Source organism: Campylobacter sp. CFSAN093227, from assembly GCF_012897855.1.
Lineage (GTDB): Bacteria > Campylobacterota > Campylobacteria > Campylobacterales > Campylobacteraceae > Campylobacter_D > Campylobacter_D jejuni.
Window position 1 is genome coordinate 800,576 of sequence record NZ_CP040610.1, and the last position, 115,343, is coordinate 915,918.

At 29.9% G+C, this 115,343-nt stretch carries 115 protein-coding genes, 2 tRNA genes and 1 pseudogene (1 of these 118 cut by a window edge); 57 read left to right on the forward strand and 61 right to left on the reverse strand.

The annotated features are described in order from the left end of the window. Positions 1–41: 41 nt before the first annotated feature. The 5 genes from FBF06_RS04350 to FBF06_RS04370 form a co-directional block, all read right to left on the reverse strand. Complete coding sequence (locus FBF06_RS04350) at positions 42–815, reverse strand: MetQ/NlpA family ABC transporter substrate-binding protein (RefSeq protein ID WP_032584219.1); 774 nt, start codon at positions 813–815, stop codon at positions 42–44. Between the two features lie 189 nt (positions 816–1,004). Continuing rightward, the gene (locus FBF06_RS04355; protein WP_002861419.1) at positions 1,005–1,916 is read right to left on the reverse strand and encodes a methionine ABC transporter permease; all 912 of its coding nucleotides are present in this window, start codon (positions 1,914–1,916) and stop codon (positions 1,005–1,007) included. After that, on the reverse strand, positions 1,913–2,923 hold the full coding sequence (locus tag FBF06_RS04360; RefSeq protein ID WP_044278512.1) for a methionine ABC transporter ATP-binding protein: 1,011 nt from the start codon (positions 2,921–2,923) through the stop codon (positions 1,913–1,915). Before FBF06_RS04360 ends, FBF06_RS04355 begins: the two co-directional genes overlap by 4 nt. Positions 2,924–2,927: 4 nt before the next feature. Continuing rightward, positions 2,928–5,540, reverse strand: coding sequence for a valine--tRNA ligase (locus tag FBF06_RS04365; protein ID WP_052796031.1), 2,613 nt, complete (start codon positions 5,538–5,540; stop codon positions 2,928–2,930). Positions 5,541–5,562: 22 nt separating this feature from the next. Next, complete coding sequence (locus tag FBF06_RS04370) at positions 5,563–6,582, reverse strand: hypothetical protein (protein ID WP_002867971.1); 1,020 nt, start codon at positions 6,580–6,582, stop codon at positions 5,563–5,565. Between the two features lie 128 nt (positions 6,583–6,710). Here FBF06_RS04370 and FBF06_RS04375 point away from each other — a divergent pair, with 128 nt between their 5' ends. The 14 genes from FBF06_RS04375 (at position 6,711) to purU (ending at position 19,383) form a co-directional block, all read left to right on the forward strand. Beyond that, complete coding sequence (locus FBF06_RS04375) at positions 6,711–8,741, forward strand: ATP-dependent helicase (protein WP_002857005.1); 2,031 nt, start codon at positions 6,711–6,713, stop codon at positions 8,739–8,741. 40 nt (positions 8,742–8,781) lie between these two features. Next, complete coding sequence (gene peb2, locus FBF06_RS04380) at positions 8,782–9,522, forward strand: AcfC family adhesin PEB2 (RefSeq protein WP_002867970.1); 741 nt, start codon at positions 8,782–8,784, stop codon at positions 9,520–9,522. Between the two features lie 98 nt (positions 9,523–9,620). After that, positions 9,621–10,148, forward strand: a complete 528-nt coding sequence (tpx, locus tag FBF06_RS04385; RefSeq protein WP_002856712.1) for a thiol peroxidase — start codon at positions 9,621–9,623, stop codon at positions 10,146–10,148. A gap of 246 nt (positions 10,149–10,394) precedes the next feature. Next, a complete protein-coding gene (gene napA / locus FBF06_RS04390; RefSeq protein ID WP_168977552.1) occupies positions 10,395–13,169 on the forward strand; it encodes a periplasmic nitrate reductase subunit alpha in 2,775 nt (924 codons plus the stop codon). 17 nt (positions 13,170–13,186) lie between these two features. Next, positions 13,187–13,927, forward strand: a complete 741-nt coding sequence (gene napG / locus FBF06_RS04395; protein ID WP_002866909.1) for a ferredoxin-type protein NapG — start codon at positions 13,187–13,189, stop codon at positions 13,925–13,927. Next, a complete protein-coding gene (napH, locus tag FBF06_RS04400; RefSeq protein WP_074470854.1) occupies positions 13,924–14,706 on the forward strand; it encodes a quinol dehydrogenase ferredoxin subunit NapH in 783 nt (260 codons plus the stop codon). The genes napG and napH overlap by 4 nt, the downstream gene beginning before the upstream one ends. Then, complete coding sequence (locus tag FBF06_RS04405) at positions 14,703–15,227, forward strand: nitrate reductase cytochrome c-type subunit (RefSeq protein WP_010891887.1); 525 nt, start codon at positions 14,703–14,705, stop codon at positions 15,225–15,227. Before napH ends, FBF06_RS04405 begins: the two co-directional genes overlap by 4 nt. Before the next feature lie 4 nt (positions 15,228–15,231). Continuing rightward, positions 15,232–16,146: a WD40 repeat domain-containing protein gene (locus FBF06_RS04410; RefSeq protein ID WP_002859815.1), complete on the forward strand. Its 915-nt coding sequence runs from the start codon at positions 15,232–15,234 to the stop codon at positions 16,144–16,146. Further along, positions 16,139–16,477 carry a chaperone NapD gene (locus FBF06_RS04415; protein ID WP_002867967.1) on the forward strand — a complete coding sequence of 113 codons (339 nt, stop codon included), beginning with the start codon at positions 16,139–16,141 and terminating at the stop codon, positions 16,475–16,477. The genes FBF06_RS04410 and FBF06_RS04415 overlap by 8 nt, the downstream gene beginning before the upstream one ends. 9 nt (positions 16,478–16,486) lie before the next feature. Continuing rightward, complete coding sequence (gene tatA2 / locus FBF06_RS04420; protein WP_002859817.1) at positions 16,487–16,660, forward strand: Sec-independent protein translocase subunit TatA2; 174 nt, start codon at positions 16,487–16,489, stop codon at positions 16,658–16,660. A 78-nt stretch (positions 16,661–16,738) separates the two neighbouring features. Beyond that, positions 16,739–16,987: a tetratricopeptide repeat protein gene (locus FBF06_RS04425; protein WP_002859818.1), complete on the forward strand. Its 249-nt coding sequence runs from the start codon at positions 16,739–16,741 to the stop codon at positions 16,985–16,987. Continuing rightward, positions 16,984–17,475, forward strand: a complete 492-nt coding sequence (locus FBF06_RS04430; protein ID WP_002856776.1) for a hypothetical protein — start codon at positions 16,984–16,986, stop codon at positions 17,473–17,475. Before FBF06_RS04425 ends, FBF06_RS04430 begins: the two co-directional genes overlap by 4 nt. After that, positions 17,444–18,562 carry a CCA tRNA nucleotidyltransferase gene (locus FBF06_RS04435; RefSeq protein ID WP_168977553.1) on the forward strand — a complete coding sequence of 373 codons (1,119 nt, stop codon included), beginning with the start codon at positions 17,444–17,446 and terminating at the stop codon, positions 18,560–18,562. Before FBF06_RS04430 ends, FBF06_RS04435 begins: the two co-directional genes overlap by 32 nt. After that, the gene (purU, locus tag FBF06_RS04440; protein WP_002859821.1) at positions 18,559–19,383 is read left to right on the forward strand and encodes a formyltetrahydrofolate deformylase; all 825 of its coding nucleotides are present in this window, start codon (positions 18,559–18,561) and stop codon (positions 19,381–19,383) included. The genes FBF06_RS04435 and purU overlap by 4 nt, the downstream gene beginning before the upstream one ends. Here the strand turns inward: purU and FBF06_RS04445 are convergent. Continuing rightward, positions 19,380–20,654, reverse strand: coding sequence for an aminotransferase class V-fold PLP-dependent enzyme (locus FBF06_RS04445; RefSeq protein ID WP_079460386.1), 1,275 nt, complete (start codon positions 20,652–20,654; stop codon positions 19,380–19,382). The two genes, purU and FBF06_RS04445, sit on opposite strands and share 4 nt — an antisense overlap. 35 nt (positions 20,655–20,689) lie before the next feature. Between FBF06_RS04445 and FBF06_RS04450 the strand changes: the two genes are divergently transcribed. The 3 genes from FBF06_RS04450 to FBF06_RS04460 all read left to right on the forward strand — a co-directional run bounded on the left by FBF06_RS04450 (position 20,690) and on the right by FBF06_RS04460 (position 23,976). Further along, the gene (locus tag FBF06_RS04450) at positions 20,690–21,568 is read left to right on the forward strand and encodes a DUF234 domain-containing protein (RefSeq protein ID WP_168977554.1); all 879 of its coding nucleotides are present in this window, start codon (positions 20,690–20,692) and stop codon (positions 21,566–21,568) included. 3 nt (positions 21,569–21,571) lie between these two features. Next, complete coding sequence (flgS, locus tag FBF06_RS04455; RefSeq protein WP_002859823.1) at positions 21,572–22,591, forward strand: fla regulon two-component system sensor histidine kinase FlgS; 1,020 nt, start codon at positions 21,572–21,574, stop codon at positions 22,589–22,591. Between the two features lie 95 nt (positions 22,592–22,686). Then, entirely contained in the window at positions 22,687–23,976 is a 1,290-nt protein-coding gene (locus FBF06_RS04460) for a hypothetical protein (RefSeq protein WP_168977555.1), read from the forward strand. A gap of 57 nt (positions 23,977–24,033) precedes the next feature. Here the strand turns inward: FBF06_RS04460 and murF are convergent, their stop codons facing one another. The 6 genes from murF to FBF06_RS04490 are packed head-to-tail and all read right to left on the reverse strand — an operon-like array spanning position 24,034 to position 29,894. Continuing rightward, positions 24,034–25,461, reverse strand: a complete 1,428-nt coding sequence (gene murF / locus FBF06_RS04465; protein ID WP_002902803.1) for a UDP-N-acetylmuramoyl-tripeptide--D-alanyl-D-alanine ligase — start codon at positions 25,459–25,461, stop codon at positions 24,034–24,036. Beyond that, a complete protein-coding gene (locus FBF06_RS04470; protein ID WP_052796026.1) occupies positions 25,462–26,181 on the reverse strand; it encodes an alpha/beta hydrolase in 720 nt (239 codons plus the stop codon). It lies immediately after the preceding gene. Position 26,182: 1 nt separating this feature from the next. Next, positions 26,183–26,398: a type II toxin-antitoxin system Phd/YefM family antitoxin gene (locus FBF06_RS04475; RefSeq protein ID WP_002934936.1), complete on the reverse strand. Its 216-nt coding sequence runs from the start codon at positions 26,396–26,398 to the stop codon at positions 26,183–26,185. Between the two features lie 59 nt (positions 26,399–26,457). Next, positions 26,458–27,498: a D-alanine--D-alanine ligase gene (locus FBF06_RS04480; RefSeq protein ID WP_044261701.1), complete on the reverse strand. Its 1,041-nt coding sequence runs from the start codon at positions 27,496–27,498 to the stop codon at positions 26,458–26,460. Positions 27,499–27,507: 9 nt separating this feature from the next. Beyond that, positions 27,508–28,059 (reverse strand): Holliday junction branch migration protein RuvA, encoded by a 552-nt coding sequence (gene ruvA / locus FBF06_RS04485; protein ID WP_002859828.1) that lies wholly within the window; start codon positions 28,057–28,059, stop codon positions 27,508–27,510. Further along, the gene (locus FBF06_RS04490; protein ID WP_032580974.1) at positions 28,035–29,894 is read right to left on the reverse strand and encodes a flagellar assembly protein A; all 1,860 of its coding nucleotides are present in this window, start codon (positions 29,892–29,894) and stop codon (positions 28,035–28,037) included. The genes ruvA and FBF06_RS04490 overlap by 25 nt, the downstream gene beginning before the upstream one ends. Before the next feature lie 103 nt (positions 29,895–29,997). On the opposite strand from FBF06_RS04490, the gene murJ reads away from it, so the two are divergent. From murJ to FBF06_RS04525, 7 genes are read left to right on the forward strand one after another with little or no spacing between them, the layout of a single operon-like run. After that, a complete protein-coding gene (gene murJ / locus FBF06_RS04495; protein ID WP_002872969.1) occupies positions 29,998–31,449 on the forward strand; it encodes a murein biosynthesis integral membrane protein MurJ in 1,452 nt (483 codons plus the stop codon). Continuing rightward, positions 31,449–32,837, forward strand: a complete 1,389-nt coding sequence (gene cysS, locus FBF06_RS04500) for a cysteine--tRNA ligase (protein ID WP_052796025.1) — start codon at positions 31,449–31,451, stop codon at positions 32,835–32,837. The genes murJ and cysS overlap by 1 nt, the downstream gene beginning before the upstream one ends. Continuing rightward, the gene (locus FBF06_RS04505; protein WP_052775728.1) at positions 32,830–34,572 is read left to right on the forward strand and encodes an ABC transporter ATP-binding protein; all 1,743 of its coding nucleotides are present in this window, start codon (positions 32,830–32,832) and stop codon (positions 34,570–34,572) included. The genes cysS and FBF06_RS04505 overlap by 8 nt, the downstream gene beginning before the upstream one ends. 31 nt (positions 34,573–34,603) lie before the next feature. Then, the gene (locus tag FBF06_RS04510; protein ID WP_052775729.1) at positions 34,604–35,662 is read left to right on the forward strand and encodes a quinone-dependent dihydroorotate dehydrogenase; all 1,059 of its coding nucleotides are present in this window, start codon (positions 34,604–34,606) and stop codon (positions 35,660–35,662) included. Then, the gene (locus tag FBF06_RS04515; RefSeq protein WP_002860771.1) at positions 35,659–36,909 is read left to right on the forward strand and encodes a pitrilysin family protein; all 1,251 of its coding nucleotides are present in this window, start codon (positions 35,659–35,661) and stop codon (positions 36,907–36,909) included. Before FBF06_RS04510 ends, FBF06_RS04515 begins: the two co-directional genes overlap by 4 nt. Next, complete coding sequence (gene dapA / locus FBF06_RS04520) at positions 36,902–37,798, forward strand: 4-hydroxy-tetrahydrodipicolinate synthase (protein ID WP_002852574.1); 897 nt, start codon at positions 36,902–36,904, stop codon at positions 37,796–37,798. The genes FBF06_RS04515 and dapA overlap by 8 nt, the downstream gene beginning before the upstream one ends. After that, positions 37,798–38,577, forward strand: a complete 780-nt coding sequence (locus tag FBF06_RS04525) for an enoyl-ACP reductase (RefSeq protein WP_002852476.1) — start codon at positions 37,798–37,800, stop codon at positions 38,575–38,577. Before dapA ends, FBF06_RS04525 begins: the two co-directional genes overlap by 1 nt. A 40-nt stretch (positions 38,578–38,617) precedes the next feature. On the opposite strand, the gene FBF06_RS04530 is transcribed toward FBF06_RS04525, so the two are convergent. Beyond that, positions 38,618–38,923: a hypothetical protein gene (locus tag FBF06_RS04530; protein ID WP_002867958.1), complete on the reverse strand. Its 306-nt coding sequence runs from the start codon at positions 38,921–38,923 to the stop codon at positions 38,618–38,620. 11 nt (positions 38,924–38,934) lie between these two features. After that, positions 38,935–39,531, reverse strand: a complete 597-nt coding sequence (locus FBF06_RS04535) for an MBL fold metallo-hydrolase (RefSeq protein ID WP_002873848.1) — start codon at positions 39,529–39,531, stop codon at positions 38,935–38,937. Positions 39,532–39,604: 73 nt separating this feature from the next. Here FBF06_RS04535 and FBF06_RS04540 point away from each other — a divergent pair, with 73 nt between their 5' ends. The 6 genes from FBF06_RS04540 to FBF06_RS04565 all read left to right on the forward strand — a co-directional run bounded on the left by FBF06_RS04540 (position 39,605) and on the right by FBF06_RS04565 (position 45,656). Then, positions 39,605–40,345, forward strand: coding sequence for an NAD+ synthase (locus tag FBF06_RS04540; protein ID WP_002857155.1), 741 nt, complete (start codon positions 39,605–39,607; stop codon positions 40,343–40,345). A gap of 3 nt (positions 40,346–40,348) precedes the next feature. Further along, the gene (locus FBF06_RS04545) at positions 40,349–41,275 is read left to right on the forward strand and encodes a tetraacyldisaccharide 4'-kinase (RefSeq protein WP_002860774.1); all 927 of its coding nucleotides are present in this window, start codon (positions 40,349–40,351) and stop codon (positions 41,273–41,275) included. After that, a complete protein-coding gene (thrC, locus tag FBF06_RS04550; protein WP_052796022.1) occupies positions 41,272–42,684 on the forward strand; it encodes a threonine synthase in 1,413 nt (470 codons plus the stop codon). The genes FBF06_RS04545 and thrC overlap by 4 nt, the downstream gene beginning before the upstream one ends. Continuing rightward, positions 42,681–43,400: a 3-deoxy-manno-octulosonate cytidylyltransferase gene (gene kdsB, locus FBF06_RS04555; protein ID WP_032582894.1), complete on the forward strand. Its 720-nt coding sequence runs from the start codon at positions 42,681–42,683 to the stop codon at positions 43,398–43,400. The genes thrC and kdsB overlap by 4 nt, the downstream gene beginning before the upstream one ends. Positions 43,401–43,486: 86 nt before the next feature. Further along, positions 43,487–44,791 carry a hypothetical protein gene (locus FBF06_RS04560; RefSeq protein ID WP_071311258.1) on the forward strand — a complete coding sequence of 435 codons (1,305 nt, stop codon included), beginning with the start codon at positions 43,487–43,489 and terminating at the stop codon, positions 44,789–44,791. A 94-nt stretch (positions 44,792–44,885) separates the two neighbouring features. Then, positions 44,886–45,656 (forward strand): transporter substrate-binding domain-containing protein, encoded by a 771-nt coding sequence (locus FBF06_RS04565; protein ID WP_052796020.1) that lies wholly within the window; start codon positions 44,886–44,888, stop codon positions 45,654–45,656. Positions 45,657–45,671: 15 nt separating this feature from the next. Here FBF06_RS04565 and fliP read toward each other — a convergent pair whose 3' ends face one another. Then, complete coding sequence (gene fliP / locus FBF06_RS04570; RefSeq protein ID WP_002859504.1) at positions 45,672–46,406, reverse strand: flagellar type III secretion system pore protein FliP; 735 nt, start codon at positions 46,404–46,406, stop codon at positions 45,672–45,674. A 142-nt stretch (positions 46,407–46,548) separates the two neighbouring features. On the opposite strand from fliP, the gene glmU reads away from it, so the two are divergent. From glmU to truA, 7 genes are read left to right on the forward strand one after another with little or no spacing between them, the layout of a single operon-like run. Then, positions 46,549–47,838: a bifunctional UDP-N-acetylglucosamine diphosphorylase/glucosamine-1-phosphate N-acetyltransferase GlmU gene (gene glmU / locus FBF06_RS04575; RefSeq protein ID WP_032587048.1), complete on the forward strand. Its 1,290-nt coding sequence runs from the start codon at positions 46,549–46,551 to the stop codon at positions 47,836–47,838. Next, positions 47,835–48,989, forward strand: a complete 1,155-nt coding sequence (gene coaBC / locus FBF06_RS04580) for a bifunctional phosphopantothenoylcysteine decarboxylase/phosphopantothenate--cysteine ligase CoaBC (RefSeq protein ID WP_002867492.1) — start codon at positions 47,835–47,837, stop codon at positions 48,987–48,989. The genes glmU and coaBC overlap by 4 nt, the downstream gene beginning before the upstream one ends. Next, complete coding sequence (locus FBF06_RS04585) at positions 48,986–49,603, forward strand: hypothetical protein (RefSeq protein WP_052796018.1); 618 nt, start codon at positions 48,986–48,988, stop codon at positions 49,601–49,603. The genes coaBC and FBF06_RS04585 overlap by 4 nt, the downstream gene beginning before the upstream one ends. A 3-nt stretch (positions 49,604–49,606) precedes the next feature. Further along, positions 49,607–50,275 carry a polyprenyl diphosphate synthase gene (gene uppS, locus FBF06_RS04590; protein WP_002852565.1) on the forward strand — a complete coding sequence of 223 codons (669 nt, stop codon included), beginning with the start codon at positions 49,607–49,609 and terminating at the stop codon, positions 50,273–50,275. Further along, the gene (locus tag FBF06_RS04595; protein ID WP_057041096.1) at positions 50,272–51,048 is read left to right on the forward strand and encodes an A24 family peptidase; all 777 of its coding nucleotides are present in this window, start codon (positions 50,272–50,274) and stop codon (positions 51,046–51,048) included. Before uppS ends, FBF06_RS04595 begins: the two co-directional genes overlap by 4 nt. Next, complete coding sequence (locus FBF06_RS04600) at positions 51,048–52,073, forward strand: LptF/LptG family permease (RefSeq protein WP_052796016.1); 1,026 nt, start codon at positions 51,048–51,050, stop codon at positions 52,071–52,073. Before FBF06_RS04595 ends, FBF06_RS04600 begins: the two co-directional genes overlap by 1 nt. Further along, on the forward strand, positions 52,070–52,795 hold the full coding sequence (gene truA / locus FBF06_RS04605; protein ID WP_079264908.1) for a tRNA pseudouridine(38-40) synthase TruA: 726 nt from the start codon (positions 52,070–52,072) through the stop codon (positions 52,793–52,795). Before FBF06_RS04600 ends, truA begins: the two co-directional genes overlap by 4 nt. Here truA and ilvA read toward each other — a convergent pair. After that, complete coding sequence (gene ilvA / locus FBF06_RS04610; protein WP_002866959.1) at positions 52,792–54,003, reverse strand: threonine ammonia-lyase; 1,212 nt, start codon at positions 54,001–54,003, stop codon at positions 52,792–52,794. The two genes, truA and ilvA, sit on opposite strands and share 4 nt — an antisense overlap. Beyond that, a complete protein-coding gene (locus FBF06_RS04615; RefSeq protein ID WP_002859511.1) occupies positions 54,003–54,416 on the reverse strand; it encodes a CoA-binding protein in 414 nt (137 codons plus the stop codon). Before FBF06_RS04615 ends, ilvA begins: the two co-directional genes overlap by 1 nt. A 118-nt stretch (positions 54,417–54,534) precedes the next feature. Between FBF06_RS04615 and FBF06_RS04620 the strand changes: the two genes are divergently transcribed. Beyond that, positions 54,535–54,951 carry a membrane protein gene (locus tag FBF06_RS04620; protein ID WP_032584966.1) on the forward strand — a complete coding sequence of 139 codons (417 nt, stop codon included), beginning with the start codon at positions 54,535–54,537 and terminating at the stop codon, positions 54,949–54,951. Here the strand turns inward: FBF06_RS04620 and trmA are convergent. From trmA to FBF06_RS04645, 5 genes are read right to left on the reverse strand one after another with little or no spacing between them, the layout of a single operon-like run. After that, positions 54,938–56,011, reverse strand: a complete 1,074-nt coding sequence (gene trmA / locus FBF06_RS04625) for a tRNA (uridine(54)-C5)-methyltransferase TrmA (protein WP_032584965.1) — start codon at positions 56,009–56,011, stop codon at positions 54,938–54,940. The genes FBF06_RS04620 and trmA overlap by 14 nt on opposite strands. Continuing rightward, on the reverse strand, positions 56,008–57,741 hold the full coding sequence (locus FBF06_RS04630) for a Na+/H+ antiporter NhaC family protein (protein WP_052796494.1): 1,734 nt from the start codon (positions 57,739–57,741) through the stop codon (positions 56,008–56,010). The genes trmA and FBF06_RS04630 overlap by 4 nt, the downstream gene beginning before the upstream one ends. Next, positions 57,738–58,487 (reverse strand): SDR family NAD(P)-dependent oxidoreductase, encoded by a 750-nt coding sequence (locus FBF06_RS04635; protein WP_002860500.1) that lies wholly within the window; start codon positions 58,485–58,487, stop codon positions 57,738–57,740. Before FBF06_RS04635 ends, FBF06_RS04630 begins: the two co-directional genes overlap by 4 nt. Next, the gene (locus FBF06_RS04640; RefSeq protein ID WP_032587041.1) at positions 58,484–59,722 is read right to left on the reverse strand and encodes an ankyrin repeat domain-containing protein; all 1,239 of its coding nucleotides are present in this window, start codon (positions 59,720–59,722) and stop codon (positions 58,484–58,486) included. The genes FBF06_RS04635 and FBF06_RS04640 overlap by 4 nt, the downstream gene beginning before the upstream one ends. A 59-nt stretch (positions 59,723–59,781) precedes the next feature. Next, entirely contained in the window at positions 59,782–62,328 is a 2,547-nt protein-coding gene (locus FBF06_RS04645) for a bifunctional aconitate hydratase 2/2-methylisocitrate dehydratase (protein WP_070318266.1), read from the reverse strand. Between the two features lie 54 nt (positions 62,329–62,382). Between FBF06_RS04645 and FBF06_RS04650 the strand changes: the two genes are divergently transcribed. Then, the gene (locus FBF06_RS04650) at positions 62,383–62,835 is read left to right on the forward strand and encodes a methylated-DNA--[protein]-cysteine S-methyltransferase (RefSeq protein ID WP_002867485.1); all 453 of its coding nucleotides are present in this window, start codon (positions 62,383–62,385) and stop codon (positions 62,833–62,835) included. Here the strand turns inward: FBF06_RS04650 and FBF06_RS04655 are convergent. Genes FBF06_RS04655 through mobB form a run of 5 tightly spaced genes read right to left on the reverse strand, consistent with a single transcriptional unit; the run spans position 62,827 to position 67,193 of the window. Beyond that, positions 62,827–63,768, reverse strand: a complete 942-nt coding sequence (locus tag FBF06_RS04655; RefSeq protein ID WP_002867484.1) for a hypothetical protein — start codon at positions 63,766–63,768, stop codon at positions 62,827–62,829. The two genes, FBF06_RS04650 and FBF06_RS04655, sit on opposite strands and share 9 nt — an antisense overlap. A gap of 3 nt (positions 63,769–63,771) precedes the next feature. Beyond that, positions 63,772–65,658, reverse strand: a complete 1,887-nt coding sequence (gene metG, locus FBF06_RS04660; protein ID WP_002868154.1) for a methionine--tRNA ligase — start codon at positions 65,656–65,658, stop codon at positions 63,772–63,774. Positions 65,659–65,667: 9 nt separating this feature from the next. After that, complete coding sequence (locus FBF06_RS04665) at positions 65,668–65,865, reverse strand: hypothetical protein (protein WP_002797008.1); 198 nt, start codon at positions 65,863–65,865, stop codon at positions 65,668–65,670. Next, entirely contained in the window at positions 65,858–66,700 is an 843-nt protein-coding gene (locus FBF06_RS04670) for a class 1 fructose-bisphosphatase (protein ID WP_002868153.1), read from the reverse strand. Before FBF06_RS04670 ends, FBF06_RS04665 begins: the two co-directional genes overlap by 8 nt. Position 66,701: 1 nt before the next feature. Next, on the reverse strand, positions 66,702–67,193 hold the full coding sequence (gene mobB, locus FBF06_RS04675) for a molybdopterin-guanine dinucleotide biosynthesis protein B (protein ID WP_002852644.1): 492 nt from the start codon (positions 67,191–67,193) through the stop codon (positions 66,702–66,704). Positions 67,194–67,288: 95 nt separating this feature from the next. On the opposite strand from mobB, the gene FBF06_RS04680 reads away from it, so the two are divergent. Continuing rightward, a complete protein-coding gene (locus FBF06_RS04680) occupies positions 67,289–67,774 on the forward strand; it encodes a hypothetical protein (protein WP_002868152.1) in 486 nt (161 codons plus the stop codon). Here the strand turns inward: FBF06_RS04680 and FBF06_RS04685 are convergent. Genes FBF06_RS04685 through gltX form a run of 3 tightly spaced genes read right to left on the reverse strand, consistent with a single transcriptional unit; the run spans position 67,671 to position 70,872 of the window. Further along, positions 67,671–69,296 carry a lytic transglycosylase domain-containing protein gene (locus FBF06_RS04685; protein WP_002902999.1) on the reverse strand — a complete coding sequence of 542 codons (1,626 nt, stop codon included), beginning with the start codon at positions 69,294–69,296 and terminating at the stop codon, positions 67,671–67,673. The genes FBF06_RS04680 and FBF06_RS04685 overlap by 104 nt on opposite strands. Then, a complete protein-coding gene (locus FBF06_RS04690) occupies positions 69,293–69,574 on the reverse strand; it encodes a YggT family protein (RefSeq protein ID WP_002852501.1) in 282 nt (93 codons plus the stop codon). The genes FBF06_RS04685 and FBF06_RS04690 overlap by 4 nt, the downstream gene beginning before the upstream one ends. Before the next feature lie 2 nt (positions 69,575–69,576). Further along, positions 69,577–70,872 (reverse strand): glutamate--tRNA ligase, encoded by a 1,296-nt coding sequence (gltX, locus tag FBF06_RS04695; RefSeq protein ID WP_038816991.1) that lies wholly within the window; start codon positions 70,870–70,872, stop codon positions 69,577–69,579. Between the two features lie 86 nt (positions 70,873–70,958). On the opposite strand from gltX, the gene FBF06_RS04700 reads away from it, so the two are divergent. Both FBF06_RS04700 and FBF06_RS04705 read left to right on the forward strand, forming a co-directional pair. Next, positions 70,959–72,083, forward strand: coding sequence for a metallophosphoesterase (locus FBF06_RS04700; RefSeq protein ID WP_052796014.1), 1,125 nt, complete (start codon positions 70,959–70,961; stop codon positions 72,081–72,083). Continuing rightward, complete coding sequence (locus FBF06_RS04705) at positions 72,080–72,880, forward strand: phosphatidylserine decarboxylase (RefSeq protein ID WP_002859524.1); 801 nt, start codon at positions 72,080–72,082, stop codon at positions 72,878–72,880. Before FBF06_RS04700 ends, FBF06_RS04705 begins: the two co-directional genes overlap by 4 nt. Here the strand turns inward: FBF06_RS04705 and FBF06_RS04710 are convergent. From FBF06_RS04710 to FBF06_RS04740, 7 genes are read right to left on the reverse strand one after another with little or no spacing between them, the layout of a single operon-like run. Then, the gene (locus tag FBF06_RS04710; protein WP_002852641.1) at positions 72,877–73,158 is read right to left on the reverse strand and encodes a FlhB-like flagellar biosynthesis protein; all 282 of its coding nucleotides are present in this window, start codon (positions 73,156–73,158) and stop codon (positions 72,877–72,879) included. The two genes, FBF06_RS04705 and FBF06_RS04710, sit on opposite strands and share 4 nt — an antisense overlap. Continuing rightward, positions 73,155–75,251, reverse strand: coding sequence for a flagellar hook-length control protein FliK (locus FBF06_RS04715; protein ID WP_002868149.1), 2,097 nt, complete (start codon positions 75,249–75,251; stop codon positions 73,155–73,157). The genes FBF06_RS04710 and FBF06_RS04715 overlap by 4 nt, the downstream gene beginning before the upstream one ends. Continuing rightward, positions 75,244–76,431, reverse strand: a complete 1,188-nt coding sequence (locus FBF06_RS04720) for an MFS transporter (RefSeq protein ID WP_052775786.1) — start codon at positions 76,429–76,431, stop codon at positions 75,244–75,246. The genes FBF06_RS04715 and FBF06_RS04720 overlap by 8 nt, the downstream gene beginning before the upstream one ends. Further along, positions 76,409–76,912, reverse strand: a complete 504-nt coding sequence (locus tag FBF06_RS04725; RefSeq protein WP_002868148.1) for a membrane protein — start codon at positions 76,910–76,912, stop codon at positions 76,409–76,411. The genes FBF06_RS04720 and FBF06_RS04725 overlap by 23 nt, the downstream gene beginning before the upstream one ends. Further along, complete coding sequence (locus FBF06_RS04730; RefSeq protein WP_002852414.1) at positions 76,912–77,241, reverse strand: AtpZ/AtpI family protein; 330 nt, start codon at positions 77,239–77,241, stop codon at positions 76,912–76,914. The genes FBF06_RS04725 and FBF06_RS04730 overlap by 1 nt, the downstream gene beginning before the upstream one ends. Beyond that, positions 77,238–78,512 carry a glutamate-1-semialdehyde 2,1-aminomutase gene (hemL, locus tag FBF06_RS04735; RefSeq protein WP_002860511.1) on the reverse strand — a complete coding sequence of 425 codons (1,275 nt, stop codon included), beginning with the start codon at positions 78,510–78,512 and terminating at the stop codon, positions 77,238–77,240. Before hemL ends, FBF06_RS04730 begins: the two co-directional genes overlap by 4 nt. Next, complete coding sequence (locus FBF06_RS04740; protein ID WP_002859529.1) at positions 78,509–78,856, reverse strand: hypothetical protein; 348 nt, start codon at positions 78,854–78,856, stop codon at positions 78,509–78,511. The genes hemL and FBF06_RS04740 overlap by 4 nt, the downstream gene beginning before the upstream one ends. 79 nt (positions 78,857–78,935) lie before the next feature. On the opposite strand from FBF06_RS04740, the gene folD reads away from it, so the two are divergent. Further along, entirely contained in the window at positions 78,936–79,784 is an 849-nt protein-coding gene (gene folD / locus FBF06_RS04745) for a bifunctional methylenetetrahydrofolate dehydrogenase/methenyltetrahydrofolate cyclohydrolase FolD (protein ID WP_002852542.1), read from the forward strand. 9 nt (positions 79,785–79,793) lie between these two features. Further along, positions 79,794–80,642: a signal peptidase I gene (lepB, locus tag FBF06_RS04750; RefSeq protein ID WP_032584958.1), complete on the forward strand. Its 849-nt coding sequence runs from the start codon at positions 79,794–79,796 to the stop codon at positions 80,640–80,642. A 21-nt stretch (positions 80,643–80,663) separates the two neighbouring features. On the opposite strand, the gene FBF06_RS04755 is transcribed toward lepB, so the two are convergent. From FBF06_RS04755 to FBF06_RS04780, 6 genes are all read right to left on the reverse strand, one after another. Beyond that, positions 80,664–81,824 carry a molybdopterin molybdotransferase MoeA gene (locus FBF06_RS04755; RefSeq protein ID WP_052796012.1) on the reverse strand — a complete coding sequence of 387 codons (1,161 nt, stop codon included), beginning with the start codon at positions 81,822–81,824 and terminating at the stop codon, positions 80,664–80,666. Continuing rightward, complete coding sequence (gene murA, locus FBF06_RS04760; protein WP_052796011.1) at positions 81,821–83,077, reverse strand: UDP-N-acetylglucosamine 1-carboxyvinyltransferase; 1,257 nt, start codon at positions 83,075–83,077, stop codon at positions 81,821–81,823. The genes FBF06_RS04755 and murA overlap by 4 nt, the downstream gene beginning before the upstream one ends. Positions 83,078–83,142: 65 nt before the next feature. Next, complete coding sequence (gene fspA2, locus FBF06_RS04765) at positions 83,143–83,571, reverse strand: flagellum-secreted nonflagellar protein FspA2 (protein WP_002859534.1); 429 nt, start codon at positions 83,569–83,571, stop codon at positions 83,143–83,145. 126 nt (positions 83,572–83,697) lie between these two features. Then, entirely contained in the window at positions 83,698–84,264 is a 567-nt protein-coding gene (locus FBF06_RS04770; RefSeq protein ID WP_168977556.1) for an aminodeoxychorismate/anthranilate synthase component II, read from the reverse strand. Continuing rightward, positions 84,261–86,045 carry a bifunctional anthranilate synthase component I family protein/aminotransferase class IV gene (locus FBF06_RS04775; protein ID WP_168977557.1) on the reverse strand — a complete coding sequence of 595 codons (1,785 nt, stop codon included), beginning with the start codon at positions 86,043–86,045 and terminating at the stop codon, positions 84,261–84,263. Before FBF06_RS04775 ends, FBF06_RS04770 begins: the two co-directional genes overlap by 4 nt. Continuing rightward, the gene (locus FBF06_RS04780) at positions 86,035–87,099 is read right to left on the reverse strand and encodes a tyrosine-type recombinase/integrase (RefSeq protein ID WP_002860519.1); all 1,065 of its coding nucleotides are present in this window, start codon (positions 87,097–87,099) and stop codon (positions 86,035–86,037) included. Before FBF06_RS04780 ends, FBF06_RS04775 begins: the two co-directional genes overlap by 11 nt. A 627-nt stretch (positions 87,100–87,726) precedes the next feature. Here FBF06_RS04780 and FBF06_RS04785 point away from each other — a divergent pair. The 9 genes from FBF06_RS04785 (at position 87,727) to FBF06_RS04800 (ending at position 91,459) form a co-directional block, all read left to right on the forward strand. Continuing rightward, on the forward strand, positions 87,727–88,389 hold the full coding sequence (locus FBF06_RS04785) for a thiol:disulfide interchange protein DsbA/DsbL (protein ID WP_042635834.1): 663 nt from the start codon (positions 87,727–87,729) through the stop codon (positions 88,387–88,389). Beyond that, complete coding sequence (dsbI, locus tag FBF06_RS04790) at positions 88,386–89,195, forward strand: protein-disulfide oxidoreductase DsbI (RefSeq protein ID WP_052796009.1); 810 nt, start codon at positions 88,386–88,388, stop codon at positions 89,193–89,195. Before FBF06_RS04785 ends, dsbI begins: the two co-directional genes overlap by 4 nt. Positions 89,196–89,420: 225 nt before the next feature. Then, positions 89,421–89,534, forward strand: a complete 114-nt coding sequence (locus tag FBF06_RS09750; RefSeq protein ID WP_237918084.1) for an aryl-sulfate sulfotransferase N-terminal domain-containing protein — start codon at positions 89,421–89,423, stop codon at positions 89,532–89,534. A 47-nt stretch (positions 89,535–89,581) separates the two neighbouring features. Beyond that, on the forward strand, positions 89,582–89,713 hold the full coding sequence (locus tag FBF06_RS10020) for a hypothetical protein (RefSeq protein WP_002852428.1): 132 nt from the start codon (positions 89,582–89,584) through the stop codon (positions 89,711–89,713). 227 nt (positions 89,714–89,940) lie between these two features. Continuing rightward, on the forward strand, positions 89,941–90,093 hold the full coding sequence (locus tag FBF06_RS10025) for an arylsulfatase (protein WP_020246984.1): 153 nt from the start codon (positions 89,941–89,943) through the stop codon (positions 90,091–90,093). 10 nt (positions 90,094–90,103) lie between these two features. Beyond that, the gene (locus tag FBF06_RS09595) at positions 90,104–90,469 is read left to right on the forward strand and encodes an aryl-sulfate sulfotransferase (RefSeq protein WP_179106651.1); all 366 of its coding nucleotides are present in this window, start codon (positions 90,104–90,106) and stop codon (positions 90,467–90,469) included. Beyond that, entirely contained in the window at positions 90,457–90,591 is a 135-nt protein-coding gene (locus FBF06_RS10030; protein ID WP_257034378.1) for a hypothetical protein, read from the forward strand. Before FBF06_RS09595 ends, FBF06_RS10030 begins: the two co-directional genes overlap by 13 nt. Then, positions 90,564–90,734, forward strand: a complete 171-nt coding sequence (locus tag FBF06_RS09600) for a hypothetical protein (protein WP_020246986.1) — start codon at positions 90,564–90,566, stop codon at positions 90,732–90,734. Before FBF06_RS10030 ends, FBF06_RS09600 begins: the two co-directional genes overlap by 28 nt. Before the next feature lie 83 nt (positions 90,735–90,817). Next, on the forward strand, positions 90,818–91,459 hold the full coding sequence (locus FBF06_RS04800) for a thiol:disulfide interchange protein DsbA/DsbL (protein WP_002867467.1): 642 nt from the start codon (positions 90,818–90,820) through the stop codon (positions 91,457–91,459). Positions 91,460–91,493: 34 nt separating this feature from the next. On the opposite strand, the gene FBF06_RS09755 is transcribed toward FBF06_RS04800, so the two are convergent. Together FBF06_RS09755 and FBF06_RS09760 are read right to left on the reverse strand one after the other, a co-directional pair. Beyond that, positions 91,494–91,901 carry a c-type cytochrome gene (locus FBF06_RS09755; protein ID WP_002860523.1) on the reverse strand — a complete coding sequence of 136 codons (408 nt, stop codon included), beginning with the start codon at positions 91,899–91,901 and terminating at the stop codon, positions 91,494–91,496. A 138-nt stretch (positions 91,902–92,039) separates the two neighbouring features. Further along, positions 92,040–92,483, reverse strand: coding sequence for a cytochrome C (locus FBF06_RS09760; protein ID WP_248276713.1), 444 nt, complete (start codon positions 92,481–92,483; stop codon positions 92,040–92,042). 207 nt (positions 92,484–92,690) lie between these two features. Between FBF06_RS09760 and FBF06_RS04815 the strand changes: the two are divergent. Then, positions 92,691–92,841 (forward strand): annotated as a pseudogene (locus FBF06_RS04815) (hypothetical protein). Here the strand turns inward: FBF06_RS04815 and FBF06_RS04820 are convergent. The 5 genes from FBF06_RS04820 to FBF06_RS04840 are packed head-to-tail and all read right to left on the reverse strand — an operon-like array spanning position 92,819 to position 97,299. Further along, on the reverse strand, positions 92,819–93,451 hold the full coding sequence (locus tag FBF06_RS04820; RefSeq protein WP_002901219.1) for a hypothetical protein: 633 nt from the start codon (positions 93,449–93,451) through the stop codon (positions 92,819–92,821). The pseudogene FBF06_RS04815 and the gene FBF06_RS04820 sit on opposite strands and share 23 nt — an antisense overlap. Then, positions 93,423–93,689 (reverse strand): hypothetical protein, encoded by a 267-nt coding sequence (locus tag FBF06_RS04825; RefSeq protein ID WP_002901218.1) that lies wholly within the window; start codon positions 93,687–93,689, stop codon positions 93,423–93,425. The genes FBF06_RS04820 and FBF06_RS04825 overlap by 29 nt, the downstream gene beginning before the upstream one ends. After that, positions 93,673–94,719, reverse strand: coding sequence for a DHH family phosphoesterase (locus tag FBF06_RS04830; protein ID WP_002859543.1), 1,047 nt, complete (start codon positions 94,717–94,719; stop codon positions 93,673–93,675). The genes FBF06_RS04825 and FBF06_RS04830 overlap by 17 nt, the downstream gene beginning before the upstream one ends. Before the next feature lie 8 nt (positions 94,720–94,727). Then, positions 94,728–96,902: a flagellar biosynthesis protein FlhA gene (flhA, locus tag FBF06_RS04835; protein WP_002872165.1), complete on the reverse strand. Its 2,175-nt coding sequence runs from the start codon at positions 96,900–96,902 to the stop codon at positions 94,728–94,730. Continuing rightward, a complete protein-coding gene (locus FBF06_RS04840; RefSeq protein WP_052781191.1) occupies positions 96,889–97,299 on the reverse strand; it encodes an RrF2 family transcriptional regulator in 411 nt (136 codons plus the stop codon). Before FBF06_RS04840 ends, flhA begins: the two co-directional genes overlap by 14 nt. A gap of 174 nt (positions 97,300–97,473) precedes the next feature. On the opposite strand from FBF06_RS04840, the gene rpsO reads away from it, so the two are divergent. Continuing rightward, entirely contained in the window at positions 97,474–97,746 is a 273-nt protein-coding gene (gene rpsO, locus FBF06_RS04845) for a 30S ribosomal protein S15 (protein WP_002852579.1), read from the forward strand. A gap of 85 nt (positions 97,747–97,831) precedes the next feature. On the opposite strand, the gene FBF06_RS04850 is transcribed toward rpsO, so the two are convergent. Then, complete coding sequence (locus FBF06_RS04850) at positions 97,832–100,672, reverse strand: DNA translocase FtsK (RefSeq protein ID WP_052796006.1); 2,841 nt, start codon at positions 100,670–100,672, stop codon at positions 97,832–97,834. 109 nt (positions 100,673–100,781) lie between these two features. Beyond that, a complete protein-coding gene (gene flgL / locus FBF06_RS04855; protein ID WP_070317329.1) occupies positions 100,782–103,034 on the reverse strand; it encodes a flagellar hook-associated protein FlgL in 2,253 nt (750 codons plus the stop codon). Between the two features lie 180 nt (positions 103,035–103,214). Here flgL and FBF06_RS04860 point away from each other — a divergent pair. Together FBF06_RS04860 and FBF06_RS04865 are read left to right on the forward strand one after the other, a co-directional pair. Then, positions 103,215–103,301: transfer RNA gene (locus FBF06_RS04860), tRNA-Leu, on the forward strand. Between the two features lie 10 nt (positions 103,302–103,311). Beyond that, positions 103,312–103,386 (forward strand) — tRNA-Gly (locus tag FBF06_RS04865). Positions 103,387–103,414: 28 nt separating this feature from the next. On the opposite strand, the gene abc-f is transcribed toward FBF06_RS04865, so the two are convergent. The 9 genes from abc-f to pheT form a co-directional block, all read right to left on the reverse strand. Beyond that, positions 103,415–105,346, reverse strand: coding sequence for a ribosomal protection-like ABC-F family protein (abc-f, locus tag FBF06_RS04870; protein ID WP_168977558.1), 1,932 nt, complete (start codon positions 105,344–105,346; stop codon positions 103,415–103,417). A gap of 3 nt (positions 105,347–105,349) precedes the next feature. Then, positions 105,350–106,639, reverse strand: coding sequence for a HAMP domain-containing sensor histidine kinase (locus FBF06_RS04875; protein WP_032586103.1), 1,290 nt, complete (start codon positions 106,637–106,639; stop codon positions 105,350–105,352). Beyond that, positions 106,633–107,295, reverse strand: coding sequence for a response regulator transcription factor (locus FBF06_RS04880; RefSeq protein ID WP_002860529.1), 663 nt, complete (start codon positions 107,293–107,295; stop codon positions 106,633–106,635). The genes FBF06_RS04875 and FBF06_RS04880 overlap by 7 nt, the downstream gene beginning before the upstream one ends. Beyond that, a complete protein-coding gene (serA, locus tag FBF06_RS04885) occupies positions 107,282–108,865 on the reverse strand; it encodes a phosphoglycerate dehydrogenase (protein ID WP_168977559.1) in 1,584 nt (527 codons plus the stop codon). Before serA ends, FBF06_RS04880 begins: the two co-directional genes overlap by 14 nt. Continuing rightward, positions 108,862–109,350 (reverse strand): hypothetical protein, encoded by a 489-nt coding sequence (locus FBF06_RS04890; protein ID WP_002856886.1) that lies wholly within the window; start codon positions 109,348–109,350, stop codon positions 108,862–108,864. Before FBF06_RS04890 ends, serA begins: the two co-directional genes overlap by 4 nt. Further along, on the reverse strand, positions 109,350–111,020 hold the full coding sequence (locus FBF06_RS04895) for a 30S ribosomal protein S1 (RefSeq protein WP_002902703.1): 1,671 nt from the start codon (positions 111,018–111,020) through the stop codon (positions 109,350–109,352). The genes FBF06_RS04890 and FBF06_RS04895 overlap by 1 nt, the downstream gene beginning before the upstream one ends. Positions 111,021–111,151: 131 nt before the next feature. Further along, the gene (locus tag FBF06_RS04900; RefSeq protein ID WP_052796003.1) at positions 111,152–111,985 is read right to left on the reverse strand and encodes a 4-hydroxy-3-methylbut-2-enyl diphosphate reductase; all 834 of its coding nucleotides are present in this window, start codon (positions 111,983–111,985) and stop codon (positions 111,152–111,154) included. Further along, a complete protein-coding gene (aroA, locus tag FBF06_RS04905) occupies positions 111,975–113,261 on the reverse strand; it encodes a 3-phosphoshikimate 1-carboxyvinyltransferase (RefSeq protein ID WP_002852577.1) in 1,287 nt (428 codons plus the stop codon). Before aroA ends, FBF06_RS04900 begins: the two co-directional genes overlap by 11 nt. Then, positions 113,258–115,343 carry the 3' portion of a phenylalanine--tRNA ligase subunit beta gene (gene pheT, locus FBF06_RS04910; RefSeq protein ID WP_002868133.1) on the reverse strand. It continues 236 nt past the right edge of the window, so the window shows 2,086 of its 2,322 coding nt (coding positions 237–2,322); its start codon lies beyond the right edge, outside the window; it ends in the stop codon at positions 113,258–113,260. The genes aroA and pheT overlap by 4 nt, the downstream gene beginning before the upstream one ends.

A 115,343-nucleotide genomic window follows, 5' to 3' on the forward strand; every position in this document is an offset into this window, starting at 1 on the left:
CCTTTGTATTTAAGAAAAAAGTCCCTAGGTAAGGGACAAAATTAAAAAGCAGGTAAAACAGATCCGTTGTATTTTTCTATGATAAATTGTTTGATTTTATCACTTTGTAGAGCTTGGATTAAGGCTTTGATTTTTGGATCGTTTTCATGTCCCACTCTTACAACAAGAATGTTTGCATACGGGCTTTCTTTATTTTCGATAAATACGCTATCTTTTGCAGGATTTAGATTTGCAGAGAGAGCGTAGTTGGAATTAATTACAGCAAAATCAACATCATCCAAAGCTCTTGGAAGTTGTGCGGGCTTTAATTCTACAAATTTAATTTTTTTAGGATTGTCTATAATATCAAGAGGTGTTTTTAAAGCCTTATCTTTAAATTTTACCAAACCTTTTTTTGCAATAATATCTAAAGCTCTACTTTCATTGGTTGGATCATTTGGAATGGCGATTTTAACCCCTTCTTTAATATCATCTAGACTTTTGTATTTTTTGGAGTAAACAGCCATAGGTTCTATGTGTATGGCAGCTACTTTGATAAGTTTGGTGCCTTTGTTTTTATTAAATTCTTCCAAATAAGGAGTATGTTGGAAAAAATTTGCATCGGCTTCTCCGTTATCAACAGCTAGATTAGGTAAAACATAATCTGTAAATTCTTTGATTTCAAGTTTATAGCCTTGTTTTTCTAAATCAGGTTTTACTTGTTCTAGGATTTCAGCATGAGGGACGGGAGTTGCTGCAACTGTGATGGTTTCTAATGCATTTGCATTAAGACTTAATGTTAAAATACTTGCTATAAATAAAGATTTGATTTTCATTTTTTTCCTTTTTAGTCATTTTGTGCTTGCTTTAATCTTAATAAATTCACTCTGACTATCAGGAAGAAGCATATAAAAACTTGTTGATAGTCAGATTAACGCATCTGATACATCATTTTAATTCCTTTAATTTTTTTTAAATTTTACTTAAAAAAACTTATATTTATCTTAAAAGGAGATATAATCTCCTTATTTTTTGAAACCTTTATAAAGCAAACTTCCTAAAAATAAGATAAAAACAATTACTTGCCAAAAGAAATTTTCATCATTGTTTATATTGATAACTATACTAACTCCAAGTAAAATCAATAGAGTGGCAATGATATATGTAGTTTTACTATTTTTAGCCCAAGTATAAAATAAATTACCTAGAATTTGAACTAATTGAACTAATATAAGTAAAATAACTACAGTTTGAATCATAACTTCTTTGTTAAATCTTTCATAACCATAGCGAATAGCTACATCTCCTAATCCTCCACCACCGACAGTTCCAGCAAGAGCAGAAAAACCAATGGTAAAGATCAAAGTTAGGGTAATTCCGCTAATTATAGCAGGAAGGGCTTCACTAAAGATAACCTTGAAGATAATTTGAATATTGCTAGCACCATAACTTTTTGCTGCTTCTATAATTCCTTTGTCTATTTCTTTAAAAGCGCTTTCAAGCATCTTTGCCAAATAAGGAGCTATTCCGATAGCTAAAGGAACTATGGCAGCATTTGTACCTATGCTTGTGCCTACTATGATTTTAGAAAGTGGTAAAAGAACAACTATAAGAATTAAAAATGGAAAGGCGCGTAATATATTGGTAATAAAATCTAAAATACTATAAGCGATTTTATTTTCTTTAATTCCATTTTTATCCCAAATAGCAAGTAAAATTCCAGGAATGATAGCCAATAAAAATCCAAATAGTACAGCCATTAAACTCATATAAATTGTTTCATTAAGCGCAGGTTTTAAAATGTTTTCATAATTTTCACTGAAACTTGTAATAGAACTTAAACTCACTTCTTTAATATCCTGCCAAGAAAATTCATTAAAAAATTGAGAAATTCTACTAAAAAAAGCACTGATGATAGAGATGTTTTCTTCATTCATGATGCCACCTCCCATAATACTCCACTTTTTTCTATGTAATCAAGAACCTTGTCTTTATCCTTTTCATTTATATTTATAACTAAATTTCCCAAGGCTTTTCCATTCAGTTTTTCTATTTTACCCCAAACTATGTTAAAGTCTATATTTAGAGTTCTTGCCATATGAGTGATGACGCTATTTTGGGCAACTTCTTTTGGAAAGTAAAGTTTGATATTAAGTCCGTGCTCAGGCAAGAAGTCGCTTTCTCCTAAAAATTCTTTCATTTTGGCATTAGGCCTTAAAAAAAGCTCATCAATTGCTCCACTTCCTATGATTTGTCCATGTTCAAGTAATAAAGCTTTTTGAGCTATGTCTTTTACCACATCCATTTCGTGAGTTACTAAAACAACAGTAATCCCAAATTCAGCATTGATTTTAGATATAAGCTCTAAAATATTTTTTGTAGTGTTTGGATCAAGAGCCGAAGTAGCTTCGTCACTAAGTAAAATTTTTGGGTTTAAAGCTAAGGCTCTAGCAATAGCAACGCGTTGTTTTTGCCCTCCGCTCAGTTCTCTTGGGTAGGATTTGTTTTTATGATCAAGCCCTACGATTTCAAGTAAGGAATTGACTTTTTGGACAATTTCTTTTTCGCTCATGTATTCTTTATTAAAAAGCTTGGCATGAAATTTACACTGAATATAGTGTGTTCTTAAAGGCATAGCAACATTTTCAAATACATTTTTGCGCTCCATTAGGGCAAAATTTTGAAAAATCATCCCTATATCTTTTCTAAGCATTCTTAACTCTTTTGATTTTTTTTGACTTAAATCTTTAATTTCTTGATCAAAGACTTTTAAACTTCCTTCTTGATAATTCTCAAGTCCATTAATACATCTTAAAAGAGTGGATTTTCCAGCTCCACTATGACCTACTATGGCGTAAATTTCACCCTTTTTAATCTCCAAAGAAACATCGTTTATCACGAGTTCCTTGCCATAATATTTTTTTAAATTTTTTATTTTTATCAAATTTTTAACCTCTTAGATTTTGAAGTTCAACTGATATTTTTTCAAGTTGAATTTTTAAATTTTCTAGAGCTTCTTTATTTTGCTCTACCACCTCTTTAGGTGCGTTAGCGATGAATTTTTCATTTGAAAGCATGGAGTTAAGCTTGAAACTTTCTTTTTCAAGCTTATTTTTTTGATTTTCAAGTCTTGTTAAAATACCACTTAAATCAACATTTTCAAGCGTAATAAAAATTTCTAAATTCTCGCTAACATCACATATTGCCTTTGGTAATTTTTCTTCACTAAATTCTATTTGCTCGCACTTTGCGAGCATTATGATAAAATTCATATAAGCTTTGATTTCATCTTTGATTTTTTTATCGTTAAATTTGATATAAGCTTTTTCTATTTTAGAATTTCCAAGATCGATTAAACTTTTAGCACGGCGGATACTAACTATGCTTTCTATGAGCAAAGAAAAGATTTTTTCTATATTTTTATCTTGTTCTTTAAATTTTGGATATTTGCTTATCATAATAGAAGGGCTTGTTTTAAGTTCTGTATCGCTTAGTTTGTGGTATAAATACTCGCTGATAAAAGGCATGAAAGGATTTAAAAGTTTTAAAGCTTCTTTGAAAATACTACCAAGTTCTTTAACGCTCGATTTTTCGGCTTTGCTAAGCTCTATACCCCAATCGCAAAAATCATCCCAAAAGAATTTATATAGAGTATTGGCTGCATCATTAAAGCGATAATTGTCTAAATTTTCTCTTACATCCTTAACACAAGTTTGAAATTTGGCATAAATATATTTTGCTAATTCTGAATGAAGTGTGATATTTTCCAAATCTTCAAATTTACTTTCATTTAAAAGCAGATAATTTGTAGCATTATAAATTTTATTTGTAAAATTTCTAACTTGTAAAAGTTTATCATTGCTAAGTTTAATATCGCGTCCTTGTATAGCAAGAAGTGCTAAAGTAAAGCGTAAAATATCAGCACTATATTCTTTAATGCTTTCATTTGGATCGATGACATTTCCAAGGCTTTTACTCATTTTTCTACCTTGCTCATCTTTCACAAGAGCATGTAAATAAATATCTTTAAAAGGAAGTTGATGTAAGGCATTAGTGCTTTGAAACATCATTCTAGCCACCCAGAAAAATAAAATATCAAAACCTGTAATGAGTAAAGAATTAGGGTAAAAATCTTTTAAATCCTTTTCAGACCAAATTTTATCTTTACCCCAATTTTCATTTCCCCAGCCTAGAGTACTCATAGCCCAAAGTCCTGAAGAAAACCAAGTATCAAGTACATCTTCATCTTGTTTGAAATTTTGACTTTGACATTTTGGACAAGTTTTAGGCGTATGTTGGCTTGCCCATTCATGAGAGCATTCGCAATAATACACAGGAATTTGATGCCCCCACCAAAGTTGTCTTGAAATACACCAATCTCTTAAATCTTTCATCCAAGCATTAAAGCTATTTATCCAGTGATTTGGGTAAAATTTGTTTTCTCCAAGCGCAACTTTTTCTATACTTTCTTGGGCGATTTCTTTTTTTACAAACCATTGTTTGGAGATATAAGGTTCAACTATATTGTTGCAACGATAACAATATCCTATTTGATTGTTATGCTCTTCTATTTTTTCTATAAAACCAAGACTTTTAAGTTTGGCTACGATTCTTTCTCTTGCTTCTAAGCGTTCTAAACCTTGAAACTCTAAACAATGCTCGTTTAAAATTCCTTTTTCATCAAAAACACTTATAAAATCTAAATTATGTCTAAGTCCTACTTCATAATCGTTCATGTCATGAGCGGGAGTAACTTTTACAACTCCTGTTCCAAAATCTTTTTCTACATGTTTATCGGCTATGATTTTAATGGCTTTTTTGCTTATAGGCAAAATCACTTCTTTGTCCACAAATTTAGTATAGCGTTCATCATCAGGATGCACCATAACTGCAGTATCGCCAAAAAAAGTTTCAGGACGCGTTGTGGCTACTACTAAAAATTCATCGCTATCTTTTAAAAAGTATTTAATATGATAAAGTTTTCCTTTGTTTTCTTTGTATTCAACTTCTATATCACTTAAAGCGCCATCATGGGTACACCAATTTATCATGTAGTTTCCACGTACAATAAGTCTTTTATCATAAAGTTCTACAAAGGCTTTTTTTACGGCATTAACCAAACCTTCATCCATAGTAAAACGCAAGCGACTCCATGCAGGAGTGATGCCTAGTGTTCTCATTTGGTCTAAAATTTTTCCACCGCTTTGCTCTTTCCACTCCCAGACTTTTTCTATAAATTTCTCTCTACCTAGTTCTTCTTTTTTAATGCCTTGAGCAAGGAGTTGTTTTTCTACAACATTTTGAGTGGCAATACCTGCGTGATCAAGCCCTGGTTGATAAAGAACCTTATAGCCATCCATTCTTTTGTAACGCGTCATAATATCTTGCAGAGTAAAAGTTAAAGCATGTCCTATGTGTAAAACTCCAGTGACATTAGGAGGAGGCATCATAATGCAGAAATTTTTATCTTTTTCTTGTATGGTTTTATTGCCATCGATTTCAAAATATCCGCGTTCTTCGCAAATTTGATAATACTCTTTTTCTAAATTTTTATCATACATTATTTGCCTTTATTGTTTTAGCTTATTTAATAGAGCTAATTTCTATAATTTCACAAAACGGGAAGAAATATTGTGCTGTATTAAGTCCAGTTTTCAAACTTTTGATATGTTTAGAAAAATCACTTCCTTTGCCGTCTTTTTTAATTTGAAGTTTAAGTCTTTCTAAAATTTCTTCACGTGCTACATGTTCATTTAATTCTTTTGGATTGTTTAAATATGGGCTTAATCTATCTAAACTAATATATTTATAAGCTTTTTTCATATCTGAAAAGATAATTTCTTTGTTATAGATAGTTAATTTCATTTCCCCTTTTGGTAGCATTTTAACAAAAATACTTAGATAATAATCTTTTGCATTATCTTGTATAACGCTTAGCATATCTTTTAACAGATTGATTCTGTATTGGCTTAAAAATTTTCCATCTAAAATGTAAACTTTCATATTTTCTGTGCTAAGCTCAGGTTCTAAACGACTGTTTTTTCCTATGCTTAGATACTCTCTAGCGGTATTTAGATATTTATTTTTGTTTGATTTGTTTGATTGAAGTTCTTTTTTTACAGCTCTTTCTCTTTCTAAGATCTTTTGTTGTTTGCTGATTTCTTTTTTAAGAGCTTCTATTTTGGCTTGTTTATTTTCTTGTTTTAATTTTTCTTTATCCGTATCTAAAATTTGCTTATTTTCATTTGTATTAATATTATTACTTGTATTGGTGTTATTATTTAAGCTTTGATTGTTTTCGCTTATTGATGTATTAAATGTATTGTTATTTAAGCTTTGATTTTCATCTAATAGGTTTGTTTCTTGCTTTTGGATGGTATTGTTATTAATATTTATATCTGATGAACTATTGTTGGTTTGGATCGAGGGTGAATAGGAATTATCGTAGTTATTGGTATATGATTTTTGTTCGGTGTAAGTGTTGGTATTTAAGGTGTAATTCTTTGGTTTTGAATATTCAAAAAGATAATAATATGTTCCACCTAATATCACAATAACAGCAATTAATATGCCAACAATAATAGAAAAAATTTTCAAATTCATTTGCTATCCCTTAAAAACAGAAAGTTAAATAATTTTAGCATTGTACTATAATCTAATATAAAGTAATTTTAAATTTTTATATTTTTAAGTAATTTTTTTTTATAATTTTAACTTTTATAAGGAAAATAATGCCACTTTCAAAATTAAATAATGAACAATATCTTGCTGCTACTGCTGATTTTGGACACAATCTTGTTATTGCAAGTGCAGGGACGGGAAAAACTTCTACTATTGTTGCAAGAATTTCTTATCTTTTAAGCAAGGGAGTGGCACCTCAAAAAATTATGCTTTTGACTTTCACAAATAAAGCCAGTAAAGAAATGATAGGGCGTTTAGGGAAATTTTTTGATAAAAATATTACCAGTAAAATACTTGCAGGAACTTTTCATAGTACGGCTTATACCTTACTTAGAAATGCGGATAAAAATATAGCCTTAAAGCAAGCAAGCGAGTTAAAAACTCTACTTAAAAGTGTCTATGAAAAAAGAACTTTTAGGCATTTAAGTGATATAAAACCTTATCAATCAAGTTATTTATATGATCTTTATTCTTTGTTTCAAAACAAAGCGCACAATCAAGATTTTTATACTTGGTTTTGCCAAAACTACGAAGATCAAAGTATTTATGCTGAAATTTATGAAGATATTTTAAAAGAATATGATAATGAAAAAAAGCGTTTTAATTATGTAGATTTTAATGACTTGCTTATCAATCTAAAAGATCTTTTAAAAGAAGAAAAATATGAATTTGATGAAATTTTAGTAGATGAATATCAAGACACAAATACTTTGCAAAGTTCCTTAATAGAGGCTTTTCATAGTAAAAGTTTGTTTTGCGTAGGGGATTATGATCAAAGTATTTATGCTTTTAATGGAGCGGATATTAATATCATAGGTGGGTTTAAAGATCGTTTTAAAGATGCAAAAATTTTTTCTTTAAATAAAAACTACCGTTCATCAAGAAGTATTTTAGCTTTGGCTAATAAAGTGATTTTAAATAACGAAAGATTATACCCAAAAGAACTTATTGTTACAAGAAATGATGAGTTTAAAGCCCCATCTTTGCTTACTTTTGAAGAATTATTTGATCAGTATCAAAATATAGCCAAAATGATACTTACAAGCGGAGTAAGTTTGGAAGAAATTGCCGTGATTTTTCGCAACAACTCAAGTGCTGATGGGGTTGAAGTAGCTTTAAGGGAGCAGGGCATTGCAAGTGTGAGAAAGGGAAGTGGAAGTTTTTTTGAAAGTTTAGAAGTTAAAGCTTTTAGCTCTATGCTTGCTCTTGTGGTAAATCCTAAGGATATTATGGCTTTTATTCATTTGGTTCAATACACCAAAGGTGTGGGTGGAGTTTTAGCAAAAGAAATTTTTGACGCACTTTTAAAATTAGGGCATGGAAATTTAATAAAAGGTTTTTTAGATCCTGATAAAAATGTAAATTTGCAAAATCATCAAAAAAGAAATTATCAACTTGGGCTTTTTGCGGATTTAGAAGAATTAGCCAGCGAAACTCGTTTTAAATTTGAGAGTGAATTTGATGCACATCCTATTTTAAAACTTTCAAAAATCAATGATTTATGTGCTAGAAATTTAGAAAAAATTTATCTTTTTTTAAAAAAAGCTATGGAAATAAAACATTCTTTGACTTTGGTAAATTTAATTTGTGAAAATTCTTTTTATAGAGAAATTTGTGAAGAACTTGCAACCAAAAGAGCAACAAATAAAGCAGGACAGGTGGATTTATTAAGAAAGAGTGAAAATTTAGAAAAAATAGAAACAAAATTCAATGTCTTAAAAGAGCTTACAAAAAATTATAGCGATATTTATAAGTATTATAATTTTCTAACTTTAGGTGCAAGTGAAATGAGTAGTGGCAAAGGAGTTAATTTGCTTAGCGTACATGCAAGTAAGGGCTTGGAATTTGATCTTGTTTTTGTGATTGATCTTGCGCAAGGTCGCTTTCCTAATCAAAAGCTTATGGGAATGGGTGGAAGCTTAGAAGAAGAAAGAAGGCTTTTTTATGTTGCAGTAACTAGGGCAAAAAATATACTTTATTTAAGCTATGCTAAATATGATAAAAATAAAAAAACTTCTTTCGCCCCTTCTCGTTTTCTTATAGAAGCAGGGCTTTGCAAGGGAGAGTTAACTATAGATTGATAAAATTTCCTTTATATTATTATAAAGAAAGGTTTATTTTATGAAAAAAATATTAATTTTAAGTTTAGCAGCAGCAAGTTTTTTAAATGCTGAAATTTTAGTTTATGGTCCAGGCGGTCCCGCTCCTGTGCTAAAAGAGCTTGCTTTAAAATTTGAAGAAAAAACAAAAGAAAAGGTGATTGTAACCGCAGGTCCAACTCCAGCTTGGATAGACAAAGCAAAAGAAAATGCAGATTTGATTTTTTCAGGCAATACTTCAATGATGGATGATTTTGCTAAAAAAATTCCAAGTTTAAGTTTGGAAAATTTAAGCGTTTTAAATGTGCGTCCATCAGGTATTATCGTGCGTCCAAATAATCCAAAAAATATTAAAAATTTTGAAGACATTTTAAAAGATGACATAAATGTTATGGTGGTTGATGGCGCAGGACAAGTTGGACTTTATGAAGATATGGCTTTAAAAAGTGCAAAAAGAGAAAATTTGGTAAAATTACGTAAAAATATAAAAATTTATGCTAAAAATTCCAAAGCTGCTGTAGATGAGTGGAATAACAATCCAAATATTGATGCTTTAATCATTTGGTCTCATTGGGCAAAGGCTTTAGGCGATGATAAAGCTTTATTTATCAAAGATAAAAATGCAGTGATTTATCGTGCAGCTGAAATTGCTCCTACAAAAAAAGGTTTAGAAAATAAAAAAGCTTTAGAATTTGTAGATTTTATTAAGAGTAAGGAAGCTCAAAAAGTGTGGAAAAAATATACTTGGAAAGAAGTAAAATAATTTTGAGTGAAATTAAAAAATAATTAATATTTATAGGATATAATCACTCCTAAAACATTAATTGCAATAATGTTTAAAATATCAAAAAAGGAAATTAAATGAGTACAGTAAATTTTAAAGGAAATCCTGTAAAACTTAAAGGAAATTCAGTAGAAGTTGGAGCAGATGCTCCTAAGGTAAATCTTAAAGCTAAAGATTTAAGCGTGATTGAAATCGGTGCAGCGGGTAAAACTCAAATCATTTTAAGTGTTCCAAGCTTAGATACACCAGTTTGTGCTACAGAGGCTAGAGAATTTAATAAAAAAGTAGCCAGTTACAATGGTGCTGAAGTGATTGTAGTAAGTATGGACTTACCTTTTGCTATGGGAAGATTTTGCAGTACAGAAGGTATTGAAAATTTAAGTGTTGCAAGTGATTTTGTGGCAAAAGAATTTGGTGAAAAATATGGTGTTTTGATAAATGAAGGTGCTTTAGAAGGGCTTTTAGCTCGTGCCGTATTTGTGATTAAAGAGGGTAAAGTGGCATATAAAGAACTTGTAAATGAAATCACAGAAATGCCAGATATTGCAAAACTTGATGCATTTTTTGGTGGTTCTAGCTGCTGCGGTGGTTGTGGTTGCCATTAATTTTGATTAAGCCCATTCTTAGGGCTTAATTTTTATATCTTCATTTTTTTATTATTTTAAGTTGATTATATTTTAATTGTTAAGTTGATTATTTTTAATATTTATTTTGTGTAAGAATAATATAAAAAGGACAATAAAACTCCTATAAAATAGAGCTTTAAAATTATTATTTTTATTAAAATTTCAAGAGATTTTTATACTTCATTTTTTATAATAAGATGATTTTTTTATTTTGGAGGAATAAGGATGAATAGAAGGGATTTTATTAAAAATACCGCTATTGCAAGTGCTGCTAGTGTTGCAGGGCTTAGTGTTCCAAGCTCTATGCTTGGCGCGCAAGAAGAAGATTGGAAATGGGATAAAGCTGTTTGTAGATTTTGTGGAACTGGCTGTGGAATTATGATAGCTAGAAAAGATGGCAAAATCGTAGCAACAAAAGGTGATCCTGCAGCACCCGTAAATCGCGGACTTAATTGTATCAAAGGTTATTTTAATGCTAAGATCATGTATGGTGAAGATCGTCTTGTTATGCCTTTGCTTCGCATGAATGAAAAAGGCGAATTTGATAAAAAAGGCAAATTTCAACAAGTTTCTTGGCAAAGAGCCTTTGATGAAATGGAAAAACAATTTAAAAAAGCCTACAATGAACTCGGCGTTACAGGTATAGGGATTTTTGGTAGTGGGCAATACACTATCCAAGAAGGTTATGCTGCTTTAAAGCTTGCAAAAGCGGGTTTTAGAACAAATAATATCGATCCAAATGCAAGACATTGTATGGCCTCTGCAGTGGTTGGTTTTATGCAAACTTTTGGTGTAGATGAGCCATCAGGCTGTTATGATGATATAGAGCTTACAGATACTATTATCACTTGGGGAGCTAATATGGCTGAAATGCACCCAATCCTTTGGTCAAGAGTAAGTGATAGAAAACTAAGCAATCTTGATAAGGTTAAAGTTGTGAATCTAAGCACTTTTTCTAACCGTACTTCAAATATTGCTGATATTGAAATTATTTTTAAACCAAATACAGATTTGGCTATTTGGAACTACATAGCAAGAGAGATTGTTTATAATCATCCAGAGGCTCTGGATATGAAATTTATCAAAGATCACTGCGTATTTGCAACTGGTTATGCTGATATTGGTTATGGTATGAGAAATAATCCAAATCATCCAAAATTTAAAGAAAGTGAAAAAGATACGGTTGAAAAAGAAAATGTAATCACTTTAGACGATGAAGAGGCTACTTCTTTATCTTATCTTGGCGTTAAAGCGGGTGATAAATTTGAAATGAAACATCAAGGTGTGGCTGATAAAAACTGGGAAATTTCTTTTGACGAATTTAAAAAAGGTTTAGCCCCTTATACTTTAGAATACACTGCAAGAGTAGCCAAAGGTGATGATAATGAGTCTTTGGAAGATTTTAAGAAAAAACTTCAAGAATTAGCTAATCTTTACATAGAGAAAAATCGCAAAGTCGTAAGTTTTTGGACTATGGGCTTTAATCAACACACAAGAGGTTCTTGGGTAAATGAACAAGCTTATATGGTACATTTTTTGCTAGGAAAGCAAGCTAAACCAGGTAGTGGAGCCTTTTCTTTAACAGGACAGCCAAGTGCCTGTGGAACAGCTAGGGAAGTAGGAACTTTCTCACATCGTTTGCCTGCAGATATGGTTGTAGCCAATCCAAAACACAGAGAAATTTCTGAAAAAATTTGGAAAGTTCCTGCAAAGACTATCAACCCAAAACCAGGTTCTCCTTATCTTAATATCATGAGAGATTTAGAAGATGGAAAAATTAAATTTGCATGGGTGCAAGTGAATAATCCATGGCAAAACACTGCAAATGCAAATCACTGGATTGCAGCAGCAAGAGAAATGGATAATTTTATTGTTGTAAGTGATTGTTATCCTGGAATTTCAGCAAAAGTAGCTGATCTTATTTTACCAAGCGCTATGATTTATGAAAAATGGGGTGCTTATGGTAATGCTGAAAGAAGAACTCAACATTGGAAACAACAAGTCTTACCTGTAGGTGCTGCCATGAGTGATACTTGGCAAATTTTAGAATTTGCAAAACGCTTTAAGCTTAAAGAAGTTTGGAAAGAGCAAAAAGTGGATAATAAGCTTACCTTGCCAAGTGTTTTAGAAGAGGCAAAAGCTATGGGTTATAGCGAAGATGATACACTTTTTGATGTACTATTTGCCAATAAAGAAGCAAAAAGCTTTAATCCAAACGATGCCATCGCAAAAGGCTTTGATAATACCGATGTTAAAGGTGATGAGAGAAAAATTCAAGGCAGTGATGGAAAAGAATTTACAGGCTATGGCTTTTTCGTTCAAAAATATCTTTGGGAAGAATATCGTAAATTTGGCTTAGGACACGGACATGATTTAGCGGATTTTGATACCTATCATAAAGTAAGGGGTTTAAGATGGCCTGTGGTTAATGGCAAGGAAACACAGTGGAGATTTAATACTAAATTTGATTATTATGCTAAAAAAGCGGCTCCAAATTCAGATTTTGCTTTTTATGGTGATTTTAACAAAATGCTTACAAATGGGGATTTAATAGCTCCTAAAGATGAAAAAGAGCACAGTATTAAAAATAAGGCTAAAATTTTCTTTAGGCCATTTATGAAAGCACCTGAAAGACCAAGTAAAGAGTATTCATTCTGGCTTGCAACAGGAAGGGTTTTAGAGCATTGGCATAGTGGAACTATGACTATGCGTGTGCCTGAGCTTTATCGCGCTGTGCCTGAAGCACTTTGCTATATGAGTGAGAAAGATGGAGAGAAATTAGGCTTAAATCAAGGTGATTTGGTTTGGGTGGAATCTCGTCGCGGTAAAGTAAAAGCAAGAGTAGATATGCGCGGAAGAAACAAACCGCCTGTAGGACTTGTGTATGTGCCGTGGTTTGATGAGAATGTATATATCAATAAGGTTACTTTGGATGCGACTTGTCCGCTTTCAAAACAAACTGACTTTAAAAAATGTGCTGTAAAAATTTATAAGGCTTAATTTAGGGTTTTGATTAAATGAAAGGTAGAAGAGAATTTTTCGTTAGTGCCTTTAAGGCTGCATGTTTATGTACAGGAGGTGGATTTTTGGCTAATTTGGCTTTAAAAGCCGATGATAATTATGCTTTGCGTCCTCCTGGGGCTGAAGATGAAGCTAGATTTTTAAGCAAATGTATTCGTTGTGGGCTTTGTGTAAAAGCCTGTCCTTATGATACTTTAAAGCTTGCTAGCTTGTTAGATAGTCCAAAAAATGGCACGCCTTTTTTTAAGGCAAGAGAAATTCCTTGCTATCTTTGTAAGGATATTCCTTGCATTAGAGAATGTCCAACTGATGCTTTAGATAAAAAGCATTTAGAGCAGGGTATAGAATCTTTGAAAATGGGTATTGCTATTGTTGATAGTGCTTCTTGTGTGGCACACTGGGGAATTCAATGTGATGCTTGTTATAGAGCTTGTCCTTTGATAGATAGGGCTTTAAAACTTGAGCTTAAACGCAATGAACGCACCGCCAAACATGCTTTTTTACTACCTAGTGTGGATCATGAAGTGTGTGTAGGTTGTGGGCTTTGTGAACTGGCTTGTATTACTGAAAAACCGGCCATTCGTGTTTTGCCAAGGGAGTATGTATTGGGAAAAGCAGGATCTCATTATGTAAAAGGCTGGGATGAAAAAGATGAAGGTCGTATAAAAAATGCAGATACTTCAAAACATTTTGATGCTAAAAAAGCAACCAATTATTTAAATGATGGAGAACTGTGATGAAGTATTTAATTGCTAGACGCATCGTTCAGCTTGGAATTTTAGCGCTTTTTAGTTTTAAAGCTACAGATTTTATCTTGCAGGGAAATTTAAGTTCTTCTAGACTTTTTAATACCATACCTTTAAGCGATCCTTTTGCGGTTTTGCAAATCATTCTAGCAAGCTGGAGTATAGATTTAGTGGCTTTAATAGGAGCTTTGATTATATTTTTTATCTATGGTTTGCTTTTAGGAAGGGTTTTTTGCTCTTGGGTTTGTCCTGTTAATTTAATCACAGATTTTGCTGCTTTTGTGCGAAATAAATTAACCCTTAATAATAAATTTTTAATTTTGCCTAAAAATTTACGCTATTTTGTATTGGTCTTGGTTTTAGTCCTTTCTTTTGTATTTTCATTGCCTGTGTTTGAAAGTTTTTCTTATATAGGAATGATACATAGAGGGATTATTTTTGCTACAAGTTCTTGGATTTTTGTAGCCTTTATACTTTTTTGTATCGATACTTTTTTAAGTCCTAGGGCAATTTGTTCACATTTTTGTCCACTAGGAGCTTTTTATGCTTTTATTTCTCGTTTTGCTTTGCTTAAAATAAAGCATGATAGTGATAAATGCACTAAATGTTATGAATGTATCCGTATTTGTCCTGAAAAACAGGTTTTGTGGATGGTTGGAAAAGAAAGTACTAGCGTGAAATCAGGAGAGTGTATAAGGTGTGCAAGATGTATAGAAGTTTGTAATGATGATGCTTTGAATTTTAATATTTTTGATTTAAGGAATAAATAATGAAGAAGAAATTGGTTTTATTAGGAAGTGCTGCAGTGGTATTTTTTGCCGCTTGTGCAATGAATAGTGGGGTAAGTTCGGAACAAATTGGACTTAGAAAAGCAAGTTTAGAAAATGAAAATAAAGTAAATTTAGTGGAAGCAAATTTCACAACTTTACAACCTGGGGAATCTACTCGTTTTGAGCGTTCTTATGAAAATGCACCACCATTAATTCCGCATGCTATTGAAGATTTGTTACCTATAACTAAAGATAACAATATGTGCTTAAGCTGCCATGATAAGGCTATAGCAGCAGATGCTGGTGCAACTCCACTTCCTGCTAGTCATTATTATGATTTTAGACACAATAAAACCACAGGAGATATGATTAGTGATAGTCGTTTTAATTGCACTCAGTGTCATGTTCCACAAAGTGATGCAAAACCTTTAGTGGGAAATAGCTTTAAACCTGAATTTAAAAATGAACAATTAAAAAGTCGTTCAAATTTAATTGATGTGATTAATGAGGGTGTAAAGTAAATAAATGAAAAAATTTCTTTTTATTTTGAGTCTTTTTTGTGTTTTGTCTTATGCTTATGAGCTGAAATTAAATGCTAATATAACAGCTTTAAAGCTTGATAAGCAAAACTTATATATAGGCACTGATAAAGGTGAAATTTTACAATATAACATTAAAGATAAAAGTTTAAAAGAACTTTTATCTTTACCAAAGATTAAAAATTATTATGGTGATGATTTTGCTAAGATTTATAACATTGATGTTTTTAAACATACACTTTTAATACTTAGCGAGGGTGATTTTGGTGCTAAAAATTTAAGTTTTTATAAGGAAAATTTACAAATCAAAAAGCTCGAAGAAAATAGCATAATAAAAGCATTTTTTATCAATGAAAACACTTATCTTTTGATTTCTATTGGTTCTGAAATAGAATTAATTGATAAAAGTTTAAAAAATATAAAAAAATTTAATTTTTCCCATTCTAGTCTTAATGATGCAGTTTTAAATGAAGATAAGAGTAGACTAGTTGCAGGTTTTGAGAGTGGCGAAGTAGAACTTTTTGATTTGAAAAATTGGAAGATGTTAAAAAACTATGATAAAATGCATAAAGATAATATCTATCAAGTAGATTTTAAAAATAATGTTATTTTAAGTTGTGGAACGGATAGGCGTATAGGAGTTGTAAAAAATGAAGAGCAAAATTTTTTGCAAAAAGATTTTTTGATATATACTTGTGCTTTAAGTCCTAGTGGAGAATTCGCTGTTTATAGCGATAATGAAGCTGGAGTTAGTGAAGTTTTTAGCACAAGTGATTTTAAGCCTGTTAAAACTTTTAATAATGAAAATTTGATGAGTGAGTTTATTATTTTTTTAAACAATAAAGATTTTATCGTTTCAGGCTTTGGTGATAGTATAATGTTTAGGAGTATTGATGAATAATCTTTCTAGTGTTTTGATTTTAGCAAAAGAAGAATATATAAATGATTTAAAAAAGGCTATATCTGAAATTCCTTTTTGTTCTGTAGAACTTTGTGAAAATGAAAAGATTATAGTTGTGATTGAAAGTGAAAATTTAGAAGATGAGTTAAACTCTTATAAAATGCTTGAGAAATTGCCAAATATTATCAGTATTAATATGGTTTTTTCTTATCAAGATTTAAATGATGATATCCAAAAAGCAATCAATAGCGGCGCAATAGAAACGATAGAAAAAAATGAAAATGCTGAGAATATTCGCTACTATGGTAGTGTATTTAATCAATTTTCTTAAAGTGTAAAGATGGTATTTTTAATCCCATTGCTTATTATAATTGGTGTTATTTTTGGAATTGATTATGTGTATTTTAAAAATCAAGATTTAAAAGCGCAAGTTAAAAAAGAACAAAAAGAATTAAATTCTAGTTTAGAGAAAGAAAAAAAAGAATATATAGAAAAACTGTTTAAAACAAAATAGACATTAAAAAACATCTTATTTTCTTAAAGATAAATTAAAAAGCTTTTTGCTAGAATTAAAGAAAAATTTTAGGAAACAGTGATGAAAAATACAGTCACTGAAGCTTCTATCTATGAGGCTCAAGGGTTAAAAGACGAAGCTTTAGAAATTTATAAAAATATCTTAAAAGAAGATCCGGATAATCAAAACGCTATCGATGCGGTTCGTCGTCTTAGTGGTTTTAGATCCAAGCATAAAGACTTAAACACTCAAATGTTGGATTTTTTTATTAATATGAAAAGCGATGAAGAAATTAATGAATTTAAAAGGTGGTTGATAAAAATATGAATTTGGAAGATTTAGCTAAAAAAACCATTAGCGAAGTTAGCTCTATCATGGAAGAGCAAAGAAGACAAAATGAAATTTTAAAAGAACAAGAATTAAATAGAAAAACTGAAATAAAAGATGAATTACCACCTATGGAGTTTGTATGCGAAGAGCTTGATACTCCGCAAGACTTAGAAGATAAAATTTCTATGGCAAAATTTGAAGAAGAGCAAAAAATACAAAATAATATTGAAATTTCTACTCAGGAAAATAAAGAGTTTAAAAAAGAAGAGCCTTTTTTACAAAGTGAAATTTTAAATCCTAGTGTTATGACAGAGGTTCAAACGCTTAATGAGGATATTTTTTTAAAACATCTTAGAGAGAGAATTTTAGTTCTTTTTGAAGGTTTAAATAGCATAAAAAAAGATGATCTTGAAAATAGGTTAAACTTGACCATAAATTTTTTAGAGTTTTTACTTGCAAATATCGAAGATAAGCTTAAAAAATAATCCCGATTTACAGTTTATTGCTGAGTTTTTAAAGCCTTATACCAAACGAGCGTATTTGGTTGGAGGTAGCGTTAGGGATTTGTTTTTAGGCTTAAAAATTTGTGACTATGATATAGAGCTTTATGATATAAAACCTAAAGATTTTGAAAAGATTATGCAAAAATTGGGCGCACAAGGCTTTGGAAAAAGTTTTTTTGTGTATAAGTTTAAAAATTATGATTTAGCTCTTGCTAGAACCGAAAATAAAATAAGCTATGGACATAAAGGTTTTGAAGTTCAAATTTGTAATGATGAAAAACTTGGCGCCAAAAGACGCGATTTTACCATAAATTCTATGATGATTAATCTTTTTAACGATGAGTTTTTAGATTTTTATGGAGGATTAAAAGATCTAGGAGCAGGCTTTTTAAGGCATATTAATAAACAAAGCTTTCAAGAGGATAGTTTAAGAGTATTAAGAGCAGTAGTATTTGCTTCAAGGTTTAACTTTAAGATAACTAGCGAAAGCTTGAAATTGATGCAAAGTATGGATATAACTGATCTTAGCAAAGATAGAATCAATGCGGAGCTTTATAAATTCTTTAAAAGTCCTAGACTTGATGTCGGCTATAGATATTTGCAAGAACTTGACTTAGAAAAACAGATTTTCGGCTTTGAGAGTATTTTTAAGAGTTTGGAATTTCAAAATTTGCTCAGACAAAGTAGAGAATTTGTAAAAAGCGATGCTTTATTCTTGTATTTGTATTTGAATTTTTTTAATTTAGAAAAAGATATATTTTTTAAAAGAACCAAACTTAAAAAAGAATACCTAAAATACGCAAATCAAGCTTTTTATCTTGATGATATAAGTGATTTTGAGCTAGTAAAAATTGCTTTTGAAATGCCTTTGAAGGAATGGCTTGGACTTTGGAGTAAAAAGCGTATTGAGCAAGCTAAAAGATTAGGGCTTTATGAGAATAAGTTTGAAAGTAAAATTTTAGCAAAAGATTTCATAAATGCTGGATTTTGTGGTAAAATTCTTGGTTTAAAGCTTCAAGAAGCAAGAGAGAATGAATTAAAAGAATATATAAAAGGTTTAGCTAAATGATTTCTGTATTAAAAATTTGCACCAAAGATCAAAAAGGTTTAATCTATAGAATTTCTGATGTTATTTTTAAATATCATATCAATATAGTAAAAAACGATGAATTTGTAGGCGAAGGAATGTTTTTTTTTCGTGCTCTTTTAGAAGGTGAGTTTGATAAAGAAGCTTTTATAGGAACGCTTGAGGCTATGCTTGGACAAGAAGCCTTGATAGAGCTTTGCGAGAAGAGAAAAAAAGATATTGTTGTTTTTGCTACTAAAGAAAGTCATTGTTTGGGAGATTTGCTAATAAAGCATTATAGTAACGAACTTGAAGCAAATATCAAAGCTGTGATTTCAAATCACAACTCTTTAAAGGATTTAGTTGAGAAATTTGAAATTCCTTATCATTTTATCAGCGCTGAAAATTTAGATCGTAAAGAGCAAGAAAATCAGATTTTAAAATGTCTTGAACAATATAAATTTGATTATTTGGTTTTAGCAAAATATATGCGAATTTTATCTCCTGATTTTGTTAGGCATTTTGAAGGCAAGATTATAAATATTCACCATTCTTTTTTACCTGCATTTATAGGAGCAAATCCTTATAAACAAGCCTTTGAAAGAGGGGTTAAAATAATTGGAGCTACGGCACATTTTGTAAATAATAATCTTGATGAAGGTCCTATTATCACTCAAGCTGTTTCGCCTGTAAACCATGAATTTACTTGGCAAGATATGCAGCAAGCAGGTAGAAATATAGAAAAAGATGTTCTTTCAAAAGCACTTGATTTGGCTTTTGAAGATAGAATTTTTATATATAATAATAAAACTATAATATTTTAATGTGATAATTTTATTATAGTTTTATTTAAAGCATTAAAAAAATAATCAATATCCTCTTTTTCATGCGTATAATGCAAGCTTATTCTTAACCAACCTGGTTTTGTTTTAAGTTTTTGATTATCTTTTAAGCCTAGCAAATCATGACCATAAGGCCCAGCACAAGCACATCCAGCGCGTGTTTCTATGTGGTATTTTTTACTAAGTTCGTAAGCGATATCAAAAGGAGAAATTCCTTTGATATTGAAAGCAAAAATAGGCAATCGGGTTTTTAAATTCTTTGCGTATAAAATTAAATTAGGTATAGTTTTTAGTTTTTCAAAAAAATAATCTTTTAAAATTTCTTCTTTTTTTTCTATATTTTTAACCCCTATAGAATCTTTGATTTTAAAAGCTAAGCTAGCGCGAATGAGTTGTAAAATTCCAGGTGTTCCTCCTTCTTCTAAAGCTTCTTCATTGCAAAGGTAGCATTGTGAAGTGCGAGAAACATAGCCCACAGTTCCACCTGCTGCAAAGCTAGGCTTGTTTCCGCAAAGATCTTTTTTGATGGCTAAAAGTCCAGAACCACCAATACCACCGATTAATTTATGAGAACTTATAAACAACGCATCATAGTATTGACAAGATATGTTTTTATAGGGAATGAAACTAGATGCATCAAAAGCAACTATCCCTTTAAATTTACGAACCATTTCAGAAATGCGTTTATAATCACTTAATATCCCAGTAACATTTGAAGCTAAAGAAAAGCTAGCGATTATTTTTCTTTTTTTGTTTTTTTGTAAAGTTTTTTCTAGAAAATCAAAATCAATTTCTCCATTTTTATCCAAGGGAATTCTAATACATTCACACAAGCCTTCTCGAAATGAAAGTTCATTAGAATGATGCTCATAAGGCCCTACGATAACTAAAGGTAAGGTATTTTTATCAATTTGCGTAAAATATCTTTCTTTTACAAGAGGAGGAATGTAAATGCCGATCAATTCTTGAAATTTTTTAATAGCACTACTTGATCCTGTTCCGCAAGCTATAAGGGCAAAATTTTCATCTAATGATAAACTTTTTTTTATATCTTTTCTTGCTTGTTCGTAAATTTGTTGAGTTTTAAAAGAATTCAAAGAGCTATCAGAATGTGTGTTTGCATAGGTTGGGAGAATTTTTGAAATTTCTTTTTCTACACATTTTAGAGCTAAAGCACTTGCTGTGAAGTCAAAATGCAAAATACCTTTTTTTAAGATCAATTCTTTTTTTAAATCTGAAATTTGCAAATACAATCCTTATAAAAATTTGCTAAAATTATACTATAAAAATGCTTTATAAAAGGAAAAATATAAAATTTAAGAACTTTGTAGATTTGCATAAGAATTTGTCTTTAAGTAAGCTTTTTGATTTTTATAGTGCGTTTGAAGGTTTTGAAAAATTAAACATTTTAAATTTTGAAGACGATGTGTTTACAAATATAGAGCGAATTTTGCTTGATGATTATCTAAAAATTAAAAGTTATTTCGCCTTGGATGAAACAAGTTCTTACGCTCTTACTTTACTAGCTAAAAACAATCGCAAGCGTTTTTCTATCAATAGAAAAATTCAGCATTTTAAAGCTTTATCTACACTTAAATATCTTTTAGAAACAGGTATAATAAAACTTGAGTATAGTAAGGAAGCTAAAAAAATAAAAGATAAAAGACAAAAAATCAAAAAAGAACTAAGATCTTATGTTGTCCAAGATAAGATTATATTTAGCAACCAATTTACTCGTTTCTTTTTTTATTTTTTAAAGCCCAATGAAAAGCTTATTTTGCAAAATCGTTATAAAGAAGTTTTAGAATGCATTAAAGAAAAATTTGAACTTTATCAAAGTTTTTGTTTTGAACAGCTTTCTAGAGAATTGCTTGAGAAAAAATTCAATATCAATGGAGTGCAAAGTTACTGGGATAAGAATTTAGAACTTGATCTTTATTATCGAGATGAAAATTTGTGTTTTGTCGGAGAAGTTAAATTTAAAAATAAAAAAATTTGTAAAAATATTTTAAATCTTTTAAAATCAAAAGCAAAGTCTTTAAATTTGGCTCCAAATTATTACATTATAATCTCAAAAAATGGTTTTAGCAAGGAATTTGATAAAATATGCGAACAGAATTTGCTTTTACTTGATTTGAATGATTTTAAGATTTTATTAGAGGAATGATAAATGAATGAAAGTATTTTAAAAAGTTTAGACTCAAATGAAAAAGAAACCCTACAAAAAGGCTTAGAAAGTCTTATAGAACAAACTTATGTAATAGAAAATGAATACAAAACTTTAAATGAAAACTATAACTCCTTACGCGCAATGGTTGATGAGATTATAGAGGTGTTGCCTAGTGCGCTTTGGATTTTAGATAAAGAAAAAAATATTATTTTACAAAATCAAGAAGCCTTGAAAAATCCAAAATTACTTAGTATCATTAGTCTTGATAAAATTCGCGATGAGCTTGAATTTGAAGGTAGGTTTTATGCGGTAAAAATCATAGCACATAATGAAAAAACTATAGTTTCAGCTACAGATATTAGCGATGAAAAACGCAATGAAAGGCTTGCAAGCATGGGTAGTGTAGCGGCTCATTTGGCACATGAGATAAGAAATCCTATTGGATCTATATCTTTGCTTGCTTCAACCCTTTTTGCTCGTAGTGAGCTTAAAAATAAGCATATAGTTCTTGAAATCCAAAAGGCTATTGCTAGAGTGGAGCGTATTGTAAATTCAACTCTACTTTTTACTAAGGGTGTACACATCAATGCTTTAAATTTTAATCTTTTAGAGTTAAAAGAAGAGTGTGAAAGTGCCATTAACTCTTATAATTTCACTTCTCAAATAGACTTTGAAATATCTTTTTTGGATAAGCAGATTTGTGCTGATAAAGCTCTTCTTGGTTTGGTTTTGCAAAATTTGATTTATAATGCTATTGATGCGATAGAAGAAAGCGAATGTGAAAAGCCTATGATTAAAATTTTAGCAAGTTGTGATAATGAAAAAATATGTATCAGAGTGTATGATAATGGTTGTGAAATAAAAGATGAGAAATTGGTTTTTGAAGCTTTTAAAACAACAAAACTTAAAGGCAATGGGCTTGGCTTGTCTCTTTCTAAAGAAATCATAAACGCTCATAAGGGAGAGTTAAGTTTTCAAAGTGATCCTAAGAATTTTTATTTTACCTTACCTTTGGTGTGATAAATATTTTCTTTTCACCCCAAAATGGAACACATTTTGCTTATATTTCTTTGAGTTTGGATTGAAGGCAAAAGAATTTAAATCAAGGAATTAATATGAGTATCTTTAGTATCAATGATAACTCAAGCTATAGTTCTATACTTTCACAAGCAAAATCTAGTAAAGAAAGTAAAGAGAATTCTAAAATAAGTTTTGCTAATGCTTTTTTAAAACAAAATGCTAGTAAATTAAATGAAATTCAAAGTGCTAATTCACAAACTTTAATAAAAAGTGAAGTTTTAAATAGTAGCTCAAATTCCACTCTTGACACAAACTATGGCTTATTTAGCGAATTTCAAAATACCGTTCATACTCTAAAATATAAACAGGCGGATTTAAGCAACTCTACTAAAATGGCTTATGGTTACAGCGTAGATAAAAATGGCTATATGGGAAGTGATTTTAACAAAGCTGCAGGATTACCTGAAGATTTTAAAATACATAAATCTACTTTAGATGAGATATATAATTTTAATGAAGCACAATATCAAGACATAAAAGAACAACTAGGAATTTCTCGTTATTTTACCAATATCGATATGGCTGATACCATAAAACAATACTATAATCAATTCAATCAAATTGTTAATCATACTTTTAATGATACCAATAAAACAAGTTTCACTGAAGCAGATATAAATTCTATGCCTAAAGGTTATATTTTTGTTGGCTATAAAGGTTTAGATTTTTCAGTTCAATCTAATCCTTATAATACATTGGGACTAGTTAATCATTCTAATGCAAAAGTAACTAATGTTTTTAAAACAGATGATGAATTTCATGAAGCTCAAGCAATACAAATGGGAATGATGGGTATTGATTTTTATCCACAAAAATTAAATATATCAACTCAAAGTTTATCACAAGGAGCTTTAATGGAAGGTGGATTTAATCCCGATATGTCAGTTTTTCCGCAAAATGAAGATGGAAGCTATTCTAAAGAAGCTTTGTTTATGAGTTTTTTAAAATCAGAAGGTGGTTATATGGTTGCAGGAAAAAATACAACTATTGCACCGCAAGCAATGAGTTATAATCTCAATGTTGCTAAACAAAGTATTCCAAAATACTCTAATGTAGATTTCGACGACATTATGACAGGCAAAGTTGATTTTGCAAGTTTGTTAAAAGGTTATGCACAAGATGGCTGGCTTGATGCAGATATATATGCAATGGAAAAAGGAGTTGCTTGGCAAAATATAAGCATAGGTTATGGTGGACCTTTGTTTGATAATCAGTTTAATCAAGCAAAAGCTAATGGTTGGAAAGCAAGCAGTGAAAGTATCAATTCTTATGTTGGATCTATAATGGATAGACTTAATAATCTTATAGGGCAGACTAGGGTTTAGGAAGTATTTGCACGAAGTCAAATTAAAAATGATGACATTTGCAAATACTTATGCAAATCACATAAAGCTAGGTGCATCGTTTGAAAAGAGTATCAAATCTCCATGTTTTGTTTCTTTAGCTAGAGTTTGAACTAGCTGACTCTTTTCTTTAAGTATAATGGTTTTTATTTTTAACTCTTTTTTGAAAATTTCAGCATTGATTTGTGCACTAATGATAGCAAGATCAAAACACTCATTGATGATTTTAGCAAGTTTTATATTTTCTTCTTCGCTTACTTCTACTATACCAGGACTTACTAAAACTTTGCGTCCTTTATAGCTTTTACAAAGTTTATAGCTTGTGCTCATACCTTTAAAATTTCCATTAAAACCATCATCTATGATAAATTTAGGCTCTCTTGAAAGCACTTGCAAGCGATGTTCTACGGAATTTATATTTAAAACTTGCTTTTGAATTTTTTCTAGTTTTATGCCAAGATAATGAGCACAAAGTATACAAACACAAAGATTTTGCGCATTAAAATCCCCTAAAATTTGACTTTTAAAATCATAGGATTTATTTTCTATATCGACTTTAAATTCTAAACCTTCAAGACTTGAATGAATAAGACTTAATTTCTCATCATAAAGGCTGATGAGTTTATCTTCTTCTTTTTGGGTGCTAGAGTGTAAAAAAGCCTTTTCTAGTCTTTTGGAATTTAAGGCTTCAAGTTTGGTTGAGCGGATATTTTCAACACTTTTAAAATACTCTAAATGTGCATTGCCTATCTCTCCTACTATGCTGATGTGAGGTTGTAAAAAACGAGTGATTTCATCAATATCGCCTTTAAGTCTAGCACCTGCTTCAGCTATGTAAATTTGAGTATCTTGGCTTAAATTGTTATTGATATCAGCAACTATACCTAGCAAGGTATTGACAGATCGTGGTGTTTTGTAGCTTTTAAAGTCATCTTTTAAAAGTTCGTATAAAAAATTTTTAATACTTGTTTTTCCAAAACTTGCGGTAATGAGTATGATTTTTAAATTTTCATTGGCTCTTAGTTTGGCTTTGGCTTGTTTTTTATAATATAAATTTGTAAAAAACTCATAAATTTTAAGACTCAATAAAGCAAAAGGAAGGCTAAAAAGATTAAAAAGAAAAGAAAAACGCAAAGCAAGGATAGCAAAAATAGCATTATAAACAAAAACAAAAACAAAAAACCATTTAACCTTACTTGTAAAAACAAGCTTTTTATCTATGCCTTTATTCCAAAAATACAAAATCGGAGTATGGATCAATGCAAAATATGCCAAAGAGTATAAAGGAAAAGCTAAGAATAAAAAATAAGGGATAAATAAAAAATACAAATGCCATAAAGGTTTATGATAATGAAAAAACACGCGTTTAAATTTATAAGAATACCATTGTAAAGCACTCATAAGATAAAAAGCTATACAAAAATTAAAAAATAAAGAATTGATAAAATAAAGAGTATTGATAAGCATTTAAATTTCCTTAATTTTTTGAGCTATGAAAGCAGAATATTTTAAAAAGAAAAAATGATCCCCCTCTAAAGGATAAAAAGTGCTATTTTTTAAAAGTTGATGCATTTTCTCGCCACAATATAAAGGCGTGGCTTCATCGCTTTTTCCCCAAAAAACCAAGCTTTTAGCCTTTTGCTTGGCAAAAATTTCACCAAAATCCTCATCAACAACATTTTTAAAGGTTTCATACATCATAGGGCTAAGATTTGCTCCATCTTTACTAGCAAAATAGCGATAAAATTTTCCCAAACCAAAGAGTTTTAAAATTTTAAAAATACGGATTTTAAAACGCACTTTTAGGGATTTTTTAGCTAAAATTCCTGCACTTGAAAGTAAGATTAGGGTGTCTTTTTCTTTTGCGAGTAGGGTGCTTACTTTTCCACCAAAAGAATGCCCCATGAAAAAACAGACATTGAGTTTTTTTTGTTTTAAAAAAAGTTCTGTGATATTGGCATAATCTTGAGTGTTTAAAATTTCTTCCACACTTGAATTTCCAAAACCCGCCAAATCCATATAAATTTGACAAAAGTCTTTCAAAAAAGGATAAAAACTTTGCTTCATAAGTTCTTTATTGGCTCCCCAGCCGTGTAAGATAAGTATTTGCGGTAAGGAAAGATCGCCTAAAATTTCATAAGAAATTTGATAAGTTTTGTTTTTATAAGAAAGTTGAGTTTGAGCCATTTTAAGCCTTTTGATTTTTGTAGATATTTTCTAAAAGTTGCATGGCGTTTTGTAAGCGTTCAAATTCTTTCATATTAAGCATTACAGCTTCAAATTTGTTATTTTTTAAAATAACTATTTTTCCACTTTCACTTTTTTTAAGTTTTTCCATAATGGGGCTAAAATTTCTTACCACCTCAGTGGCAGTGTAAATTTCATCTTGTTTAAAAGAGAGCATTTTTCTTCCTAAAATACGCTAAATTTTATGTATAATTTAGCGTATTTTGACTTAAAAGCTTATAATTTTCCTTTTTGTCCGTTGATAGAGTGAAGGAAGTTGTAGTTGATTTTTATCATTTTTTCAAGTGAAATTTGATCAGCTAAAGCGTTTAAAGTGGTATTAAAATCTTTAAAAAGATAATTAGCCAAAGAACCAGGATTTGGGTTGATTTCATTTAAATATACTTCATTATCCAGTATAAAAAAATCGCAGCGTATTAAAGCACCTTTAAACAAAGGATTGTAAATCTTTTTAAAGCTATCTTTGAGTTTTTCTTTTAATTCTTCGCTTAAATCTGCTTCTATAAGCTCATTGTGTCCTGAAAAACTAAGATATTTTTGTTCAAAGTCTAAAAATTCTTTTTTCTTTGGCTCTTCTATGATAGAAAAAACAAACTCATCATTGATCATGCACCCTGCAAGATTGTATTCTTTGATATTGTTTTTAAATTCTTCCACTACAAGATCATTATCAAATTCAAAACCTACATCTTTGGCATATTCTAAATCTTTTTCATCTTTTACTATGCTAATGCCTATACTACTTCCAAGTCTTGCAGGTTTGATAATGCAAGGAAAATTAAGCTTTTCTTTAGAGTTTTGATTTTTTCTTAGCATGGTATAATCAAGTGTTTTTACTCCAACGCTTTTGGCATAAAGTTTGGTAAGTTCTTTGTTGAAAGATAATACACTAGCTTCAAGCCTAGGTCCTATAAATTTAATAGAATAAAACTCAAATAAAGCCGCAATTTTTCCATCTTCTCCATCTCTACCATGGATAAGATTGATCACGCATTCGCACTCTAGTTTATTTTCTTTTAAAAAGCCTTTGCTAAAAAAACCTCCTTGTTTGATGAAAAGTTCTTTTTCTTTTTTATAAGCTTTGGTACTAAAAGTTTTAGAATTCATTTTTTCACTTGGGATATGATAAAATCTTCTTTCTTCATCACAAAAAATAAATTCTAAATTTTGATTAATAACTTTTTTAAGTACTACAGCACTTACTATACTGATCTCATGTTCATAAGAATTTCCGCCAAAAAGTATTGCAAATTTCATTTTATTCCTTTATCCTAGTTTTTTGAGAGCTTCTTTGATGAGTTCGCTTGTGCCTGTTGCTTGAGCACTTGCTAAAACACTTATGATTTTTTCTTGTTTAAAGCCTAGAGTAAGAAGTGCGGCTAAGGCTTCGCTTTTATCATCGCTTACATTTTCAAGTTTGGTTTTTGTGTCAGAAAGTTCTACTATAATGCGTTTTGCACTTTTTGGACCTATGCCAGGTACTTTTTTAAGCACGCTTTCATCGCCCAAACTTAACGCTTTGTAAAAAGAATTTACATCAAGACTAGAGCATACCGCCATAGCAGTATTTGCACCCACTCCATTGACTTTTAAAAGCATTTCAAACATTTTTTGTTCATCTTTATCCAAAAAGCCATAAAATTTATTAGAATCTTCTTTGATGATTTGAGTGATAAAAAACTCATGCTTTTCTTGAGTTTGAATTTTAGCAGAACAAAAAAGCGAAATAAATATCCCATAGCTTAAACCACTAGTGCATTTAACAATGATAAAAGTAGGTTCTTTTTTTGTGATTATTCCTTCGATGCCGACAACCATGCTATATCCTTTTCTTCATAATCTAATTTTTTATGTATTTCTATACTTTCTTGGTTGTTTTGTATGACTTTTTTAATGCCTATAAATTTAGCACTTTCATTAACAAATGAAGAGTAAAAAATATCTTCTTTAGGCTCTAGAAGTGAAAATTTGATTTCATTCATATCAGTCCATTTGCCGCTTTTATTTATAAAAGTTGCTTCAAAAAGCATTTTTTGCAAATTGATTAATTCTAATTGTAAAGATTTTTTGCGTTCAAGAAGTTCTTTTTCTTCATTTTGTAGTTTATTTAATTCAAGATTTTGTAAAGAGAAATCTTTTAGGGCTTTTTCGTATTGTACAGGAACATTTTGACCTTGATTTTTAAGTTCTGTTATCTTTTTTTCAACGCTTAAAATTCCATTTTTGCTTGATAAAATGTATTGTCTTATTTTATTTATTTTATGATTTAACTTAGAAATTTGCTCTCCTAAAATCGCAAATTCTTCATCATAATTTTTATCAAGAGTTTTAATTTTAGCATGAAATTTATTGTTATCCCCGTTAATGCGTTCTATTGTGGTGTTTTCAAAAAACACACAAGAATTATTACTTTCTAAATTTTCTATATAGATTTTATCAGCTTGTATATTTCCGCCTAAACTTTTTTTAATTCTCACTTCTTTGGCTTTGATTGTTCCACCTTCGAGCAAATCTATATTTAAAATTTCGGCTTCTGCAAATCCTCTATGAGTTTTTATATAGGCTTGTTTGGCTTGAATTTTGGCTTTAGAGTGTGTAGTGCCTTCAATTTTCATTTTGGTGGCATTAAGTTGAGTGTTGCTTCCTACGCTTCCGACTACATTTAATTCTTCACATTCTATCCCAACGCCAGAATTTACAGCATCTTTTACTTCTGAAAGAAATTTTATATTGATTTTGACATTTTTGTCTAGTCCAGCTCTTATAATCCCTATATTTTTAAAATCTACCCCATTAAAATCTAGTTCATTTGCAATATCAAATTTTTCACCATCTTGTACTACATAACCTTTTTTTAAGGCTATATATTCTGTGTATCCATCTTGCTCTACTTGTTTAAAAGCTGAAGAACAAGAAAATTTAACTTTATTTTCATTTGCGGCTAAAACTTTTAAGGTGTGCAAATTTAAGTCTTTTCCTTCTTTACCTTGTTTAAATTTGGCGTGTTTTAAAACAACTTCATTTTCATCAACAACAATAATACCTGAGCGTTTTTCATCGATAGTGTAGTTTTTGGTTTTTTCTTTATAAGTCAAGATCAGGGACTCATCTTGACTTTCTATAGGATCAATACCTTGTGCAACGGTGATTTGTATAGTTTTATTTAAAGGGGTGTTTTTATGTTGGTTGCAAAAAGACATTAAATTTTTCTTAAAATCAAAAATGCGGATACCTATTAAAAATTTAAGTTTCAACATCTTTTTATAAATATTTTGCAAAAGTTCTAGTGCTAGTTTTTCATGAAAGTCTAAATTTGTAAAATCAATTTGAGCAACTATTTTGGTTAAATTTTTATTTGCAACTAGTTTGACTGCTTGAGATGCTTTGCTTTGGTTTATACCGTGGAAAATTTCTATTTTGTATTCTTGCTTGATTTGAAGATCATTTTTTAAAAAAATTTCATCTTTATCAAAAAGAATTAATTCTTTTTCAGAGATTTTTTCCCATTCTAAATCTCCAAAACGATATTGTGTAGAAAATGCCAATAAACTAAAATCAAGCTCATTTAAGCTAAGGTTTGTTCGTGAAGCTACGCTTAAAAGCTCTCGAGCTGGATTTTCTGTATAGGCAATAATTTTTTCATCCAAAGCCAAAACTTTCCCCTTGTAAAAAATTAAGAATGTAATTATAGTCAATTTTTAATCAATTTTAGTTAAAATAGTTCTCTTTATATTTTGAAGTTTATGAAAAAATTTAATGAAGAGTTTAGTATTTAAAAATTTTATTATCAATGCTTTAGGAATTTTATTTTCAAGAATTTTAGGGCTTGCTAGAGATGTTTTAATAGCGCTTTTTTTAGGAGCAGGGCTTTATAGTGATATTTTTTTTGTGGCTTTAAAAATGCCTGCTTTTTTTAGAAGAATTTTTGCAGAAGGGGCTTTTGGACAAAGTTTTTTGCCTAATTTTGTAAAAGCGAAAAAAAAAGGAGCTTTTTGTGTTAGTGTAATGATGCAATTTAGCCTTATAGTTTTTTTATTTTGTCTTTTGGTAAGTTTTTTCTCCTCTTTTTTTACTAAGCTTTTTGCTTTTGGGTTTAACGCAGATACTATAGCTTTAGCGGCTCCTTTGGTGGCGATTAATTTTTGGTATTTGTTTTTTATTTTTTTAGTTACTTTTTTAGGAGCTATTTTAAATTATAGACAAAAATTTTTCATTACCTCTTTTTCTGCGGCATTATTTAACTTAAGTATTGTTATAGCTGCTTTTTTTGTGGATAAAAATGCACCGCAAAATACACTTTATTATTTTTCTTATGCAACGGTTTTAAGTGGGGTGGCACAGCTTATTTTACATTTGCTTGTTTTAAAAAACAATCCTGTAATCCGTGCTATGGCTTTAAGTATAAAATTTAAAAAAGCCAAGGCGAAATTACAAGGTTTTTATGGCAATTTTTTTCATGGAGTTTTAGGTTCTTCTGCGACTCAATTTAGCTCATTGCTTGATACAACTATAGCTAGTTTTTTAATGAGCGGGAGTATTTCTTATCTTTATTATGCAAATCGTGTCTTCCAACTCCCCCTGGCACTTTTTGCTATTGCTTTAACTCAAGTTTCTTTTCCAAAAATTTTAAAACATTTAAAAAGTGATCAAGAAAATTTAGCCTTAAAATTTATGCAAAGAGCATTAGCACTTTTAAGCATTTTGCTTATTGCTTCTAGTATTGTAGGTTCTGTGTTTGCTTTGGAAATTTCAAAGCTTTTATTTGAAAGAGGAAATTTCACTCACGAAGATAGTGTGATTACGGCTTATGTTTTGATTGCTTATCTTATAGGGCTTTTACCTTTTGGTTTGCAAAAGCTTTTTTCTTTGTGGCTTTATGCAAAATTTAAACAAAAAACAGCAGCTTGGATCGCGGTAAAATCTTTAATTATCAGTGCTTTATGTTCTATGGCTTTTATATTTTTGATTAAAGATGAAAGTTTAAAGGTTATTGCAGTGGCACTTTCAAGCTCTATTAGTGCTTTTTATTTGCTTGGAGCTAATATCAAAGAATTTGGTTTTAAGAAATTTTTTGCTTTAATATCTATTAAAATTTGCTTATTGGTTATAGTTGCTTTGATTGTTTTTACGATCTTACTTATTTTGATTAAACCTTATATTTTAAGTTTTTTTATAGGAATTTTTACAAGTTTTAAAGGAGTTTTTTAATGAGATTATTAGATAGTGTAACAAAAGAGAAAATAAAACTTGATAAAAAAGATATTAGTATTTACTTATGCGGGCCTACGGTTTATGATGATGCACATTTAGGACATGCAAGAAGTAGTGTTTGTTTTGATCTTTTGCGTAGAGTTTTACTTGTTCAGGGCAATAGGGTAAAATTTGCTAGAAATTATACAGATATTGATGATAAGATTTTGAAAAAAATGACACAAAGTGGTCAAACTTTAGAGGAAATTACGGAATTTTATATCAAAAGTTATGAAGAGGATATGAGGGCTTTAAATGTATTAGATCCTGATTTTAAGCCTCGTGCAACGCATTATATAACAGCTATGCTTGATTTGATTAAAAAGCTTGCTAAGGATGGGTTTGTTTATACTCTAGAAGATGGAATTTATTTTGATACAAGTAAAGATGAAAAATATTTAAGCCTATCAAATCGCAATTTAGAAGAAAATATTTCTCGTCTAAGTAATGAAGTGCAAAAAAGAAATGAAAGCGATTTTGTGCTTTGGAAATTTGATGAAAATTTTTACGAAAGTGAATTTGGCAAAGGGCGTCCAGGTTGGCATACTGAATGTGTTGCTATGATTGATTCTATTTTTGAAAATACTCTTGATATACATGCTGGAGGGATAGATTTGCTTTTTCCTCATCATGAAAATGAAGCTGCGCAATGTCGTTGTGGATGTAAGAGAAAATTAGCAAATATTTGGCTTCACAATGGTTTTGTAAAAATCGATGGCGAAAAAATGAGTAAAAGTTTAAATAATAGTTTTTTTATAAAAGATGCTTTAAAAGAATTTATGGGCGAAGCTTTAAGATTTTATCTTTTGAGTTCTCATTATAGATCTCATTTTAATTATTCTTTATCGGATTTAGAAAATGCTAAAAAACGTTTAGATAAATTTTATCGCCTTAAAAAAAGATTGGATTTAGGTGAAATTTCTGATTTTGATGTTTTAAATGATATTGAAATAAAAAGCGAAATTGCTAAGCAAATTTTAGAGATTTTAAATGATGATTTAAATGTTTCTAAAGCCTTGGCTCTTTTGGATGATTTTATCAGTAGTGCAAATTTAGAGTTGGATAAAGAAAGCAAAAATAAAATTTTAAAACAAAATATCAAAGAAGCTTTAAGTGAGCTAGCTAAAATTTTTGGCTTTGGTTTTATGGATACAACTTTATATTTTCAATGGGGTGTAAGCAAAGAAGAACGAGAAGAGATTGAAAAGTTAATTTTAGAAAGAACTGAGGCTAAGAAAAACAAAGATTTTAACACAGCTGATGCAATAAGAGAGCAATTAAATAGTAAAAAAATCACTCTTTTAGATACTCCAAATGGAACAATTTGGGAGAAAATAAATGCATAATGAGATGAATTTAAAAGAGGTTTTAATACGCTTTAAGCCCTTTTATAAAAGATATTGGAAGCAATTTGCTATAGCTATTTTTGGTATGATTTTAGCAAGCGGAGGAACTGCTGGAAGTTTTTATGCTTTAGAGCCTATTTTAAATTATATTTTCGTTGAAAAAAATGAAGCTTTACTTTATACAGTGCCTTTTTTGCTAGTATTGATGTATTTTTTTAAAAATCTTGGAACTTATTTACAAAGTTTTTATGTTTCTTTTATAGGAACAGATATGTTAAGAGTATTGCGTGCTAGGGTTTTAAAAAATGTTTTACGCTTGGATATGGATTTTTTTAAACGCTATAGAAGCGGAGAGCTTGTAAGTCGTTGTACTAATGATATTAATGCGCTTCAAAGCATAGTATCAAACATTATTCCTGATTTTTTTAGAGAGCTTTTAACTGCTATAGGACTGCTTGCGGTAGTCTTGTATCAAAGTCCTACTTTGGCTTTTTTTGCTTTAGTGATTTTGCCTTTAGCTATTTTTCCTTTGGTATGGTTTGCTAAAAAACTTAAAAAATATGCAAGAAATATACAAGAAACAAATTCGGATTTACTTTCTTATTTGGGTGAAATTTTTTCAAATATTGAATTGATCAAAGCTAATGATAATGAAAAAAAAGAAAGTGATAAATTTGCTAAGCATAATGATACTTTATGTAAATTAAACCTAAAATCCGCACGTATTGATGCACTTACAAGTCCTTTAATGGATATGATGGGTTCTGTTGGGGTTGCTGTGGTGATTATTGTAGGAGGTAGAGAGGTTATCAATGGTTCTATGAGTGTGGGAAGTTTTATCAGTTTTGTTTCAGCACTTTTTGCGATATATACTCCTTTAAAGCGTCTTTCGTCTTTATATGGAAAACTTCAAGGTGCTGTTGCGGCAAGTGAAAGAACTTTTTATTTATTGGATTTAGAACCTCAAATTAAAGGTGGAAGCAAAGAATTAAAAAACATTGAAAAAATTAGCTTTGAAAATGTTGAATTTGCTTATGAAAACCCGCATAAAAGTGTTTTAAAAGGCGTAAATTTTGATTTTGTTAAAGGGCAAATGCTTGCTCTTGTAGGGACAAGTGGGGGTGGCAAATCTTCTATTATTAATCTTTTGATGTATTTTTATGAAAAGCAAAAAGGTAAAATTTTACTCAATCAAGAAGATATTAGCACTTTTACCATAGAAAGCTTACATGCTAAAATAGGACTTGTAACGCAAAATATTTATCTTTTTAATGATAGTTTTGCTGCAAATATTGCTTATAGCGAAGAGTTAGAAGAAGAAAAAGTCATCCAAGCTTTAAAATTGGCCAATGCTTGTGAATTTGTTAAAGAAATGGGCGGGATTTGGGCTGAAGTGAAAGAACATGGTAAAAACTTAAGTGGAGGACAAAAACAAAGAATAGCAATCGCTAGAGCTTTATATAAAAATCCTGATGTGCTTATTTTTGATGAAGCAACTTCAGCTTTGGATAATGAAAGTGAAAAAGCAATAGTTAAAACTATAGAAAATTTAAAACAAGATAGATTGATTTTAGTGGTTGCACATCGTTTAAGCACTATAGAAAATGCAGATAAAATAGTAGTATTGGATAAGGGCAAGGTATTGGCAATAGGTAAAGATGAAGAGCTTTTGCAAACTTGTTCTTTGTATCAAAAATTTAAAAGCAAAGAAAAAACAAAGCCTAGCTTTAGTTAATTTTAGTTAGAATTTTAAAAAGGATTAAAAAATGGCTTATGAAATGATAAAACCTTTACTTTTTAAGTTAAACCCTGAGCATGCACATGCTTTGGTTGAATATAGCTTAAGGGCTTTAAGTGCTAGTTTTCCAGGGGCTTTAAGTTTTTTAGCGTATAAATATATAGTTGATGATGAGAGTTTAAGGCAAAATTTACTTGGACTTGATTTTAATAACCCTGTGGGTTTAGCAGGAGGCTTTGATAAAAATGCCACTATGATAAGACCTTTGAGTGCTTTAGGATTTGGTTTTTTAGAAGTGGGAACTTTTACTCCAAAACCTCAAGAAGGCAATGAAAAGCCACGCCTATTTAGACTTGTAAAACAAGAAAGTATACAAAATGCTATGGGTTTTAACAACGAAGGTGCTGAAAAGATTGCTTTAAGGCTTGCAAAAACTTATCCTTTTGTTTTACCCTTAGGAGTAAATATAGGGAAAAATAAAATCACTCCAAATGATAAAGCCTTGGAGGATTATTTTACTTTGTTTAGAGATTTTAAGAATTTATGTGATTATTTTATCGTTAATATCTCATCTCCTAATACTAAAAATTTAAGAGAGTTACAAAATGATGATTTTTTAAATACCTTGCTTGAAGAAGCCAAAAAAATTACTTCTAAGCCTATTTTGATAAAAATTGCTCCTGATATGAAAATAGATGATGCTTTAAATTTATGTGAAAATGCTATTAAAAAAGGTGCAGATGGGTTTATATTAGCCAATACTAGTGTTGATTATAGCTTACTAGATAATAATCGTACTTTTGGTGGTATTAGTGGAAGGTTGATTACAGAAAAAAGTGGTATTTTTTTCAAAGAAGTAGCTAAAATTCTTTTTGGCAAAACCTTGCTTATTGCAAGTGGAGGGATTGATAGTGCTGATATTGCTTATGAGCGTATTAAAAATGGGGCTAATTTGGTGCAAGTTTATACAGCTTTGATTTTTAAAGGTCCTTCTTTGGTAAAAAATATCAATCAAAATCTTATAGAGCTTTTAAGAAAAGATGGTTTTTTACACATTAGCGAAGCTGTTGGGGTAAATTTAAAATGATTGCTTATGAAAAAATTCAATTAAAAAACAAGCTTGAAGTTTATGCTTTGCCTGTAAATAAAAATAGCGATGTGATTAGCGTTGATATTTTTTATAAAGTGGGTTCAAGAAATGAGATCATGGGAAAAAGCGGCATAGCTCATATGCTAGAACATTTAAATTTTAAAAGTACTAAAAATTTAAAAGCTGGCGAATTTGATGAGATTGTTAAGGGTTTTGGTGGTGTGGATAATGCAAGCACAGGTTTTGACTATACTCATTATTATATTAAATGTGCGAAGAAAAATTTAGATAAAGCTTTGGAACTTTTTGCAGAACTTATGGAGAATTTAAATTTAAAAGATGAAGAATTTCAGCCTGAAAGAGCAGTGGTTTTAGAAGAGCGTAGATGGAGAACAGATAATAATCCTTTGGGATATCTTTATTTTAGGCTTTTTAATCACGCATTTATGTATCATCCTTATCATTGGACTCCTATAGGTTTTTTTAAAGATATAGAAAATTGGAGCATTGAAGATATTAAAGAATTTCATAGTATTTATTATCAACCTAAAAATGCGATTTTACTTGTAAGTGGCGATATAGAAAGTAAAGAAGTTTTTGAGCTTTCAAAAAAACATTTTGAAAAGATTAAAAATACTAAGACTATACCTAAAATTCACACAAAAGAGCCTAAGCAAGATGGAGCAAAAAGAATATATTTGCATAAAAACTCAGATACTGAACTATTAGCCCTTGCTTATAAAATTCCAAATTTCAAGCACAAAGATATACCTGCTTTAAATGCTTTATCCGAGCTTTTAGGAAGTGGGAAAAGTTCTTTAATGAGTGAAATTTTGATTGATAAATTAAATTTAATCAATGATTATTATGCTTATGTTAATGATTGTATAGATGACAATTTATTTATTTTTATTTGTAATTGTAATCCCAATGTTAATGCAGAAAAAGTAGAAAAAGAACTTTTAAAAATCATTGATAAACTTAAAATGGGTAAAATTTCTCAAAAAGATTTGCAAAGAGTGAAAAATAATGTCAAAAGTGATTTTATTTTCTCACTTAACAATGCTAGTGCAGTGGCAAATATTTATGGTTCATATCTAGCAAGAGGAGATATCAATCCTTTGTTAAATTATGAGAAAGATATACAAAATTTGGAATTAAAAGATTTGATTTCTTGTGCTAAAAAATATTTTATTCAAGAAAATTCAACTACGGTAATTCTAAGAAAGGATTCAAATGGATAAAAATATTATCATTGGGGCGATGACGGCTCTTATTACACCATTTAAAAATGGAAAAGTTGATGAGCAAAGTTATGCAAGATTGATTAAAAGACAAATAGAAAATGGCATCGATGCAGTAGTTCCAGTAGGAACAACAGGAGAAAGTGCAACTTTAACCCATGAAGAACATAGAACTTGCATAGAAATAGCCGTTGAGACTTGTAAAGGAACTAAAGTTAAGGTTTTAGCAGGTGCGGGAAGTAATGCAACTCATGAGGCAGTGGGTTTGGCTAAATTTGCTAAAGAGCATGGTGCTGATGGGATTTTAAGTGTGGCACCGTATTATAATAAACCTACGCAACAAGGACTTTACGAGCATTATAAGGCTATTGCGCAAAGTGTAGATATTCCTGTGCTTTTATATAATGTTCCAGGAAGAACAGGTTGTGAAATTTCAACGGATACTATTATCAAGCTTTTTAGAGATTGTGAAAATATTTATGGAGTAAAAGAAGCGAGTGGAAATATCGATAAGTGTGTGGATTTGCTTGCACACGAACCTAGAATGATGCTTATTTCAGGGGAAGATGCGATCAATTATCCTATACTTTCAAATGGTGGAAAGGGAGTGATTTCAGTAACTTCAAATTTATTACCCGATATGATTAGCGCTTTAACTCATTTTGCTTTAGATGAAAATTATAAAGAAGCTAAAAAAATCAATGATGAGCTTTATAATATCAATAAAATTTTATTTTGCGAAAGCAATCCTATTCCTATTAAAACGGCTATGTATTTAGCTGGATTGATAGAAAGTTTGGAATTTAGACTTCCTCTTTGTTCTCCAAGTAAGGAAAATTTTGCTAAAATTGAAGAAGTGATGAAAAAATATAAGATCAAAGGATTTTAATGAATACAGAATTTCAAGGAAAAACTTTAGTGATTAGCGGTGGAACTCGCGGGATAGGCAAAGCTATAGTTTATGAATTTGCTAAAGTGGGTGCAAATATAGCTTTTACTTATAATTCTAATGCGCAAATTGCTGATGAAATGGTTCAAGATTTGGAGAAAAATTATAAAATCAAAGCTAGAGCTTATGAGTTTAATATCTTAGAACCTGAAACCTATAAAGAACTTTTTGAAAAAATTGATGTGGATTTTGATAGAGTGGATTATTTTATCTCAAATGCTATCATTTCAGGACGTGCGGTTGTAGGTGGCTATACTAAATTTATGAAGTTAAAACCAAAGGGAATTAATAACATTTTTACAGCCACAGTAAATGCTTTTGTTGTGGGCGCACAAGAAGCAGCTAAAAGGATGGAAAAAGTAGGGGGTGGAAGCATTATTTCTATCTCATCTACAGGAAATTTAGTGTATATAGAAAATTATTCAGGTCATGGTACAGCAAAAGCCGCTGTAGAAGCTATGGCAAGATATGCGGCTACTGAACTTGGAGAAAAAAATATCCGTGTAAATGTCGTAAGTGGTGGGCCTATTGAAACTGATGCTTTAAGAGCTTTTACAAATTATGAAGAAGTAAAACAGGCTACTATAAATTTAAGCCCTTTAAATCGCATGGGGCAGCCTGAAGATTTGGCTGGAGCATGTCTTTTTCTTTGTTCAAGTAAGGCAAGTTGGGTGACAGGACATACTTTCATCGTTGATGGTGGTACAACTTTTAAATAAAAATTAAGAAAAATCAATGGATTTTTCTTAAAAATATTTTTCAATCAAGTTTTAATTTCCACCCTAAAAAAACACTTAATAATGCAAGTAAAAAAATAAAATTTAAAGTCCAATTACCAAAACCTATAAAACCTATAGATAATACGCTGTAAAAAAATCCTCCTACAGCTGAATAAATACAAATCGTACTTAAAGATCCATTTTCTGCCATTTTTTTACATGGGCAGATTTTATAAAATTTTTTATCATTAAATTGATTTTTCTTTTTATTTCCCAAAAATAAACCAAAAAGGGCAAAAAGATTTAAAAAAATAAAAGCATATAATAAAATTTGATCTAATTCCATTTTAATATACCTTAAAAATATCTAAGCCAAGAGGGTAGATGGACTTGCTCTTCTTTTAAAGTAGTTTCTTGTCCATGTCCTGGCAAAAGTTTAAAATCTTCTTTGTAAGTCATAACTTTTTCTAAGCTTTGTTTCATTAAATTTGCATCTGAATAAGGAAAATCCCATCTTCCTATGCTTCTATAAAATAAAAAATCTCCACTAAACATGATATTTTTACCTACAATTTCTATCATAGTGCAACCTGGTGTATGTCCTGGTAAAAAGTGAAATTTAAAGTCAAGTCCGCCTATAGAAATGATATTTTCATCATCAATCAAATAATCCGCTTTGCTAGGCATAAAACCTTGATTAAAAGGATCTTCAAGCATAAAAGTATCATTTTTATGAATATAAATGGGGATTTGATAGGCTTGTTTTACTTTTTCATTATCCCAAACATGATCGTAATGTCCGTGAGTGTTTAAAATCGCTAAAGGATTTTTTACATGTTTTTTGATGAAATTTAGCGCATCAAAACCAGGATCAATTATAATTTCTCCATGCTCACCAAATAAAATATAACAATTTGTCTCATAAGCTCCACAAGCTTGTTTGATAATTTGCATTTTTTGCCTCTTTAATAAAAAATTTGCCTTAAATAAATATAATTATACATTAAATTTTTAAAAGGCAAGCTTTATGGATTGGCAAAAGATTACGGAAAAAATGTGTGATTTTATACAAGAAAAAGTGAAAAATTCTCAAAGTCAAGGTGTGGTTTTGGGGCTTAGTGGCGGGATTGATTCTGCTTTGGTAGCAACGCTTTGTAAAAGAGCTTTAAAAGAGAATGTTTTTGCTCTTTTAATGCCAACTCAAATTTCAAACAAAGCCAATCTTGAAGATGCTTTAAGGCTTTGTGCGGATTTAAATCTTGAATATAAAATCATAGAAATTCAAAGCATTTTAGATGCTTTTATAAAGCAAAGTGAAAATACCACTCTAGTATCTTTGGGAAATTTTGCAGCTCGTATTAGAATGAGTTTGCTTTATGATTATTCTGCTTTGAAAAATTCTTTAGTCATAGGCACTTCTAATAAAAGCGAATTGCTTTTAGGTTATGGTACGATTTATGGGGATTTAGCTTGTGCTTTTAATCCTATAGGATCGCTTTATAAAAGTGAAATTTATGCCTTAGCAAAATACCTTAACTTGCATGAAAATTTCATCAAAAAAGCTCCAAGTGCGGATCTTTGGGAAAATCAAAGTGATGAGGCGGATTTAGGTTTTTCTTATGCAAAAATCGATGAAGGTTTAAAAGCTTTAGAAACTAATGATGAAAAACTTTTAAGAACGCTTGATCCTTCTTTGATTGCTATGTTAAAAAATCGCATGCAAAAAAATGCTTTTAAGGGAAAAATGCCTGAAATTTTGGAAATTTAAACAATGAATGAAGAAAAAAATTATGAACTTTGGCTTGATAATTATTTTTTTAAGCCCAATTTTTGGCAAAAATGCCTTGCTTTTATACTTTTACCTTTAAGTGTGCTTTATGCTTTTTTTGCGATTTTAAATACTTTTTTTCGTAAAAAAATAGTTTTTAAAAAGCCTGTTATTAGCGTTGGTAATTTAAGTTTTGGAGGTAATGGAAAAACCCCGCTTTGTAAAGCTATAGCAAGGGAATTTGATGGCGTTTTTATAGTACTTAGGGGCTATAAAAGAAAGTCTAAAGGTTTGTTTGTTGTTAAAAATCAAAATGAAATTTTATGCACCTTAGCACAAAGTGGCGATGAAGCTATGGAGTATGCTTTTGAAGAAAATATCAAAGGTGTGATTGTGAGTGAAGATAGAGTAAAAGGTATTGAAAAAGCCTTTGAATTGGGAGCTAAAATCGTTGTACTCGATGATGCTTTTTCTAAATTTCATATTAAAAAATTTGATATTTTGCTTGAAAGCAAAATCAAACCTTATTTTGATTTTACTTTACCAAGTGGAGCTTATCGTTTGCCAAAATTTTATGAAAAAAGGGCTGATTTTATTGCATTAGAAGGCAGGGATTTTGTGCGTTATTCTTTTGTAAAAGAAAATCCAAAGGCTGTTTTGGCAACTGCTATTGCTAAACCTTTTAGATTGTATGAGCATTTTATCAAAGCAAGGGCTTGTTATTTTTTTAAAGATCATTATGAGTTTAAAAAAGAAGAATTAGAAAATTTGCTAAAAAAACATAATTGCGATACACTAATGCTTACTTTTAAGGATTTTGTTAAAGTTAAAGATTTTGGTTTTAAATGTCAAATTATAGAATTAAATATAGAATTAAAAGATTCATTAAGGGAAAAAATAAAAACTTATATCAAGGAGTTTGAGCAATGAAATTAGTCGAGAGTAGAAATGTAAATAATGTATCAAGTTTTAAGGAAGCTTTGATTAACCCAAACGCCCCAGAAGGAGGGCTTTACTCGCCTTTAAATTTGCCTATTTTTGAAGGAGAAAAATATGCCAATTTGTCTTATAAAGATTTTGCTTTAAAGCTTATAGAAAGTTTTGGTTTTGGTGAAGAAGAGCTTTTTAAAAAGGTTTTGAAAAGTTACGAAAGCTTTGATGATAAAAATACACCTATTTCTTTGCAAAAAATCTCTGAAAAAACCTATATTAACGAGCTTTGGCATGGGCCTACAAGAGCTTTTAAAGATATGGCTTTACAGCCTTTTGGCGTGCTTTTAAGCGAATTTTCAAAGGATAAAAATATTTTAATTATTTGTGCTACGAGCGGCGATACAGGACCTGCAACCCTAAAAAGCTTTGAAAATGCAAAAAATGTTAAAGTAGCTTGTATGTATCCAAAAGGTGGCACAAGTGGAGTTCAAGAGTTGCAAATGCGAGCTTTAGATAAGGATAATTTGAAAGTTTTTGCTATAGATGAGGATTTTGACGCAGCGCAACGCACTTTAAAAGAATTGCTTTTTTCAAAAGATTTTCAAAACAAAATTAAAGCTTTAAATTATGAGCTTTGCGCAGCGAATTCTGTAAATTTTGGGCGTATTTTATTTCAGATTATTTATCATTATTATGCGAGTTTAAAACTTTTTAATGAGTTTTTAGAAGAAGTACAAATCATTGTTCCAAGTGGAAATTTTGGCAATGCTTTAGGAGCTTTTTATGCTAAAAAAATGGGAGCTAAAATTTCAAAAATCAAAATCGCTTCAAATGTGAATAATATTTTGAGTGAATTTTTTAATCATGGCGTTTATGATTTGCGTGAAAAAAGTCTTAAGAAGACTATTTCTCCAGCTATGGATATACTTATTTCATCTAATATCGAAAGACTTTTGTTTGCGAAATTTAAAGATAAAAGAACCAAAGAACTGATGAATTTGTTGAAAAATGAGAGATATTTTAAACTTGAAAAAGAAGAATTGCAAAGTTTACAAGAAGATTTTGAGGCGGATTTTTGCACCGATGAAGAATGTATGCAATTTATCAAACAAAGCAAGATTTTAATCGATCCGCACACCGCAACTTGTTTTAAAATGCTTGATCCTTTAAAACCTAGCATTATTACCTCTACAGCAGAATGGACAAAATTTACTCCAAGTATGATAAAAGCTTTATACGATAGGGATTCTAAGAATGAAAAAGAAGATTTAAAATTTATAGCTAAAGAGTTTAATGTCCAAGTTAAAGATGAAATTTTGGCTTTATTTGACTTGAAAAATAGCGATGAAAAGGTATTTGAAGCCAAAAGTATAAAAAAAGAAATTTTAGATTGGATGCAAAAATGATTATTATTCCTGCAAGATTAAAATCAAGTCGTTTTCATGAGAAAATTTTATGTGATGTAGGTGGAGTGCCTATGTTTGTGGCTACTGCAAGAAGGGTAAGTAGTGTGGATGAAGTTTGTATAGCTTTAGATGATGAAAAGGTTTTAAGTATCGCTAAAGAATATGGTTTAAATGCAGTTTTAACAAGCAAAAATCATGAAAGCGGTACGGATAGGATTAATGAAGCTTGTAAGAAACTATCTTTAAAAGATGATGAGATTATTATCAATGTCCAAGCTGATGAGCCTTTTATAGAATGTGAAAATTTATTAAAATTTAAAGAATTTGCAAGTTCTTGCTTGGATAAAAAAGCTTTTATGGCGAGTTGTTATAAAAAAATCACTCAAGAAGAAGCTATGGATCCTAATTTGGTTAAAGTGCTTTGCGATAAAGAAGGATATGCTTTGTATTTTTCAAGAGCTAAAATCCCTTATGAAAGAGAAAATTACGAGGAAAGTTTTAAAGGGCATTTAGGCATTTATGCTTATAGTGTAAAAGCTTTAAGAGAGTTTTGTTCTTTATTAAGTTCTGCACTTGAAAGAGCGGAAAAATTAGAGCAATTAAGAGCTATAGAAAATGGTAAAAAAATCAAAATGCTTGAAATTTCAACAACAAGCATGGGGATTGATACCAAAGAAGACTATGAAAAGGCTTTAAAAATTTATTTAGAAAAATAACTCCACCCCAAAACGGAACAGATCTTGCTTATATTATTTTAATATATTTAGATTGAAGGCAGAAAAATCTAAATTAAGGAATTAATATGAGTATCTTTAGTATCAATGATAATTCAAACTATGGTTCTATACTTTCACAAAGTAAAGCCAATAAAGAAAGTAAAGAAAATTCTAAAATAAGTTTTGCTAATGCTTTTTTAAAACAAAATGCTAGTAAATTAAATGAAATTCAAAATGCAAATTCACAAACTCTAGCAAGAAGTGAAGCATTAAATTCTACTAATACAACAAATACTAGCAATAATACTAATTTTAGTATAAGTAGTAAGACAAGTTCTCCTAATTATGATATATCAAGTGAATTTAAAAACTCTATTTATACTCTAAAATATAAACAAGTAGATTTAAGCACTGATACAGCCTATGGTTATAGTGTAGATAAAGATGGTTATATGGGAAGTGATTTTAACAAAGCTGCAGGACTTCCTGAAGATTTTAAGATACATAAATCTACTTTGGATGAGATAGAGAGGAAGGCTGAAAATAACTCTTATACTTCAGATATAAAAAAATATTTAGGTATAGATAAATATTATACAAACATAGATATGGCTGAAACCATAAAACAATACTATAATCAATTTAATCAAATTATTAATCATGCTTTTAATGATACCAATAAAACAAGTTTCACTGAAGCAGATATAAATTCTATGCCTAAGGGAATTAGTGAATTATCATCTGATAAAACTATAGGTATTATGCCGAAAAATTATGATAAGCTAACAATAACAAACTATTATAATACACAAGAGCAATATAATGAAGCAGAACAATTAGGAATGTTTGGGCATATTAATATAGGCTTACAACCATTAAATTTCACTCCGCAAAGTATGCAAACTCAAAATTTAGATAAAGACACTGCAATAGATACTTTTAATCCTGATATGTCAGTTTATCCACAAAATGAAGATGGAAGCTACTCTAAAGAAGCTTTGTTTATGAGTTTTTTAAAATCAACGGGTGTATCGCCAAGAGAAGGTAGTGCAACATTAAATCCTATAGCTAAGTCTTATGCTGAAGCTATGACTAAAGAAAGCTTTGATGGATCATTAACTTCCTTAGATGACATCATGACAGGCAAAGTGGATTTTGCAAGTTTGTTAAAAGGCTATGCACAAGAGGGTTGGCTTGATGCAGATATATATGCAATGGAAAAAGGAGTTAAATGGCAAAATACAAGTATAGGTTATGGTGGAGCTTGGTTTGATAATCAGTTTAATCAAGCAAAAGCTAATGGTTGGAAAGCAAGTAACCAAAGTATCAATTCTTATGTTGGATCTATAATGGATAGATTAAATAATCTTATAGGACAAACTAGGGTTTAGGAAGTATTAATTTTTTAAGTTTGAAATAAATTGCTAATAATAAAATAAGATAAAATTAGTATAATTTTTTTACAAAAAAATTTGAAAGGAAATTATGAAAAAAATTATTTTGATTTTTATCTCTTTTTTTGCTTTAAATTTGAGTGCAAAAGATTTGGTTGTAGGAATGGAGCTTGGATATCCGCCTTTTGAAATGAGCGATAAAACAGGCAAAGCAAGTGGAATTAGCGTGGATTTTTTAGAAGCTTTTGCAAAGAAAAACGGCTATAAACTTGTAGTAAAAAATATCGCTTGGGATGGTTTAATACCTGCTTTAAAAACAGCCAAGATAGATCTTATTATGTCCTCTATGACAATTACCGATGAGAGAAAGAAAGTGGTGGATTTTAGCATTCCTTATGCTAAGGCAAATTTGGCTATTTTAACTCCTTTGAACTCTGATATTACAAATATCAAAGATTTAGATAAAAAGGGCAAAGTTTTGGCTTTAAAGCGTGGTTCTACAGGGCATTTATATGCGGTTAAAAATTTAAAAAATGCAACTATTAATTTATTTGATAAAGAAAATGCTGCTATTTTGGAAGTGATTCAAGGCAAGGCTGATGGATTTTTTTATGATCAACTTACGATTTATCGGACTTGGCAAAAACATCAAGATACAACCAGAGCCATTTTAGCGCCTTTTCAAGAAAATCCTGAGTTTTGGGGTATAGCAGTAAGAAAAGGCAATGCAGAACTTAAAAAAGAGCTTGATGAATTTATTGCAGAAAGCAAAAAAGATGGGCTTTTTGATTCTTTAGGAGAGAAATATCTTAAAGATGTTAAAGATACTTTTAAAAAGAATAATTTAGAATTCTTTTTCTAAGAAGGATTTTCCTTCTTAGGTTACAAAGCTTTCCACAAGCCTTTGCACTAGCAAATTCCATCCATCCACTAATACAAAAATTAAGAGTTTAAAAGGTAGAGAGATCATAGTAGGAGGTAGCATCATCATACCCATAGCCATTAAAACTGAGCTTACAACCATATCTATGACTAAAAAGGGTAGGTAGATTAAAAACCCTATTTCAAAAGCGGTTTTAAGCTCTGAAATCATAAAAGCAGGAACTAAAACCGTAAGGGGAACATCATCTATGGTTTTGGGATTGGGTAGATTGCGTATGCGATAAAAAAGGGCTAAATCTTTTTCGCGAGTATTTTTAAGCATAAAATCTTTAAAAGGCTTTGCTCCTTTTATAAAAGCCTCTTCATAGCCTATTTTTTCTGCTAAATAAGGTTTTATACCTTCATTATAGGATTTTGTAGCTACAGGTTCCATGATAAAAAAAGTTAAAATTAAAGCCAAGGTTACCAAAATAGTGTTAGGTGGCATACTTTGCGTCCCCATAGCTTGTCGTAAAAATGAAAATACTACAATAAGACGCAAGAAAGAAGTCATAACAAAAACTATACTTGGAGCGAGCGCAAGTATGGTTAAAACAATCACTATATTTAAAGTAGTAACAAGCTGATTAGGTGTATTGGGTGCACTTAAGCTTAAATTTACTGTAGGGATAGTTACTTCAGCAGCAAATAAGCTCATGCTTAAAAGTAAAAATAATAATATTTTTTTCAAAATTTAAAAACCTTTTTTTGTTTTTTATTAAAGAAATTTAAATTTTATCTTTTGATGACTAAAAACTAGTTTAAGGGTATTAGGATTTTAACTTTAAACTGCTAAAATAGTCTTTTAGACTTCTTAATAACAAAGGTGAAAAATGAAAACTTCTATTTTGATTTTAGCGGCAGGATTAGGCACTAGAATGAAATCACAAAAGCCAAAGGTTTTGCAAGAGCTTTGTCAAAAAAGTATGATTTTACACATTTTAAAAAAGGCTTTTGCTTTAAGTGATGATGTAAGTGTAGTTTTATCGCATCAAAAAGAACGCGTTGAAAAAGAAATTTTAGAATATTTTCCAAAAACACAAATTTTAGAGCAAGATTTGCAAAATTATCCAGGAACTGCGGGAGCTTTAAGTGGGTTTGAGCCTAAAAATGAAAGAGTGTTGATTCTTTGTGGTGATATGCCTTTGGTTGAGCAAACAAGTTTGGAAGCTTTGTTGGGTAATAATGCAAAATTAAATCTAGCAGTTTTTAAAGCAAGAGATCCTAAAAGTTATGGTAGGGTGGTGATAAAAAACGATAGCGTTGAAAAAATTGTTGAATTTAAAGATGCAAATACGCAAGAAAAAGAGATAAATACTTGCAATGCTGGGGTTTATGTGATTGACTCGAGGCTTTTAAAAGAGCTTTTACCTTTGATTGATAACAATAATGCGGCAAAAGAGTATTATTTAACCGACATTGTAAAACTAGCAAAAGAAAAAGATGTGATGATTAAAGCAGTTTTTGTAGATGAAGATGAATTTATGGGGATTAATGATAAATTTGAACTCAGTATAGCTGAAAATTTCATGCAAAAAAAAATTAAAAAATACTGGATGCAACAGGGTGTGATTTTTCATTTACCGCAAAGCACTTTTATAGGTGCAGATGTTGAATTTGTAGGTGAATGTGAAGTATATGAAAATGTAAGGATAGAGGGCAAAAGTAAGATTATAAACTCTATCATTAAAAGTTCAAGCGTGATAGAAAATTCCATCGTAGAAAATAGCGATGTAGGGCCTTTGGCACATTTGCGTCCAAATTGTGAGTTAAAAAACACTCATATAGGAAATTTTGTAGAATGCAAAAATGCAAAGTTAAATACCGTAAAAGCAGGGCATTTGAGCTATTTAGGAGATTGTGAGATAGATAGTGGAACCAATATAGGCTGTGGGACTATCACTTGTAATTATGATGGGGTAAAAAAGCATAAAACCATCATAGGAAAAAATGTTTTTGTAGGTTCTGATACGCAATTTATCGCACCTGTAAAAATCGAAGATGAAGTGATCATAGCAGCAGGAAGCACAGTAAGTGTCAATGTAGAAAAGGGTGCTTTGTTTATCAATAGAGCAGGGCATAAAATGATAAAAGATTATTATTATAAGAAATTTCAAAAATGAAAACCATACTTTTAGCCATTAGCGGTAGTATAGCTTTTTATAAATCTTATGAGCTTATTTCCTTGTTTAAAAAAGAAGGCTTTAGGGTAAAAGTTTTGCTTTCTAATGGTTTGTTAAAATTTGCTAGCAAAATGAGTTTTGAAGCCTTGGTTGATGAAGTTTTATGTGAGGAAAATGAAAGTTGGCAAAATTCAAACAATCACATAGCTTTTAGCAAGGATGTAGACCTTGTTTTGTTTGCCCCTGCAAGTGTTAATTCTATCAATAAACTTGCTTTTGGTATAGCGGATAATCTTTTTATCCAAACCTTAATCGCAGCAAATAAATCTCTTATCATAGCTCCTGCGGCAAATACAAATATGTTTCATCATTTTAGCACGCAAAATTCTTTAAAGATGCTTAAAGAAAATAAAGCTTTGATTATAGAGCCTATTTGTAAAGTTTTAGCTTGTAAAGATGAAGGCGTAGGAGCCTTAGCTGAAGTTAAGAATATTTTTAATATCGTCAAAAGAGAACTTTTAAAAGAAAAGTTTTGGTGCGATAAAAGTGTAGTTATCACAGGTGGCGGCACAAAAGAAAAGATCGATGATGTGCGTTGTGTGAGTAATTTTTCAAGTGGAAAAATGGCAAAGGCCATAGCTGATGCTTTTTATTTTTTAGGAGCTAGGGTAAAACTTTTAAGCTCTGTGGAATTTGATACGCCTTATGAGCTTTGCAAATTTGAAAGTTCTAAGGATCTAAAGGAGCTTTTGGATAAAAATTTAAATCATGACTTTTTGATTATGACGGCTGCGGTGAGTGATTTTATCCCTCAAAGTGTAAAAGGGAAAATTAAAAAAAATGAGCATTTACAGGGTTTAAATTTGCATCTATCTTTAAATGAAGATTTGCTTAAAACTTGCAAATTTCAAGGCAAAAAGATAGGTTTTAAGATGGAATTTGATTCTCAAAATGCCTTAGAAAATGCGAAAAAATCTTTAAAAGATAAGCAACTTGATATGGTTTGTCTTAATATCATTGATCAAAAAAATTATTTTGGAAGCGATCAAAATGAGCTTTATTTTATCACTTTAAACAATGAAAATAAAAGCACTTTGCAAAGCAAAGAAAAATTGGCATTTGAATTAGTAAAATGGTGTGAAAAATTATGAGTATGATTAATTCTACCTTACCTATACAAATGAAAGTTTTAGCTAAATCAGGTTATGGACATTATACGCTTTTATTAAATCATAAAAAGATTCAAACCAAAAGCATGATAGAGCTTGAAATTGGTGCTGAATATTTAGCTGAACTTTATATGCAAAATGGTGGAGTTATACAATTTAAACATCTTTCAAAGCGTCCTAATTTCAAACCTTTTGAAGAGGGATTGGCTTTGATAATCGCTATTTTAGAGGATAAAATTTCTTATAAAAAATTCATTATACAAAATCTTTTAGATTGTAAAGATATAGAGCGTTATCAGATATTAAAAGAAATGCTTTTTGCAAGTTTTGAAAATATTTATCATATTCCTTTTAACTTTGAAAATAAATCTTGCTTGTTTCAAATGCGTAAAAGAGCAAAATATTTAGAAATTTACTTATATTTTAGCGTTTTTGGAGCTTTGAAAATTTTAATAGATTCACAAGATGTTAGTATTTTTACACCTTTTGCTAAGGTGCAAAAATTTTTAAACGAACATTTAGATTTTAATGTATCGCAAGAAAGCAAGATTGAACCTTTGTTTGTTTTCAAAAGGCTTTTTGATTTTAAAGGATGAAAAATGAATGAATTAAAACACCTTGCTGTTGTTATGGATGGCAATAGGCGGTGGGCTAGAGCTAAGGGTTTTTTGGCAAAGCTTGGATATTCCCAAGGAGTCAAAACTATGCAAAAATTGATGGAAGTTTGCATGGAAGAAAATATTTCAAATTTAAGCCTTTTTGCTTTTAGTACGGAAAATTGGAAGCGTCCTAAAGATGAAATTGATTTTATCTTTGAACTTTTAGATCGTTGTTTAGATGAAGCTTTAGAAAAATTTGAAAAAAATAATGTGCGTTTAAGAGCTATAGGTGATTTATCGCGCTTGGAAGATAAAGTAAGAGAAAAAATTACCTTAGTTGAAGAAAAAACAAAGCATTGTGACGCACTTTGTGTTAATTTGGCTATAAGTTATGGTGCAAGAGATGAAATTATAAGAGCTGCTAAGCGTGTGATTGAAAAAAAACTTGAGCTAAATGAAGAAAATTTAACGCAAAATTTAGATTTACCTTTAGATGTGGATTTGATGCTTCGCGTTGGAAATGCTAAAAGACTTTCAAATTTCTTACTTTGGCAGTGTTCATATGCTGAAATTTATTTTAGTGAAACTTTATTTCCATCTCTTACCAAGAGAGAATTTAAAAGGATTATTAAAGAATTTAGAAATAGAGAAAGAACTTTTGGAAAATGATATTTTTCATAATAATTCTAGGGGCTTGTTTGGGTTCTTTTTGCACAAGTTTGGCAAGTAGGATAATTGAAAAAAAACCCTTTTTTATCTCACGCTCTTTTTGTTTTTCTTGTGATACAAAATTAAAATACTATGAAATTATTCCTATTTTTTCTTATGTTTTTTTAAAGGCAAAATGTCAAACTTGCAAATGTCATTTGCCTATTTCTTTGTTAATCAATGAAATTTTAGGCATAATTTTGCTTATTTTGGTTTATTCTTTAAGTCAAAATTTTTATGATTTTTTATTTTTATCTCTATTTTTATTTAATCTTTTCTTGCTTTCTTTAATTGATATTAAACTCAAAGCCGTACCACAAATTTTACTTTGGAGTGCTTTTTTATTTGCTTTTTTTTACGCCTTTAGGGAAAGTGAAATTTTACATTTTTTGATTTTTAAAGAGTTTAGCGGAGGTTTTTTACTAAATGCTTTTAGTTTTGGAGGATTTGTTTTTTTATTAAAAAGTTTGGTTTTTTTTCTAATGAATTTCCACAAAAAAGATGAAATTTTAGAAAATTTGGGCGATGCTGATATTATCATTATGTCTTGTATAGGTGGAATTTTAGGTTTTGAGTATGGATTTTTAGTATTACTTATAGCTTCTATTTTAACTTTGCCTTTTTTTATTTTTTTTAAAATTAAAGCAATAAAAGAGCAAGAACTTGCTATGATACCCTTTTTAAATATCGCTTTTGTGGTAGTTTTATTTTATAAAAACTTAGGATTATTCTAATGAAGCTTAGTTTAAGATATGTTTTAAATCAATTTTTAAGTACGAATTTGTCTATATTTTTCGTACTTTTTGCTATTGTATCTATGGTATTTTTTATTCAACTTGCAAAACTTACTTCAAGCATAGAGATTAGTTTTTTGGATCTTTTAAAGCTTTATGGATTTATGTTGCCCAGAATTTTAATTTTTACCTTGCCTATATCTTTTTTTATTTCTTTAACTTTGGCTTTGTTTAGGCTTTCTAAGGAAAATGAAAGCATAGTACTTTTTACTTTGGGATTTTCACCAATGATTTTGGCAAAATTTTTCCTTAAAATTGCAAGCTTGATTAGTGCTTTTATGCTTGTTGTGGCTTTGGTAATGATACCTATAGTATTTGAACTTCAGGATAACTTTGTAAACTATAAAAGCACTCAAGTGAAATTTAACTACAAAACAGGAGAATTTGGACAAAAATTTTTAGACTGGATGATTTTTATAGAAAAACAAGATAGCGATAAGTATGAAAACATAATTATGTATCGTCCTAAACATAAAGCAGATGATAAAGAACAACTTATCATAGCCAAAGAAGCGCATGTGCAAAGAAAAGATGATAGCTTTGCTTTTAGCTTGAATCAAGGCAAAATGTATAATTTTGAGCAAGGTCAAAGTATTTTTAGTGGAGAATTTGACACTTTAGTAGTAAATACTCAGTTTAATACAGACAATCTTCAAACAAAGAAATTTTATGAATACTGGAATGATTTAAACGAAAATCCACAAAGAGCAAGAGAATTTGTGATTTATACAACTATAGCCTTGTTTCCACTTACTAGTACGCTTTTTGCGCTTTGTTTTGGTTTGGTTACTTATCGTTATGAAAAAGGCTATGTGTATTTAGGTATGTTTGGAGTGATTGCTATATATTTTGGACTTTTAAGTTCTTTTTCTCAACCTCCAATTTTGGCTTGTCTTGGAATTTTTTCTTTAAGTTTATTTGTTTCGGCTTATTGTTTTAAGAAAATGATTTTGAGTCGTTATTGATGAAAATAAAAATTATATTTTCTTATGATGGCTCTGCTTTTTTAGGTTCTGCTACTCAGCCTCATAAAAAAGGTGTTCAAGATGCTTTAAGTGGGGTCTTATCGCATTTGGGTATTTTTTCACCTCTTTTAATGGCTTCACGCACGGATAAAGGAGTGCATGCAAGCTATGCTGTAGCTAGTGTGGAGTGTGGAGATCATTTTACAAATTTAGAATATCTTCAAAAACAACTTAATAAATTTTCCCATCCTTTTATCCATGTCAAAAAAATTGAAAAAGTAAAAGATGATTTTGAAGTAAGATTTGATGTAAAAAGTAGAGAATACCGCTATATATTTTCTCACGCTTCTTATAGTCCTTTTATGGCTTCTTATGTACATTTTTATCCTAAATTTGACCTAGGTAAAGCTAATGAGCTTTTGGGTTTTTTTGTAGGAAAAAAGGATTTAAAGTTTTTTTGCAAAAGTGGAGGGGATAATAAAACGACTTTAAGAGAAATTTTTATTGCTAGAGCTTATGCTTATAAAGATTTTAGCATTTTTCATTTTAAAGCTAATGGTTTTTTAAGAGGGCAAATTAGATTAAGCGTAGCAAGCGTTTTAAAAGTTTTAGAAGGAAAAATGAGTGAAAAAGAACTCAAAGAACAGATTGAGGCTAAAAAGCAATACAATCACTTTTTAGCACCGCCAAATGGGCTTTATTTAAGCCGTATATGTTATTAAAAACTTTCATAGAAATTAAAAGCCTTTTGGGTTAAAATTTTTCTTATTTCTTCTTGATGTTCTTTACCTTTGGTTTCTAGGGTAATTGAAATCATCGCATCGCCATAATCAAGCTTGGTAGAAAATCTATCATAGTCGATTTTTACTATATTTGCATTGGCTATTTTTAAGCTGTCTGTAAGGTGTAATAATGCCCCAGGTTTATCTACTAAAGTAACATGAATTTGCATTTTTCTGTAAGATTTAAATAAACCTTTTTCTATGATGATATTTAGCATTTGTGCATCGATATTGCCTCCGCTTAAAACTACGCCAATTTTTTTATGATTTTGTGTATTTATTTTTTGATGAAGTAGGGTGGCTACACTCGCAGCTCCTGCGCCTTCAACTATGATTTTATGTTTTTCAAGTAAAAACAATACCGCATTAGCGATTTCTTCATCATCAACTTGGATAAAATCATCTACGCATTCTAAAATAATATTAAAATTAATAGGATTTGCATCACGCACAGCAATACCATCGGCTATAGTGCGTACGCTTTTTGCATTTTTGATTTTTTTGGCATGAAAACTTTCATACATTGCAGGAGCTCCTTTGGCTCCAACTCCGATGATTTTAATGTTTGGATTGATTTGTTTAGCTGCACTTGCGATACCACTTATAAGTCCTCCACCTCCAACAGGTGCGATAATCATATCAAGATCGCTTATTTCATCAAGCATTTCAAGCATCAAAGTTCCTTGTCCTGCCATTACAAATTCATCTTCAAAAGGATGGATAAAACTAAGATTATTTTCTTTAGCATAAGAGGTTGCAAAGACATAAGCTTCATCAAAATTGTCCCCTTTGAGTATCACCTCTGCTCCTAAGGCTTTTGTAGCAGAAACTTTTAAGAGCGGAGTGGATTCTGGCATTACAATAACTGCTTTAATGCCAAATTTTTTTGCACTAATGGCCACGCCTTGAGCATGGTTTCCTGCACTTGCCGCAATGACTCCGTGTTGTTTTTGTTCAGCGCTAAGATTGGCTATTTTATTATAAGCTCCACGAATTTTATAAGCACCTGTAATTTGTAAATTTTCATTTTTAAGATAAATCTCACTTTGACAAATATCACTTAAAAAAGAAGAGTATATGAAAGGAGTTTTGTTTACAAACCCTGAAATTTGTTGTTTTGCTTTGTAAATTTTATTAAGCTCTAACACTATTTTTCCTTTGTTTTAAAATACGGATATTCTAGCATAATGCAACGATTTTGTATAAAATTTATATCTAATTTTTTACATTCTTCTTTGGCTGTTTCATTGCTAATACCAAGTTGAAGCCATAGGTTTTTAATATTTTTTTCAACAAGCTTAGGAAGAATTTCTAGTGCCACTTCGCCTTTTCTAAAAAGTATAAGTGTATCGATTTTTTCTTCTATTTGATCTAAATTTCTATAAACTTTTTCATTTAAAATAAACTCTTCTTTAGGATAAATAGGAAAAATTTTATAATTTTTTCTTTGTAAAAATTCTGCTACCCTATAAGAAGCTTTTGTCTTATCTGGACTTAAAGCAAATATGGCAATATTTTTACTTGTATTTATAATATAAGAGATAGTTTCTTTTTCATTCATTGTTAACCTTTGTTTTGGTATTTTATCTTAAATGATTAAAAAATTAACTAAAGTGAATTTAAAAAATGAAAAAAGTGTTATAATATAGCAAATTCCGAAGTTTAATAAGGAGGGAAAAATGGAAGAATTTTATCCATATACTTTAACAATCCATCTTCTTTGTGCTATTTTGTTTATAGGTTATTTGTTTGTTGATGTATTTGTTTTGGGTGTAGTTAAAAAGAAAAATCCTAATTTTGACAAAAGTCTTTTTAGTGCTACCGGGGTTAAAATAATGCCTTTTGTGGTTCTTTTGCTTTTTTTAAGCGGAGGTGCTTTGGCAGGTTTTCATTTTAAACCTTTAAATTTACTTTTTGCTGTAAAAATTATTTTGGCTTTTGGAATTTTATCTTTAGTTGTTTTTTCTTTATTTTGTCATTTTATATTAAAGAAGAAAAATCCACTCGGTGTTTTTATCCACCCTTTTGTATTTGTGCTTTGTATTGCAATAGTAATACTGGCTAAATTAATGAATTATTTTTTTATACCTTACTAAGAAATACTCCACATTCAAGATGTGGAGTATTGACAAATTGATCAAACAGAGCAAACTCTTCCGCTCTATGTGTTAGGCTTAATTCTTTTAAATTTTCTTTTAAAGTGATAGGATTGCAAGAAATATAAATAATATTTTCATATTTTTTTATTAAGTCAATTACGCTTTTATCAAGTCCTGCACGGGGTGGATCAACTAAAACATGAGAGAAATTAAAATCATCTAATCGAATATCTTTTAAACGAAAAAATTCTCTTTCTTTTTTGATAGCAAGACTTAATTCTTCGCTTGAAAGTCTTGCAAAGTGGATATTTGTTGTATTGTTAAGCTCGCAATTTTTTAAAGCAAAATTAATATTGCTTTTTGAAATTTCAGTGGCTAAAATTTTAAAAAAGAATGGCGCTAAAGCTAAAGTAAAATTTCCATATCCACAGTAAAGCTCAAGCAAATCCATTCTTTTTTGAGTGTTTAAAATTTCACACACCCAAGTAATCATTTTTTCATTTATAGTAGTGTTAGGTTGAATAAAACAATCGTTGTTAAATTCATAAAATATTTTTCTACCTTGAATATTTAAAGTTTGTCTTAGATTTTCTGTTTTAAAAATAAGCTTTTTGCCTTTACTTCTTGCTATGAGGTTGATATGAAGATTATTGCTTAAATTTTCTAAATTTGACTTTATATCTTCTATATTTTTATGATAGAGTAAAGTTATGCTAAGTTCTTGCTTTGTGGTTAAAAATTCTACACCAAAAAGTTTTTCTTTTAGTTTATTATCTTGACGCAAGTATTCTAGAAGTTTTGGCATAAAAGCACAAATTTTTTCATCGGCAAAATCTAAATATTCTATAATGTACTTTTTTTTGTTTTTTGGATCAAACATCGCATAAAAAAGCGTATCGTTTTCATGATAAAATGAAAGTTCAGCTCTTGTACGATAATGTTTATCTTTTGAAGCAAAAAGTTTAAAATCCTTTGTATAAAATTCTTTAAAATATTTTTTTATGAAAGAATGTTTTTCATCTAAAGTGAGAAAATTTCCAAAATTTTCAAGACTCATGGAACTTTCTTTCCGATGAGTCTTAGTAAAAGTGCAATAAGTATGAAATTTAAAGGCAAGACAAACCAAACGCTAAGTCCTAAAGATACAGGAATATATCCAGCGATTAAAGAAATGCCACAGATAAATAAAGCATAAGGAATTTGTGTTCTTACATGCTCCATATGATCGCATTTTGCACTCATAGATGAAAGGATTACATTATCTGAAATTGGTGAGCAATGGTTTCCAAAAATCGCACCTGTTAAAACGCAGCTTATATTAATAACCATATAATGATGCATAGCGTTTGCATCCATACCATTGATTTTGGCGATTTCATGAGCCAAAGGCACAGCCAAAGGCATTAAAATCCCCATAGTTCCATAGCTTGTTCCTATGGCAAAAGAAATGGCTGAAGCAAAAGCAAAAATAGTAGCAGGCAAAATAAACTCAGGCAATTTGTCTGCAAGCAAACTAGTGATAAATAAAGAAGTTCCTAGATCTTTTACTATGCTTGAAAGTGACCAAGCAAATAAAAGCAATACTATGGTAAAAATCATGGTTTTCCAGCCATATATCCAAGTTTCTACCGCTTCTTTAAGATTGAAAATTTTACGACGCACCCCGATAAAAATCGCTACAATAGCAGCAAACAAAGCAGCTTGGAATAACACCACAGAAGAATCAGCATTTCCAAAAGCAGCTCTAAAAGTTTCAAAAGACAAAGGATTGACACTTGCTTTTGCAAGTTCTTCGCCTTCTAAAGTGCTAAGTCCATTAAAATAAAATCCTAATATAGCTAAAATGATTAAAGTAAAAATAGGCACAATAGCATCAAAAGCACGAATTTTAATACCTTCTTTTGGTGCTAAAAACTGATCTTCTAATTCAGTAGTATCTAGTGTGCCTGATTTAGGTAGAGGAGCAATTTGTCCTGTGGTTCTTGCACGCACTTCAGCCTTGTACATAGAACCAAACTCACGCCCCATGATTGCAGTCATGACTACAAAAAAAAGCATGAAGATATTATAAAAACGATAAGGTATGGTTTCAACAAAAATTCCAAAAGCACTAATATTGCTAATGCCTATGTGTTCATAAGCGGTTTTAATTAAAGAAACTTCTAAGCCTATCCAAGTAGAAATTACAGCTATTCCTGCTACAGGAGCTGCGGTAGAGTCGATAATAAAGGCAAATTTTTCACGAGAAATTTTAAATTTATCTGCCAAAGGACGCATAATTGGACCTACGATCAGTAAATTAGCATAATCATCAAAAAATATTAAAAGCCCTAAAAACCAAGTGTTAACTTGAGCTGATACAGCTGATTTGGCTCTTTTGGCAAATTTTAATGCTACAGCTTTTGCACCACCCATTTTTGTGATGAGTGCCACAAGACCACCTATGCAAAGAATTTGTAAAATGATTCCTGCATTTACTGGATCTGAAGTTGAACCTAAGATATAGGAAATAATTTTTGAAAAAGATTCTACTGTAGTATTGTAATAATTTACAAAAGCTAAATGTTGTGCTTTAAAAATATTTGCAGAAAGACTGAGCAGAAAAGTTCCACTTAAAACTCCAGCAAAGAGTGACAAAATAACATCTTTTGTGATAAAGGCTAAAGCAATAGCAACTAAAGGCGGTATAAGTGTAAAAGCTCCAAATAAATTAGCATTTGCAGCTGCTTCTGAGGAGTTTGCAAATGCAACTAAAGGTAAAAACAATAAAACTAAAAATTTATTCATTCATCTCTTTCTATATAAAATCCATTCCAAGTTTGTGTGACAGGCATAAGCTCGATTTCATTAACATTAATATGACTTGGTAGGTTAATGATAGACATTACCACTTTGGCAATATCATTAGCACTGATAAATTGCGTATTTTCATACACTGCATCAGCTTTTTGGATATCTCCTTTAAAACGCACTTCACTAAATTCAGTTTTGCAAAGTCCTGGAGCAATGTTTGTTACTTTGATATTGCTTCCTCTAAGATCATTTCTTAAGGCCAATGAAAATTGTCCTACAAAGGCTTTGGTTCCACAATACACATTGCCTCCAAAATAAGGATTGCGTCCCGCAACCGAACCTAAGTTAAAAATATAAGCATTTTTTTGTTTACGAAGTATAGGAATAACAGCTTTTGCAACATATAAAAATCCTTTGATGTTTGTATCTACCATAGTGTTAATATCTTCAAGGTTTAATTTATCAAATTCATCTACCCCTAAAGCTAAACCTGCATTATTAAAAAGCACATCAATTTCTTGAAATTCTTTAGGTAAATTTTCAATAGCTTCAAAGATTTCTTTTTGATTTCTTACATCTATGCAAAGGGTGTAAATCTTATCTTTGTAAGCATTTTTTAGCTCTTCTAGACGCTCTTTGCGTCTAGCAAGGGCGATTACTTTGTAGCCTTCTTGTATAAAAGCTTCAACACAAGCTCTACCAAAACCTGAACTCGCTCCTGTAATAAATGCGGTTTTCATTCTAAACTACCTCCGTAAAATAGATTTTCGTTTGCTTTTAAACCCAAGCTTTTTAGATAATCAGCATTTTCTTTTTTACCTGCTGCTAGCGCAAAGTCAAGTGCATTAAAACCAAGATCATCAACAGCGTTAAAATTTGCTCCTTTTGAAATAAGAAGTTTTAAAATTTCAACATTTCCATAGGCTGCAGCATGCATTAAAACATTTTTTGAAGTGTGCTCTAGAGCGCAAAATGTAATAAAATAAGGCGTATTTGAACCTATGTTCGCACTTAATGCTAATTTTTCATTGTTATTAATATATTTTTGATTAACATTTGCTCCATTATCAAGAAGTAGTTTTATGATATCAAGACGATTAAACTCTATGGCATAAAAAAGTGGGGTTTTACCAAAGGCATTGGCTTGATTAACATTCGCTCCATTTTGGATTAAAAAATTTGTATTTTCATAATTTTCCAATGCGTAAAAAATAGCACTTTCATAACCTTCGTCAATCCTAGCACCAAAACGAATCAAAAGTTCTAAAATTTCTTTTTCTCTTTGATTTAAAAGCGCTGCTTGCAAGGCTATAGTAAGATCATCTTGGCTTGGATTATTTGAAAAAATAAAATCTTGTATATAAGATACTGAATAATTTTTATTTGACATGATTTTTGCTAAAGGACTAATGTCTTTGTAAATTTTTGTTTCACCAACAGCCCAATTTAAAAATTCGTTTAAGGCATTGCTAGTATAGTAAATATTACTACCTTTGTCAAAATTAAAATTACTTTCAAAATACTTTTCTAAAGGTTCTATAGCATTGTTATATTCTTTCCAAAAAGCTTTGTAAAGTCTAAAATTTCCTATACTTTGATATGCCCAATATCTAAAATAAGATTTTAAAATATCATATTTTTTTTCTAAATTTTCGGGTGTATCTAAAGTTTTTTGATAAGCGATGGGATCGATAGCTATTTTTAATAATAAAAAATCAAATTGTTGTAATTTTGGCAAATAAGCCACACCATTACAAGAGCTATTGCTTCCGCGAATTTCATTGGAAATTGCATAGAGTTTTTTTGTAAAATCTTGATTTTTTAAAGATTCTTTACAGCTTGAAGTTATATTTAAATAATCTAAATTTGAACTTTCATTTAGCAATGTTTTATTATTTTTAATGTTGTCGCAGTTAATGGCATCGCTAGCCATTAAACTTGCAAAACAACAAAAGGAAGTGAATAATAACTTCAATATTTTTCCTTTGAAAATTTTAATTTTGTTATTTAATCCAAATAAGTATTAAATTTGAGTTAATTTTCAAGTTTGAAATTTTCAATCTCATTAAAATTTAAATATCTATAGATATTTGCCTTATGCTCATCACTTAGTTTTTCGCTGACAATTTGTAAGTATTCTTCCTTGCTTGGAATTTTACCTAAAATCGCACAAACTGCCGCAAGTTCTGCACTGCCTAAATATACTTTAGCACCCATTCCCATACGGTTGTCAAAATTTCTTGTAGAAGTTGAGAAAACTACAGCTCCATCATTTACTCTAGCTTGATTACCCATACACAAAGAACAACCAGGAACTTCTATTCTAGCACCTGCTGCGCCAAAGATGCTGTAATAACCTTCATTAGTAAGTTGTGCTTTATCCATTTTTGTTGGAGGCACTACCCAAAGTCTGGTTTTAAGTATGCCTTTATCTTTTAAAATTTCTCCTAAAGCTCTATAATGTCCTATATTTGTCATACAAGAGCCTACAAAAACTTCATCTATATTTTTTGGACGCTTATCATCGGCTAAAATTTCACTCAAAGTCGCCACATCATCAGGGTCATTTGGACAAGCTAGGATTGGCTCTTTAATGTCATTAAGATTAATATCTATAATATAAGCGTATTTTGCATCTTTATCTGCTCTTAAAAGAGTAGGGTTTTTAAGCCATTCTCTCATTTTTTCAGCCCTTCTAGCAAGGGTAGCTTTATTCTCATATCCTGCTTCTATCATAGCTTCAATTAAAGAAATATTGGATTTGATATATTCGCTTACACTTTCTATGCTTAAATCCACACTGCAAGCAGCTGCAGATCTTTCAGCACTTGCATCACTAAGTTCAAAAGCTTGTTCGACTTTTAAGTTTGGCAAGCCTTCTATTTCTAAAATTTTTCCTGCAAAAATATTTTTCTTATTTTTCTTTTCAACGGTAAGTTGTCCTTGTTTGATTGCATAATAAGGTATAGCATTAACCAAATCTCTTAAGGTAACTCCAGCTTGTAATTCCCCGCTAAAACGCACTAAAACACTTTCAGGGATATTTAAAGGCATAGAACCAGTAACCGCAGCAAAAGCCACAAGTCCACTTCCTGCAGGGAAAGAAATTCCTATAGGAAAGCGTGTGTGAGAATCCCCACCCGTTCCTACGGTATCTGGCAATACAAAACGATTAAGCCAAGAGTGAATAACCCCATCACCTGGTTTTAAACTCACCCCACCACGACTTGTCATGAAATTGGGCAAGGTTTTATGTAAATTTGAATCGCTTACTTTTGGATAAGCAGCTGTATGGCAAAAGCTTTGCATCACAAAGTCTGCATTAAAACCTAGGCTTGCAAGTTCTTTAATTTCATCTCTAGTCATAGGACCTGTAGTATCTTGAGAGCCTACGGTTAAAGTCATAGGTTCTATATACATACCTGGACGCACACCTTCAACTCCACAGGCACGACCTAGCATTTTTTGAGCTAAGGTATAACCACCGCTTGAAGATTTAGGTTGTTCAGGTTTGGTAAAGATATTTTCACTTTCCATGCCTAAAAATTCTCTAGCCTTAGCACAAAGCCCACGACCTATGATAAGTGGGATTCTTCCTCCTGCTCTAACTTCATCTAAGAGAGTGTTTGGACTGAGTGTAAATTCTGCAATTGTAGAGCCATTTTTTATGATTTTTCCATCATAAGGATGAATTTCAAACTCATCGCCCATTTCTAAGTTTGTTACATCACAGATGATAGGTAAAGCCCCGCTATCTTGAGCAGTGTTAAAGAAAATCGGTGCTATGGTTGAACCCATTACTATACCACCGCTGTGCTTGTTTGGCACACCTTCTATTTCTTTTCCTAAGTGCCATTGTATGGAATTTATTGCCGATTTTCTACTTGAACCTGTTCCTACAACATCACCTACATAAACCACTTCGCGACCGCTTTTTTTAAGCTCTTTGATTTTTTCTAAGGATCCTGTTTGTCTTACCTTTAGCATGGCATTTGCATGTAAAGGAATATCGCTTCTTGTAAAAGCATCTCCTGCAGGGCTTAGATCATCGGTATTTGTTTCCCCTGCTACTTTAAAAACTATACATTTAATCACTTGTGGTAGTTTTTCTTTTTTATTAAACCAGTCCGCATTTGCCCAGCTTTGTAAAACTTCCTTAGCGTGTGGATTGTTTTTGCTAAGTTCAGCTATGGTATGGAAATTATCATGTACAAAAATAATATTTTTCAACACTTCTGCAGCATCTTTGGCTATGTTTTCATCTTTTAAGGCATCGATTAAAACTTTAACATTATATCCGCCTAGCATAGTTCCAAGCATTCTTAAGGCTCTTTTTTTGTCTATATTTGGAGCACTGATTTTGCCTTTAAGTATGGAATCTAAAAATTCACATTTTACTAAAGCTGCATCATCAACACCAGGATTTACTCTATTTTCTAAAAGATTTGCAAGCTCTTCATTATTTTCATTTTCAAGTAATTTACAAAGTTCTCTAGTTTGATTTGCATTTAAAGGAAGGGGTGGTATACCCAAAGCGGCTCTTTCTTCAACAAGTTTATTGTATTCTTGCATAAAAGACATTTTCTACTCCTTAAATATTTTTTATTATAATTGTAGCTCTTTGAAGGATAAAAAATGTTTAAAGTTTATTATAAAATGCCTTTATGTTACCTATCTTTACATAGTGATGGAAAATTTTTAACTAGAGTTGATTTTTGTGATAATAAAAGATCAGAAAAAAATTGTAGTTTGCTTGACTTAGCAAAATATGAACTTGATTTATATTTTACTCATAAGCTTAGAAAATTTAGCATTCCTGTTTTGATACAAGGTACAGATTTTGAATCAAAGGTTTATAAGGCTTTAATGAAAATTCCTTATGGTAAAATGGTTACCTATAAAGATATAGCCCAAAAAATCAATCATCCTAAAGCTTTTAGAGCTGTCGGAAATGCAAATTCTAAAAATCAAATTCCTATTTTTATACCTTGTCATAGAGTTATTGCAAGCAATGGCATAGGAGGATATAATGGAGGGCTTGAAATAAAAAGATTTTTGCTTGAAAATGAAGGAGTGAATTTAAAATAAGCTTGGGGTTTGATTTTCTTTGTTTTCAAATTCTTGTTCAAAAATATCATAATTTTCAAGAATTAAACAATATTTAAAATTTTTTAATTTTCTTAAATCTGAAAGCTGATTATAGGAAAAATCGCAAAATAAAGAATTTTTAGAAGCAATTTTAAAGTCTTTTATGTTTTTAAATTTTTCTTTCCAGAATTCAAAGGTATTTTGGTTGTTGCTTACAATAAACGCTTGAGAGCTTGAACCAAAAGGAGTGATTTCAAATTTATCATCAATAAAATAAATTTTAAAATCATCAATCTTATTAAAGTCAAATATTATTTTTTGATTTTTTTCTTTTAAAAAAGAAATAATTTTTGCAAAACTATTTGCGTAAAAAAAAGGCAAATTAAGATTTTTAAAATATAAATTTTCACAAATCAAAGTTGTAAAAAAGAAGCTAGATCGCGATAATAAGGTAAAATTAGCATCTTTTAGACTATGAGAATAGGCACAAAGTTTATTTAAGTAATTTTCTTCACAGTAGCAAAAAATTTCACCCTTTTTTGCTTTGATTAGTTTTTCAAAATCAGCAAAAATATTTCCTTTTAAAATGTTAAAATAAAAAGCCTTACAAAGACTTAGTTCGTAAGATTTAAAAAGCAAAAATTCACATTCTTTATCTTCGCAAAAAAAGCGTAAAAATCTTACAAGAGCTTGTTCTAGATTTTCTACTCTAAAGTAAAAAATGTCTTTATCTTCAATAGTAATGTCATTTTCTGTAATTATAGCATAAGCGCCTTTTTTTACAGCTTGGGTAATTTCTTTTTTATCGTTATTAAAGAAGGCAAAGCCTGCTTTAAGTTCATTTAAATTTATGGCAAAACCTTCCACGCTTAAAACGCTACCTTCATGAATGAGTGTCGCGTTTAAAAGTTCGCCTAAATTGCTAATTTGCATATTTTAACCCACTAAAGAACCGTTTTGTACAAGTTGTTCAGGGGTGATTAAAACAAGTTTATCTCCGCTTTTTGCAGAAAGTATCATACCATCGCTTTCATGTCCAAAAATTTTAGCTTTTTTAAGATTGCTTATAATGCAAACTTGTTTACCGATTAAATCACTGGCTTTATAGTATTTTGCTATGCCTGAGAGTACTTGACGGATTTCTTTATCGTCAAGTTCGAGTTGAAATTTCAAAAGTTTTTCACTCCCTTCTATATTTTGACAATCAAGCACTTTAGCGACTTTGATTTCAATTTTCGCAAAATCATCGATTTTTATTTTAGGACTTTCTTCTTTTTTAGGTTCTTCTTTAATTTCTTGTTTTAAAAGAGCTTTTTCTACTTTTGGAAATAAAGCTTCGCAAGGATTTGCTTTAAAATCTAAAAGTTTATTATCAAGTATCATTTTTGCATAATTTGTAGATGAAATTTCAAAATTTAAAGCTAAGGCCACCTTTTGACAAGACTTTGGTAGAGTAGGGCTTAATAAAAGGCTTGTTTTGGCTAAAATATTTGCACAAAGTGCAACTAAAGCGTTAGCTTGTTCGTGTTTGTTTTCTTTGATTAAATTCCAAGGTTCGTATTTACTAATAGCTAAATTTGCTACACTTAAGGCTTTAAAAAGTTCTTCTAAATAACGATTACACTGTAAGTTTTCTAAAAATTCTACTGCTAAATTTAAGTGTTCTTTTGCTTGATTTAATTCAACATTGTGAAATTTTAAAACACCTTCTTTTGAAATATTTCCTTGAGAATATTTTGTACTCATACCTATAATGCGATTAAGTAAATTTCCAAATTCATTGCTAAGCTCTGCATTGATACGATTTATCAGCATATTTTCGCTAAAATCCCCATCGTTACCAAAAGGCACTTCTCTAAGTAAAAAATATCTAAAAGCTTCGCTTCCATAGATATCAACCACTTCTTTAGGTTTTACAACATTGCCTTTAGATTTGCTCATTTTTTCACCTTCTTTAGTCCACCAGCCATGTGCACCTATAAATTTTGGCAAAGGCAAATCCACGCTCATTAAAAAAGCTGGCCAATAAATGGCATGAAAACGCAAGATATCTTTTCCTACTAAATGCACATGCGCAGGCCAAAATTTAGCATTTTCCCCCTTGTTTTGAAAGTCAAGTGAGCTTACATAGATAAAAAGTGCATCAAGCCATACATAAATAATATGTTTATCATCATTAATTTCTTGAGGCAGTTTAATCCCCCAATCAAAACTTGTTCTTGTAATGGAAAGATCTTTAAGGCCGTTTTGGACAAAATTTATAAGTTCGTTTTTTTTGTTTTTTGGCAAGATGGGATCTTTTTCTTCATACCATTGTAAAATTTTATCTTGATATTTTGAAAGTTTGAAAAAATAGCTTTCTTCTTTTAAAATTCTAGTTTGTTTGCCACAATCTGGGCAAGAACAATCGTTAATAAGCTGACTTTGAGTAAAAAAGCTTTCACAAGAAATACAATAGTGTCCTTCGTATTCATCTTTATAAATATCACCTTTTTGCCACATTTTTAAAAACATAGCTTTAACAAATTCAATATGCCTTGTATCAGTTGTTCTTGCGTAAATATCATAGGTGATTTCAAATTCATCCCATAATTTTTTAAATTCAAAACTGATTTTATCAGCGTATTCTTGAGGAGTGGAATTTCTTAGTTTGGCAGCTTCTTCGATTTTTTGTCCATGCTCATCTGTTCCTGTTAGAAATCTTGTTTCATGTCCTTGCAAACGATAAAATCTTGCTAAAGTATCGGCTATGATGGTAGTATAAGCATGACCTAAATGAGGCACATCATTTACATAATAAATTGGTGTTGTAATATAACGCATTTTTTTCCTTTAAAAGTCAAATCCGCCTTCGGTTTTACCCTTAGACATACTGTTATAGACTGCATCAACATAATTTTTTCTAGTTTGGCAGTTAAAAATTTCATCGCAATTATAACAAGAGTTTAGGTTTTTTGAGTTTTGACATGAAAGTAAAATTTCTTTTTTTTTATCCATATCTTGCTCAAATTCATCTCTAACTTCATTCATTGTAAGCCTTTAAAAGTTTTGAAATTTCATATTCTGAGCCAAAAAAACAAGGAGTTGTCGCATGGATTTTATCAAATTCAAGTTCAAGTAAAGAGCGGTTTTTTCCATTTGTAGTTTTTCCGCCTGCTTTTTCTATGATAAAGGCTAGAGGAAAGACTTCAAAAAAGGCACGAAGTTTGCCATTAGGCGCATCTTGTGTTGCAGGATAGCTAAAAATGCCACCCCCTTTTAATAAAATTTGATTGATATCGCTTACCATGGCTCCAGAATATCTTAAGCGATAGCCTTCATCAAAAAGACTTTTGATAAATTTAGCGTGTTTTTCTTCCCAAAATTTTTGCGTTCCGCCTGTAGCATTAATCTTGCCTTTTTCATTCATTTTAAGATCTTTTATAAAAATAAATTCATTATTTGCATTTAAGCGATAAAGTTTTGGCTGATCTTTGCAAATCACAAGTTCTAATCGCGCTCCATACATACTATAAAGCGCAGCTCTTAAATTTTTAGCACTTGCTTTTTCTTCATAGATAGCAAAAATAGAACCTATGGCAAAATTAACATCCATTAAGCTAGAACCGTCTAAAGGATCATAAGCTACGATAAAATTTGCCCTCTCGTTAAGCGTTAAAATTTCGTCTTTTTCTTCACTTATGATGGCTTTAATACTTGAACATTGACTTAGAGTTTTTGTGATGATTTCATCGCTTAAAACATCAAATTTGAGTTGGGTATCGCCTGTAAAATTTTGATTTTGACTGTAGCTTGTATCGGGAAATTTTAAAGCGTTAGAAATTTCTAAAACCGCTTTTTGTATATAAGAAATCACTTCTTGCATTTTATAATTCTCCTTGTAAATTTTTAGCATTTTTAAGTATGTATTGGCAAATAGCTTGTATATCGTTTAAATCAAGCCAAGTAAGATAAGGGTGGGAAATTTTTTCATAGCTTGCAATGGCGTTTGAAAAAATAAAATAACTTTCATCAATTTCTTTGCAAAATACGCTAATGCGTGGTAAATCAAGAGTTTTTAATCCTTCAACCAAACAAATGTCAAAATCAGGGCTTAATTTTAAAGCTTTTAAAATATCTCTATTTTCATGAGAAAAAAAAGTTGTTCTTGTAGGGCTTAAAACCATGACTTCAGCTCCACTTTGAAAAAATTTAAAACTATCTTTACCGTTAAAATCAAATTGAGCTTTATCGGCAGGATCATGTTTAATGATTAAAACTTTTAAATTTTGTTGCAAAAAATTATCAGCTATTTTGGTTATGAGTGTAGTTTTTCCTGAATTTGAAGGCCCGCTAAAAGCTATAATAAGTTGTTTCATAAAATATACTCTTAATTTTTTTGCAAAATTATATCTTTTTAAACCAAAAAATAGGGTTAAAAGGCTACAATAATACTAAAAAATATGGAAAAAGAATGAAAATTTATAGTGTAATTTTAGGTGCTTTTTTGCTTGGAGCTTGTTCTTTAAAAGATCAGGCGATTGTGGATACAAATTTAAAATCTCAAACTTTAATGTTTACTCAAAAATACAAAATCACACAAGATAAGATTAATGCCATTATAACTATGTCTTATTTAAACCCAATTCTAGACAAGACAAGTAAAGATGATGTATTAGCTTTATCTTTTACTCCAAATACATTAAAAATTCAAAATTTAGAAGTTTTTATCAATAATAAAAAAGCCAATATTGAAAAATTGGATGATGAGTATTTAAAATATATAATACAAAACAACTATACTGATTATTTTAAAGCATCTCTTCCTAGTGTCAAGGAAGAGATTAGGCTTGTAGCTAAGATTTGCTTAGATCATTTGCCTTGTTTTGAATTAAATTTTCAAAAATATCCGAAATCTTTATACTATCGTTCAGAAGATGTCGATACACAATATAATTAGCTAGAACTTTTTTTCCGTAAATTCGGCTTTCTTGATAAGGAACTAGTTCCATAGACAAGAAAGGTTCAAATTTGCCTGTCTTAAACATATCATTTCTTGCAAGCATACGGTTAGTAAATCCTATACCGCCATTATAAGCATAAGCGACAAAAAGTGGAGATTTTAAACGTGATTCAAGGTAATTTAGATGATAGTTTCCAAAGTAATATGCTATTTCAGGTTTAAACATAAAATCTTGATCGAAATTTGGAATTTTTAATTCTTTTTCCCCTATGTGATTGGCCAAAAATGGCATAAATTGCATCATGCCTAAAGCATAAGAAACTGAAATAGCAGTTGGAATAAAACGACTTTCTTGTCTGGCAATAGCCAAAATTAAAGCTTGTCTCGTTTTGTTATAGTCTTTTATATTGTCATAATAAGGCATTATAAAATAATGTTTTTTAAAATTATTTTTGCGTTCTAATATGTAAGCATAAATAGGCAAGGTTTCTTGTGTGTCAAATTCTTTTGCCAAGACATCTAGTTGACTTGCGTTAGCATCGCGAATTTGTTTGTTTATTTTTTGCCAAGCAAAAGGATCTTGCATATTAAAATTATTTTTTTTCTTGCTTGGATTAAGGCTTTCTATCTTTGGAAAAGGTGTGTTGGTAAGTTCTTTTGCGTAAAGACTATAAATATTTAAAGAAGAACTTTGCGATAAAGTTTTTAAATCTTCTTCATTGTTTTTAATCAACCACATCCAAAATATAGCATTGTCTTTATTACTTTGCGATTTAAAACTTTGTGCCGCCTTTTTAAAAAAGTCATAAGCAAGCTCTGTTTTATCATAAGTTAAGGCATTGACTCCTAAATAGAAAGCAGAATCTTCACTTACATTTTCAGGATTTATTTCTAGCATAGAATATCTAAATTTTGGATTTTCTTTTTTAATAATAATATTTTGTGCAAAATCTTTAAAACCAATGTGGTTTGGTAGTTTATTGACTAAACTTGTATTTAAATCTAAGTCGTATTTTTTAGAATAATTATAAAGTTTAAAAAAACCATTAATATCTTCTTTTTGTACTATATAGCTCATAGGATCAGAAGTATTAAAAGCTAGCAATAAATTTGTCAAATCAGGTCTTTGATTTTTAAAGGTTTGAACTAAAGTAGTTCGGTCTTTGGAATTTAGACTCGCTATAAAAACTAATGAATTTAAGCGCACACTTTGACAAGTTAAATTTGCATCTAAGATAGTATTTGCTGTATAGGTATAGCATTTAGCATATTTTGGGTTGATATAAGGCTTTAAAGGGATGATTTTTTCAAGTTCAGATTTAATTTTTCCTATATAGCGAAAAATATGAGAATTTAAATCCTGTGCATCTTTTTTACTGATTTTATTTTTTTCTAAAAGCCTATAAATATAATAATCCTTAGCAAGTGAATTTTCTTCCTTTTTGAGTTTTTCTATACTATATTGTGTAGCATTTAAACTTGAAAAAATAAATAAAAAAACGAGTATTTTTTTTATCACAATATACTCCTTAAGATATTCCCAAGAAAAATGCCAAGAAACTGCAATGCTAAGACTATAATCAAAGGCGCAAGATCAATATTACCAATGCGTGTTGGAATTTTTCTAACTAAGGCGTAAGCAGGGTAGCTTAGTTTATATAAAATTTGCACTATAGGATTATAAGGATCAGGGTTTACCCAGCTTAGAAGTGCTGTGATGATAATAATCCAAGTATAAATGTTAATGACAATTTGTAGTACTTGAAAAATAGAAATAATAAAAGAGTCTATAACCATAGTTAAATCCTTGCTAATTCGTGAATAAAATTTTTAATATAAGGATAAAGATCGCTAAGCTCAGGTCCGTGGATATTTCCTGTTAAAATTATCCTTAAAGGCATGAAAAATTTTTTACCTTTTAAGTTGCTTTTGTTTAAAAGTTCATTTTTAAAATCTTCATAATTTTCAAAAAGTTCAATATCTTTTAAGAGTTCTTTTAAAATTTTACATTCTGTTTCAAACTCGCCAAAATTTTTTGCGTTAAAAATAGCTTGCATTTTTTCTTTAAGTTCTTTTATAGTACTTGCTTCTTGAGTGTAAAATTTAGCAAGTGGTGCAAGATCTTTGTTTAAATCTAAAATTTTATTAAGCTCATCATCTTTTATCATTTTGATATGTTCGCGATTAATTTGCAAAAGTTTTTTAAGATCAAATCTTGCGGGAGCTTTTGAAACTTTAGAAATATCAAACCATTTTATAGCCTCTTCTAAGGTAAAAATTTCACAAGGAGTTTTATTGCCTAGTATGACAAGATAATTTGCGATTGCGCTAGGTAAAATTCCACTTTCAAGTAGCCATTTTACAGAAGAATGTGCTTCTCTTTTACTCATTTTAACACCTTCTTCGTTTAAAATGATAGGCAAGTGTGCATAAGTCATGGCTTTATTATAACCTAAGCTTGCGCGGATATGTTCTTGTTTTGGAGTGTTTGAAACATGATCTTCTCCGCGTATAATACAAGTGACATTTTCAAGCATATCATCAACCGCACAAGCAAAATTATAAGTTGGAGTTTTATCCGTTCTCATAATCACAAAAGAGTCTATGTTTTCAGGCTCAAAACTAAGCTCGCCTTTGATAAAATCAGTAAATTTCATAGTATGAGTAGGTTTTTTAAGACGGATAACAAAGGGTTTTTCACATTCTAAAACATCAATATCGGCTAGTTTTTCACAAGTGCCATCGTAGCGATAAGCTTTACCTTGTTTTTTAGCCAGCTCTTTTTTTGCTTCAAGTTCTTCTTCGCTGCAAAAACAAGCAAAAGCTTTTTTTTCGCTTACAAGTTTTAAAGCCATTTGGCGATGGAATTTTAAATTTTCACTTTGTATATAGTAATGCTGCCATGAAATACTAAAAAGATTTAAAATTTCTTTGATTTCTTCTTCTTTTCCTGCTATATTTCTAGCCTTATCAGTATCTTCAATACGTAAGATAAAATCCATATTTTTTTGTCTTGCACAGATATAATTAAAAATTGCTGCGCGTAAATTTCCTATGTGCATATCACCTGTGGGAGAAGGTGCAAAACGGTACATCTTATAGCCTTTAAAATTATTTAAAAGCTTATTATAACAGAAAAATTTATACGGATATTTAATTTTACTTGGTTATAATACTTTGTATGATATTTTTAATTTTTTCTTTCATTGTGTTATTAATTTTTGGCTTAGCAAATGTTTATATTTATAAAAGATTAATCAAGAAAATTACTCTTTTTAAGTATTTTTATAAAATTTTTTCCTTTATTTTTATTGTGCTTTTTTTAGCTCAAGCTGTGTTTTTAATATTTCGTAGAGATGAATATTTAAGTGATACTTGGTATGAAATTTTAGCCATGTTTTATACGCCGACTTATTGTTTGTTTTTTATGACTTTAGCATGGGATTTTGTTAAATTGATTTTAGCTCTTATGGGTAAAAGAGATAAAACATATAATCTTATTTTGCGTTTGATTTTTGAACTTTCTCTTATAGTTTTAAGTGTGTTTTTAATTTATGTAAGTATAAATAATGCTCTAAAAACACCTGAAGTAAAGAGTGTTGATGTTGAAATACCAAATCTTAAAAAAGATTTAAAAATTGTCATGCTTACTGATATACATTTGGGTAAAAATTTGCATGAAAATTTTTTAGACAAGCTCATCACTAAAGTGAATTTGCAAAGTCCTGATATGGTTGTAATAGTAGGGGATCTGATTGATACTAATCCTAAAGATTTAAAAAATTACATCTCAAAACTTAATGATTTTAACTCCACTTACGGAACTTTTTATGCTTTGGGAAATCATGAGTATTATCATGGTATCAATGAAGTTTTGGATTTGCTTAGAAAACATACTAATATGAAAATTTTAGTCAATCAAAATTTAGATTTGGATTTTATAAATATTGCTGGACTTGGAGATTTAGCCGGACTTGATAGGGGTTTATATGCTCCTGATTTAGCAAGAATAAAAGTGGATTTAAATACAAGTAAAGCTAGTATTTTACTCACACATCAACCTAAAACAGCTTTGCTTTATGATTTAAGTGATTTTGATCTTGTTTTAAGTGGGCATACACATGGAGGGCAAATTTTCCCTTTTATGTTTTTAGTTAAACTTCAGCAAGGTTTTGTTCATGGGCTTTATGATTTAGGAGAAAAAACTAAGCTTTATGTGAGTAGTGGAGCAGGATTTTGGGGGCCAAGTCTTAGAGTTTTTGCTCCGAGTGAAATAGTGATTTTAAATTTAAAAGGAAAAAAATGAGTTTTTCAAAAGAAAGTTCGAGACTTTTTGGTTTTGTAGCGGGGATTAAATTTCCTAAAATGATACAAAAAGTTATTAATGAAAATTATGTTAAGTATTTTAATATCGATATGAGTGAATTTAAAAGCCCTTGTGAATACGAGAGTTTAAATGCTCTTTTTACAAGAACTTTGCAAATTCCAAGAAAGCTTGAAGAAGGTTTTATCAGTCCAAGTGATGGTAAAATTTTAGAGTGTGGAAGTACTTTTTTGGCAAATGAAGAACATTTTGCTTTTTCTATAAAAGGACATACTTATAGCATTGAGGAGCTTTTAAAAGATAGCTTTGAAAAAGATGAGCTTAAAAATGGGCTTGATTATGTCAATATTTATCTTTCTCCAAAAGATTATCATCGTTATCACAGCCCTTGTGATATGCAAATTTTAAGTGCAACTTACACAAGTGGAGTGCTTTATAGCGTAAATGAAAAACATTTAGAACGCATTAGTAATTTATATGTAAAAAATGAAAGAGTGAGCTTGAAATGTCAAAATGAAAAAGGTATTTTTTGGCTTGTTTTTGTAGGAGCGCAAAATGTAGGAAAAATGCGTTTTAATTTTGATGCAAGCATACAAACCAATGCTAAAATTTCTCATAATTTTACTAGAAAATATGAAAATTTAAATTTCAAAAAAGGCGAAGAACTAGGAAATTTTGAGCTAGGTTCTACTATAGTTTTAATCTCTCAAAAAGGACTTTTAACTTTTAATTTAAAAGTAGGGCAGGGTATTAAATTTGGAGAAAAAATAGCGGATTAGTTTTTAGGAGTTTTATTTGCCATTTGATAGATAAAGGCAAAAACTTCAGCTACAGCTTTATACATATTAGGTGGAATTTCATCACCTAAGTCAAGCTTGCTTAAAATTTCTATTAAATCTTCATCTTCTTTAATAGGAACTCCGTGTTCCTTGGCTAAAGAAATAATTTTAGCAGCACTTTCGCCTTTGCCACTTGCAAGCACTTTTGGTGCAGAGTTTTTTTCTTTTTGATAGCCTAGAGCTACAGCTTTTTTAATCGATCTTTTGATTTTGCTCATACTTTTTTATCCATACCCATTTCAAGATCTAAATTTTTCATATTTCTAGTATCAAATTTACTTCTTATGATATCACCTACAAAGAAATTTGCACTTAAAAGTCCTGCTTTATTGATATTTCTTTTAAGCTCATGGGCATTTTCATAGATGGTTTTTCTAAATTCAATATTTTCTGCCATAATATTAATATCTATATATTTTTCATTATTTAAAGAAATAAGAATTTCTAAATCCCCAAGTTTTGCAAATTCGAGTTTAATCTGAGCAAAAAATTTGTCCTTTTTTCCGCGTCTAAACATAATTTTAGAATCATTTAAATCATCCCAAGAAAAAGGCAGATAAGTATTGATAGAATCATTAGCTAAAGACATAAGCTGATTGATTTCAATTTGCGCTAAAAGACGATTAGCTTGATTGTATACAGCTTCATTGCCTTCATTTTTAGCCAAATTTGAAATTTGCAAAAGTGTTGATTTTACATCATGATGTAAAGATTCAGCTATATCTTGTTCTGTTTTTGGTTTAATTTGCACTAGATCTTTGATAGAAAGATTGAGTTTGTGTTCGAGATTTTTAAGTTCTGCTTGATTAAGCTTGGCATTTTGAGTATAGGGTTCAAGTTCTTTTAAGCTTTCATTAAGTCTACGAGAAAGATTGCTTAAATTTTTACTTAAATCTTGCACTTGTTCTAGATCTAAATTTTCTACATTAAATGCTAAATTTTTTACAATATTTTGTTTTATAAATTCCTGATTTTTAAAAATATTTTGCATAGTTTGGTTATTGTTAGATTGAATATTTTGAGAATTATTTAAATTTTGCGTGTTGTTTGTGTTAGTATTTGTATTGATTGAAGTTTTGCTTTCTGTTTTTGTTTCATAAAATTTTGGATTTTCTTTGATATTTTCTTCGTGAGTTTTTGTGCTAGAATCTAAATTTGCATTAACTTCTTTTTTAGGTAAATTTTCTTCGTTTTTTACATCTTGCTTAATATTGGTTTTAGCATCATCTGCGAGAGTTTCTTCTTTTGATACTTTTATATATTTTTCTTCATCTTGGTTTTTTGTGTTATGATTAAGTTTTTCTTCTTTGATATTTTCTTTGTTACTTAAAAGATTTTCTAAAATATTTTCTTTATCTTGTATTTTAGAAGCTTGATTGCCTAGTATATTTTTTAAAGTATTTTCAAGTTTTTCAAAGGCGGTAGCAGTTTGCTTAAGGATGTTTGGATCTTTTATCATTAAATTTTCTGGCTTATTAAGAGCTTTGAAAAAATCATTTTTGATGGAATTTAATTCTTTTAAAATTTTATTAGCTATAGGGGTGATTTTTTCTTGAGCATGACTGGGATTTTTACTTATATAATTTTTAAAATTTTCCAATTTAGAACTTAAATTTAAAAGTGCTTTAAAAGAACTTTGATTTAAAATTTGCTTATTTTCATTTTTGCTAGAATTAATAATATTTTTTAATTCTTTTAAAGTGTCTTTTGGGCTTAAATTTGTATTTGCAAGCTGGGCTATCTGAACGCTTAGTTTTTCGCTACTAAGACCTTTGATTGTACTTAAAAGAGAGTGAAAACTTTTGGGTAGTAATTCTTCGTTTAGGGCATCTTTTAATTTAGCTTCTAAAAATACGCCTGAATTTTTAAACAAAGGAGCTAAGTTATTGTTTTTTATTTCACTGGCAGGTTTTAAAATTTGATTTAATCTGTCTAAAACTTGTGTAAAAGTATCACTTTTTGCAAGTTCTGTACTTAAGATTTTTAATTCATTAGCAAAATTAGGAGCTAAATTTAAATTTTTTCCTTGTTTAAGTACAGGGGAATCGGGATTTTTTTGAGCATTGATTTGATCTAAAAGTTTATTAACAAGTTCTTTTAATTTGGTACCTGTTTCATTTTGAACAAATTTTGCTAGTATTTCCTCACTACTAGCGTCCTTGCTTAAACCTAAATTTTGCTTTAAAGCTTGTGCAAGTGCTTCTTTTGGATTGTCTTTTAAATTTGTTTTATCTTTTGAAGCAGAGTTATCTACTTTTAAATCATTTTTTTGCGTATTGGCAATTTGACTTGCTAGTTGAGTATTAATCATCAAATATCACCATATTTCCAGGCTTTTTCTTAAATTTTTTATTTAAAATATTTGGTTTATTGATAGCAAAAAGAATTAAAAATGCTAAAGAAACTATATAAAACCATATAAAACCTTTGATTTCAAAATATTGCATTAAAAAACCTAAAATTAAAGGGCTAAACAAAGAGCCCAAAGAATAACAAAAAAGAACCCCACGACCTAACTCTACACCTTTATTTTTGCTTACTAAAACATCATTTGCTCTAGCAAGTGCTAAAGCATATAAGCAAAATATTCCTATACCAAGAGTAATTCCTAAAAAATATTGCATATATAAATGAAGTTTAAAAAAGATAAATATAAGCATAGTGATAAATCCTATACTTGCACAAGTGATAATGGCAAATTTGCGACCAAGTTTGTCTGAAATAGTTCCTATGATGGTTTGTGCAATAAAACCACCTAAAACCCCACAAAATATAAAATAAGAAACCGCTTTTGTATCAAAACCTTGCAAAAGTATAAATAAAGATGCCATAGAAAAAAAGCCATTTATAAGCATTCCGGCTATAAAGCTTGTGACGATAGCTAAAGGAGCTATATCAAAAATTTTAGGTATAGAAATAGGACTTGATGCGGGTAAAACAGGTTCTTTGATTTTAATTAGATTTAAAGGTAAAGATGAAAGTAAAATTAAAGTTGCACTGAGGATAAATACACTATGTTTGCTTAAATTTAACGCTATGATTAAAACTCCAATGCCAAACGCAAGATAAAAAACAATTTCATAAAAACCTAAAATTCTAGATCGAATGGCATTTTTGCTTTTTTCATTAAGCCATGATTCTATGACCATTAAAAGTCCATAGTAGCAAATTCCTATGAAAAATCTTAAAACAGCCCAAAAAATAAGATTTTCGCTTACTGTATGAAGCATAGCTGAAATTCCAAAAATAGCACCAAATAGCCCAAAAGAGCGTATATGACCTATACGAGAAATAATTTTATGAGCACTGATGGTTCCAATAAGAGCGCCTACAAAAAAACAAGAACTTACTACTCCAACAGCTAAAGAACTTTCTCCGTTTTCTTTTAATATAACACCTATAGAGCTTACTATCAAGGCATTACCTGCAAATAAAAATGCCATACCAGCAAAAAGTGCTGTCATTGATTTAATAATTTTTTTTGGACTCATACTTTTTTATATATAAAATAAAAATAAACACACAAACTAGCAAGGATGAAATTCCACAAATATAAGCAAAGATATCTAATTTATCTTGGCGATGTAAAAATAAAAATCCAGCAACCAATACTACATAAGCCATCAATTTAAAGAGAGTAAAAAACATAGCAAAAAAATGGATTTTCTCTTTAACATTTGGCTTTAAATCGTCTTTTAGAACTTTAAAATGAATAATTTTTGATAAATTTTGTTTTTTTTTGATAAAAAGTGATGAAATGAAATTAAAATCTTTTTCATAATTTTTTGATTTTTTTATAATGACTTTTTTATAATTTAAATAAGAAGCAAAAATAATCAATAAAACACTAAAAAAAGCTATTTCATAGCTTAAAAATGTATCTAATTTAAAATGATTTAACGATGAAAATATGATCCAAAAAAATAAATGAATAATGGCAAAAATACAAAATAGAGCTTTTTTATGTTCCATTATTTGTTCTTTTCTTTTTGAATTTTTTCTTTGATCAACTCATCTCTTTCTTTAAATTCTTCATAGCTTTTTACTTGAACTTTATAAGCTTTGTAAACATTAAGTATAGCAGCACTGATCCCCCAAAAAACTCCAAGCCAAAAAAGCCAAGGATAAGGAGTAAATTTTTTAAGTAAATATCCTATTCCCACACCTATAAATACAGCAACAACCATAGAGATACCAAGACTTAAACCATCCGCAGCTTCAAGAGTTTTGCGAATGATTTTTTGTCTTTTGCTGTTGGAATTTTCTAAGTGATTTTTTTCTTCTTTTAAAATATTGCTCATATTCTTTTAAAGCTTTCCCTAACAGCCTCTAGTGTTGTATCTATAATTTTATCATCCATTTTTGAACATATAAAGCCTGTTTCAAATTGAGAAGGTGCTAAATAAATTCCATTTTCAAGCATATTTTTGTGAAATTTTGAAAATAATGCTAGATCGGATTTTAATGCATCTTGGTAGTTTGATACAGGATCTTTGGTGAAAAAGTATCCAAACATAGAACCTACATGACAAACTTGCAGTGGAAGTCCTTTTTCATCTGCTAATTTTTTCATTCCTTGGGTAAGTTTTTTTGCTAATTTTCCAAGTTTGTCATAAAGCTTGGTTTTCTTTTTGGCTTTTGTAAGACTTGCTATACCTGCAGCCATTGCTAAAGGATTTCCACTTAAAGTTCCTGCTTGATAAACTCCACCCAAAGGACTTAAAATATCCATAATTTCAGCTCTAGAAGCAAATGCTGCTGCAGGTAGACCGCCTCCTATTACCTTACCAAAAGTAATTATATCTGCTTGGATATGATTGATTCCATAGGAACCAAGGTAAGATGCTCTATATCCACTCATTACTTCATCAAAAATCAGCAGAGTTTGATTGTTTTTACAGATCTTAGCAAGTTCTTCTAAAAAATCTTGTTTAGCTGGAACTAACCCCATATTTCCAGCAATAGGCTCAATGATAACACATGCAATATCTTTATTTTTTTCAAAAAGCTCTTTAACGCTATTTATATCATTATATTTAGCTACTAAAGTGTGTTTAGCTACATCTTCTAAAACACCCAAAGAACTAGGAGAGTTAAAAGTAGCAGCACCACTTCCTGCACTCACTAATAATGAATCAGAATGCCCGTGATAACATCCTTCAAATTTTAAAATTTTATCTTTTTTAGTAAAACCACGGGCAAGACGAATAGCACTCATGGTTGCTTCTGTTCCACTGCTTACAAAGCGGATCTTTTCTAAATGAGGAAAATCAGATAAAACAAGCTTGGCAAGTTCAGTTTCTAATAAAGTTGGAGCTCCAAAACTTGAACCTTTATGAAGTGCTTTTTGACAAGCTTTTTGTATATCTTTATCGCAATGTCCAAAAAGTAAAGGCCCCCAGCTTTGAACATAGTCTATATAAGAATTTCCATCTATATCGAAAATATAAGCACCTTTTCCATGAGAAATAAATTTTGGCTCACTTTGAACATTTGCAAAAGCACGAACTGGAGAATTTACACCACCTGCGATGAATTTACACGCTTCTTTAAAAGCTTTTTTGTTTGTCATTTTTCTTCCTTGCTAAATTGCTTGATGTAATTATATAAAGTTACAATTTCATCATTTGTTAAAGAGTAATTTGGCATGATTGATTTTGCGTCTTTACTCTGATTAAGAGAATTTTTAAAATTCTCAAAACTAAGATTTTGTATACTTGGAACTTTATAAGCTGTTTTAATACCATTTTTCATATAATATCCTAAAATTTGTTCGCTTCCATCTGTTCCATGACATTCTTTACAACTAATGCCCCTTGGATTTTCATAAAGCATTTTAGAGTATTCTTTAAGAGTGATAAAATCAGCACCAAAAAGACTGATACTAAATAAAAAAAACATTAAAACAATTTTCAAAGTTTCACCTTGTTAATGAAGTTTTAATATGATACAATTTTTACTTTAAAAAAGTGATTAAATTTATAGAAGGAAAATAATGACTTTGCTTGATGGTAAAGCTTTAAGCGCAAAAATCAAAGAAGAATTAAAAGAAAAAAATCAATTTTTGAAAAGCAAAGGGATTGAAAGCTGTTTAGCTGTTATCTTGGTTGGAGATAATCCTGCAAGTCAAACTTATGTAAAATCTAAGGCTAAAGCCTGTGAAGAATGTGGAATTAAATCTTTAGTTTATCATCTTAATGAAAATACTACACAAAATGAACTTTTGGCATTGATTAATACCTTAAATCACGATGATAGTGTTCATGGAATTTTGGTTCAGCTTCCCTTACCTGATCATATTTGTAAAGATTTAATACTTGAAAGTATTATAAGTAGTAAAGATGTTGATGGTTTTCATCCTATTAATGTAGGATATTTAAATTTAGGCTTAGAAAGCGGGTTTTTGCCTTGTACTCCACTTGGAGTTATGAAGCTTTTGAAGGCTTATGAAATTGATTTAGAAGGAAAAGACGCTGTTATTATAGGTGCTTCAAATATAGTAGGTCGTCCTATGGCTACTATGCTTTTAAACGCTGGAGCTACAGTAAGCGTTTGTCATATTAAAACCAAAGATTTGAGCCTTTATACTAGGCAAGCTGATTTGATTATAGTAGCAGCAGGTTGTGTGAATTTACTTCGATCGGATATGGTAAAAGAAGGAGTGATTGTTGTTGATGTTGGAATCAATCGTCTTGAAAGTGGAAAGATAGTAGGAGATGTAGATTTTGAAGAGGTATCTAAAAAATCTAGTTATATAACTCCTGTTCCAGGTGGAGTAGGTCCTATGACTATAGCCATGCTTTTAGAAAACACAGTTAAATCTGCTAAAAATAGACTTAATTAGGGAAAATCTATGGAAATTTTAAAGAAATTATATAAATTTTCACAGTCTTGGACTGGAACTGTAGTTATTGTTCTTTTGGTGATTTTTTTCTTTATACAAGCTTTTGTTATTCCTTCTGGTTCTATGAAAAACACCTTATTGGTAGGGGATTTTTTATTTGTTAAAAAATTTAGCTATGGTATCCCAACTCCTCATATTCCTTGGTTGGAAATTCCTGTTTTGCCGGATTTTAATAAAGATGGGCATTTGATAAAAGCACAAGGGTCACAAAGAGGAGATATAGTTGTTTTTAGAAATCCTAGAAATGAAAAAGAACACTTTGTAAAGCGTTGTGTAGGCACAGGAGGAGATAGGATAGTTTATGCAAATAAAACACTTTATGTAAGAATGCATGAGGGTGATGATTTTATGAGAGAACATTATCCGAATGATCTTGTTACTCTTGGAGGGCAAATTTATGTAAAAGAACCTTATAAACAAAAAGGTATTCATTATGATCCAAAAAAAGATATAGAAAGTGATATTTTACGCTTTCTTAGCATAGGTGATTTTGCTATGTCTCCAACTTATATTAAAGAACTTGGAAATCATATAGGTTTTAGTGGCGGAAATGCTTATGTTTTTGATGTGCCTGAAAATGAGTATTTCATGATGGGTGATAATCGTGATTATTCTTATGATAGTCGTTTTTGGGGTTCTGTTCCTTATAAGTTGATAGTAGGCAAACCTTGGTTTGTATATTTCTCTTGGGATAAAGATAAAAATGTTCGCTGGGAAAGGATAGGGCGTTTTGTTGATACCTTGGAAAATGATGAACAATATATCCATGATCATGATGATGAGGATAAATTAAGCTAATGTTTGTGAAAAACACAAACATTATATTTTTAAAAGCGTGATTTCATCACCTTTTTTTAATTCGCTTATATTTTCTTCACTTATAAGTAAAAATTCACTTTTAATAAGTGGAAGTATCATACCAGAGCCAAATTTATTTTCATTAAATGGTGTAAAAATATCTTTTTCTAAATTTCCTAAGATGAGATTATTTCTTCCGCTTTTAAGCTTTAAATCCATACCCATTTTGCCATAAAATGTTAAAGGATTGTCTAGGTTTCCACTTAATAAATTAATGATTTTTTTAGCAAAAATAAAACAAGAAAGATAAGCTGCCATAGGATTTCCTGGTAAAATCAATACGAAATTTTCACCTTTTCTATAAAGCTTAGTAGGTCTTGCAGGGCGTGCTTTTAGTCCTTTAAAAAGCGGAGTAAAGCCTAATTCATCTAAAGCTTTTTCCATAAAATCAGCCTCACCAACACTTGCACCTCCTGAAGTGATTAAAAGATCAAAATTTGTATTTTTTAAAGCCTCTTTAGTACTTTTAAAATTATCTTTAATAATACCTAAATAAGAAGCATTTTGAAGCATGGTTAGTAAAGGCAAAGCATTGGCATTATAAATACTTTCTTCATCACATTCTTGCCAAGGTTCTTTAAGTTCATTTCCACTTGAAAAAATACCTATGCGAATTTTTCTTATGACTTCTATTTTATAAAGCCCTTGAGAAGCAAGTAGGGCGATATGTTTATCATTAAGTTTAGTGCCTTTTTGAAGTAAAAGCTTACCTTTTTTTAATTCTTCGCCTTTATAACGATAGGCATTGTATTGTTTAGGAGCTTTTTTAATGATGAGTTTATTTTCTTCTATATACTCATCTTCTAGCATTAAGATAGTATCAGCATTTTTGGGCATTTTAGCCCCTGTCATGATTTTATAGCATTCATTCTTAGCAACTGTATAAAAATTTTTATCTCCTGCGAAAATAGTCCCTTTAATCTCCAAAGCTTCATTGATATCAGTATAATTAAAAGCATAGCCATCAAGAGCAGCATTATCAAAACTAGGTAGATTTTTTCTAGCGTATAAATCTTTAGCTAAAATTCTATCTTTTGCTTTTTCAAGGCTAATAAGCTCACTTTCATCTAAGCATGAAATTTGATTTTCTAAGTCTTTTAAGGTTTCAAAGATATTTTTCATTCTTCAAGCCTTGTGATTTTTACACCTAAACCTTTAAATTTTTCTTCTAAATTTTCATAACCCCTATCAAGATGGTAAATTCTATGGACTTTGCTTGTACCTTTAGCTGCAAGAGCTGCTAAGATAAGGGCTGAAGAAGCGCGCAAATCTGTAGCCATGACATCAGCAGCGTTAAGTTCTTTTCCGCCTACTATGGTAGCAATATGACCATTGAGTTTAATATCCGCACCCATTCTTAAAAGTTCACTTACATGCATGAAACGATTTTCAAATAGTCTTTCATCAATAATACTAGTTCCATTAGCTTTTAAAGCTAGTGCCATAAACTGCGCTTGCATATCGGTTGGAAAGCCCGGATATTCACTTGTCATGATTTCTACAGGTTTAATTTCTTTAGCAGGAAGTAGGGTGATACTATCTTCTGTAATCAAAGTTTCAAAACCCATTTGATGAAGTTTTGCTAAAACTGCACTAAGATGAGTGGCGTTAACTTTATCTAAAGTAATTTTAGAATTTGTAATAGCCCCTGCACAAAGATAAGTTCCTGCCTCAATTCTATCAGGTATAACGCTAAATTCTTTAAATTCTAAAAGTTCTCCATCACTACCATAAATTTCAAGTTCATCTGTACCTATGCCTTTGATTTCAAGTCCTGCGTCTTTTAAAACTTCGCAAAGTTGAACTACTTCGGGTTCTTTTGCAACATTTAAGAGCTTGGTTTTACCTTTGGCTAAAGCTGCTGCCATGATGATGTTTTCACTACCTGTAACCGTGATTTTATCAAAAAGAATTTCATTGCCTTTTAAATTTCCGCTAGCTACGACATAGCCTTGTTTAATTTGTATATTTGCCCCCATTTTTTCCAAGGCTAAAAGATGTAAATCAATAGGTCTTTGTCCTATGGCACATCCACCAGGCAAAGATACTTCACAATGCCCAAAACGAGCAAGTAAAGGTCCTAGAGTAAGTATGGAAGCACGCATTTTACGCACAATGTCATATTTAGCTATGGTTTGATTAAGAGTGTTTGTGTTTAATAAAGCACTATTGTTTTGAAAATTGACCTTAGCTCCTAAATTTTCTAGCAAAGATATAAGAGTTTTTATATCAGCAACATTAGGAACATTGTTGATTTTTACTTCATTTTTAGCAAGTATGCTTGAAACGATCAAGGGTAGGGCAGCATTTTTTGCTCCGCTTATTGTAATATTTCCGCTTAGATGATTTGTGCCTTCGATTTCTAGATAAGTCATATTTTTCCTTGAAAAAGTTTAAAAATGCATCATTATAGCATTCTTAAACTTTTGAAAAAATATAATCAAGCTTGTTGGCTTTGGAGTTCTTGAATTTGAGCTTGAATTACATCTGCTTGAGATTTTAGCACATCAATTTGTTTTTGAAATGTCGTTTTCATTTGTTCGTTAGCGTTTGTCATTTTTTGAGTAAGTTCTGCAATTTTAGCTAAAATTTCAGCTAATTTTGCTATTAAAGCCTCTAATGCGGGATTTACGCCACCTTTGCTATTTTGAATGGAATTTTGGTCTTTGTGGTTTTCTATTTTTTCTTGACTTACTTTGATTTCATATTCTTTTTCATTTTTTGAATTTGTTTGACTTAAACTTCTTGCTTCATCTGAAATTTGAATTTTAACCACATTGTCGCTATGAACATTACTTACCAAATCATTGTCTTTGTTTATTTGTGTTTGATAATTGCTAAAATTTTTTGTCAAAGTATCTATTTTCATCTTAAATCTTTTTAAATTAATTTATATTGTTATCGGTTTTTTTATTTATAAATTTATATTAATGATAATTATTTTAAGGATATTTTATTTTAGATTTTCATATTTATATTTTAAATGCAAAAAAGACTAAAGTTTCATAAAGTTTTTAAGTATTTTTTTGCCTTTTTGAGTTAAAACCGCTTCGGGGTGAAATTGCAATCCATAAATAGGATACTTTTTATGTTTAATTGCCATAATGATATTTTCTGAATTATGAGCTAAAATTTTGCATTTTTTAGGCATAGAACTGATGTGTAAAGAATGATATAAGCAAATTTCAATTTCTTTTTTAATACCCTTAAAAATAGGATCTTTTTTAAAATAAAGTTTAGAAATTTTACCATGCATGGGATTTTGCATTTTAGAAACCCTACCGCTAAAAATTTCAGCTATACACTGATGTCCTAAACATATACCTAAAATTTTTTTATTTTTTTTAAAATATTTGATTGCTTTTAAGCTTAATTTAGATTCCTTAGGAGAATGAGGGCCAGGAGAGATGATAAGATGAGTGAAATCAAATTTTTCTAATTCTTTAGCTTTTTTAAAGGAATCATTTTTTATCACTTTACATTCAAAACCAAGTTCTTTAAGATAATAGATGATGGTATAACTAAAAGAATCATAATTATCTATAAATAAAATTTTCTTCATTGTAATTTTACCTTTTTTAAACCACGCACGGAATTAATGCAATAAATATTTTCTGCTTCAAATAAATCTTGTTTAAATAATGCTTTTTCTTTTATCAAACCAAGATTGATTAAGAAATTTCTATATACGCCATTTAACATACCACTTTGAATTTGTGGAGTATAAAATTGAGCGTTTTTTTCTAAGATGAGATTGGTTCTTGAGCCTTCGCAAAGTTCATCTTTTTCGTTAAAAAAAGCTATGTCATAACACAAGTTTTGCTGCCATTTGTATGAGTGTTGATTATAAAGAGTACGCAAAGAGCTTTTGTGATAGAGATTGTCACTTTTTGAGTTAATTTTATCATCACTTAAAAGCAAAATATCGTTTGAATTTTGCTTTAAGTCACTTTGTTGAAATTCGTATCTTCCGTCTTTGTATAAAATAAGCTTTAAAATTCCTTCTTTATGTGGATTTTTAAAGGGTAGGGGAAAATTATAAAATAAAGAGTGTTTTTTGTGGAAAATTTTTTCATCAAGTTTAAAAAGTGTAAAATTTTGATATTCTTTATAAGAACTTTTTTGATTTAAAACATTATAAAAATCTTTAAAGAGCTTGTGAGTATTAAAATTAAATTTAAGAGCTGAATTTATAAGCCTTAATAAATGTTCTTTTAAAAATAAAATTTGAGAATTTTTAAAATACATGGTTTCAAAAAGATGAAAATCACAAGGATTTAAGATCGCGCTTTTAAGTTTTAATTCTTCAAATTCATCTTTAAATTTTGAGTCCCAAACCAAGCCGCTACCCGTGCTATAAGTATAAATTTCATCTTGTTTTTCTAAGGTGCGTATGGCTACGCTAAATTTATTTTTATTTTTGTGTATTAAACCTATAGTTCCGCAGTAAATACCACGATCTCTTTGTTCTAATTCTTCAATAAATTTAATGCTTTCAAGCTTTGGAGCACCTGTAATAGAACCACAAGGAAAGAGAGCTTTAAAAATTTGATATAAAGAAATATTTTTTTTAAGTTTTCCTTGTACGCTTGAAGTCATTTGATGTAAAGTAGGGTGACTTTGAATTTCAAAAAGTTTGGTTTTTAAGCTTTTTTTTGTGATGATTTTTGAAAGATCGTTGCGTAAAAGATCACAAATCATAACATTTTCACTCAGATTTTTTGTATCATTTTGCAAGAAAATTTTATTTTCTTCATCTTTTATAGGATCTTTATCACGCTTAATTGTGCCTTTCATAGGTTTTGTAAATATTTTTCTTTTTTTGGTTTTGAAGAAAAGTTCAGGAGAAAAGGATAAAATTTCTCTTGTTTCATCTTTTATAAAAGCTTTAAATTCAGTATCTTGTCTAGAAAGCAAAAGTTTAAAAAGTTCAAAAGAATCCATTTTGCTATGAAATTTAAAATTTTGAGTAAGGTTGATTTGATAAACTCTTCCTTTAGAGATTGCCTCTTTAACCTTGATGAAATTTTCTTTGTAATTATCTTGATCTAAAAAATTTATAAATTCAGGAATAAATTTTTCTTCATCGATATCTTCTTTTTGAAATTTTTTTCTTTTTTTAAAAGCAAATATAGACAAATAAGCTTTTTTGCTTGTGAAATTTTTATCTTGAAAATATCTATATAGCTCATAATCAGCAAGCATTAAAATATAAAAATCATTTTTATATTTTTCTATAAATTTAAAGCACTTTTTACTTTCTTTGTGGTTAAAGGCTTTTAAAGTGTGTTTTAAATCATGGTAAAAATATTTACCAAAAACAGCATAGTTTTCAAGAGTCACTTAATTCCTTTGCAACCTGTGCGGCAAGTTTTAATTTATCATTATCAAAATGAGTGTAAATTCTTGAGGTATTTAAACTTGCATGCCCTAAAGCTTCTTGAACTAAAACTAAATCTTTTTGCTTTTTATAAAGCAGGGTGGCAAAAGTATGACGCAACATATGAGCACCATTTTTTTGTTTGCGAATTCCTGCACGAAATAAAAGCTGTTCTACTATGCGACTGACATAAGATTGAGTCAGTGGAGTGCCTTTTTTATTGACAAAAAGTAGGGCGTCTTTACTCATATAATTAATACTTACATTTTTAAGCAAATCGTAAATAAGTTCTTTTTTTATCATTACAACACGATATTTATTGCCTTTAGCTCTTATTCTTATGATATAAAGATCGTTTTCTTCGCTAATATCACCCATTTTGATATTGATAGCTTCACTTACCCGTATGCCTGTAAAAATGATGATTTTAATAATAAGTTTATTGCGTATGGTATTGTTTTTAAAATCTGCATTTTCAATAGCATCAAGAAATTTTTTAAGCTCTTCTTCACTCATAAATTCAGGTAATTTTACCCCTTTAGAACCTGCTATACCTGCCCAGTTTTTAAGATTGATATCGAAAATATGTGCTTTTTCATCTTCTTCATTTTGCTTGTCTAAAAAATCAAAAAAATTAATCACAGCAATACGGTAATTTTTTTTGCTTGCATCTGATAAAGCACCTGTTATACTTGCTAAAACTTCTACAATGAGTTCTTCATCAATCTGTTTTAAAGAGTAAAGCTTATAAAAATTTAAATATTCAAATACTTTTTTTAAAGGATTAAAATAAGTATTAACTCCACTTAAACCAGCATTTCTTGCTTTTTTTGCTAGAGCGTCAAGTTCATCAATATTTTTTACACCTTTTGTAAGAGCAAAATTAACTTCTGCTAAAGCTTGTGGATTTTTTAACTCTTTGTTAGATAGTGAGTTGAGTTTAAATTTTACATATTTTGCTAACCAAAATAAGAATGATTTTTCAAAATTTTCTTCACAATCTAAAGGGTATTTCATAAAAACTTTTCCTAAATCTAAAATTTTAGCTTTTTAACTAGAAAAGGTATTTTAGTATTAACTTAGTAAAAAAAAGCTTTTTTAGGAAAAAGTTTGTTTTTATATGCAAGGCAAAAAGATTGAAATATTTTTATTAAATAAATCTTATATCAATCATAAAAAGATATGATAAAAGGTAAAAATATATAAAATTTATAATTTTGTATTGAAAACTGTAATTTTCAAACTTTTTTATATACACCTAGATTATTCTACTTTGATATAGATTAAGCTACTATTTTTACATACTTTTATGATTTTACCTTTTGAGTGAAATAAACTTATCCATAAAATATAATGTAAAAAATTGATAATTTTATTTCGTAAATTAAAATTATATTTTACTTTTCTTGAAAACTATAAAGAATATTTAAAAATTAAATTATTTTATATTATTATCAAAATATACATAAAAATGATAACTTGTGCATTAAATTTTTTAATCCCCTATTCTTGATTTTTAGTTAAAGTAAATATTCTTAGTTATAACATTTTTTAAGAATATTTTTATTTTAATAGTTTTATAATAGTTATTACATAAAAACTTAATAAAAAGTTTTATCAAAACCAAATTTCAAGGAGAGGGTAATGAAATTTCCAGTAAAATTAGCAAGATCTATTGTTGTATGTGCTTTTTTAGCAGGTATAAGTGCTAGCGCATTAAGTGAAGGTAAAGAATATGTAATTCTTAAAAATCCTATTGCTAACGCTGATAATTCATTGATTGAAATTTTTTCTTATCACTGTACTCATTGTTATGATCATCGCAAATTTAATACCATGGGTAAAGTTAAAGAAAAATTACCTAATTTAACTTATAAATTTTATCCTGTAAGTTCTATGGGAGATTATGGAAGGCAAGCTAATGAAATTTTTGCTTTTGCGACATTTAAGGATGGTGTAAATAAAATTGATCCTACGGATAAAAATAGCTTAACTCATAAAGTTGCTGAAGCTTATTTTAATGCATATTTTAAGAAAAAACAAAGATGGGAAAATGGTAAAAATCCTGAAGCTTTTTATAGTGTCGGTTTAAAAGCAATGAATGTAAGTAAAGCTGATTTTGAAAATTTCTTAAAAACTCCAGAGGCTGCAGAGCTTTTAAAAAGTTATGAAATTGCCAATCCTATTTCGCAAAATTATGGCACCCCTGCTTTTGTTGTTAATGGAAAATATCAAATCGTTCCAAGTGCAATCAACTCTCCAGAGGCTTTGATTGAAATTACTAAAGAACTTAGCAAGCAAAAATGAGTTGTATAAAAATGAAAGATAAATGCAGAAATTTTTCACTTTCTAAATGGCAAGATACGCGTAAACCTTGGTTAATTTTGATTATAGTTACTATAGGACTTACTTGTATAGCACATTTTTTATTTCAAGAATATCTTTTTATGGAACCTTGCGAACAATGTGTATATATAAGATTTGATATGCTTGTTATGGCTATAAGCGGTATGATTGCATTAATCAACCCTACAAATAATATTATAAAAATTTTTTCTTATAGCTTAGCTTTTTATGGAATTTGGCTTGGCTTGGAGCATTGTCTAACTTTAAATCATATTCATGAAGTGGTTCATTCTGAAAATCCTTTTGCAGGTGTAGATGGATGTCGTGAAATTCCTATTTATCCATTTAATTTACCTTTGCATGAGTGGGCTCCTAGTTGGTTTTTGCCAACAGGAGAATGTGGGATGGATACCCCTGTAGTTCCAAAAAATACTTATAATCATCTCAATGCTTTTCAAAAATTTTTTATAGGAACTCTACCTGATTTTGAAAATGGGCTTTATAGCAATGGTTGGTATTTGATTCCTAGTTTAAAGTTTATGAATATGGCAATTTGCTGTCTTATAGCATTTTTATGTTGTTTTATTGTGCTTTTTGCAATGTTTATAGCCTATGTTTTAGATAAAAATAAACCTAATGCTAAAATTTTTGCATTGGTGATTGTTATTTTGGTTTTAGTGCTTAAATTTATAGGCGAACCAAAAAATCCAAATCAAAATATAGTTAGTTTAATTTATTTGAATCAAGTCGTTTTAAGATGCTCTTAAAATACGCAACAAATTATTTTTGTTGCGTATTATTAAAATTTTATTAAGCTATTTTAGGATGGCTTAAATAATTTTAAAGGATTTATCATGAGACTTAGCAAAACTCTTTGCATGGCACTTTTGGCGTGTTCTACCCTGCTTGCGCCTAATGCTTTAATGGCCATGGGTGATCCTAGTGGAGTGAAAATAGATTAGCAAATTCAAGGACAAATGGGTATGATTAAAATGAATCCTTATGGATTATCTCCTTTGACCGCTATTATCATGAATAATGCCTATGTTTTAAGTGATATAAAAGTAACCATTGTTCCTAAACCAAATGGCCAAACTATTTCTTAATAATGTGAATTCTAAAATGGCTAAGACGTATGGTGGAATTCCTATTTTTGGACTTTATCCTTCTTATAGTAAAGGTAAGTTATACTAAAACCGCAAATGGTAAAAGTCAAAAAGTCATTGATGAGATTTATAAAATTACAACTCCATGGGCTAGCATAGAACCAAGCGGAAGGCACTGATCAAAGAGGAACTCTTTTTGAAAATGTGAAAGTATTAAAAATGGATCCAAAATTTTCAGATAGGCTATATTTAGTAAATAATGCTCCTGGAAAATAATCTGGCAAAGACTCATAATCTGTATGGAATAATCTTGTAGGTGGTGCTATGGAATGGGATGAAAATTCAAATGTCTTTATTATAAGATACCAAGGGTGAAATCAGATGGTATTATGATAACAATAAACTAATGAACTGGGGTAATATTTACAATCGTGGAATTATGATAAGTTTTCGTCAAAACAAAGATGGAGCTTTAACTTGGGGATTTGGTCAAAGATATGTAAAATACGATGTCTGGGAAGAGAAATTTTCAATCGCAAATTACCTGCTGCCTATATAGATTTTTTCTCATGCTATGGACAATATGTAAAAAATGGGCATTATTTCTTCAACAAATACTTTGCGTCCAAGATAGTAAGCATGTACGCACAGTGTGTGATACTATTATAGAAGTAGATGAGGATGGTAATGTTGTTGATGATTGGAGATTGTATGAGATTTTAGATCCTTATAGAAGTACTATTATCAAAACTTTAGATCAAAGTGCAGTGTGTTTAAATATAGATGCAAGTAAAGTGGGTAAAACTTTAAGCGATGAAGAGCTTGCCAAAATGGATGAAAGCGACAAATTTGGAGATATAGCAGGTATAGGTAGGAATTGGGCGCATATAAAGGGTGGAATAAAGAATTTCAAAAATATTTATTGCAACCTGTAGATAAAAATGACAATGAATGGTTTTATCCTGTAACTTCTTTAACTCAATATGAACCAGATAAAGATTCTATTATGGTTTATAGTGCAACGCTGGAATGGCTTTTAATCTTAGTAAAGGTGTAAGTCTTGGAGAACCAAAACCTAAAATTGATGAATTTAACTGGGGCGCTAAGGAGCCTTCGGTTCAAATTCAATTCAGCGGTTCAGGCACGGGTTATCAAGCAATGCCTTTTAGTGTTGATCAAGCATTCAATCCTAAAAAATAAATAAGCCCAAATTTATTTTTGGGTTTATTTATTTTTTTTAAATAAAATTATCTTTGAAAATTTTATTTAACCAAGGATATAATATGCGTAAATTTTTTTGCAAATTTGTTTTAACGCTTGTATTTTGTTCAAGTTTTGCATTAGCAAATAATAGTTTTATTACTCTTAATCCAAGTTTACCTAGCTCTGAAAATAGTGTAATAGAAGCATTTTCTTATAAATGTATACATTGTTACAATCATCATAAATTTGGAACCCTTGAAAAACTGAGAGAAGCTTTTCCAAATTTACATTTTAAACTCTATCCTGTAAGTTTAATGAATGGGGAATTTTCCAAAGAAATGAATGAGCTTTTTGCCTTTGCTCAATACAAAGATGAACAAAATGGTAAAGACGCGAGTTATTCTGATAGTTTATCTTATAAACTTGCTGATGTTTATTTTGTTTCTTATTTTTTAAACAAGCAAAGAAATTTTTCAAATTTAAATGAATTTTACGACATAGGTTTAAAGGCTATGAATGTAAATAAAAATGAAGTATTAAATTTTTTAAATACCCCAAAAGCTAAAGAAATTTTAAGCGAGTTTCAAAGAGCTAATGATATAGCTAAAACCTATGGCACCCCTGCTTTTGTTGTTAATGGAAAATATCAAATTAACCCAAGTGCAATCAATTCGATGCAAGATTTAGAAGATCTAGTTAAAAAATTAAGTAATATGAAATAATAAATTTTTAAGGCAATAAAAATTGCCTTAAAAATTATTTTTTGATCATATTTGTATAAGGTCCATAGCGATGTTGGGTTGTAGAAAAGCTATCATCATAAGGTCCTACATCCATATCTAAAGGCTTAACCTTTCTATCTGGAAAGTCTTTATTTCTATTTGCTTTAATAGGACGAGCTTGTGAATTCATGTAAGCTGCTACATCATAAGCATCTTCAAGACTTAAGTCAGGCGCACCTTGAGGCATATTTTCTTTAATATAAGAAGCAGCTTTGATAAGACGATACATTCCAGTTCCTGTATTATAACTATCATCACCCCAAAGTGGTGGATAAAGATAATACGCCCCTGTGCTATCCTCATTTTTAAGCCCTAAGCCATTTTCTTGATGACAAACGGCACATTTATCCATATAAATTGCCTTACCTTTTTTTAGGATCAGCTGCTCTTAAGATGAAATCTATCTTCTTAAGTCCCTATCCTTCTATCTTAGCTCCTACTGGAACTCCTTGAGATAACCATTGCATATAAGTTAGCATGGCTTTCATTTCAGGTGTATCACTAGGCATTCTTTTGCCATTCATAGAGCGTTCAAACAGCCATTGATCCTATCTGCTAAGGTAATTACTTTATCTCCTCTTGCATTATATTGTGGAAATCTTGCCCAAATTCCTACAAAACCCGATTGATTTTGCACACTTCCACCATTAGCATGACAGCTTGAACAAGAAAGATTATTTCCCGCAAATCTTTTTTTTAGGATCTTTGGCTTGTGGACCCACATATTTGCTTGTTTCATTAAGAATTTTATTTCCCAAAATAACCATTTTGCCATATTCTGAATTTTTTTTGGCATTTTAGTTTCATCTATAGTGCCATCTTCATTTAATTCCTTAGGTAAATTCCATTTGGCAGTAGGCAGATCAATACCTGTTGCACTCTTAGTTTTTTCCAAATTTGGATCTAAGGCTAAAGCACAACTTCCACATAACAACAAAGTTAAAACTATAGAAAATTTATTCATCAATTTCCCTCCTTATTTTGCGTAATTTAAATTCAGTATAAGACTTTATTTAGAAAAAGTCAATAAAACCTAATTACATTTTAAGAAAAAAGCTTTAAACCTTAAAATAATATTCGTTTATATTTAAAATAGAACTTATATATTTAAAGCAAAAATAAAGTTTTTTCGCTATAATAAAATCTTGCAATATTTTTAAAGGTTAGGTTAATGAAAAATTTAAGCATTCAAGAAAAAAAAGACTTAGACAACTGCGTTTTTCAAAATCTTGGAAGGCAAGATACTTTTACTTTAAGTGTGGTTTTTAAAAATTTTTATTTAAAAATTAAAGCATTTATTTATTCTAAATAATACCACTTAAAATCCTTTTTTGTGTAGGAAAGATCTTTAAAAGAAGGTGATTGGATAAATAGTTTACACTCTTTATCCAAATTTTCTATTCCGTATATTTTCATAGCCATTCTTGAGTCATATCTTGTAAGTTCTATTCCAACGCAAGCTTGATTGTTGATTTTGTAAAGTAAAGTGCCACCGTCTTTTTCATCTATATTTAAAATATCCAAATTCTTATTTTTACTCATATCTTTTACATCTTTACTAAAAGAATATCGGAGTTTATAATATATCATAATATCCTGCATGGTATTTTTCAAATTTTGTAAATTTTCATTAATCAAATATCCATTATTTTTATAAAGTTTTAAAAAATCTTCATTAAGAAATTTTTGAAAACTTTCATCTTTAGATAATTTTTGACAAGAATTATAGCTATTTAAAATTCTAACTTGACTGGCTTCTATTAAAAGTTCAAGGCAATCTTTATTTTCTTGTGAAAATTGCACTAATTTAACTTCTTGAATCTTAAAATCTTTATTCGGTTTTTTTTCATAAGCAAAATCATTTAATTTTTCATAAATATTAGCAAAACTTAAAGAATATAAACTAAAAAAAATTAAAATATACTTTTTCATTGAAAAAATCTTTGTATTTATTTTTTAGAAATTCCACCACTTCTAAAATTTCATCAACCCCTTCTTTGTTGGAATTTTCGAGTACATTATCTATATTATCAATATAAGCTTCTATTGCATTTTCTAATTTTTCTCTTTTAACTCCAGCGTATAAAAGCATAGCTTCTAAAACTATGCTAAGCTCATATTGTAAATCTTCTAATTCATTTTTTAAGGTTTTATTATTGTTTTGATTCATTGTTTTCCTTTTTAAGTTCTTTGCTTTTAATTAAATCAATAATTTGAGCCTTAATATAATTATAATTTGCTCCATCTTTAAATGTCGCAAAAAGTCCACCACTAGCATTTTTATGTCCGCCACCACCTACTAAATTTTTAGCCATTAAACTTACATCTATTTTTCCATTTGCACGAAAACTTAAGGTTTTTCTAGAACTAACATCAATAAAAAAGTCATAATCAGGATTTTTTACTAAAAAATCATTTCCAATAACAGAAGTATTGCCTATATTTGAAGTTAAGATGCCTTTATGGCCTTCATATTCTATGCTGAAATTTTCTTTTAGCTCACTTAGTTTTTCAACTACAAAATAAGAAATTAAATTAGAAAGAGTATCATCATTTTTTCTGGCAAAATAATCCTTTTTTATAAAATGAGTAGCATTATCGAGTAAAATATTTGCATTTTCTTTTCCTATAAATTTCCAAGCCTTATCAAGTAAGAAAAACATATAATCAATTTGAGATTCTTTAAACATTACACGATTTATTTCTTTTGCATTGGCAATCAAGCCTAAAAAAACCTTTCCAAGTTCAAAATTTTCATCCTCGCTTAGCCAAATATCAACAGCATTAACCACATCAACAAATTTTGAAAGTTCTAAAACAGGAGTACAGATTTTAGAGAAAAAATCATAAACGATTTTAGTTGCACATCTTTTAGAATCAAGTAAATACCAAGAATATTTTTGAGCACATTCTTCGCCACTTTGATGATGATCAAGAAGAAAAATTTTAGTATTTTTCTCTTTGCAAATTTTTTCAAATTCTTCGCATTGATTTAAATTTAAATTTAAATCTGTTATTAGAATAATAGCTTTTCCGAAATTTTCATCTTTTTCTATATCGCCTATAATAGAGTTAAAATTTTCATTAATTTCTTTGCCATAATTAGAATTATAAAATTTCACATTTTTAAAATAAAAATTTACTATAAATTGACAAGCATAGCCATCAAGATCTGTATGTGAAAGATGATAAATTTTCATTATATTCCTTAAAGTTCTATCCTAATAATACCCTCGGTATTAAAATTTGTATTTTCTGCAATTTCTGCAAAACTTAACACTACTATATTAATGCTAAAATTATAACAAATATCAGCAATGAATTTTCTAAGCTGCGGTTCAACGCAAAGTATAAAAGGCTTGATACGACCATTTGCTACTGCGGCAACTTCAGCCCTTAGAGTATCTACTAAAGTACCTGTTTGAGCTACACTTAAAGGCAAGTGATAACTTCCATCTCTAAATTGTACATTTTCCATTAAAACCGCAGAACTAGCAGAGTCTAAGATAAAAATATCCAAATTTCCTTTATCATCTAAATACATATTTGTAATCATCCTAGCTAAGGACGCCCTTACATGTTCAATAATCATATCAAAACTCTTGCTTACTTCTGCTATATCGCTTACAGATTCTAAAATAGTAAGCATATCTTTAATTGGTATGTGATGCTTAAGCAAGTCTTTGAGAATTTTTTGAATAAGACTTACAGGTGCAACACCTAAAGCACCTTCTACGATGATTGGATAATCATTTTTAACCTTATCAAGAAGATTTTGTACCTCTTGGCGTGTGAGAAGTTCGCTTGCGTGCGCTTTGATAAGTTCGCTCATATGTGTTGAAATAACACTTGCAGGATCTATTACTATATAGCCATTTAATGTTGCTTCATCTTTTAAATTCGCATCAATCCAAAGTGCATCAGAGTTAAAAGCGGGTTCTTTTGTAGCAATCCCTTCTATCTCTTCTGTGATAAAACCACTATCCATGGCTAAATATTTATCCGGATAAATTTCAGCACTTGCTATAGACACGCCCTTGAGTTTAAAACTATACTCATTTGGTTTAAGTCTTAAATTATCTCTTATTCTTATTTTTGGCATTAAAAATCCTAAACTTTCAGCAATACTTCTTCTCATTGAGCGAATTCTTTCTGTAAGTTCGTTTTCAGCAAGCTTAATAAGTCCGTATCCAAGTTCAAGTTCTAAAATTTCAACTTTGAGTATATCGTTAATCTTGTGCTCTTCTTCTTTGAGAATTTCTTCTTCGCTTTTCTTAGCAGGCGTTGCCGTTGTCCCACCTGCTCCACTTTGAGATGCAGCTGCGGCACTTGGTTTGCTTTTTTTAACTGTAGTTATATCAATTTTACCTTCCTTAACCTGCTTGGTAAGATAGCCAAGGCTTAAAAATACTAAAGCCATAAAGCCCAAGGATAAAGTTGGCAAACCAGGCACTAACGCAAAGATAAAAAGTACAAAACCTACTATTAAAAGCGTGCGATATTCGCTTAAAAGTTGAGTTAAAGTTCCTTCTGCAAAATTTTCCTCATCTTTGCTTGCACGAGTGATAATTATAGCGGTTGCAGTAGAAGTAATAAGCCCTGGAATTTGAGATACAAGCCCATCACCTATGGTTAAAATAGTATAGGTAGAAGCAGCATCGCTTAAAGCCATATCGTGCTGAAAAGATCCTATTAAAAAACCACCTATGATATTTATAATAGTTATGATAATTCCTGCAACAGCATCTCCTTTGATAAATTTAGAAGAACCATCCATTGCACCATAGAAGTTTGCCTCAGCAATAACTTCTTGACGTCTTGCTCTAGCGGTTTGTTCATCAATAAGTCCTGCATTTAAATCCGCATCAATAGCCATTTGTTTACCCGGCATCGCATCAAGTGTAAATCTTGCTTGTACTTCAGAAACCCTTGTACTACCTTTTGTTACAACCATGAAATTAATCAATACTAAAATACAAAATACAATCACGCCAATGACCATATTTCCACCAACAACAAATTCTCCAAATGCTGCTATAATCTCACTCACAGCTTCAGGGCCGTTTTGCCCTTCGCTTAAAATCATCCTTGTGGTAGCTATATTTAATGAAAGCCTAAATAAAGTGATAATCAAGATTAAAGTTGGAAAAGTTGTTAAATCTGTCGGTTTGGGTATATAAATAGAAATTAAAATAATTAATACCGATAAAGCTATACTTAAAGCCAAGAAAAAGTCCAAAATAGGACTTGGTAAAGGAACTATAATAATAGCTAAAATACAAACTAAAAAACCAACAATAGTCAAGCTTTTAGCTTTTAAAACAGGAGCGATTAAAGGCCCCAAGAAAGGAAAAACTAAATCGACTATTTTATTTTTTGCCATTATTTTTCATAATATCTTCTAAAGTAATAGAATCTAAAAATTCATCTATTTTATTTTGTAAATTTACTAACATAGGCATTAAGGTGCAATTTTCTTCTTTATTATTTGGACAAGTGCCACCACTGCATTCAAATACACTGATATCCTTTTTTTCAGCACTATTAACAATTTCTTTTATAGTATATTGACTTGGTTCTTTGATTAAAACAAAACCACCTTTTGCCCCTTTAAAGGATTTTAACAAGCCATCTTTAGCTAAAGTTTGTAAAATTTTAGCTAAAAAACTTTTAGGAATATCAAGCTCTAAAGCTAAAGAATCTACATCTTGAGGTGTTTCTTTTTGGGAAATATAAATTAAAGAAAGTAAAGCGTATTCGCTAGCTTTGGTAAATAGCACAGATTCTCCTTGTTATAACTACAGAAATAGCTGTAATTATAATAAATAATTCTTAGAAAAAGACTTAAATTTTGACAAAACCTTCTAAAAAAGATAAATTCAGTTTATTTTTTGCTTTTTAAGATAAAATTACAGTTCTTTAATTTTATTATTTTACCAATCAGGAGGTCTATCATGGCTTTGGATTCGGCCAAAAAAGCAGAAATAGTTGCGAAATTCGCTAAAAAACCAGGTGATACTGGTTCAACAGAAGTTCAAGTAGCTCTTTTAACTGCAAGAATTGCAGAACTTACAGAACATTTAAAAATCTACAAAAAAGACTTTTCATCAAGATTAGGACTTCTAAAACTTGTAGGTCAAAGAAAAAGACTTTTATCTTATCTTAAAAGAAAAGATTATAATTCTTATAGTAAGTTAATTACTGAATTAAATCTTAGAGATAAATAATTTTTAAGCCCTTTTTACGGGGCTTTTGCCTTTTAAATTTCTTCTTTTGTAATCAGTTTTATATATCAAAAACACAAGAAAAATCTTACAAGATTTCCCTTTGTCCTTTGGCATCAGGTTCGCTTAAAATCCCGTTTTGCGTAAGTTGTTCAATAATATTTGCAGAGCGGTTATAGCCGATTTTTAAACGGCGTTGTAAATAAGAAATGCTTGTTTTTCCATCTTCTAAGATTACTCTTTTAGCTTCTTCGTAAAGCTCATCTACTTCCCCATCAAAGCTTTCATTTGTTGTAACACCTACGCTTTGTTGATCCTTTAAAAAGCTTTCATCATATTCTACGCTTTGTTGATCCTTTAGAAAATCCACGATTTTTTCTATTTCAAATTCGCTTGCAAAAGGCGCATGCAAACGCACTATAGAGCTTGTTCCAGGAGGAGTAAATAAACAATCCCCTCTTCCAAGTAAACTTTCAGCACCCATAGCATCTAAAATAACTTTAGAGTCAATTTTTTGCCCTACTTTATAAGAAATTCTACTTGGTAAATTCGCTTTAATTAGTCCTGTTACAACATCAACAGAAGGTCGTTGTGTAGCTACAATCAAGTGGATTCCACTTGCTCTTGCCATTTGCGCAAGTCTTCCTATATAAAATTCTACATCTTTACCCGCAGTCATCATCAAATCAGCAAGTTCATCGATAATTACTACAATAAAAGGAAGTTCTTCTCCGCCTAATTCTTTCATTTTTTCATTGTAATTTTCTATATTTTTGGTTTTTGCATCAGCCATTAAGCGATAGCGTCTTTCCATTTCAGCTACCATATTTGAAAGCGCATTGACTGCTTTTTTTGGATCTGTGATAACAGGAGTTAAAAGATGAGGAATGTCATTATAAATGCTAAATTCAAGCATCTTAGGATCTATCATCATCAAACGCAAGGTTTTTGGAGAGTTGCGATATAAAAGACTTAAAAGCATAGAATTTATCCCCACACTTTTACCACTACCTGTCGTTCCTGCGATGAGTAAATGCGGAAGTTTTTTAAGATCGGTTACAAAAGCATTGCCTACTATATCTTTACCTAAAGCTATGGTTAAAGGACTTTTAGCGTTTTTAAAAACTTCACTTTGTAAAATTTCTCTTAAATAAATGGTTTGAATTTCATCATTTGGAACTTCTATACCTACAACATCTTTTCCTGGTATTGGAGCTTGAATACGGATTGATTTTGCCATTAAAGCCATAGTTAAATCATCTTGTAAATTTAAAATACGACTTACTTTCACATCTGCACTAGGACGAAATTCAAAAGTAGTTACCACAGGACCAACATAAGTGCTTATAACATCGCCGCCTATTTTAAAACGACGCAATTTTTCAAGAAGATTATAAATTTTTTTATCTATTTCACTTTCATTGATTTCTTGTCTATGCTCTTTTGGATTAGCTAAAAAATCTAATGGCGGCAAGGTGAAATCTTTTGGTTTTTCTACTTCGCCCTGCTCTATTTCACGCAATAAAGCTTGGTTAATAGCAATTTCTTTGGCTAAAACTGCTTTTTGAAGTTTAATTTCTTGATCATTTGTTTTTTCATTATCGATTTTAGTTTCTGTATTTTGGATAAAATCGAGTGTATTTTTTTCTTCTATAACTATTTCATTTATATTTTTTATAGGAGTAGGTTCTATATAAGGATGATTTAACTCTTCTACAATGGGAGCAAATTCAAAGATATTGTCTGCTTTATCTAGATTTTTATTTTCATTTATTTTGTCTGATTCTTCTGTTTCTGTTTTAATTGTTTTTGGGCTATTAAAACTATATTTATTCCCTTCTATAATATCGCTTGAATTTATCGCATCATATTCTTCTAATTTTTTAATTTCTTGTTTTACTTTATTTTCTAAAATTTCATTTTGATAGGCTTTGTATTCTTGTTCTAGTTTTTCTTTTTTTATCAAATTCTCTCTAAGTTCAAGCTCTTTTGTAAAAATTTTTGGTTTAACTTCTTGATTAGAAACTGGAATTTCAATATTTTTACGTTTATAACTTGGCTCATCTAAATTTTTATTTGTATCTATTTGCTTTATATCTTCAAGTTTTTTAGGTTTTAAAAAACGTTCAGGAATCATATCTACCTCTTCTTCTGAAATAAAATTAAAATCTTCATCAAGACTAATGCTCATTTTACTAGCCTTTTGTGCGAAATTTCGCACTTGTTGAGAATGCTCATAAACAAAACTTCTTGATTCTTTTAAACTTTGTTTATCAATCTCTATGGTTTCATCTAAAATTTGATTTTTTAGTTTTTCAAAATTTTCCTTGGCCGTGGTAATTGAATTTTTACTTGCATTGATATTGCTATCTTTAATTATCTGTTCTAAGTTATTGGTTTCCCCTTTTTTGTTTATTTGTAAATTTCCATAAATACTATCTTGCAAAATATTTAATTTTGGAGCTATAGGTTCTGATTTACCTACATCTTCTTTCTCGTTTTCTCCACCAAATACACGCATAAGTAAAGATTTAAAAGCTTGCTCTATTTTTAATAAATAAGTAAAATCTAATTCTATTTTTAAAATTTCTTTTGCAAATTTTGGAAACAATAAAACCAAAGAAAATAGTAGAAGTAAAAGAGCAAAAATTCCACTCCCTGTACGCCCTAAGATTATAGAAAAAAATCCATATACAATTTCTAAAATATACCCAAACTCTCTATAAAAGACAGAAAATAAAAGCAAGGCAGAAAAAAAGGCCAAAGAAAAACCAAAAAGCTCCCTACGCTTAAAATTTTCTATTTTATATTTTTTTTTATAGTAGAGATAATTTAATATAAGCAAAGAAAATGGATAATAATACCCAAATTCTCCAAATAAAAATAAATTAGCCTTGTAAACCCATTCTCCCATGCCAGGTGCTAGCATACAAAGACAAAGATAAAAAATAACAAGCGTAGAGCTGGTAAAAATGGCTTCTTTTTTAATATTCTTTCCTTGAAAATAAAATCAAAGCCAAATTATACCATAAAAAATTTTACATATAATTTAATAAGCTAAGTTGAGAAATTGTTGTACTAGCTTTAAGAGAAGCTTGATATGCAAGTTGAACTTGCATTAAATTCATCATTGCCTCACCATAATCTACATCAATCACATTTGATTTTATACTTTGGACATTAACGCTTAAAAAGGATGTGCGTGTATTAACACCTTCGATAGTATTATGATATGCTCCCATAGTTGTATTAAGCTTGCTAACATGATCTGCTAAATGATCAAGTCTTTCTAAAGCTCCTTGCATACCTGTATTTCTAGGGTTTTCACTTTCGGAGTCTGCTCTCATATTGCCTTTTAAAACAGCATCAATCATTGAATCTAAATCTTTAATAATATCCACATTTGGCTCATCTATAGTTAAAGAATTATTCGCGCTAAAACTAAAATTTGGACCATTTTGTACAGTAGAAGTTGTGGTAAAAGGAGGTGCTGGAAATTGGCCACTTTGAGAATCACTAAGAGAAATTTCTATATTAGTGCCTGAAGAAAGTTTATCAGTAACACTAATACGACCTTTATAATCCATACTTACATCAACAGTAGCTTGTGAATCTTTCATGAGTTGTTGTATTTGGGTATAATCTGCATTATTAATTTGACCATTATTGGCTTGTATGGTTGTTGTAGGAATTTTATCTGCAGCAAACATACCTATAATATCATTAATTTGACCATAAGTAATATCATTTGATCCTGTAACAACCCCACTATTTCCAGTTGCAGGATTAGTATGCATAATAGGAAAGCTTATGGTTTGACCTGGATTATTAGGATCAGGATAGCTTACAGTTGAAGTTTGTAAATTTATAGTAACATCGTAAGAATTTCCACCTTTGGAATTGACTTTTAAATTTAAAGTAGTACCATTTAGGCTATCTCCTGCCATTACCTCGCTAAGTTTGGTTGAATCAGTGGCATAAGCATTGCTTCCTTTGATAACTTGAGAAACATTACCATAAACAGTATTGCCATTTTTTTCAAAATACACATTATCGTAATCAGCTCCATTAGCAGCATTTCCATCTGTATCTGTCATTTTACTTTTGATAAAATCAGTTTGTTTTAAATCGATTGTGAATTGTTGATTGTTGATTGTTACAGTTACAGGGTTGTTTAATTTTGTTATATCTCCATTACTAGGAGCAGCCGTAGCAGCTTGCATAACCCTATTTGTAACTTCATTCATTGAAATACCCTCTTGATTAGCAGCTTCAATAATATTTTTAAGTTCATCTTTGGTATCAGCTTGTGGTGTGAAAGCTACAGCATGAAAATCGAGTTTATTATTACCTTGCTTTAGATCTGTAATTTGAATTTGACCACTATCATTCATACTTACTTCTACTACTTTATTATTTGGAGTATTACCATAAAGAGCTCCAATATTTTCCATTACATCTTCTAAAGTATCTTCGGGTTTGACGAGTACAGCACTTTTAAAACTTGTTCCATCAGGCTTGGTTCCTTGAACATAAAGAGTTGTTGGAGGAAAATCTAGTTTGCTATCATTATACTCAAAGTCTTTGTCAGCATCTAAGCTATTATCTTTTACATAACCTTGTCCGATAAGTTGTTGCCATTTAGAATCTCCTGTGAGATATTTAGTTTTATCAGGGTCTTTATTTAAATCCCAACGATTATCTGTAAAACTAACATTAGTGCTTATTTGTTTTTTATAGTCTCCATCTGCTTTAAAAAATAAATCCCAACCTGGTATATTGTATGGGCTTTCAGTTCCAGCTCCAGTTACTACATTAATATTATTTTTATCTCCATAATAATTTCCATTAGAATCAAAAGGTTTGTTTGCAACTTGAGAACCTGCAAAAAGATACTGACCATTAACACTGGTATTTGCAAGCTGAACTATGCTTTCTTTTATACGTTCTAGTTCTTTTGCTATAGCTTCTCTTGAGGTTTGAGAATTGCTATCGCTTGCAGCTTGGGTTACTTTAACTTTAAAATCTTCAAGAAGTTTAACCATATCTTGTAAAGCTTTCATACTATTTTGAGTCATTTCTTGAGCTCTACTTGTTGATTCTTTTACTTGTTCTAACGTTTTAATTTCATATTCAAGACGCGTATTATCTATATAAGTGCTTGCATCTTCATATGAATTTTGTATTTTCAAACCTGAAGCAAGTTGTTGAGATATCTGATATAAAGCACTTTGACCGCCCATAGAATTATTCACACTATTTGTGAAGTTAAGTTTATTTGTAATTCTCATTTTTTTCCTCTAAAGTATTAAAGTTAAAATCTTTTCAAACATTGCTAATAAACAAAAGCAATAACTGTTCCAAAAATTTAAATTATATAATTTTATATTGTCTTTTTGAAAATACTTTTTATTTTTAAAGTATTTTTTAGCCTAAAAAAGTATAATTTTAGCTTTAAATCTTAAAAATGAGCCCGAGTGGTGAAACTGGTAGACGCGCCAGACTCAAAATCTGGTAAGGGCAACCTTGTGTCGGTTCGAGTCCGACCTCGGGCACCACTTATTTTTTGCGGGAATAGCTCAGGGGTAGAGCACAACCTTGCCAAGGTTGGGGTCGCGGGTTCGAATCTCGTTTCCCGCTCCATAGAATAAAAAATATAAAATCTCTTTAATTATAAATTCTCGCTTTTCTCTAATACTAAAAAATACTCATTTTCTAGAATTTCAAGTTCTTTTTGCATTACTTCAAGCTCTTGATAAAGCTTGTTAATACCTATTTCTTGATATACATTTGGATCGGATAAATCTTGATTTAATTTAGCTATCTTTTGCTCTAAAAAATCTATTTTTTCAGGATGGTTTTTTAATATCTCATTTTCTTTGTAGCTCAATTTTTTGGAGCTTTTTTCTTTTTGGTTATTATTTTGCTCTTGGGTTTGAAGCTCTAAAGCAAAATTATCCAATTCTTCAATTTCTTTTTCATTTTCAAGATATTCAGTATAAAGAGTGTGTAAAATATTTATATATCCATTTCCCTCAAAAGCATAAAGTTTTGTTGCGATTTTATCAACAAAATATCTATCGTGTGATACTAGCAAAATAGCCCCTTCAAAACTAAGTAAGTATTCTTCTAATATATTAATCGTAGCTATATCAAGATCATTAGTTGGCTCATCTAAAATCAAAACATCATATTCTTTAATAAAAAGCAAGGCTAAAGCAACGCGATTTTTCTCTCCGCCACTTAAAAGAGCCACGCTTTTATCTAAAAATTCCTTAGGAAATAGAAAATTTTTCAAATATCCATAAACATGCATATTTTTACCACGAACTTCAACCCTATCTCCACCATTGGGACAAAAAATTTCAAGCAAGCTTTTATCAGAATTTACCAAGCTTCTAGCCTGATCAAAATATCCTATCTTAAGCTCTCCGCGTTTTATTTCACCGCTATCTTGTTTTATTTGCCCTAGAAGAATTTTTAACAATGTTGATTTTCCACAACCATTTCTTCCTACGATAGCTATGTGTTCACCTTGTAAAATACGCGTTGAAAAATCTTTAAAAAGATTTTTATTGTTTATATTTTTGCTTATATTTTTAAGCTCAAAAAGCATTTTTTTACGATTGATCGTTTTTTCTCCATTAAAATTTAAAGCCGCTCTTGAAATTTCAAGTTTTAAGCGTTTGATTGCCCCAGGATTTTTTTTCGCTTCTTCACGCATTTTAAAAATGCGTTCTTTTCGTCCTTCATTTCTTTTAAGTCTTGCTTTAACCCCTCTTCTAAGCCATTCTTCTTCGCTTTTTAATTGCTTTAAAAGAGTTTCATGGCTCTTAGCAAGGCTTTGTAAAATTTGTGTTTTTTTCTCTAAATAGTTTGCATATCCGCCTTTAAAAATACTAAGCTTACCCTGCTCTACTTCTACACACTTGTGTGCTATAGCGTCAATAAAATATCTATCATGGGAAATAAAAATCACACACATCTTTGAATTTTTTAGCAATTCTTCCAAAAAGCTTGTCATATATACATCTAAATGATTAGTTGGTTCATCAAGCAATAAAATATCAGGATTTTTTAGTAAAAGTATGCAAAGCCCAACGCGGCGTATTTCTCCACCACTTAAAGTAGATATAATGCGATTTTCATACTCAAGTAAACTAAATTCTTTTAAAACGCGTATTATTTTAGATTCTATACTCCAAGCATCTTTACTATCAATCAAAGTCATAAGCGTATCTATTTTTTGAAGATAATCTTTATTACTAGGATCTTCTTCTAATTTTTTATGCAGTATTTCATATTCTTCTAAGGTATTGTAAATTTCTACAAGCTCTTGCTTGATGGCTTCTTTTACGCTTAAATTTGCATTAAAATCAACGGTTTGTGAAAGCATGGCTATGCTTTTTCCATTTTGTCTTATTATTCTACCGCTATCTAAAGGAAGTGTGCCTAAAAGCGTTTTTAAAAAAGTAGATTTTCCTTCTCCATTTTTGCCTATAATAGCAATCTTTTCTCCCTCGTTTGCGCTAAAATTTACTTCATTTAAAACTATTTTGTCTCCAAATTTTTTTGAAGCTTCAATTAAATCTATAAGAGCCATTTTTTATCCTTGACTGAGTTTAAAGCTAAAACTAGAACCATAACCTAAAGTGCTAGAAATTTCAAGATAACTTTTATGTATATTTAAAATTTTCTTTACTAAAAAAAGTCCCAAACCAAAAGAATTATCACTTTTTACATCAATTTTATAAAATTTTTTTGTAATCAATTTTATTTTATCTTCTTCTATGCCTTTTCCAAAATCTTGCACTATTATCTTTTGATCTCTTGCCGTTAAAATGACTTCTTTTTGACTATATTTTAAAGCATTAGAAAGCAAATTTATAATCACTTGCTCGATTAAAAATTCATCAGCCTTAACTTTCGTGCTTTTACCTTGCAATGCAACTCTTTCAAAGCCTGGGTTTTTAGTGATTTTTCCACATAGAGAAAAAAGATCAAATTCTTGCATCTGCAAGGCTTCACTATTAAGATTAAAAACAAAATTAAGCTTATGGGTTAAAGCATTAAGTTTAACGCTTTGACGTGAAATTTTTTCTAGTAATTCCTTTTTTAATTTTTTATCTTCCAATTTCTCATCTTTTAGCATCTCTAAGCTAAGATCAATCACGCTTAATGGATTTTTAAGCTCATGAGAAATAGCAGAAATCACGCTAGCAAGCTGAGTATTTTTTAAAGTGATTTTATTGCTTTGTTTTTTATTTTTTTGGGTATTCTTTAGAATTTTATCCTTAGTTTTTAAAAGTTTCTCATTTAGTAAATTAAATTCTTTAAACATTCCTTTTTCTAATATAACAACTTTATGATCCCCTATAGAATCCAAAAAATCCAAAATTTTATTAAAATTTTTCTCTATTCTTCTACCTAACAACAACATTAAAATAAAAACAAACAGCAAGCATACTCCAAAACCGATTGCCATTTTTGTCCAAAAAAGTTCTAAATCTAAAAAACGAGGATAAACAATAATAATATATTTATATCCTTTGTAAATAAAGCTTTTAGTGAGAATTTTTTTTGAATTGAAATTTAAAATTTCTCCTTCTTTAAGATTAGAAAAAAAATCAGGATTTTTTACAGAACTTATTTTCATATCATTGTTTAGGATAATAAAATCAGCCCTAGTATCTTTAGCAAAATCCTTGATATTAGCATCATTTAAATGCTCTAAGAGAGAAAATTTTAAAACATCATCAAGGCTTTTGATTTTTTGTTCATATTGTTTTATAAGCAAGAAATTAAGATAAGAATTAGTAAAAGTATAAAAAATAAACCCAAAAATCAAAGCCAATACAACAAAAAAAACTATAAAAATATTTTTAGTTTTTAGCATAATTTATAGCCAATACCCCTAACACTTATAATATGATCTTTTAGTTTTGGAAATTTATTTCTAAGTCTTGTTAGAGCTATATTGATTGTTTTATCACTTGTAGTATCATCTTTCCAAACACTTTCGCTTAAAAATTGTCTAGTAAGCAAGGTATTTGGATTTTCAAAAAAACATTTTAAAAGCTCATAGTCAAGATTTGAGATTTCTAATTTTTGATTTTTGTAAAAGAATTCATAACTAACCAAATCTAAAATAAAATCACCAAAAGATAGTTTTTCTTCTTCTTTTTTATGGCGTTTTAAAATTGCTTTAATGCGAAGCAAAAGCTCATTGAAATCAAAAGGTTTACAAACATAATCATCACAACCACTTTCAAAGCCTTCGAGTAAATCTTGATGTAAAGCCTTGGCTGTAAGAAAAATAACTGCTTCTTTATATCCTTGCTCTCTTAAATCTTGAATTTTTTCTAAAGAATCTCCACTGGGCAAATTTCTATCGACTATTAAAAGATCAATTTGCTCATTATCGAGCAAATCTTCAACTCCAAAAAAATCCGCTAAAGATATAACTTCATAACCACTAGATTTTAACTTTAAAACAAGCAGTTCGTTTAAATCTATATCATCTTCTATAATTAAAATTTTAAATTTCAACATATTGGACAAATACACACGTCTCTAATTGTTTTAGTTCATCTAATACTTCTTTTTGAACTTTTTCATCAATCAAAACAACAGCCAAAGCATACCCAAAACCATCTCTACCAAGCCTAAAATCAGCTATGTTGATATTTTTAGCTGCCAAAACGGAACTGATTTTAGCTATAACTCCTGGTATGTCTTTGTTTTTAAAAATAATCATTTTTCCCTTTGGCTTAAAATCAGTTTTAAAGCCATTTAATCCAACTATGCGTTGTTCATTTTCATTAAACACTGTTCCCGAAACACTGATATTTGAATTTTCGGTGATAATTTTAACGCTAAGTTTATTATTATAACCACTATTTGGAAGAGTTTCGCAAGATAATTCAACTCCTTTTTCTTTGGCAACAAATTCTGCATTAACATAATTAATTTTCTCTCCTAAAATTCCACCCAAAGCACCAACAGCTGCAAAAGTTAGCATAGAATTTGCATACTCACCAATAATTCCTTCAGCCTCTAATTTAATACTTTTTATAGGATTTTTATCAATTTGAACAGCTAAAAAAGCTATTTTAGAAACAAGTTCTATATAAGGAGCTACAAAAGGTGGTAAGTCTTCAGTTTTAATTGGTAAATTTAAGGCATTAGGATAAGCCACGCCTCGTGCTGCACTTAATGCTTGCTCACAAGCTTCTCTTGCGATATTGTCTTGACTTTCTAAAGTATTTGCTCCTAGGTGAGAAGTAACTGAAATATTTTCAAAGTCTAAAAGAGGATGATTGGTTGCGGGTTCTTTATCGAACACATCTATACCAAGCCATGCTATTTTACCACTTTTTAAACCTTCATATAAAGCCTCTTCTGTGTATAATCCTCCGCGAGCACAATTTATTAATCTTATTCCATCTTTCATTTTTGCAATTTCTTGCTTTCCTATCATACCATTGGTTTCTTTGGTTTTTGGTGTGTGAATGGTAATAAAATCACTTTTTTCTAAAATTTCATCCAAATTTTTTGCTTGTTCCATATCTAAATCTGTAATCTTAGAAGCAGAAATATACGGATCATAGGCTAAAATTTTCATACCAAATGCTTTAGCACGGATAGCTACTCTTGAACCTATATTTCCAAAACCTATAACCCCTAGCGTTTTATTCATCAATTCAATGCCATACCATTTTTCTCTTTCCCATTTTCTTTCAATTTTTAAAAAATTATGAGCATTGACAAAGCTTCTAGCTGATGTTAAAAGATGTGCCATTGTTAGTTCAACTGCGGCAATAGTATTTGCAGTTGGGACATTCATCACAATCACTCCTCGTTTAGAACACTCTGGAATATCAACATTATCTACACCCACCCCAGCACGCACAAGCGCTTTTAATTTTTTGGCATGATTTAAAAAATTTACATCTACATCCGTAGAACTTCTAGTAATTGCAACTTCAATATCGCTTAGCATTTGCATAAGTTCATCTTTTGGAAATTTTGCAGCTTCTATAAGCTCAATATCTTCAGCTTTTCTTAGAATATCGACACCTTTATCCAAAATAGCATCACACACTATAATCTTTTTTTTCATAACCAAATTTCCTTTACTTCTGTATTTATTTTATATTTTTTTAATTCTTTGATAATATCATCTATAAGTTTTTCATTGCCTGTATCCAAAAAGATTTCTGGACTATCGCCAGATTTAAGAAGAAAATACTTCACATTAAAAGAATTTAAAGTCTGCCTTAAGCAAAACATAGAATAAATATCATATTTTCCAACTATAAGCTGATAATATTTATTTTTCTCCTTAAGCTCGCTAGTATCTGCATCAAAATATAAGGTAAATTTTTCTGCTGCTGGGGTAAAATCTCTTGTAGGCCATTTTGCTAATTCTTCTTGCCATGAAAGATCTTGATTTTGGGTTTGAATGCTTGGCTGCGTATTTGTATCTTTAGCAAATTGTGGAATGAAATTTACATTAGCTTTAAATTGCCAAAGCAATGTAAAAACAACAGCAAGCAAAATGAGTAATAAAATACTCAAAATGCTTATTGTAATGTATTTTTTCATTAAGCTAGCTGATCTTTAATGATATCACCTAAAGTTACTTTATCATCATTATTGATTTCATTAAGAACTTCTCTTTCTTTCATTCTAACAAGATTTTTGACACTTAGGCGAATTCTATTTTTCTTTTCATCAATAAAAACTATAGCAGCTTCAATATCGTCGCCAATTTTTAAATTTTCAAGCATAGAAGTGCTTATATCTTCTTTATGAATTAAAGCATCAACATTTTTACTTAGCTCTACAAAAACACCAAAATCTTTAATATCACGGATAGTGCCTTTTACAATATCGCCGACTTTATGAATTTTGGCATATTCTTGCACTGGAGAACTGTTTAATTCTTTTGTGCTTAATGATATTTTTTGGTTTTCTTCATCTATTTTGATAATTTTTACCTTGATTTTATCCCCTTGAGAGAATTTGTCTTTACATTTATCGTTTCTATCCCAAGAAGCATCTTCATTATGCAATAGACCTTCAATACCGCCAAGTTTAACAAACGCACCAAAAGAAGTTACTGAGGTAATTTCTCCTTCAACCACATCCGCAATTTTGTAAGATTTCATAAATTCATCAAAAGGTCTAGAAAGTAAATTTCTTAAAGAAACTCTTAAGCGTCTTTCATTTGGATTGATTTCAATTACTTCAACATCAATTTCTTGACCTTTGTTGATATAATCTTTTGGATTTTTAATATTTTTATCCCAAGAAATTTCACTGATATGTAAAAATCCTTCTATATCATTTCCTAAATCCACAAAAGCACCATAAGGCTCTATATTTGATACTATTACTTTAATGGTATCACCTATATCAAGAGTATCTTTTATCTCGCTCCATGGATCGGGTAAAGCCGCTTTTATAGACAAGGATAAATGTTTGCGTTCTTTATCATACTTTATAACTTTAACTGGAACCTTATCACCCTCTTTATAAAGTGTTCCAGGATTTACAGGTCCTTTGTAAGAAATTTCGCTGTAATGAACAAGACCATCAACACCTCCTACATCCACAAACATACCATAAGTAGTAATTTTTTTCACAATACCTTCAATTAAATCTTCTTGTTGTGCTACATTATTGATCAATTCTTTGCGTTTTCTTCTCTCGTCATCTAAAGTTTTTTTACGAGAAACAATGATACTTTGCTCATCTTTGTCGATTTTAATAATTTTAACTTTAAACGTTTTGCCTATAATATTATTTGTTTCTTTGAAGCCATATTGAGATTTTGGTAAGAAAAATTCAACATCATTTTCATCAACAACTATCAATCCGCCTTTATTTTTTCCAACTACTTTTACGGTAAAAATATCATCTTGATTTTCTTGATAGTTTTTAATAAATTCGATAACTTTTTCTTTTCTCAAAGCTTTTTTATGAGAAAGTAAAGATCTGCCACCACGAGAACCCATAACAGCAACTTTAATACCATCGCCTACATTAAATAATAGCTTAGAATTGTCATCTTGTATTTCACTAAGAGCTAAAATACCTTCAGATTTTTTACCTATATCTACATAAACTTCATCATTTTTGATCTCTACAATCACACCCTCTGTTGTAGCCTCTTCTCTTGATTTATCAAAAGCTTCTAAAAGCTGTCCAAAATCTTCTTCCTCAAGATAATCATCTACGCCGCCTTGAACTTTTTTGTTCACCTCGCTCATTATGGTCCTTTAAAATAATTTTTAGAAATTGATTGATTTTACCTTATTTTTCTTTAATTAGTGTTAAGTTTTTTTATTTTTGTTAATTTTTTTTAAATTTTTGACTTTTTTATTCTATTTGAAAACATTTTTTAATTAATTTTAAAATTTTTTATTTTGGCGATAACTTTTTGTATGATCCAATCAGGAGTACTAGCACCTGCACTAATGCCGCAATGTTTTTTATCCAAAAACCATTCTTTTTTTAACTCTTCTTCGGTTTCAATTAGATAGCTATCTTTACAATTGGTTTTTGCAATTAAAAAAAGTTGTTTTGTATTGGCTGAGTTTTTACCCCCTACAACAACCATAACATCACTTTTAAGCGAGAGTTCTTTAATGGCATCTTGATTTTTAAAGGTTGCATCACATATAGTGTTAAAAACTCTTACTTCTTTGGTTTTAAGTATTAAAAAATTTACTATCTCCATAAAATGCTCAGGCTTCTTAGTTGTTTGGCTTACTACAGCTATTTTATTAGGAAGTTTTATATTTTGAAGTTCTTTTTTATCCAAAACTACATAAGCTTTTGTACTTACATAACTTTTGACTCCTTTAACTTCGGGATGATTTTCATCTCCAAAAATAACAACTTCATAACCCTCCTTACTCATTTGCTCGCAAATTTGTTGTGGTTTTGTAACAAAAGGACAAGTGGCATCAAAAATTTCTATATCTTTTTTTCTCAATTCTTCTAAATCTTGCTTTGTAATACCATGAGTTCTTATAATAGCCTTTTTTTCATTACTTAAAGCTTGTATATTTTCCAAAGTTTTGACATTAAATTTTTTTTGCAAACGAGAAATTTCTTCGTTATTGTGAATAAGAGGGCCTATAGTTGCAGCATCTTTTATTTGTTCTGCTTTTTTAATAGCTCTTTTAACACCAAAACAAAAACCATAGTTTTTTGCTAATTCAATAATCAATCCTAGCTCCTAAATTTGATAAAATCTCTATAAAATTTGGAAAAGAAGTTTTTATACAATCACTATCATCAATCTCGATTCCACAAAGCAAACCTAAAATAGCAAAACTCATAGCAATACGGTGATCTCCATAGCTTTTAATTTTTGAAGATTTTAGTTCGCATCCACCTTCTATTTCAAAACCATCATCAAGTTCTCTAGCTTCAACACCACAAAGCTTTAGATTTTCAACCATCACAGCAATCCTATCGCTTTCTTTAACGCGTAATTCTTTAGCATTTATTAAACTAGATTTACCCTTAGCCAAAGCAAAAGCTATAGCCAAAGCAGGCGCTTCATCTATTAACCAAGCGATATTATCTTTAACTTCTATGCCATTAAGCTTGCTAGACTCCACCCTGATCTCACCAATAGTTTCAAAATCATTTTGAGTTATTGTCATTTCAAGTTTGGCACCCATTTTTTGCAAAATTTTATACGCCTCTATACGAGTAGGATTAAGCAAAATATTTTTTAAAATAATTTGAGATTTAGGTAAAATAATAGCTGCTAAAACAAAATAAAAAGCCGAAGAAGGATCATTAGGAATGATTATATTTTGAGCTTTTAAAGGTTTTTTTAAAGGATTTATTTCAAGACTTAAGCCATCATTACTAACCCTTATTGGAGCTTTCATAGCCTTTAGCATGTTTTCACTATGATTTCGACTAAGAGAAATTTCACTAAAAGTGCATACATTATCAGCTCTAAAAGCAGATAAAATCATAGCTGTTTTAACTTGAGCCGAAGAAATTTCGCTTTTAAAATTAAAAGCTTTTAATTTTTGACCTTCTATACAAAGTGGAGCTAAATTTGCCTCATTTCTTCCATAAATTCTAGCGCCTATTTGAGTAAGTGGTTTGCTTATCCTTCTCATAGGACGATTGTTTAAATACTTATCTCCACTTAAAACAAAAAAACCAGAAATTCCTGCTAAAAATCCTATCATCAAACGCATAGCAGTTCCTGAATTTCCACAGTCTAAAATACAATTTGGAGATAAAATTTCTTTAGGGGGTATAATTTTGACACAAGAATCTTTTTGTTCAATTTTAGCTCCAAGATTTTTTATAATTTCAAGAGTGTTTAAAGTATCTTGAGCTAAGAGATAATTTTGAGCCTTATTTTCTTCTTGTGTTAAAAGCGAAAATATAGCAAAACGATGAGATATGCTTTTATCTGCTGCTATATTTTCAAGTATAGCATTTACAGGGGTTTGCAATTTGTAAATTTTCATCTTAAATCAAGACCCAAATTTTTAAGAGTATTTAAAATTTTATCCATACATTCATTCACTTGATTATCTTCTAGAGTTTTATTTATATCCCTAAAAGAAAAACTTATAGTAATGCTATAAAATTCTTTAAGGTTTTCATCACTATAAATATCAACTAAACGAAAATTTTCAAGTATTTCTAAATTCAATTCTTCGATACAATTTTTAATCTGATTGTATTCAAAACCTTTAGGTATTAACACGCTAAGATCTCTAGTGATAGCTGGGAATTTGGAGTAAGGCTTAGCTATTTTAAAATCTTGCCTGATTAAATCTAAATCAAGTTCGCAAATATATGTTTTTGGCAAATCTCTCTCATTTTCTATTTTTAAATGCAAACGGCCTATAAAACCTACTTTAATATCCGATAGATAAATATCTGCTTGTTCATAAGGGCTTAAAATATTATATTTTGATGATTTTAGTTTAAAATCACCTATAATATTTTTAATATCTAAAAGAAAATCATAAAATTGCACCGATTCAGGTTTGGCCTTGTTGGAAATTTTAGCTTCTTCTTTTAAGCCAGAATGGATAAATGCAATACGATTTAATTCTTGATTATTAACATTGAAAACAGCCCCTAATTCAAAAAGTTTAATAATTTTTTTAGAATTTTTTGCATTTAAACTTGCTGCATTTAACAAATGATTTAAAAGGGTTGTTCTTAAAGTATTAAGTTCTGCTGTAATTGGATTGATTAGTTTTAATTTAACAGAGTCAAAACCTAATCTTTTAAGTTCTTCTCCATTATCCAAAACATAATGTAAGCTTTCAAAATAACCACTAGCTACTGCTCTTTTTCTTAAATTTAAAAACTCAATATAATTTTTATATGCAGAATTTAAACGATTTTTTTCTATAAATTCTAAACCCTTGGAAGCAATATTATCAATACCTATAATTCTTACAACTTCCTCGCAAATATCTGATAAATTTTTAATATCAGGACGATGTAAAGGTGCTTTAACATTTATAAGTCCTTCACCTGAAAGTATGAGCTCAAAACCTAATTTCTTTAATATTTTTAATACTTCATCTTTATCAACATTTTGTCCTATTATATCGCTAATACCTTCAATACTTATTGGTATGATTGGTAATTCTTTGTCGGTTAAAATTTGTTGAGAAGAACTATAAATAACAAGATTTGGAATCTGCTCAAAAATACCAAGCAAAAAATCCATTCCTAAATTTAATTTAGGTTCACTTCCCCTAAAACTTCTATAAAGCATTTTTTCATCTTGATCTTTATGATATATTTTAGCATCTGCAATTACCAATGGATCGGTATAATTAGCCTCAATAATAATTATTTTAGAATCATCTTTACATCTACTTTCATTATTTTGGAAAATTCCGCTAAAGCTTAAAAGTTTATCTTTGTAAGATACTTTTGTTTCTCCATGCACTTGCTTGCTTAAATTAATGGTAAATTCTTCATCTTTTTCAGAAAAACTACTTAAATCATAAGCATTAAAAAGAACACCAGTTGAATGCGTTGCATAATTTAATAAATTTTCTATGGAATTTTTTCCCAAACCTTCAATTTGAGCAAGTCTTAAACTAAGCAATAAATTTGTTTGAATTTCTTCTTTTAGCCCTATGGCTCGATAATTATAAAGTCCATTAAGTTCTTTCTCAGCTGCTAAGCGCAAAATTCTACCGATACCTAAAACATTTTCACTTTCTTTAAATGGTTTTGGTTCTTTTAAATTTAAATTTAAAGCTGCGGCTAAATCACGAGCTATACCATAAATACTTAAACAATCACCCCTATTAGGAGTAAGTTCCACTTCTATTAGCTCATCATTAAAAATTTCATAAGTATTTAAAGGTCTCCCAAGTTCTAATTTCCCTATACTCTCATCTAAAAGCATAATTCCTTCATTGATTTTTTCAAAACCCAGTTCTAAACTAGAACAAAGCATACCACAAGAATCCACTCCTCGCAATTTTGCTTCTTTTATTTCCATACCGTTTGGCATGATAGCACCTTTAGTTGCAACAGCTACAAATTGTCCTGCATCAACATTCGCAGCA

Excerpts from the sequence above, each read along its gene's own strand:
- purU (WP_002859821.1), top strand. The coding sequence starts at position 18,559 with ATGATTTCTGTATTAAAAATTTGCACCAAAGATCAAAAAGGTTTAATC.
- FBF06_RS04415 (WP_002867967.1), top strand. The coding sequence starts at position 16,139 with ATGAATAATCTTTCTAGTGTTTTGATTTTAGCAAAAGAAGAATATATA.
- FBF06_RS04505 (WP_052775728.1), top strand. The coding sequence starts at position 32,830 with ATGCATAATGAGATGAATTTAAAAGAGGTTTTAATACGCTTTAAGCCC.
- FBF06_RS04430 (WP_002856776.1), top strand. The coding sequence starts at position 16,984 with ATGAATTTGGAAGATTTAGCTAAAAAAACCATTAGCGAAGTTAGCTCT.
- ruvA (WP_002859828.1), bottom strand. The coding sequence starts at position 28,059 with ATGGTTGTCGGCATCGAAGGAATAATCACAAAAAAAGAACCTACTTTT.
- FBF06_RS04545 (WP_002860774.1), top strand. The coding sequence starts at position 40,349 with ATGAATGAAGAAAAAAATTATGAACTTTGGCTTGATAATTATTTTTTT.
- FBF06_RS04650 (WP_002867485.1), top strand. The coding sequence starts at position 62,383 with ATGTTTAAAGTTTATTATAAAATGCCTTTATGTTACCTATCTTTACAT.
- cysS (WP_052796025.1), top strand. The coding sequence starts at position 31,449 with ATGAGATTATTAGATAGTGTAACAAAAGAGAAAATAAAACTTGATAAA.
- FBF06_RS04820 (WP_002901219.1), bottom strand. The coding sequence starts at position 93,451 with ATGAAAAAGTATATTTTAATTTTTTTTAGTTTATATTCTTTAAGTTTT.
- trmA (WP_032584965.1), bottom strand. The coding sequence starts at position 56,011 with ATGAGTCTTGAAAATTTTGGAAATTTTCTCACTTTAGATGAAAAACAT.
- FBF06_RS04460 (WP_168977555.1), top strand. The coding sequence starts at position 22,687 with ATGAGTATCTTTAGTATCAATGATAACTCAAGCTATAGTTCTATACTT.
- murF (WP_002902803.1), bottom strand. The coding sequence starts at position 25,461 with ATGCTTATCAATACTCTTTATTTTATCAATTCTTTATTTTTTAATTTT.
- flhA (WP_002872165.1), bottom strand. The coding sequence starts at position 96,902 with ATGGCAAAAAATAAAATAGTCGATTTAGTTTTTCCTTTCTTGGGGCCT.
- uppS (WP_002852565.1), top strand. The coding sequence starts at position 49,607 with ATGAATGAATTAAAACACCTTGCTGTTGTTATGGATGGCAATAGGCGG.
- FBF06_RS04895 (WP_002902703.1), bottom strand. The coding sequence starts at position 111,020 with ATGAGCGAGGTGAACAAAAAAGTTCAAGGCGGCGTAGATGATTATCTT.
- metG (WP_002868154.1), bottom strand. The coding sequence starts at position 65,658 with ATGCGTTATATTACAACACCAATTTATTATGTAAATGATGTGCCTCAT.
- FBF06_RS04725 (WP_002868148.1), bottom strand. The coding sequence starts at position 76,912 with ATGGAACATAAAAAAGCTCTATTTTGTATTTTTGCCATTATTCATTTA.
- tatA2 (WP_002859817.1), top strand. The coding sequence starts at position 16,487 with ATGGTATTTTTAATCCCATTGCTTATTATAATTGGTGTTATTTTTGGA.
- napA (WP_168977552.1), top strand. The coding sequence starts at position 10,395 with ATGAATAGAAGGGATTTTATTAAAAATACCGCTATTGCAAGTGCTGCT.
- dsbI (WP_052796009.1), top strand. The coding sequence starts at position 88,386 with ATGAGTTGTATAAAAATGAAAGATAAATGCAGAAATTTTTCACTTTCT.
- FBF06_RS04730 (WP_002852414.1), bottom strand. The coding sequence starts at position 77,241 with ATGAGCAATATTTTAAAAGAAGAAAAAAATCACTTAGAAAATTCCAAC.
- fspA2 (WP_002859534.1), bottom strand. The coding sequence starts at position 83,571 with ATGAAAATAGATACTTTGACAAAAAATTTTAGCAATTATCAAACACAA.
- FBF06_RS04680 (WP_002868152.1), top strand. The coding sequence starts at position 67,289 with ATGAAAATTTATAGTGTAATTTTAGGTGCTTTTTTGCTTGGAGCTTGT.
- FBF06_RS04690 (WP_002852501.1), bottom strand. The coding sequence starts at position 69,574 with ATGGTTATAGACTCTTTTATTATTTCTATTTTTCAAGTACTACAAATT.
- FBF06_RS04475 (WP_002934936.1), bottom strand. The coding sequence starts at position 26,398 with ATGCTCTCTTTTAAACAAGATGAAATTTACACTGCCACTGAGGTGGTA.
- FBF06_RS04655 (WP_002867484.1), bottom strand. The coding sequence starts at position 63,768 with ATGCAAATTAGCAATTTAGGCGAACTTTTAAACGCGACACTCATTCAT.
- FBF06_RS04530 (WP_002867958.1), bottom strand. The coding sequence starts at position 38,923 with ATGGAATTAGATCAAATTTTATTATATGCTTTTATTTTTTTAAATCTT.
- FBF06_RS04540 (WP_002857155.1), top strand. The coding sequence starts at position 39,605 with ATGGATTGGCAAAAGATTACGGAAAAAATGTGTGATTTTATACAAGAA.
- FBF06_RS04620 (WP_032584966.1), top strand. The coding sequence starts at position 54,535 with ATGGAAGAATTTTATCCATATACTTTAACAATCCATCTTCTTTGTGCT.
- FBF06_RS04615 (WP_002859511.1), bottom strand. The coding sequence starts at position 54,416 with ATGAATGAAAAAGAAACTATCTCTTATATTATAAATACAAGTAAAAAT.
- FBF06_RS04755 (WP_052796012.1), bottom strand. The coding sequence starts at position 81,824 with ATGAAAAATATCTTTGAAACCTTAAAAGACTTAGAAAATCAAATTTCA.
- FBF06_RS04515 (WP_002860771.1), top strand. The coding sequence starts at position 35,659 with ATGATTGCTTATGAAAAAATTCAATTAAAAAACAAGCTTGAAGTTTAT.
- FBF06_RS04510 (WP_052775729.1), top strand. The coding sequence starts at position 34,604 with ATGGCTTATGAAATGATAAAACCTTTACTTTTTAAGTTAAACCCTGAG.
- FBF06_RS04780 (WP_002860519.1), bottom strand. The coding sequence starts at position 87,099 with ATGAAATACCCTTTAGATTGTGAAGAAAATTTTGAAAAATCATTCTTA.
- gltX (WP_038816991.1), bottom strand. The coding sequence starts at position 70,872 with ATGTACCGTTTTGCACCTTCTCCCACAGGTGATATGCACATAGGAAAT.
- lepB (WP_032584958.1), top strand. The coding sequence starts at position 79,794 with ATGGAAATTTTAAAGAAATTATATAAATTTTCACAGTCTTGGACTGGA.
- FBF06_RS04770 (WP_168977556.1), bottom strand. The coding sequence starts at position 84,264 with ATGAAGAAAATTTTATTTATAGATAATTATGATTCTTTTAGTTATACC.
- napG (WP_002866909.1), top strand. The coding sequence starts at position 13,187 with ATGAAAGGTAGAAGAGAATTTTTCGTTAGTGCCTTTAAGGCTGCATGT.
- FBF06_RS04365 (WP_052796031.1), bottom strand. The coding sequence starts at position 5,540 with ATGTATGATAAAAATTTAGAAAAAGAGTATTATCAAATTTGCGAAGAA.
- thrC (WP_052796022.1), top strand. The coding sequence starts at position 41,272 with ATGAAATTAGTCGAGAGTAGAAATGTAAATAATGTATCAAGTTTTAAG.
- FBF06_RS04875 (WP_032586103.1), bottom strand. The coding sequence starts at position 106,639 with ATGCTAAAAACTAAAAATATTTTTATAGTTTTTTTTGTTGTATTGGCT.
- FBF06_RS04600 (WP_052796016.1), top strand. The coding sequence starts at position 51,048 with ATGAAGCTTAGTTTAAGATATGTTTTAAATCAATTTTTAAGTACGAAT.
- folD (WP_002852542.1), top strand. The coding sequence starts at position 78,936 with ATGACTTTGCTTGATGGTAAAGCTTTAAGCGCAAAAATCAAAGAAGAA.
- FBF06_RS04535 (WP_002873848.1), bottom strand. The coding sequence starts at position 39,531 with ATGCAAATTATCAAACAAGCTTGTGGAGCTTATGAGACAAATTGTTAT.
- FBF06_RS04480 (WP_044261701.1), bottom strand. The coding sequence starts at position 27,498 with ATGAAATTTGCAATACTTTTTGGCGGAAATTCTTATGAACATGAGATC.
- FBF06_RS04525 (WP_002852476.1), top strand. The coding sequence starts at position 37,798 with ATGAATACAGAATTTCAAGGAAAAACTTTAGTGATTAGCGGTGGAACT.
- FBF06_RS04565 (WP_052796020.1), top strand. The coding sequence starts at position 44,886 with ATGAAAAAAATTATTTTGATTTTTATCTCTTTTTTTGCTTTAAATTTG.
- abc-f (WP_168977558.1), bottom strand. The coding sequence starts at position 105,346 with ATGGCTCTTATAGATTTAATTGAAGCTTCAAAAAAATTTGGAGACAAA.
- tpx (WP_002856712.1), top strand. The coding sequence starts at position 9,621 with ATGAGTACAGTAAATTTTAAAGGAAATCCTGTAAAACTTAAAGGAAAT.
- FBF06_RS09760 (WP_248276713.1), bottom strand. The coding sequence starts at position 92,483 with ATGAATAAATTTTCTATAGTTTTAACTTTGTTGTTATGTGGAAGTTGT.
- FBF06_RS04375 (WP_002857005.1), top strand. The coding sequence starts at position 6,711 with ATGCCACTTTCAAAATTAAATAATGAACAATATCTTGCTGCTACTGCT.
- FBF06_RS04825 (WP_002901218.1), bottom strand. The coding sequence starts at position 93,689 with ATGAATCAAAACAATAATAAAACCTTAAAAAATGAATTAGAAGATTTA.
- FBF06_RS04410 (WP_002859815.1), top strand. The coding sequence starts at position 15,232 with ATGAAAAAATTTCTTTTTATTTTGAGTCTTTTTTGTGTTTTGTCTTAT.
- FBF06_RS04450 (WP_168977554.1), top strand. The coding sequence starts at position 20,690 with ATGCTTTATAAAAGGAAAAATATAAAATTTAAGAACTTTGTAGATTTG.
- FBF06_RS04370 (WP_002867971.1), bottom strand. The coding sequence starts at position 6,582 with ATGAATTTGAAAATTTTTTCTATTATTGTTGGCATATTAATTGCTGTT.
- FBF06_RS09750 (WP_237918084.1), top strand. The coding sequence starts at position 89,421 with ATGAATCCTTATGGATTATCTCCTTTGACCGCTATTATCATGAATAAT.
- FBF06_RS04830 (WP_002859543.1), bottom strand. The coding sequence starts at position 94,719 with ATGAAAATTTATCATCTTTCACATACAGATCTTGATGGCTATGCTTGT.
- FBF06_RS10025 (WP_020246984.1), top strand. The coding sequence starts at position 89,941 with ATGAACTGGGGTAATATTTACAATCGTGGAATTATGATAAGTTTTCGT.
- FBF06_RS04635 (WP_002860500.1), bottom strand. The coding sequence starts at position 58,487 with ATGAAAACCGCATTTATTACAGGAGCGAGTTCAGGTTTTGGTAGAGCT.
- FBF06_RS04880 (WP_002860529.1), bottom strand. The coding sequence starts at position 107,295 with ATGTTGAAATTTAAAATTTTAATTATAGAAGATGATATAGATTTAAAC.
- FBF06_RS04665 (WP_002797008.1), bottom strand. The coding sequence starts at position 65,865 with ATGAATGAAGTTAGAGATGAATTTGAGCAAGATATGGATAAAAAAAAA.
- coaBC (WP_002867492.1), top strand. The coding sequence starts at position 47,835 with ATGAAAACCATACTTTTAGCCATTAGCGGTAGTATAGCTTTTTATAAA.
- FBF06_RS04470 (WP_052796026.1), bottom strand. The coding sequence starts at position 26,181 with ATGGCTCAAACTCAACTTTCTTATAAAAACAAAACTTATCAAATTTCT.
- FBF06_RS04350 (WP_032584219.1), bottom strand. The coding sequence starts at position 815 with ATGAAAATCAAATCTTTATTTATAGCAAGTATTTTAACATTAAGTCTT.
- serA (WP_168977559.1), bottom strand. The coding sequence starts at position 108,865 with ATGAAAAAAAAGATTATAGTGTGTGATGCTATTTTGGATAAAGGTGTC.
- FBF06_RS04700 (WP_052796014.1), top strand. The coding sequence starts at position 70,959 with ATGATATTTTTAATTTTTTCTTTCATTGTGTTATTAATTTTTGGCTTA.
- rpsO (WP_002852579.1), top strand. The coding sequence starts at position 97,474 with ATGGCTTTGGATTCGGCCAAAAAAGCAGAAATAGTTGCGAAATTCGCT.
- murJ (WP_002872969.1), top strand. The coding sequence starts at position 29,998 with ATGAAGAGTTTAGTATTTAAAAATTTTATTATCAATGCTTTAGGAATT.
- flgL (WP_070317329.1), bottom strand. The coding sequence starts at position 103,034 with ATGAGAATTACAAATAAACTTAACTTCACAAATAGTGTGAATAATTCT.
- FBF06_RS04355 (WP_002861419.1), bottom strand. The coding sequence starts at position 1,916 with ATGAATGAAGAAAACATCTCTATCATCAGTGCTTTTTTTAGTAGAATT.
- FBF06_RS04890 (WP_002856886.1), bottom strand. The coding sequence starts at position 109,350 with ATGAAAAAATACATTACAATAAGCATTTTGAGTATTTTATTACTCATT.
- FBF06_RS04630 (WP_052796494.1), bottom strand. The coding sequence starts at position 57,741 with ATGAATAAATTTTTAGTTTTATTGTTTTTACCTTTAGTTGCATTTGCA.
- hemL (WP_002860511.1), bottom strand. The coding sequence starts at position 78,512 with ATGACAAACAAAAAAGCTTTTAAAGAAGCGTGTAAATTCATCGCAGGT.
- FBF06_RS04560 (WP_071311258.1), top strand. The coding sequence starts at position 43,487 with ATGAGTATCTTTAGTATCAATGATAATTCAAACTATGGTTCTATACTT.
- FBF06_RS04670 (WP_002868153.1), bottom strand. The coding sequence starts at position 66,700 with ATGCAAGAAGTGATTTCTTATATACAAAAAGCGGTTTTAGAAATTTCT.
- FBF06_RS04595 (WP_057041096.1), top strand. The coding sequence starts at position 50,272 with ATGATATTTTTCATAATAATTCTAGGGGCTTGTTTGGGTTCTTTTTGC.
- glmU (WP_032587048.1), top strand. The coding sequence starts at position 46,549 with ATGAAAACTTCTATTTTGATTTTAGCGGCAGGATTAGGCACTAGAATG.
- murA (WP_052796011.1), bottom strand. The coding sequence starts at position 83,077 with ATGACTTATCTAGAAATCGAAGGCACAAATCATCTAAGCGGAAATATT.
- kdsB (WP_032582894.1), top strand. The coding sequence starts at position 42,681 with ATGATTATTATTCCTGCAAGATTAAAATCAAGTCGTTTTCATGAGAAA.
- FBF06_RS04850 (WP_052796006.1), bottom strand. The coding sequence starts at position 100,672 with ATGCTAGCACCTGGCATGGGAGAATGGGTTTACAAGGCTAATTTATTT.
- FBF06_RS04645 (WP_070318266.1), bottom strand. The coding sequence starts at position 62,328 with ATGTCTTTTATGCAAGAATACAATAAACTTGTTGAAGAAAGAGCCGCT.
- FBF06_RS04800 (WP_002867467.1), top strand. The coding sequence starts at position 90,818 with ATGCGTAAATTTTTTTGCAAATTTGTTTTAACGCTTGTATTTTGTTCA.
- mobB (WP_002852644.1), bottom strand. The coding sequence starts at position 67,193 with ATGAAACAACTTATTATAGCTTTTAGCGGGCCTTCAAATTCAGGAAAA.
- peb2 (WP_002867970.1), top strand. The coding sequence starts at position 8,782 with ATGAAAAAAATATTAATTTTAAGTTTAGCAGCAGCAAGTTTTTTAAAT.
- dapA (WP_002852574.1), top strand. The coding sequence starts at position 36,902 with ATGGATAAAAATATTATCATTGGGGCGATGACGGCTCTTATTACACCA.
- FBF06_RS04785 (WP_042635834.1), top strand. The coding sequence starts at position 87,727 with ATGAAATTTCCAGTAAAATTAGCAAGATCTATTGTTGTATGTGCTTTT.
- FBF06_RS09600 (WP_020246986.1), top strand. The coding sequence starts at position 90,564 with ATGGCTTTTAATCTTAGTAAAGGTGTAAGTCTTGGAGAACCAAAACCT.
- FBF06_RS04585 (WP_052796018.1), top strand. The coding sequence starts at position 48,986 with ATGAGTATGATTAATTCTACCTTACCTATACAAATGAAAGTTTTAGCT.
- FBF06_RS04705 (WP_002859524.1), top strand. The coding sequence starts at position 72,080 with ATGAGTTTTTCAAAAGAAAGTTCGAGACTTTTTGGTTTTGTAGCGGGG.
- FBF06_RS09595 (WP_179106651.1), top strand. The coding sequence starts at position 90,104 with ATGCTATGGACAATATGTAAAAAATGGGCATTATTTCTTCAACAAATA.
- flgS (WP_002859823.1), top strand. The coding sequence starts at position 21,572 with ATGAATGAAAGTATTTTAAAAAGTTTAGACTCAAATGAAAAAGAAACC.
- aroA (WP_002852577.1), bottom strand. The coding sequence starts at position 113,261 with ATGAAAATTTACAAATTGCAAACCCCTGTAAATGCTATACTTGAAAAT.
- FBF06_RS04715 (WP_002868149.1), bottom strand. The coding sequence starts at position 75,251 with ATGATTAATACTCAACTAGCAAGTCAAATTGCCAATACGCAAAAAAAT.
- FBF06_RS04710 (WP_002852641.1), bottom strand. The coding sequence starts at position 73,158 with ATGAGCAAAATCAAAAGATCGATTAAAAAAGCTGTAGCTCTAGGCTAT.
- FBF06_RS04720 (WP_052775786.1), bottom strand. The coding sequence starts at position 76,431 with ATGAGTCCAAAAAAAATTATTAAATCAATGACAGCACTTTTTGCTGGT.